General features: G+C 40.5%; 114 protein-coding genes and 1 riboswitch (1 of these 115 only partly in view). Of the genes, 17 read left to right on the forward strand and 97 right to left on the reverse strand.

Annotated elements, in window-relative coordinates; genetic code table 11:
- The 19 genes from C0J00_RS06240 to C0J00_RS06335 all read right to left on the reverse strand — a co-directional run.
- Positions 1 to 746, reverse strand: the 5' end (the start) of a protein-coding gene (locus C0J00_RS06240; RefSeq protein ID WP_104968059.1) for a phage tail tape measure protein. Its footprint begins 2,047 nt before the window's first position; the window shows 746 of its 2,793 coding nt (coding positions 1-746); the start codon lies at positions 744 to 746; its stop codon lies beyond the left edge, outside the window.
- A 298-nt stretch (positions 747 to 1,044) separates the two neighbouring features.
- A complete protein-coding gene (locus C0J00_RS06250) occupies positions 1,045 to 1,464 on the reverse strand; it encodes a hypothetical protein (protein WP_104968061.1) in 420 nt (139 codons plus the stop codon).
- Positions 1,465 to 1,475: 11 nt separating this feature from the next.
- Positions 1,476 to 2,048, reverse strand: a complete 573-nt coding sequence (locus tag C0J00_RS06255; RefSeq protein ID WP_104968062.1) for a major tail protein — start codon at positions 2,046 to 2,048, stop codon at positions 1,476 to 1,478.
- Positions 2,049 to 2,057: 9 nt separating this feature from the next.
- Complete coding sequence (locus C0J00_RS06260; protein ID WP_104968063.1) at positions 2,058 to 2,375, reverse strand: hypothetical protein; 318 nt, start codon at positions 2,373 to 2,375, stop codon at positions 2,058 to 2,060.
- Positions 2,372 to 2,731, reverse strand: a complete 360-nt coding sequence (locus C0J00_RS06265; protein WP_104968064.1) for an HK97 gp10 family phage protein — start codon at positions 2,729 to 2,731, stop codon at positions 2,372 to 2,374. Before C0J00_RS06265 ends, C0J00_RS06260 begins: the two co-directional genes overlap by 4 nt.
- Complete coding sequence (locus tag C0J00_RS06270) at positions 2,718 to 3,062, reverse strand: phage head closure protein (RefSeq protein WP_104968065.1); 345 nt, start codon at positions 3,060 to 3,062, stop codon at positions 2,718 to 2,720. Before C0J00_RS06270 ends, C0J00_RS06265 begins: the two co-directional genes overlap by 14 nt.
- Positions 3,062 to 3,334: a head-tail connector protein gene (locus C0J00_RS06275; RefSeq protein ID WP_104968066.1), complete on the reverse strand. Its 273-nt coding sequence runs from the start codon at positions 3,332 to 3,334 to the stop codon at positions 3,062 to 3,064. The genes C0J00_RS06270 and C0J00_RS06275 overlap by 1 nt, the downstream gene beginning before the upstream one ends.
- Complete coding sequence (locus C0J00_RS06280; protein WP_104968067.1) at positions 3,331 to 4,551, reverse strand: phage major capsid protein; 1,221 nt, start codon at positions 4,549 to 4,551, stop codon at positions 3,331 to 3,333. Before C0J00_RS06280 ends, C0J00_RS06275 begins: the two co-directional genes overlap by 4 nt.
- A gap of 11 nt (positions 4,552 to 4,562) precedes the next feature.
- Positions 4,563 to 5,261, reverse strand: a complete 699-nt coding sequence (locus C0J00_RS06285; protein ID WP_104968068.1) for a head maturation protease, ClpP-related — start codon at positions 5,259 to 5,261, stop codon at positions 4,563 to 4,565.
- Positions 5,254 to 6,537 carry a phage portal protein gene (locus C0J00_RS06290; protein ID WP_104968069.1) on the reverse strand — a complete coding sequence of 428 codons (1,284 nt, stop codon included), beginning with the start codon at positions 6,535 to 6,537 and terminating at the stop codon, positions 5,254 to 5,256. Before C0J00_RS06290 ends, C0J00_RS06285 begins: the two co-directional genes overlap by 8 nt.
- Before the next feature lie 68 nt (positions 6,538 to 6,605).
- Entirely contained in the window at positions 6,606 to 6,950 is a 345-nt protein-coding gene (locus C0J00_RS06295) for a hypothetical protein (RefSeq protein WP_104968070.1), read from the reverse strand.
- A 135-nt stretch (positions 6,951 to 7,085) separates the two neighbouring features.
- Positions 7,086 to 7,457, reverse strand: coding sequence for a type II toxin-antitoxin system death-on-curing family toxin (locus tag C0J00_RS06300; RefSeq protein WP_104968071.1), 372 nt, complete (start codon positions 7,455 to 7,457; stop codon positions 7,086 to 7,088).
- Positions 7,454 to 7,708, reverse strand: a complete 255-nt coding sequence (locus C0J00_RS06305) for a type II toxin-antitoxin system Phd/YefM family antitoxin (RefSeq protein WP_104968072.1) — start codon at positions 7,706 to 7,708, stop codon at positions 7,454 to 7,456. The genes C0J00_RS06300 and C0J00_RS06305 overlap by 4 nt, the downstream gene beginning before the upstream one ends.
- Before the next feature lie 51 nt (positions 7,709 to 7,759).
- Entirely contained in the window at positions 7,760 to 9,352 is a 1,593-nt protein-coding gene (locus C0J00_RS06310; protein WP_104968073.1) for a terminase large subunit, read from the reverse strand.
- A complete protein-coding gene (locus C0J00_RS06315; protein WP_104968074.1) occupies positions 9,349 to 9,822 on the reverse strand; it encodes a phage terminase small subunit P27 family in 474 nt (157 codons plus the stop codon). Before C0J00_RS06315 ends, C0J00_RS06310 begins: the two co-directional genes overlap by 4 nt.
- Before the next feature lie 59 nt (positions 9,823 to 9,881).
- Entirely contained in the window at positions 9,882 to 10,088 is a 207-nt protein-coding gene (locus C0J00_RS06320; RefSeq protein ID WP_104968075.1) for a DUF4314 domain-containing protein, read from the reverse strand.
- Entirely contained in the window at positions 10,088 to 10,351 is a 264-nt protein-coding gene (locus C0J00_RS06325) for a hypothetical protein (protein ID WP_104968076.1), read from the reverse strand. The genes C0J00_RS06320 and C0J00_RS06325 overlap by 1 nt, the downstream gene beginning before the upstream one ends.
- 60 nt (positions 10,352 to 10,411) lie before the next feature.
- Positions 10,412 to 11,695 (reverse strand): site-specific DNA-methyltransferase, encoded by a 1,284-nt coding sequence (locus C0J00_RS06330; RefSeq protein WP_104968077.1) that lies wholly within the window; start codon positions 11,693 to 11,695, stop codon positions 10,412 to 10,414.
- A gap of 11 nt (positions 11,696 to 11,706) precedes the next feature.
- Positions 11,707 to 12,123, reverse strand: coding sequence for a hypothetical protein (locus C0J00_RS06335; protein WP_104968078.1), 417 nt, complete (start codon positions 12,121 to 12,123; stop codon positions 11,707 to 11,709).
- A gap of 366 nt (positions 12,124 to 12,489) precedes the next feature.
- Between C0J00_RS06335 and C0J00_RS06340 the strand changes: the two genes are divergently transcribed.
- Both C0J00_RS06340 and C0J00_RS06345 read left to right on the forward strand, forming a co-directional pair.
- On the forward strand, positions 12,490 to 12,771 hold the full coding sequence (locus C0J00_RS06340) for a type II toxin-antitoxin system RelB/DinJ family antitoxin (protein WP_104968079.1): 282 nt from the start codon (positions 12,490 to 12,492) through the stop codon (positions 12,769 to 12,771).
- A gap of 2 nt (positions 12,772 to 12,773) precedes the next feature.
- The gene (locus C0J00_RS06345; RefSeq protein WP_104968080.1) at positions 12,774 to 13,046 is read left to right on the forward strand and encodes a type II toxin-antitoxin system RelE/ParE family toxin; all 273 of its coding nucleotides are present in this window, start codon (positions 12,774 to 12,776) and stop codon (positions 13,044 to 13,046) included.
- A gap of 22 nt (positions 13,047 to 13,068) precedes the next feature.
- Here C0J00_RS06345 and C0J00_RS06350 read toward each other — a convergent pair whose 3' ends face one another.
- The 15 genes from C0J00_RS06350 to C0J00_RS06415 all read right to left on the reverse strand — a co-directional run bounded on the left by C0J00_RS06350 (position 13,069) and on the right by C0J00_RS06415 (position 27,533).
- A complete protein-coding gene (locus C0J00_RS06350; protein ID WP_104968081.1) occupies positions 13,069 to 13,434 on the reverse strand; it encodes an HNH endonuclease in 366 nt (121 codons plus the stop codon).
- A gap of 49 nt (positions 13,435 to 13,483) precedes the next feature.
- Entirely contained in the window at positions 13,484 to 13,654 is a 171-nt protein-coding gene (locus tag C0J00_RS10490) for a DUF6900 domain-containing protein (protein WP_177216649.1), read from the reverse strand.
- A gap of 89 nt (positions 13,655 to 13,743) precedes the next feature.
- Complete coding sequence (gene metK, locus C0J00_RS06355) at positions 13,744 to 14,781, reverse strand: methionine adenosyltransferase (protein WP_104968082.1); 1,038 nt, start codon at positions 14,779 to 14,781, stop codon at positions 13,744 to 13,746.
- 237 nt (positions 14,782 to 15,018) lie between these two features.
- Positions 15,019 to 15,501 (reverse strand): type III toxin-antitoxin system TenpIN family toxin, encoded by a 483-nt coding sequence (tenpIN, locus tag C0J00_RS06360; protein WP_104968083.1) that lies wholly within the window; start codon positions 15,499 to 15,501, stop codon positions 15,019 to 15,021.
- Positions 15,502 to 16,015: 514 nt separating this feature from the next.
- Positions 16,016 to 16,366, reverse strand: a complete 351-nt coding sequence (locus C0J00_RS06365; RefSeq protein ID WP_104968084.1) for a type II toxin-antitoxin system PemK/MazF family toxin — start codon at positions 16,364 to 16,366, stop codon at positions 16,016 to 16,018.
- A gap of 8 nt (positions 16,367 to 16,374) precedes the next feature.
- Positions 16,375 to 16,866, reverse strand: a complete 492-nt coding sequence (locus tag C0J00_RS06370; RefSeq protein ID WP_104968085.1) for a hypothetical protein — start codon at positions 16,864 to 16,866, stop codon at positions 16,375 to 16,377.
- A 1-nt stretch (position 16,867) separates the two neighbouring features.
- Complete coding sequence (locus C0J00_RS06375) at positions 16,868 to 18,208, reverse strand: SNF2-related protein (protein WP_104968086.1); 1,341 nt, start codon at positions 18,206 to 18,208, stop codon at positions 16,868 to 16,870.
- Positions 18,189 to 18,470 carry a VRR-NUC domain-containing protein gene (locus C0J00_RS06380; RefSeq protein ID WP_104968087.1) on the reverse strand — a complete coding sequence of 94 codons (282 nt, stop codon included), beginning with the start codon at positions 18,468 to 18,470 and terminating at the stop codon, positions 18,189 to 18,191. The genes C0J00_RS06375 and C0J00_RS06380 overlap by 20 nt, the downstream gene beginning before the upstream one ends.
- A gap of 249 nt (positions 18,471 to 18,719) precedes the next feature.
- Positions 18,720 to 21,080, reverse strand: a complete 2,361-nt coding sequence (locus C0J00_RS06385; RefSeq protein WP_199773957.1) for a virulence-associated E family protein — start codon at positions 21,078 to 21,080, stop codon at positions 18,720 to 18,722.
- Positions 21,081 to 21,089: 9 nt separating this feature from the next.
- Positions 21,090 to 23,027 (reverse strand): DNA polymerase, encoded by a 1,938-nt coding sequence (locus C0J00_RS06390; protein ID WP_104968088.1) that lies wholly within the window; start codon positions 23,025 to 23,027, stop codon positions 21,090 to 21,092.
- Between the two features lie 43 nt (positions 23,028 to 23,070).
- Positions 23,071 to 23,604, reverse strand: a complete 534-nt coding sequence (locus C0J00_RS06395) for a DUF2815 family protein (RefSeq protein ID WP_104968089.1) — start codon at positions 23,602 to 23,604, stop codon at positions 23,071 to 23,073.
- A 1-nt stretch (position 23,605) separates the two neighbouring features.
- A complete protein-coding gene (locus C0J00_RS06400; protein WP_104968090.1) occupies positions 23,606 to 24,748 on the reverse strand; it encodes a DUF2800 domain-containing protein in 1,143 nt (380 codons plus the stop codon).
- The gene (locus tag C0J00_RS06405; RefSeq protein WP_104968091.1) at positions 24,732 to 25,052 is read right to left on the reverse strand and encodes an rRNA biogenesis protein rrp5; all 321 of its coding nucleotides are present in this window, start codon (positions 25,050 to 25,052) and stop codon (positions 24,732 to 24,734) included. The genes C0J00_RS06400 and C0J00_RS06405 overlap by 17 nt, the downstream gene beginning before the upstream one ends.
- A 12-nt stretch (positions 25,053 to 25,064) precedes the next feature.
- A complete protein-coding gene (locus tag C0J00_RS06410; protein ID WP_233995829.1) occupies positions 25,065 to 25,586 on the reverse strand; it encodes a DUF7768 domain-containing protein in 522 nt (173 codons plus the stop codon).
- Positions 25,587 to 25,733: 147 nt separating this feature from the next.
- Entirely contained in the window at positions 25,734 to 27,533 is a 1,800-nt protein-coding gene (locus C0J00_RS06415) for an ImmA/IrrE family metallo-endopeptidase (protein ID WP_104968093.1), read from the reverse strand.
- 87 nt (positions 27,534 to 27,620) lie between these two features.
- On the opposite strand from C0J00_RS06415, the gene C0J00_RS06420 reads away from it, so the two are divergent.
- The 5 genes from C0J00_RS06420 to C0J00_RS10560 are packed head-to-tail and all read left to right on the forward strand — an operon-like array spanning position 27,621 to position 30,501.
- Complete coding sequence (locus C0J00_RS06420) at positions 27,621 to 28,298, forward strand: XRE family transcriptional regulator (protein WP_104968094.1); 678 nt, start codon at positions 27,621 to 27,623, stop codon at positions 28,296 to 28,298.
- A gap of 2 nt (positions 28,299 to 28,300) precedes the next feature.
- Positions 28,301 to 28,435, forward strand: a complete 135-nt coding sequence (locus tag C0J00_RS10630) for a hypothetical protein (protein ID WP_265575271.1) — start codon at positions 28,301 to 28,303, stop codon at positions 28,433 to 28,435.
- A 5-nt stretch (positions 28,436 to 28,440) separates the two neighbouring features.
- Positions 28,441 to 29,856 carry a Y-family DNA polymerase gene (locus C0J00_RS06425; RefSeq protein ID WP_104968856.1) on the forward strand — a complete coding sequence of 472 codons (1,416 nt, stop codon included), beginning with the start codon at positions 28,441 to 28,443 and terminating at the stop codon, positions 29,854 to 29,856.
- Positions 29,853 to 30,221 carry a hypothetical protein gene (locus C0J00_RS06430; RefSeq protein ID WP_104968095.1) on the forward strand — a complete coding sequence of 123 codons (369 nt, stop codon included), beginning with the start codon at positions 29,853 to 29,855 and terminating at the stop codon, positions 30,219 to 30,221. The genes C0J00_RS06425 and C0J00_RS06430 overlap by 4 nt, the downstream gene beginning before the upstream one ends.
- On the forward strand, positions 30,208 to 30,501 hold the full coding sequence (locus C0J00_RS10560) for a DUF5960 family protein (RefSeq protein WP_104968096.1): 294 nt from the start codon (positions 30,208 to 30,210) through the stop codon (positions 30,499 to 30,501). The genes C0J00_RS06430 and C0J00_RS10560 overlap by 14 nt, the downstream gene beginning before the upstream one ends.
- A 280-nt stretch (positions 30,502 to 30,781) precedes the next feature.
- Here C0J00_RS10560 and C0J00_RS06440 read toward each other — a convergent pair whose 3' ends face one another.
- The gene (locus tag C0J00_RS06440) at positions 30,782 to 32,911 is read right to left on the reverse strand and encodes a heavy metal translocating P-type ATPase (protein WP_104968097.1); all 2,130 of its coding nucleotides are present in this window, start codon (positions 32,909 to 32,911) and stop codon (positions 30,782 to 30,784) included.
- A complete protein-coding gene (locus C0J00_RS06445) occupies positions 32,904 to 33,272 on the reverse strand; it encodes an ArsR/SmtB family transcription factor (RefSeq protein ID WP_104968098.1) in 369 nt (122 codons plus the stop codon). The genes C0J00_RS06440 and C0J00_RS06445 overlap by 8 nt, the downstream gene beginning before the upstream one ends.
- A 203-nt stretch (positions 33,273 to 33,475) precedes the next feature.
- Between C0J00_RS06445 and C0J00_RS06450 the strand changes: the two genes are divergently transcribed.
- The gene (locus C0J00_RS06450; RefSeq protein ID WP_104968099.1) at positions 33,476 to 33,775 is read left to right on the forward strand and encodes a DUF5960 family protein; all 300 of its coding nucleotides are present in this window, start codon (positions 33,476 to 33,478) and stop codon (positions 33,773 to 33,775) included.
- A 117-nt stretch (positions 33,776 to 33,892) separates the two neighbouring features.
- On the opposite strand, the gene msr(D) is transcribed toward C0J00_RS06450, so the two are convergent.
- The 14 genes from msr(D) to C0J00_RS06525 all read right to left on the reverse strand — a co-directional run bounded on the left by msr(D) (position 33,893) and on the right by C0J00_RS06525 (position 47,850).
- A complete protein-coding gene (gene msr(D) / locus C0J00_RS06455; protein ID WP_044679108.1) occupies positions 33,893 to 35,356 on the reverse strand; it encodes an ABC-F type ribosomal protection protein Msr(D) in 1,464 nt (487 codons plus the stop codon).
- A gap of 119 nt (positions 35,357 to 35,475) precedes the next feature.
- Positions 35,476 to 36,693, reverse strand: a complete 1,218-nt coding sequence (mef(A), locus tag C0J00_RS06460) for a macrolide efflux MFS transporter Mef(A) (protein ID WP_104968100.1) — start codon at positions 36,691 to 36,693, stop codon at positions 35,476 to 35,478.
- Positions 36,694 to 37,179: 486 nt separating this feature from the next.
- Positions 37,180 to 37,260: a DUF1643 domain-containing protein gene (locus C0J00_RS10670; RefSeq protein ID WP_231840583.1), complete on the reverse strand. Its 81-nt coding sequence runs from the start codon at positions 37,258 to 37,260 to the stop codon at positions 37,180 to 37,182.
- Between the two features lie 246 nt (positions 37,261 to 37,506).
- Positions 37,507 to 37,923, reverse strand: coding sequence for a hypothetical protein (locus C0J00_RS06470; protein WP_104968101.1), 417 nt, complete (start codon positions 37,921 to 37,923; stop codon positions 37,507 to 37,509).
- Positions 37,924 to 38,023: 100 nt separating this feature from the next.
- Complete coding sequence (gene lnu(C) / locus C0J00_RS06475; protein ID WP_002837187.1) at positions 38,024 to 38,518, reverse strand: lincosamide nucleotidyltransferase Lnu(C); 495 nt, start codon at positions 38,516 to 38,518, stop codon at positions 38,024 to 38,026.
- A gap of 23 nt (positions 38,519 to 38,541) precedes the next feature.
- On the reverse strand, positions 38,542 to 39,579 hold the full coding sequence (locus tag C0J00_RS06480; RefSeq protein ID WP_104968102.1) for an IS1595-like element ISSag10 family transposase: 1,038 nt from the start codon (positions 39,577 to 39,579) through the stop codon (positions 38,542 to 38,544).
- A gap of 91 nt (positions 39,580 to 39,670) precedes the next feature.
- Positions 39,671 to 40,327 (reverse strand): recombinase family protein, encoded by a 657-nt coding sequence (locus tag C0J00_RS06485; protein ID WP_233995830.1) that lies wholly within the window; start codon positions 40,325 to 40,327, stop codon positions 39,671 to 39,673.
- Positions 40,328 to 40,329: 2 nt separating this feature from the next.
- Positions 40,330 to 40,887, reverse strand: coding sequence for a DNA/RNA non-specific endonuclease (locus C0J00_RS06490; RefSeq protein WP_104968103.1), 558 nt, complete (start codon positions 40,885 to 40,887; stop codon positions 40,330 to 40,332).
- Positions 40,888 to 41,159: 272 nt separating this feature from the next.
- On the reverse strand, positions 41,160 to 42,512 hold the full coding sequence (gene rlmD / locus C0J00_RS06500; RefSeq protein ID WP_104968104.1) for a 23S rRNA (uracil(1939)-C(5))-methyltransferase RlmD: 1,353 nt from the start codon (positions 42,510 to 42,512) through the stop codon (positions 41,160 to 41,162).
- Positions 42,513 to 42,593: 81 nt separating this feature from the next.
- Positions 42,594 to 44,024, reverse strand: coding sequence for an LCP family protein (locus C0J00_RS06505; RefSeq protein WP_104968105.1), 1,431 nt, complete (start codon positions 44,022 to 44,024; stop codon positions 42,594 to 42,596).
- 420 nt (positions 44,025 to 44,444) lie between these two features.
- Positions 44,445 to 45,368: an L-lactate dehydrogenase gene (locus tag C0J00_RS06510; protein ID WP_104968106.1), complete on the reverse strand. Its 924-nt coding sequence runs from the start codon at positions 45,366 to 45,368 to the stop codon at positions 44,445 to 44,447.
- A 46-nt stretch (positions 45,369 to 45,414) separates the two neighbouring features.
- Positions 45,415 to 45,759: a YlbF/YmcA family competence regulator gene (locus C0J00_RS06515; RefSeq protein ID WP_104968107.1), complete on the reverse strand. Its 345-nt coding sequence runs from the start codon at positions 45,757 to 45,759 to the stop codon at positions 45,415 to 45,417.
- A gap of 229 nt (positions 45,760 to 45,988) precedes the next feature.
- Entirely contained in the window at positions 45,989 to 46,690 is a 702-nt protein-coding gene (locus C0J00_RS06520) for a type I 3-dehydroquinate dehydratase (RefSeq protein ID WP_104968108.1), read from the reverse strand.
- The gene (locus C0J00_RS06525; protein ID WP_324761691.1) at positions 46,690 to 47,850 is read right to left on the reverse strand and encodes a class I SAM-dependent rRNA methyltransferase; all 1,161 of its coding nucleotides are present in this window, start codon (positions 47,848 to 47,850) and stop codon (positions 46,690 to 46,692) included. The genes C0J00_RS06520 and C0J00_RS06525 overlap by 1 nt, the downstream gene beginning before the upstream one ends.
- Before the next feature lie 135 nt (positions 47,851 to 47,985).
- Here C0J00_RS06525 and C0J00_RS06530 point away from each other — a divergent pair, with 135 nt between their 5' ends.
- Positions 47,986 to 50,163: an LTA synthase family protein gene (locus C0J00_RS06530; protein WP_104968110.1), complete on the forward strand. Its 2,178-nt coding sequence runs from the start codon at positions 47,986 to 47,988 to the stop codon at positions 50,161 to 50,163.
- 30 nt (positions 50,164 to 50,193) lie between these two features.
- On the opposite strand, the gene C0J00_RS06535 is transcribed toward C0J00_RS06530, so the two are convergent.
- The 25 genes from C0J00_RS06535 to C0J00_RS06655 all read right to left on the reverse strand — a co-directional run bounded on the left by C0J00_RS06535 (position 50,194) and on the right by C0J00_RS06655 (position 77,237).
- A complete protein-coding gene (locus tag C0J00_RS06535) occupies positions 50,194 to 50,589 on the reverse strand; it encodes a DUF1722 domain-containing protein (RefSeq protein ID WP_104968111.1) in 396 nt (131 codons plus the stop codon).
- Complete coding sequence (locus C0J00_RS06540; protein WP_104968112.1) at positions 50,579 to 50,956, reverse strand: OsmC family protein; 378 nt, start codon at positions 50,954 to 50,956, stop codon at positions 50,579 to 50,581. Before C0J00_RS06540 ends, C0J00_RS06535 begins: the two co-directional genes overlap by 11 nt.
- A gap of 55 nt (positions 50,957 to 51,011) precedes the next feature.
- On the reverse strand, positions 51,012 to 53,417 hold the full coding sequence (gene pheT, locus C0J00_RS06545; protein ID WP_104968113.1) for a phenylalanine--tRNA ligase subunit beta: 2,406 nt from the start codon (positions 53,415 to 53,417) through the stop codon (positions 51,012 to 51,014).
- A 191-nt stretch (positions 53,418 to 53,608) separates the two neighbouring features.
- Positions 53,609 to 54,136 carry a GNAT family N-acetyltransferase gene (locus C0J00_RS06550; RefSeq protein ID WP_104968114.1) on the reverse strand — a complete coding sequence of 176 codons (528 nt, stop codon included), beginning with the start codon at positions 54,134 to 54,136 and terminating at the stop codon, positions 53,609 to 53,611.
- Positions 54,137 to 54,147: 11 nt separating this feature from the next.
- Positions 54,148 to 55,191, reverse strand: a complete 1,044-nt coding sequence (gene pheS, locus C0J00_RS06555; RefSeq protein ID WP_104968115.1) for a phenylalanine--tRNA ligase subunit alpha — start codon at positions 55,189 to 55,191, stop codon at positions 54,148 to 54,150.
- A 416-nt stretch (positions 55,192 to 55,607) separates the two neighbouring features.
- Positions 55,608 to 56,489: a DNA/RNA non-specific endonuclease gene (locus C0J00_RS06560; protein WP_104968116.1), complete on the reverse strand. Its 882-nt coding sequence runs from the start codon at positions 56,487 to 56,489 to the stop codon at positions 55,608 to 55,610.
- A gap of 33 nt (positions 56,490 to 56,522) precedes the next feature.
- Entirely contained in the window at positions 56,523 to 56,711 is a 189-nt protein-coding gene (locus tag C0J00_RS06565) for a DNA-directed RNA polymerase subunit beta (protein ID WP_104968117.1), read from the reverse strand.
- Position 56,712: 1 nt separating this feature from the next.
- On the reverse strand, positions 56,713 to 57,981 hold the full coding sequence (gene murA / locus C0J00_RS06570) for a UDP-N-acetylglucosamine 1-carboxyvinyltransferase (protein WP_104968118.1): 1,269 nt from the start codon (positions 57,979 to 57,981) through the stop codon (positions 56,713 to 56,715).
- Positions 57,982 to 58,022: 41 nt separating this feature from the next.
- The gene (locus C0J00_RS06575; RefSeq protein WP_104968119.1) at positions 58,023 to 58,259 is read right to left on the reverse strand and encodes a DUF1146 family protein; all 237 of its coding nucleotides are present in this window, start codon (positions 58,257 to 58,259) and stop codon (positions 58,023 to 58,025) included.
- 298 nt (positions 58,260 to 58,557) lie between these two features.
- Complete coding sequence (locus C0J00_RS06580; protein ID WP_104968120.1) at positions 58,558 to 58,974, reverse strand: F0F1 ATP synthase subunit epsilon; 417 nt, start codon at positions 58,972 to 58,974, stop codon at positions 58,558 to 58,560.
- Between the two features lie 12 nt (positions 58,975 to 58,986).
- Entirely contained in the window at positions 58,987 to 60,393 is a 1,407-nt protein-coding gene (atpD, locus tag C0J00_RS06585; protein WP_104968121.1) for a F0F1 ATP synthase subunit beta, read from the reverse strand.
- Between the two features lie 95 nt (positions 60,394 to 60,488).
- Positions 60,489 to 61,364 (reverse strand): F0F1 ATP synthase subunit gamma, encoded by an 876-nt coding sequence (locus C0J00_RS06590; RefSeq protein WP_104968122.1) that lies wholly within the window; start codon positions 61,362 to 61,364, stop codon positions 60,489 to 60,491.
- Between the two features lie 14 nt (positions 61,365 to 61,378).
- Positions 61,379 to 62,884 carry a F0F1 ATP synthase subunit alpha gene (gene atpA / locus C0J00_RS06595; RefSeq protein WP_104968123.1) on the reverse strand — a complete coding sequence of 502 codons (1,506 nt, stop codon included), beginning with the start codon at positions 62,882 to 62,884 and terminating at the stop codon, positions 61,379 to 61,381.
- Positions 62,885 to 62,899: 15 nt separating this feature from the next.
- Positions 62,900 to 63,436: a F0F1 ATP synthase subunit delta gene (locus C0J00_RS06600; protein ID WP_104968124.1), complete on the reverse strand. Its 537-nt coding sequence runs from the start codon at positions 63,434 to 63,436 to the stop codon at positions 62,900 to 62,902.
- Positions 63,436 to 63,933 (reverse strand): F0F1 ATP synthase subunit B, encoded by a 498-nt coding sequence (atpF, locus tag C0J00_RS06605; RefSeq protein WP_104968125.1) that lies wholly within the window; start codon positions 63,931 to 63,933, stop codon positions 63,436 to 63,438. Before atpF ends, C0J00_RS06600 begins: the two co-directional genes overlap by 1 nt.
- 16 nt (positions 63,934 to 63,949) lie before the next feature.
- Complete coding sequence (atpB, locus tag C0J00_RS06610; protein ID WP_104968126.1) at positions 63,950 to 64,666, reverse strand: F0F1 ATP synthase subunit A; 717 nt, start codon at positions 64,664 to 64,666, stop codon at positions 63,950 to 63,952.
- A gap of 36 nt (positions 64,667 to 64,702) precedes the next feature.
- Entirely contained in the window at positions 64,703 to 64,909 is a 207-nt protein-coding gene (locus C0J00_RS06615; protein ID WP_170236859.1) for a F0F1 ATP synthase subunit C, read from the reverse strand.
- Between the two features lie 462 nt (positions 64,910 to 65,371).
- On the reverse strand, positions 65,372 to 66,799 hold the full coding sequence (gene glgA / locus C0J00_RS06620; protein WP_104968127.1) for a glycogen synthase GlgA: 1,428 nt from the start codon (positions 66,797 to 66,799) through the stop codon (positions 65,372 to 65,374).
- Positions 66,796 to 67,929 carry a glucose-1-phosphate adenylyltransferase subunit GlgD gene (gene glgD, locus C0J00_RS06625; RefSeq protein ID WP_104968128.1) on the reverse strand — a complete coding sequence of 378 codons (1,134 nt, stop codon included), beginning with the start codon at positions 67,927 to 67,929 and terminating at the stop codon, positions 66,796 to 66,798. Before glgD ends, glgA begins: the two co-directional genes overlap by 4 nt.
- Positions 67,919 to 69,058, reverse strand: coding sequence for a glucose-1-phosphate adenylyltransferase (locus tag C0J00_RS06630; protein WP_104968129.1), 1,140 nt, complete (start codon positions 69,056 to 69,058; stop codon positions 67,919 to 67,921). Before C0J00_RS06630 ends, glgD begins: the two co-directional genes overlap by 11 nt.
- 239 nt (positions 69,059 to 69,297) lie before the next feature.
- Positions 69,298 to 71,175, reverse strand: coding sequence for a 1,4-alpha-glucan branching protein GlgB (glgB, locus tag C0J00_RS06635; protein ID WP_104968130.1), 1,878 nt, complete (start codon positions 71,173 to 71,175; stop codon positions 69,298 to 69,300).
- 212 nt (positions 71,176 to 71,387) lie between these two features.
- Complete coding sequence (gene pulA, locus C0J00_RS06640) at positions 71,388 to 73,640, reverse strand: type I pullulanase (RefSeq protein ID WP_104968131.1); 2,253 nt, start codon at positions 73,638 to 73,640, stop codon at positions 71,388 to 71,390.
- A complete protein-coding gene (locus C0J00_RS06645; RefSeq protein ID WP_104968132.1) occupies positions 73,627 to 74,661 on the reverse strand; it encodes a diacylglycerol kinase family lipid kinase in 1,035 nt (344 codons plus the stop codon). The genes pulA and C0J00_RS06645 overlap by 14 nt, the downstream gene beginning before the upstream one ends.
- 15 nt (positions 74,662 to 74,676) lie before the next feature.
- Positions 74,677 to 76,635, reverse strand: a complete 1,959-nt coding sequence (gene ligA / locus C0J00_RS06650) for an NAD-dependent DNA ligase LigA (protein ID WP_104968133.1) — start codon at positions 76,633 to 76,635, stop codon at positions 74,677 to 74,679.
- Between the two features lie 92 nt (positions 76,636 to 76,727).
- Entirely contained in the window at positions 76,728 to 77,237 is a 510-nt protein-coding gene (locus C0J00_RS06655; protein ID WP_104968134.1) for a QueT transporter family protein, read from the reverse strand.
- Positions 77,235 to 77,332, reverse strand: a riboswitch (PreQ1 riboswitch). (Overlaps the previous gene by 3 nt.)
- A 132-nt stretch (positions 77,333 to 77,464) precedes the next feature.
- On the opposite strand from C0J00_RS06655, the gene C0J00_RS06660 reads away from it, so the two are divergent.
- Entirely contained in the window at positions 77,465 to 77,725 is a 261-nt protein-coding gene (locus C0J00_RS06660) for a type B 50S ribosomal protein L31 (protein ID WP_104968135.1), read from the forward strand.
- Positions 77,726 to 78,074: 349 nt separating this feature from the next.
- Here C0J00_RS06660 and C0J00_RS06665 read toward each other — a convergent pair whose 3' ends face one another.
- From C0J00_RS06665 to rexB, 6 genes are all read right to left on the reverse strand, one after another.
- A complete protein-coding gene (locus C0J00_RS06665; RefSeq protein WP_104968136.1) occupies positions 78,075 to 79,592 on the reverse strand; it encodes a zinc ABC transporter substrate-binding protein AdcA in 1,518 nt (505 codons plus the stop codon).
- 163 nt (positions 79,593 to 79,755) lie between these two features.
- On the reverse strand, positions 79,756 to 80,667 hold the full coding sequence (whiA, locus tag C0J00_RS06670; RefSeq protein ID WP_104968137.1) for a DNA-binding protein WhiA: 912 nt from the start codon (positions 80,665 to 80,667) through the stop codon (positions 79,756 to 79,758).
- Entirely contained in the window at positions 80,664 to 81,641 is a 978-nt protein-coding gene (locus C0J00_RS06675; protein WP_104968138.1) for a YvcK family protein, read from the reverse strand. The genes whiA and C0J00_RS06675 overlap by 4 nt, the downstream gene beginning before the upstream one ends.
- Positions 81,638 to 82,528, reverse strand: a complete 891-nt coding sequence (rapZ, locus tag C0J00_RS06680; protein ID WP_104968139.1) for an RNase adapter RapZ — start codon at positions 82,526 to 82,528, stop codon at positions 81,638 to 81,640. Before rapZ ends, C0J00_RS06675 begins: the two co-directional genes overlap by 4 nt.
- A 153-nt stretch (positions 82,529 to 82,681) precedes the next feature.
- Positions 82,682 to 86,761: a helicase-exonuclease AddAB subunit AddA gene (addA, locus tag C0J00_RS06685; RefSeq protein WP_104968140.1), complete on the reverse strand. Its 4,080-nt coding sequence runs from the start codon at positions 86,759 to 86,761 to the stop codon at positions 82,682 to 82,684.
- Positions 86,754 to 90,122: an ATP-dependent nuclease subunit B gene (gene rexB, locus C0J00_RS06690; RefSeq protein ID WP_104968141.1), complete on the reverse strand. Its 3,369-nt coding sequence runs from the start codon at positions 90,120 to 90,122 to the stop codon at positions 86,754 to 86,756. The genes addA and rexB overlap by 8 nt, the downstream gene beginning before the upstream one ends.
- Positions 90,123 to 90,730: 608 nt before the next feature.
- On the opposite strand from rexB, the gene ypfJ reads away from it, so the two are divergent.
- Both ypfJ and C0J00_RS06700 read left to right on the forward strand, forming a co-directional pair.
- Complete coding sequence (gene ypfJ, locus C0J00_RS06695) at positions 90,731 to 91,645, forward strand: KPN_02809 family neutral zinc metallopeptidase (RefSeq protein ID WP_104968142.1); 915 nt, start codon at positions 90,731 to 90,733, stop codon at positions 91,643 to 91,645.
- Positions 91,646 to 91,810: 165 nt separating this feature from the next.
- Complete coding sequence (locus C0J00_RS06700; RefSeq protein ID WP_104968143.1) at positions 91,811 to 92,422, forward strand: TVP38/TMEM64 family protein; 612 nt, start codon at positions 91,811 to 91,813, stop codon at positions 92,420 to 92,422.
- A 50-nt stretch (positions 92,423 to 92,472) separates the two neighbouring features.
- On the opposite strand, the gene C0J00_RS06705 is transcribed toward C0J00_RS06700, so the two are convergent.
- The 4 genes from C0J00_RS06705 to C0J00_RS06720 form a co-directional block, all read right to left on the reverse strand.
- Positions 92,473 to 93,818 (reverse strand): IS3 family transposase gene (locus tag C0J00_RS06705; protein WP_199773958.1). Its coding sequence is split into 2 segments (ribosomal slippage): positions 92,473 to 93,377 and positions 93,377 to 93,818, totalling 1,347 coding nucleotides; the frame shifts between segments, so codons are not numbered across the junction.
- A gap of 213 nt (positions 93,819 to 94,031) precedes the next feature.
- Positions 94,032 to 96,773: a cation-translocating P-type ATPase gene (locus C0J00_RS06710; RefSeq protein ID WP_104968144.1), complete on the reverse strand. Its 2,742-nt coding sequence runs from the start codon at positions 96,771 to 96,773 to the stop codon at positions 94,032 to 94,034.
- Positions 96,774 to 96,915: 142 nt separating this feature from the next.
- Entirely contained in the window at positions 96,916 to 99,639 is a 2,724-nt protein-coding gene (locus tag C0J00_RS06715; protein WP_104968145.1) for an FtsX-like permease family protein, read from the reverse strand.
- Between the two features lie 9 nt (positions 99,640 to 99,648).
- Positions 99,649 to 100,350: an ABC transporter ATP-binding protein gene (locus C0J00_RS06720; RefSeq protein WP_104968146.1), complete on the reverse strand. Its 702-nt coding sequence runs from the start codon at positions 100,348 to 100,350 to the stop codon at positions 99,649 to 99,651.
- A 136-nt stretch (positions 100,351 to 100,486) separates the two neighbouring features.
- Here C0J00_RS06720 and C0J00_RS06725 point away from each other — a divergent pair, with 136 nt between their 5' ends.
- Positions 100,487 to 101,053 (forward strand): TetR/AcrR family transcriptional regulator, encoded by a 567-nt coding sequence (locus C0J00_RS06725; RefSeq protein ID WP_104968147.1) that lies wholly within the window; start codon positions 100,487 to 100,489, stop codon positions 101,051 to 101,053.
- 148 nt (positions 101,054 to 101,201) lie between these two features.
- Here the strand turns inward: C0J00_RS06725 and C0J00_RS06730 are convergent, their stop codons facing one another.
- From C0J00_RS06730 to C0J00_RS06765, 9 genes are read right to left on the reverse strand one after another with little or no spacing between them, the layout of a single operon-like run.
- Complete coding sequence (locus C0J00_RS06730) at positions 101,202 to 102,590, reverse strand: oxaloacetate decarboxylase subunit alpha (RefSeq protein ID WP_104968148.1); 1,389 nt, start codon at positions 102,588 to 102,590, stop codon at positions 101,202 to 101,204.
- A gap of 51 nt (positions 102,591 to 102,641) precedes the next feature.
- The gene (citX, locus tag C0J00_RS06735) at positions 102,642 to 103,196 is read right to left on the reverse strand and encodes a citrate lyase holo-[acyl-carrier protein] synthase (RefSeq protein ID WP_104968149.1); all 555 of its coding nucleotides are present in this window, start codon (positions 103,194 to 103,196) and stop codon (positions 102,642 to 102,644) included.
- The gene (gene citF / locus C0J00_RS06740; protein ID WP_104968150.1) at positions 103,189 to 104,724 is read right to left on the reverse strand and encodes a citrate lyase subunit alpha; all 1,536 of its coding nucleotides are present in this window, start codon (positions 104,722 to 104,724) and stop codon (positions 103,189 to 103,191) included. Before citF ends, citX begins: the two co-directional genes overlap by 8 nt.
- 1 nt (position 104,725) lies before the next feature.
- The gene (gene citE / locus C0J00_RS06745; RefSeq protein ID WP_104968151.1) at positions 104,726 to 105,613 is read right to left on the reverse strand and encodes a citrate (pro-3S)-lyase subunit beta; all 888 of its coding nucleotides are present in this window, start codon (positions 105,611 to 105,613) and stop codon (positions 104,726 to 104,728) included.
- Entirely contained in the window at positions 105,601 to 105,909 is a 309-nt protein-coding gene (gene citD, locus C0J00_RS06750) for a citrate lyase acyl carrier protein (protein ID WP_104968152.1), read from the reverse strand. Before citD ends, citE begins: the two co-directional genes overlap by 13 nt.
- A gap of 23 nt (positions 105,910 to 105,932) precedes the next feature.
- Positions 105,933 to 106,061, reverse strand: coding sequence for an OadG-related small transporter subunit (locus C0J00_RS10635; protein ID WP_407697164.1), 129 nt, complete (start codon positions 106,059 to 106,061; stop codon positions 105,933 to 105,935).
- Positions 106,062 to 106,080: 19 nt separating this feature from the next.
- Positions 106,081 to 107,202: a sodium ion-translocating decarboxylase subunit beta gene (locus C0J00_RS06755; protein ID WP_104968153.1), complete on the reverse strand. Its 1,122-nt coding sequence runs from the start codon at positions 107,200 to 107,202 to the stop codon at positions 106,081 to 106,083.
- A 29-nt stretch (positions 107,203 to 107,231) separates the two neighbouring features.
- The gene (locus C0J00_RS06760; RefSeq protein ID WP_104968154.1) at positions 107,232 to 107,633 is read right to left on the reverse strand and encodes an acetyl-CoA carboxylase biotin carboxyl carrier protein subunit; all 402 of its coding nucleotides are present in this window, start codon (positions 107,631 to 107,633) and stop codon (positions 107,232 to 107,234) included.
- A 19-nt stretch (positions 107,634 to 107,652) separates the two neighbouring features.
- Entirely contained in the window at positions 107,653 to 107,979 is a 327-nt protein-coding gene (locus tag C0J00_RS06765) for a hypothetical protein (protein ID WP_104968155.1), read from the reverse strand.
- A 284-nt stretch (positions 107,980 to 108,263) separates the two neighbouring features.
- Between C0J00_RS06765 and C0J00_RS06770 the strand changes: the two genes are divergently transcribed.
- The 3 genes from C0J00_RS06770 (at position 108,264) to citG (ending at position 111,377) form a co-directional block, all read left to right on the forward strand.
- The gene (locus tag C0J00_RS06770) at positions 108,264 to 109,667 is read left to right on the forward strand and encodes a CitMHS family transporter (RefSeq protein ID WP_104968156.1); all 1,404 of its coding nucleotides are present in this window, start codon (positions 108,264 to 108,266) and stop codon (positions 109,665 to 109,667) included.
- 134 nt (positions 109,668 to 109,801) lie between these two features.
- Positions 109,802 to 110,497, forward strand: coding sequence for a GntR family transcriptional regulator (locus C0J00_RS06775; RefSeq protein WP_104968157.1), 696 nt, complete (start codon positions 109,802 to 109,804; stop codon positions 110,495 to 110,497).
- A complete protein-coding gene (gene citG / locus C0J00_RS06780) occupies positions 110,490 to 111,377 on the forward strand; it encodes a triphosphoribosyl-dephospho-CoA synthase CitG (RefSeq protein WP_104968158.1) in 888 nt (295 codons plus the stop codon). Before C0J00_RS06775 ends, citG begins: the two co-directional genes overlap by 8 nt.
- A gap of 3 nt (positions 111,378 to 111,380) precedes the next feature.
- Here citG and C0J00_RS10640 read toward each other — a convergent pair whose 3' ends face one another.
- Positions 111,381 to 111,503: a hypothetical protein gene (locus C0J00_RS10640; RefSeq protein WP_267894042.1), complete on the reverse strand. Its 123-nt coding sequence runs from the start codon at positions 111,501 to 111,503 to the stop codon at positions 111,381 to 111,383.
- Between the two features lie 13 nt (positions 111,504 to 111,516).
- Positions 111,517 to 112,584, reverse strand: coding sequence for an AbrB family transcriptional regulator (locus C0J00_RS06785; protein WP_104968858.1), 1,068 nt, complete (start codon positions 112,582 to 112,584; stop codon positions 111,517 to 111,519).
- Positions 112,585 to 112,760: 176 nt separating this feature from the next.
- On the opposite strand from C0J00_RS06785, the gene citC reads away from it, so the two are divergent.
- Positions 112,761 to 113,813: a [citrate (pro-3S)-lyase] ligase gene (gene citC, locus C0J00_RS06790; RefSeq protein ID WP_104968159.1), complete on the forward strand. Its 1,053-nt coding sequence runs from the start codon at positions 112,761 to 112,763 to the stop codon at positions 113,811 to 113,813.
- Positions 113,814 to 113,949: 136 nt separating this feature from the next.
- Here the strand turns inward: citC and asnS are convergent, their stop codons facing one another.
- Positions 113,950 to 115,296 (reverse strand): asparagine--tRNA ligase, encoded by a 1,347-nt coding sequence (asnS, locus tag C0J00_RS06795; protein WP_104968160.1) that lies wholly within the window; start codon positions 115,294 to 115,296, stop codon positions 113,950 to 113,952.
- Between the last annotated feature and the right edge of the window lie 47 nt (positions 115,297 to 115,343).

Raw genomic sequence — 115,343 nt, forward strand, 5'->3', positions numbered from 1 at the left:
CCGTCCTGGGCCTGGTCAGAAGCACCTCCTGTCTCCCTTAACTCATCATTAAGTTTGGCCAGACTCTCTTTTGCTTGATTCAGTTGCGTCTCCATCTTATTTGCTTCGACGGAGTTTTCACCATAAGACTGCTTGGTGAGGTCCAGTTGTTGATCTAGGTTCTTTATCTGGCGTTCCAGTAGGTCACTTTGTGAAGCAACCTTCTTTTCAGCTAGGGCCAGTCTTTCCGATTCACTAGCGTTCTTTCCCAGTTGACTTTCTTGAAGCTTGAAAGACGATACTAGCTTTTCACTTTCAGATGCCAGTCGCTTTTGTTCGTCCTGAAGCCCTGATAATTTGGTCTTAACCGCCTGAGTGGTGTCCCCATGACTAGACATCGACTTTGTGACGCTTGCCAGTTGACCCTCATAGGTCTTCAGAACGCTTTGGGTAACCTCAAGCTCTCGCTTAAAGGCACGGTACTGGTCAGCCCCAATCTCTCCATTTTGAAATTGGCGTTCCACCTGACCTTGGGCCTGTCGAAGAATCTCCAGCTTCTCTTTGGTTGCTGTGACCTGCTTTTGAAGAACCTCCTGTTTCTGAGTAAGGAGGGTTACATTGCCAGTATCAAATTTTAAGGCCTTGTCAATAGCCTTTAATTCCTTAGAGGCTTCTTGCGATTCTTTTGTTACCCCACGTAAGGCCTTCTGTAAGGGTTGGGTATCGCCACCAATCTCAATGGTAATGCCCTTAATCTTGCCTGCCATGACTGTCCTCCTTTCGTCAAGATACAAAGGGCGTAAAAGCAAAGTAAAAACAGGAGATTGACGAATGGTGCTTACACCAGAGTCCATCTCTCTTTTTTACACAGCTTTTAGCCCGTGTTCAATTCTCAATTGTTCTAAAAACTGTCAAAGTCAGCTTGAGTCGCCTTTCTTGTCGTGCTTTGTTCCTGTGTCCGAAGAAGCACATAGTCGGTCTGATAATCGAGTGCCATACCCAGAGAGAGGTGCTTGAGGTCGTCTATGGACAGACCTGTTTCCTTACAACAGGACAGGTAGGATTCTACCGTGAAGCTCTCCTCGCTCGCTTCTGGCGAGCCATCGACTTTTTTCTGGTCGACATGGATTGGCTAAGCATATTCATCAGAACAGGCCCAACATCCTCCAAAGGAAATTCTTCTAAATCCATGAAATAGGCTTCATAGCCCTTAATCTTAGGGTTGGCAGACTTGGCAAAGGTCCAAAAGAGTCGATGAAAAAAAGTCATATCAAAGTCGGAGAGGACTGAGATATCAACATCCTTGGCGGTCAATTCTTCGCCCTCCTGCAAATTGGAGACCTTATCTAAAATGGCCTTTCCCTGTAACATCTGAAAGAGGTCTTGGAAGTAGTCCTTGCCAAATTGTTCCTTATAAGCAATCGGTGTATAGGCATTGGTCGCTAAATGAATGGTTCGACCTGCCAGTTGTATGGTTTGTTTCATGGCTTCTCCTTCTATCCTGCAGGTTCATAAACAGCTTTGAACCAGTTGTTGCGAATCTCATCTGGGGTGTCTTCTGTCGTCTTACGACGCACCACTTTGTCCAAGGGTCGTGGACTGGCTGAGAAGTTCAACTCCACCTCGTTAATGTCTGCACCATTCTTGGTCTTAGAGCCAAACTTAGGACGACTGGCAAAGCAATAATAAAGAACATGAAGCGTCTCTTTCTTATCCCCTTCAAAACGAAACATGAGGGCGAAATTCTTCTTCTCGCTGCTTGCGGATTCGGTCATAACTTTTGAAGTGGTCTCAATGGTCTCTCCCAAAACTCGTGTCAGAAATTCTTGAGATAAGAGGGCAATCTTAAGCGTTCCCTGATAGCCATCATTGGATTCAGTGGTATAAAAGTTGATATTATCTGCCTTGTAAGAACCTGACTCGCCCGTAGGTTCCAAGGTCAATTCCGCAGCTCCTCTTAAGCGTTCAATTTTGCCATAAGTCAGAGCACCATCTGCGGCTTCCTTGGTCACTTCTGCCCAGTGGACATCTTGAAGACCAAAGGTTACTTTGTTCTTTTCTGTTGGCATAAGGCCTCCTTAAAGTGTGATGTGATAGGTGACTTGGTAAAGTTTCTCAGTGGTGAGATAGGTTTCTACCTTGTCAAAGTAAATGCGATGCGTATCGAGTAAGGCCTCTACCTGACCTTCCAAATCGAGGTTCTTTATCTTGGTGTAAACTTCAAGCAATACTTCTTCTTGCTTATGGTAGGCCATGTTATCTGCCCCCTTATTTTCAGAACCTGATACCCAATACAAAAGATAGGGCGGGCTAAGAACCCGCCCTTCTTCAAAATGGTGATAGGCTAGAGGATAGCCGAGAACTTTGATGAGTCGATAAAAGTCTTTTAAGCTCATAGCCTGTCCTCCAATCGCTTTTCTAATTGACGGACGGCTTCCCTTTCCGCAGGTGCGATATGAGGAATCCCCTCCACTCGACCACCACCTGCCTTAGCATGTCCATTTTCAAGCAAATGGGTTAGTCCTGCCGTCTTGTTATGAACCGTCTTAACGAGGCCTGTCGGGCTATCCTCTATGACTTTTGATGTCCAACCTTTGGCATACTTCCCACGCCTTTTCGGTGAGGTAACCTTCAAGGTCTCAACAGCCTGGTCTGTGACATCAAGAACAGCCTGTCGCATGACTTCCGTGACATCATCTACGTAGTCTGATAACTCAGCTTCAATGGCTGATGCTAAATCAAGGTTGTTCATAACTCACCTCCCTCGTTACCCTTAAGCGGATAGTCTTATCTTCAAAGCCTAAATTCTCCATCGATTGAATGTTATAGACCTTGCCCTCAAAAACTAAACGAACCTGCCTGGTATCCAAGGACGCAATAGCCTTGTCATATCGAAGTAGCACCGAAATGACTTCTTCAATCTCAACTAAACCAAGAGCCTCCCGTTCACGACTAGACAGAGGCTCTACCTTGGCCCAACGACTAAAAAGCAACTGAAAGGTCGACTGGTCATTTCCAAGTTCATCCTGGTAATGACCAGCAACCTCAAAATTCACTCGTTCTCGCAACCCAGCTATTTCCATTAAAAAGCCTCCTTACGGTTTGACAACAAGAGATGATAGAGGGTTTCTTTCAGTTCCTTATGATTGGCTTTCTCTCGGTGTTCATAGAGATAGGCGACACCATAATGGACTGCAGTCTCAAAAACAGCAACTTCCTCGTCATCAAGGTCATCCTGCTCTTTTCGCAAGATATCCAAGCAGAGCTGCTTACTGGTAGACAATAAAGAGGACAAGAGAATGTCCTCTTCATCATGTTCTACCTTGAGATAGAGCTTGATGTCCTCTAGCCTCATCCACCTGACCTCGATCCAGCTTTGACAGTCAAGGTTTTAACGGCTTCAGGAAGCACCAATTTACCATCTACTCGTTGACTGGCCAAGAAACCAACCTGACCATTGGCCGCATAGAGTTCATTGAGCCGCTTAAAGGTGCGTCCCTGACGGTCCGCAATCCAGTAATAGCTAAAATCTCCAAAGGCAATGGCCTTATTTCCTGCTTCAGGAAGGGGCGCAAAGGTTGATGTGAAATACGGCCGGTTCAGAATCATGTCAGGTTGGCCAACTTGGGTTGATGGCTGCCAGATGTAGTTCCCGTTGTTGTCCTTGAGTTTGCGAATGGCTTTGACCGTCGTGTCATGGAGAATCCAGACAGCATTCTTACGGTAAGGAGCAGGCAGGGCATGGTAGAGTTCAATCATGTCGTCAAAAGTGATGTCCTTGGTGGCTGTGGTAGGGCCAGTCACTTCAGCTGTGGTGAAGATACCTGTTGGTTTCTTGGAGCCATCCCCAATCAAAAAGGCCTTCTCTTCTTCCGTACCAATACGACGAGCAAACTCTGCCGTCATATAGGACTCCAAATCAAAGACCGAATCATTTATCAATTCTTCAGAAATGCGGATGGCTGTACCAACTTTGAAGGAATCAAGGGTCACTTGACCAAAGACCTCATCGCTTTCAGGGTACAGACCGTTCTCATCCAACCAAGAAGCCGTCCCGTGTCCAGTGACAACAGGGATTTTTCGTTCGCCGCTAGAGGTCTTAATCACTGTGGCCAATTGGCGGACGAAGTTCTCCTCCTGAAGCCCCTGGATTAGTTTCTTCTCATACTCATCTGGTACGAGATGGCCACCTTCTGAATCTTCGCCAACACGCAGCACATCTTTGACATCAAAGAAATGGCGTTTGCGGATGCTGGACCAGAAGGTTTTGGTATAGGCTTTTGATGCAATACCATCAGCCTCTTCTTCCTCATCCTGTTCAGGGATTTTGGAAGAAGGCTGACTGGTTAGAGCCTGAGCAGCTGGTTGAGACAATTCCTTGTCCAGTTTTTCTTGACGCTCCAAGCGTTCAATCTCTTTGCCAAGGTTGACCACTTTTTCTTCCAACTTGTCATAGGCCTCTGCATCTGCGGCAGATACCTGACCATCGGTTTTACGAGCATTTTCTAGGAAAGCCTTGGCAGCTTCCCAAGCAATGTTACGTTTTTCTTTTAGTTCTAAAATCTTAGACATGTGTTTCTCCTTTAGGGTTTAAGCAAGTTCAATCGTTTTTCCAACTGATTGAATGGGATAGACGGTTGTTGGGGTGTCAGAGTCAAGCTGGTTTGGAGTTTCACCATCAAATCTTTTTGAGATGAGACTCTACTGAAGGCAAAGGCAGCACCTGTATCATCTTTCTTCTCATCCTTAGAGAAAAGAATGGTATCTGCAAAGCCAAGCTCGACAGCCTTTTTCGCATTGAACCAAGTCTCACTGTCCATAAGGTGAGAGAGTCTAGTTCGTGAGAGACCTGTCCGCAACTCATAGGCATTGATGATGGACTCCTTGATTTCAGAGAGCATGGTAATGACCTTCTCCATATCACGAGCCTCACCTTGAGCAACTGTCCAGGGGTTATGGATCATCATCATGGCAACAGGACTCATAGACACTGTAGTGCCAGCCATCGCAATGACCGAAGCAGCACTTGCGGCCAAGCCATCAATGTAGACATGGACATCACTTGGATAATCCATCAGCATGTTATAGATTTGAGCTGCCGCAAAGACATCACCTCCTGGGGAATTAATCCAGAGGGTCAAGTCACCCTTTCCTGATAAAAGTTCACTCTTAAAGATTTGGGGTGTCACTTCATCCCCAAACCAAGTTTCATCCGCAATCTGCCCCTCAATCCGAAGGGTTCGACCTTGCGGTTCATCAGTAAAATTCCAAAATTTACGCATCATTTTCCTCCTCTGTTGGTGGTTCAAAAGGTGTCGTTTCCTGCTTCATAAAGCCTCCTGCATCTTTTAGTTTGGTCATGTTTCCGTTGATAAGATAGAGATTGCCACCCTCTTCTTCCGTCAAGAGGTTCAAATCCTCTAGCTCTCGGATATCATTGGTGGAAAGCCAACCATTCTGTCGGGCTATCGCATAGCCGTTCATCCGACTCTGGTAGTCCCCTCGTAGCAAACCGTCCACATTGAACTTGACAAAGAATCGCTTCTTCTCTTCGGGTAAAAAAAGAGACCGCTTGAGTGCCTGTTCAAAACGAACCACCCAAGGGTCTAGCGTATATTTGACAAATTCGAGGGACTGTTGCTCGATATTTGAAAAGGATGACTTCTCCAAATCCCCCACCATATGAGGAGGTACTCGGTAGAGACGAGCAATCTCATTGATTTGGAATTTTCGAGTCTGTAAGAACTGGGCCTCTTCAGGTGGAATTCCAATCTGAGTGTACTTCATCCCTTCTTCTAAAACAGCCACCTTGTGGGCATTTGACACCCCATTGTAGACTGCATTCCAAGAGTCACGGACCCGCTTGGGGTCTTTTAGGATACCTGGGTGTTCCAAGACACCGCCTGGATTGGCTCCATTCTTAAAGAAGGAGGCCCCATAGTTCTCAGTGGCTAGGGTCATCCCTATGGTATTCTTAGCAAGAGCAATCGGAGAATAGCCGACTAAGCCATCAAAACCAAGACCAGGGATATGAAGCACATCTTCTGCTTGAAGAACGACCTTCCCCCTATCCTTGAAGTTGGGATTTTCCTCTGTCTGTCGCTCATAGACATAAAACAGCTCCCCTTTATCATTTCGGTGGACCGTTATCTTATCAGGCAAAAGTGGGTAAAGGCTCATCACCTTCCCACTTCTTTCTCGGATAATTTGAACATAAGCATTGCCCCAAATCAGTAAATGGCTCATGAGTGTCTCCCGAAAGACAAAGGAGGTCATCTCTGGGTTTGGTTCGTCATGTAATAGAGCATAGAGCGGATGCTCTACAGCTCGTAGCTTACCTGTCTTTGTCCGCTCATAAACATGAAGGGGGAGAGAGGCAATGGCCTCAGCCAGTATCCTTACACAGGCATAGACTGCCGTCGTCTGCATGGCCTTGAACTCATCCACGTTCTCACCACTAGTTGTCCGACCAAAGAGGTAGGAAAAATCCTGCCCCTCATAAGCATTTTGCGGTTTGTCTCTCACACGTTTCAAACCGATCCATTCTAAAATTCCCATAGGTCCTCCTTTTCTACATGAGAAAAAGCACCTCCACTTGGAGATGCTTGGTTGATGTATTCATTTTCTTAAAGCGGCTGTAACGCTCCTTCTTCTAACAAGTGCCAGGTCTTGGTCGCTTCTTGGTAAAGGTAGATGTATTCCGCAAAGGTGTCGTTTGCAAGGGTGCTAAGGTCTCCGACAAATCGGTGGATTTGGGCTGTTCCCATCACTTCATCTTGTTCAATGTCTGAAAGGTTGGCTTCAAGTTGAATGATGTCGCCTTTTTCAATTAGTGCTCTCACTTGCTTTGGCGTTTTAAAGGCTGCCTTAAGCAACTCGCCTGTGTACTCTGGGTAGCCTTCGTAGGCTACCTCGATGGTCTTGGCGATTTTGGTTGTTGTTAAGATTCCGATGCGTGCTTTTGTGGCCATGTTCAAGTGCTCCTTTTGTTTTTGTAGTCACATATTACCGTAGAAGCAAACTATTATCAAGTCTATTTTCCGATACTATTCAACTATAATTTTGAGCATTTTGAATACAAAAACACCTCCAATTGGAGATGCCTCTTAATGATTTCTAATAAATTCTAGAACTTGCTCATAATCTAATTGACCATCTGCCAACCCTAGACCTAGCCAAACCAATTCATCATCTGTAACCTCGAGAACAATGCCATTTATTTCTAGAAAAACTAGCATAGCAAACACACCAATACGTTTATTTCCGTCAAGAAAGGCATGATTCTTTACAAGTGAATAACAAAGTCTTGCAGCTTTTTCCTCAAGGGTAGAATATTTTTCCACACCAAAGTAAGTAGAAAAAGCAGATGCTAATGAGGATGAAATAAGCCCCCGATCCTTAACACCATCTAATCCACCAGTGGCCCCAATCAGCTGAGAATGCAGCCTTATGATGTGATCATCTGTTAGTCGCTTCATTTAGCCAACTCCTTGAAAGCATCTAAATGCCGGGAGAGAATGGAATTAGCTACCGAATCTAAAGTATCATCAGAAATAGTCGATTCTTTATCTTGTTGCTCAAGGAGTGTTTGATAATCCACCAAGACATATTTTGGAACATTATTTTTTAGAATGACAGCTGTACCATTCGCATCTACTAATCGAGCGATTTTTGAGAAGTTCTGATTAGCCTCAGAAATGGAGACAAGATTTTCTAGATTGATTTGCATAGTAAACAACCTCCTTTTCTCCATTTTATCATTTTTTAGGATAAATTCAACCTAAAAACTCAAAATTCCTCTTTCATCATAGACTGAATTTCCTTGTCCTTGATGTCGGATACAGCGGTCAAGTCCCATGATAAGAGCAACAATGCCGTCAATCTTTTCAATCGACTTCTCCTTATCAGGCTTGATATTCCCTGCTGGGTCCTGTCGCATGACCACATTCTGTCCCATCCACTTGAGAACCGGGTGACCACCATGTTGGACTTTGCCTTCCATCATGAGCTTGAAGAGTTCTTTTGATGGGGGACTCATGTCCTTATAACCTTGCCCAAATGGAACAAGAGTCAATCCCATGCCTTCTAAGTTTTGTACCATTTGAGTCGCATTCCAGCGGTCATAAGCAATCTCTCTGATATGGTAAACGGTCGAGAGTTCCTCGATGAAGGCTTCAATGAAACCATAATGAACCACATTCCCTTCCGTCGTTTTGAGGTAACCTTGGTGTTCCCACACATCATAAAGAACATGGTCACGCCTACAACGCAACTGAAGGCTATCTTCAGGTAGCCAAAAATAGGGCAAGACAATGTAAGGTTCATCATCATGCCTTGGTGGAAAGACTAGGACAAAGGCGGTAATATCTGAGGTGCTGGATAAATCCAGACCCGCAAAACACTCTCGCCCCTTGAGGCTCTCCATATCAATGGGACTACTGCCCTTGTCATAGATATGTTCAGGTAACCAAGTCACCGTTGAGCTAACCCACATATTGAGTCGAAGCTGCTTAAAAACATTCTCTTCCGCAGGGTTTTCGAGGGCATTTTGGTAGGCTTCACGAACTCGATCCAAACCAATGGTGTGGCCAAGGGACGGATTGGCTTTAAGCCAGTTGGCTTCGTCATTCCAATCCTCTTCATCAGAAAGTCCATAAACTACTGGATAGAAACTGGTGTCTTTCTTTCGACCGTTTAAGATGTCCAGAGCCTTGGTATGGAGTTCATAACAAATGGAATTCTTATCGTTACCTGCGGTAGTGATGATAAAAAATAGAGGTTGTTCCCTGGCATCACCAGACCCCTTGGTCAGTACATCATAGAGATGACGATTGGGTTGGGCATGGATTTCATCAAAGACAAGTCCTGAAACGTTCAGACCATGCTTGGTTCCAGTCTCTGCAGAAAGCACCTGATAAAAGCCTGCATTGGTGTAATTGACAATCCTCTTTGTTGCCCCCATAACCTTTGAACGCTTATCAAGTGCCTTACTCATGAGAACCATCTGTTTAGCCACATCAAAGACGATAGAGGCTTGGTTTCGGTCACAGGCCGCCCCATACACTTCAGCACTGGCCTCATTATCCGCATAAAGAAGGTAAAGGGCAATGGCAGCTGCCAATTCACTTTTGCCATTCTTTTTGGGTATTTCCACATAAGCCGTCAGGAACTGACGATTCCCATCTTCCTTCACAATCCCAAAGATGTCTCGGACAATCTGTTCCTGCCAGGGGAGAAGAGTAAACTTCTTGCCTGCCCACTTCCCCTTGGTATGGCAGAGGTTCTGTATAAAGGTAACTGCCCTGTCTGCTTTCGCCTTATCATAGTGAGAGGTTTCAAGCATAAAGGGACTTGGTTGATAGTGATAGGTCATAGCCGCCCTCCTAACAAATCTTCCATCTCATCTCCTGTTCCCCCTCCTTCTCCAATGGAGGAAAGACGAGTCCTAGCAGACGGTGTCAAACCAAACTGTTCACAGAATTTAAGCATAATCTTGAGGTTGGTCTGACTGATGGAGACTTGAGGTACTTGTTGCAGGTAGCCATTGGGTGTTTTGATTATGGAACCATGCTTGGACAGAAACTCTTCCGCTTCTTTCCAGCGTGCATAAGCCTGACAGTAACCTGCAAAAGCAGTCATGTCCATTTCTGTTAATAGTCCCATCCCTTCCAAAATCTTGCCCATCCGCTTCCATTCCTTCTTGGCATCCTCTTCCAGCCACGGAGGGCAACGTGGAGCCTTAGAGGGCGGTCTGACTTCCCCTTGTGGCAGAGGGCGTTTGCCTGGATTCCCCTCTAAGAGTTTTAAGGGAGTTGGTTTTGGTTTGCGTCCTCTTTGTGCCACATGATCACCTCCTTCGGGACAAGAGAAAAGGCCTCCTTGTGAAGCCTCATACCTATTATTTAAGAAACTAGTGCTACTTGGTCTACACCATATAGGACATTAAGACTACTTCCATTGTCCCACTCTACAAGGAGCGACCCAATATCATCCACTCCCTTAACCGTACCCAATGTCCCAATCGGAGGGGCAAATGGGTCTTCCATCATGACTAAGCGAACCCGTGTACCTACTGGATACCGTTTCTTGATTTTATCTACATTTATCATTAAGCTCCTACCTTCTTAAACTGTGGTTCAATTTCAGTCCATAAACCTTCCGTATCATCGGAAATGTACCTTACTACCAATTCAGGAAGTCCTCCATCCTTGATGCCATTTTCAATATCTTCAAGCAAATCATTAATCTGCTCTAGGTTGTCCTGATTGATTGGGTCTAAGTTGAACTCACTTGTTTTTGACAAATGTTGCTTCATCACCATCAGGTGGATGTAACAGATATCAAGGATTTCATTCAGTTCATTTTTGGTCATTGGGTTCTCTCCTTTGGTTTTGTTAGACACATATTACCGTAGAAGTTCTCAAATATCCAGTCAATTTTCGCTATTATTTAAAAAAGATTTACTCATCCGCTGCATAGATTGAACCGCCTGCTCATAGGTGAGAATTGCATCGTCACGATTAACGGTGATGGCTGTATCTCCTGTTGCCTCCATGTAGCGGCGGACAATGACATCCACAAACTTCTCATCTAGTTCGATACCATAGCACACCCGACCTGTTTGGTCCGAGGCCAGAAGGGTTGATCCTGAACCCAGGAATGGATCTAGAACAAGCGTGCCTCGCATAGATGAGTTTTGGATTGGATAGGCCATAAGTTGAATAGGCTTCATGGTTGGGTGGTCTTTACTAGATTTTGGTCGGTCATACTCCCAAATGGTGGTCTGCTTTCTGTCAGAGAACCATTGGTGCTTACCCTTTTGTTTCCAACCAAAGAGGCAGGGTTCATGTTGCCACTGGTAAGGACTGCGTCCAAGTACAAGTGAGTTCTTCTTCCAGACACAACAACCACTCAGATAGAAACCTGCATCCTTGAAGGCCTTTCTGAAATTGAGGCCTTCTGTATCCGCATGGAAAACATAGATGGAGGCATCGGACTCCATGTGCTGCTCCACCTGAGTAAACATGGCTAGAAGAAACTGGTAAAAATCACTATCAGACATGTTGTCGTTGAGAATCTTACCTGCCGTCTCCTCGACATCCACATTGTAGGGGGGATCGGTGACGACTAGGTTAGCCTTCTTATCCCCAAGGAGAGCACTATATGTCTCTGCCTTGGTAGAGTCACCACAAATGACTCGATGTTTCCCTAAGTGCCAGACGTCTCCCAGTTTTGCGACCGTTGGTTTCTTCAGCTCCTCCTCCACATCAAAGTCATCTTCCTTTAGGTCCTTGTCATGGATATTGGATAAGATGTCATCAATCTCTGGAGCTTCAAAACCAGTCAAGTCAAGATTGAAATCCGACTCCTGCAAATCCAAAAGCAAATCCGCAAGGAGTTGGTCATCCCACTGACCTGTGATTTTATTGAGGGCAATGTTCAGAGCCTTCTCATCTTCCTTTGGCAGGTCGACAATAACACACTTGGCTGTTTCATACTTGAGGTCTTTAAGGACTGTCAGTCTCTGATGACCACCAATGACAGTCAAATCTTTGTTTACAATGATGGGGTCCACATAGCCGAACTTCAATAAGGACTGTTTGATTTTCTCGTATTCCTTATCGCCCTTCTTCAGCTTTTTCCGTGGATTATAGCCTGCTGGCTGGAGGCTAGTTAGAGGGAGTTCTTTAATCTCCATATTTGGTTGGTTACTCATTGGTTTTCTCCTTAATAAAATCTTGATTGAATGTAACAAGAGTGGCTACAAAATTTTCTTCCTGGATTGGCATAAGCTAAAAAAGACCCGTCACATTTTTGGCAAGTCAATTCATGGTAAGCTATCCTTGTTTTATCATGGTCATCTTTGTGGACTTCCCACCACACTTTACGACACCTGTCTGAACAAAACTTTTTAGGGCGACCAGTAGGTTTGTGAACCAAAACCTGATGACAAGTTTTGCAATATGACCCGCCACCTTCATTAAGGTTCTCTTTTACTAGCTCCCCCAGACCTTTTAATTCAGGATTTCGACCACAATATTTTTTTACTGCATCACGACTGAGGTTCACGGTGCGTGCAATAGCTCCATAACCCATACCTTTATGCCGTAGCTGCCATATCTGTCGTCGCTGGCTTTCGTTCATTCGTTTACCTCCGAAATAAAAAAAGGCCTAAAATAGACCTATTTCTCATCATTTTTCTCGTATTTTTAGGCGTTTCTAAAACCATAAAACGAAACAGCCCCACCTCAAAAACATGATAAAGCTATAGCTGGAAACGCCAAAAACATCTCGTTCGGTGTCCCCTCCTCCTTAATTTGCGAAAATGCACGTTTGAGGGGGCCACGGTCTTTTGGGACAAGGGGTTTAGAGATTTTATCCCCCCTACCCCCACAGAACCAAAAGCAATACAAAGGAATGAAAGTCCTCTCTAAATGTAGGACCCTCTATCAATTTGGTTGCATTTGTTTAACTTTTGTGGTACATTAAAAGAAAACGGAGGAATATCCTATGGCAAAAACAGCAAACATTAATCTACGTATTGAACCCGCAACTAAATCCCAAGCTGAAGCTCTCTTTAATAGTTTTGGTATTTCAGTAACAGATGCTATCAACATCTTTCTAAACACGTCCATCATGGAAGGTGGATTTCCTTTTCAAATTAAACAACCTCGCTATAACCAAGAGACAGAAGCTGCTATTAAAGAGGCTCGTCAGATCATGGCAGGAACCACCAAGGCTGAGCGTTACAATAGTGTTTCCGAGCTCTTTTCATCTCTTGATGAGGAGTAGGCATGTTAACCTTAGTAACCACCAATCAGTTTAAAAAAGACCTCAAACGTATCAAGAAACGTGGTCTTGCATTGAGCAAATTAGAAGCTGTCCTTGACTGTCTTCTTAAGGAGCAAACGCTAGACCCAAAGCACCGTGATCACGCCTTAGTTGGAAACTACATCGGTTTTCGTGAATGTCACATTGAACCTGACTGGCTTTTAGTTTACGCCATTGATAAGGGTCAGTTAATTCTTACCGCATCACGGACAGGTTCTCACTCGGATTTATTTTAGTCACCTATCGGTGGCTTTTTTTTTAGAATCGATAGCCGTACTCAATATCTCTATCAACGGTTTGTGTCTTTCTATCATGACATGACTTACATAAGGGTTGCCAATTGGATTGGTCCCAGAAGAGATCTTGGTCACCTCGGTGGGGAACGATATGATCCACCACAGTTGCTTTGACCAGTTTCCTCTGCTCCTGACAATGACGACAGAGTGGATTGACTTTGAGAAAACGTAGTCGAGCTGTCCGCCATTGACTGGTGTATCCTTTTTCCTTAGTGCTCCTCGTATCAAGCTGAACCAAGGGTCTGTGCTCCTCGCAATACTTGTTTCCATAGCTGACTAACTTTGGGCAACGGTTATGTTTACAAGGGGTGCTAGGTCTTTGGGGCATGTGATACTCCTTCCACAAGAAAAGCCCTACCCTTCGGTAAGGCTCCTTGTTATTTCTTGCTGTCTTGTCCTGCCTTGTAGGCTTCTTCAAGGGCTGCCTTCAAGGTCCAAACCGATACATCTAGGAAATCCTCGTTGTCGCTGTTTCTTGTTTCCAAATCGGAGCGTCCGAAGTTCTTAAAGATGATTCCGAATAAGTCTTTTTCCATTTGGGTTTTCATGTGGTTGTTCTCCTTTTGTTTTGGTAAGTGTATATTACCGTAGGTGCCAACATATATCCAGTCTTATTTGCGAGATAGTCAAAGTTTTTTTACAGTTCCCAAGGAAGGTTTTTCTTCCCGAAATGCCCATAGGTTGCGGTCTTTCGATAGTCGACATCAAGAAGCTTCAACTCCTTAATGATTCCTTGTGGCGTCAAGTCATAGCGTAGTTCAATCATTTTAACTAGACTATCATCTGAATAAGAACTTGTTCCAAAGGTATCCACCGCAATGGACATAGGCTTCTTCAACCCAATCGCATAGGCTAGTTGAACCTCGCAACGTTTGGCATAACCTTCACGGACAATGTCCTTGGCAATCTTCCGTGCCATGTAGCTAGCTGAGCGGTCAACCTTGCTTGGGTCTTTCCCAGAGAAAGCTCCACCGCCATGACGACAGAAACCTCCGTAGGTATCCGCAATGATTTTACGACCTGTAACACCTGCATCCGCATAAGAACCACCAAGAACAAAGCGACCTGTTGGGTTAATCAACACCTTGAAATCAGTATTCTGTTTGTAGTGTTTAGCAACCTTAACCATCACCTCTTTGACAATAGCTTTGACTTGCTTTCGAGTTGTGAAATTCGGATGTTGGATTGAGACCAAGAAAGTCTTGATTCGTTTTCGCTCGTAATCATAGGTGACTTGAGCCTTGGCATCAAATAAAAGCAAAGGATGATTAAGTGATTTTAACTCTTCCAACACCCGAGTCGCAAGAACAAAAGGCAAGGGTAAATATTCAGGGGTTTCATCTGTCGCATAACCAAACATGAGACCTTGGTCTCCTGCACCACCAGTATCAACACCTTGTGCAATGTCTCGGCTTTGAAGCCCAATGAGGTTCGTGACACAAACATCCGTCATGCCAAGCGGCTTAACCACTTCAAGAACCAGAGCTTCCACATCAAAGATTGCGGAAGTCGTTACCTCACCTGCAACCACAACATGGTGATCCTTGATGAGGGTTTCTACCGCCACTCGACTGTGTTTATCTTGAGCCAAACAAGCTGTGACAATGGCATCTGAGATTTGGTCGCAGATTTTATCTGGGTGTCCATGCGACACCTGTTCACTAGTTACTAACATAGCTTCCTCCATGCAAAAAGCCCAACCCTTACAAGAGGGTCAGGCTCGTTTCTATATTTTTTGACATCATAAGTATACCACCTATAAAATGAAAAGTCAGTACAAACTTAGTTCAAAGTTGGTTCAAACCCAGTCTAAACCTAGTACAAAGGTAGTACAAACTTAGTCCAAATTTCTGGTTTTTACTTGACAAAATAAAAAAAGTCCAACCAAATTGTTGGACTATAATCGTTTTGATTAAAAAATATTTGACAACATGTGTTCGAAATATGGTAACGTTGAAAAACCGTAACGACGTTGATAATCTCTGTGATGCAGCCTATTTTGACCACTATGATGATTTATATAATTCTGTATATAATCAATCACCTTTTGTGCAATCTCATCAATATTTTGAACTGTCTCTCGATATTCATCTTGATCCACTAAAGGAGCCGGTTCATCTTCGAGATAGTCTAAATTTTGAACAACTACTAGTTTGGAGAAATCTAAACCGGACCTGCTTTGCTGCGACCTAGCAGATTGGCTAAACAGATGAGCACTCTGATGGGAGATATTAGACCTATAAGGAATACAGATAAAAACACCTGCACTTATCTCAAACACAAAACAACTATAAGGTCTGTCATACTTTCTCAAAATTTCAGGAAACTGGCTACGTGTATAGTCAAGATAAAACTGTGGACTCAGCCGATACAGTTGAAAATCAAAATCACTCATTTTTTACCCTTAAACAAGACAAGAGAGCTAGTTAGCTCTCTTGATTTATTGACATCGCTCGGTCAATTTTTATTTTACCGACGAGTCAGAACCGTCACTCGTCTCATCACTCGGTCAATTTTTATTTTACCGACGAGTCAGAACCGTCACTCGTCTCATCGTGCGATGGCAGATTGATTATCTACACCTTAATTATACACTAGGAAGACTACAAAATCAATAAAAAGCACCATTTTTTTTATTGATTTCACAAAGAAATATCAGTTCAGTTATCCTCTTCTCTAAACAAAATGAAAGGCAACTCTGAAAGTTGCCTATTCATCTAGTCGGTTTATTTTGGTGTCTGCCACCCGCCTGGCCCTTGTATCCAGGATTGATATCGGATTTAGTTTTGGTGTCCGCCACCCGCTTGGCCCTTGTGTCCAAGATTAATATCAGATTGACCATGAGCCGACTGCTCATCTATGTCTCCATTATACACTATCTTCATAAGGGATTCAACTTAAGATTGTTATCACAAACCAAGCTGTACTTTTAATGCCTGGTCAATCTTATTCAACCAGTTCTTATCCCATACGCAAGCAATCTTTTCTTCCAACAACCCTTTATCAATGGTGCTCACTTGCTCGGCTAAAACAAGGCTAGACCGTTTGAGTCCTTTAATAACACCTTGTGGTAAAAACACATGAGTGGGTAACTCCTTCTTCTTTTTAACCTGACTGGTCAAAGGAATAACTGTCACCAGATGAGAATGGAGATTGGCCAGGTCATTGCTGACGATTAAGGCTGGTCGTCTCCCTTGCTGATAATGGCTACCTTCCAAATTACTAAAGTTCACATAATAGATATCGCCTCTTCTACACATAAATCCTCCTAACTCAATAAATAGTCTTCCAGTTGCTTCTGCTTCAGTTGATAGATAATGTCTAACTCTCTAATAGCTTTCTTCTTCCAATAGCTGATACTGGATCGGCTGATATGACAGATTTCGACCACATCATCCCAAGTTTTAGACTCAATCACAAGTGCTGTCACAAACTCTGATAATTCCTCTGGCAGCTGCTTAACTGCTGTCTCAAAGAAAGCCATGTCCTGGATCAGTTTTAAGTATCTATCAGACAAAAACTGATAGAGTTCTCGATTGGCTGCCGCAGTCTTTTCCCTGAAGGATAAGGCAATGGTCTCTGTTCGGTCATAACGTTTAGTCATGGTTACCTTTGGCTCATCACTTTGCCCACCAAAGACCATGGTCTCAATCATCTCTTCTTCTGTGATACCGACAAAGTTTTCCAACTGATGACGCAATAATCTCACTTCCTTTTGCATAACCTCATAGTTCATAAACAAGCGTTCTGCTTCTGACATCTTATCCTCCTTTCAAAGACACCCTGACTGCCTCAATGATGTGGTCTTGAGTGATCGTTTTTGTTTTTAAGCGTTTCATGACCTCCTCATCAATCGTTCCCTTAGTGATGAGGTGATGAATGATCACTGTTTCTTTTTGACCCTGTCTCCAGAGCCTAGCATTTAATTGTTGGTAAAGTTCCAAGGACCAGGTCAAGCCAAACCAACAGATAGTGGAACCTCCAGCTTGAAGGTTAAGGCCATGTCCAGAACTAGCTGGATGAATAAGACCAATACTAATCTTCCCATTATTCCAATCCGTAATCGCCTGACTAGAGGAAATAGTTCTAGCTTCTTTAAATCTCTCCTTGAGGCGCTTTAAATCATGTTTGAACCAGTAAGCTACAAGAAGAGGCTTACCCTGCATGGCTTCCACCATTTCTTCCAAGATCTCCAGTTTCTTATCATGAAAGGGAAGAACAGCTCCTTCCTCTCCATAGACCGAACCATTAGCCAGCTGCAAAAGTTTATTAGATAGGCTAGCACTATTGATGGCATCAATGACTTGGTCTTTTAGTGACACGACCAATTCTTGTTTGAAGGTCTGGTAGAGTTCTTTTTCTTTAAGATTCATCTCGACCAGTACCTCATGGTCAATTCGTTCTGGCATTTGGAGGTAATCGAGAGCCTTCATCGAAATCGTCATATCAGAAATGCGGTCATAGATGGCATCTTCTGCTCCCTCTTTGGGTTTGTAAGAAAAGACTACTTGCCCATTACGCTTATCTGGTAAAAAATACTGGTCTCGAAACCCTGTGATAAATCGTCCCAACCGCTTACCACCATCTAAGATACCAATCTCAGAAAAGAGGTCCATGAGGTTACCAGGTGTTCCTGTCAATCCCACCATCCGTTTGGTGCTGGCCTGTACACGTCGTAAGGCTTTAAAGCGTTTGGATTGATAAGACTTAAAACTAGAAAGCTCATCAATAATCACCATGTCAAAGTCAAAGAGCTTATTGTCAATCAACCAAACCACATTCTCTCGATTGAGAGTATAAAGAAAGGCAGGTTTCCTGAGTGCAGCTCTGCGTTCTTTGTCTGAACCGACTACCACTGATAGGGTTAGTCCTGATAAGTGTTCCCACTTCTTTAACTCTTCCTGCCAGGTGTGTTCTGCCACTCGAAGAGGTGCAATGATAAGAACCCGTCTGACCTCGAAAGAATCTAAAATTAAATCCCAAAGAGCCGTCAAGGTAATCACCGTTTTCCCAAGTCCCATCTCAAGCATGAGACAAGCAGTTGAGTGACTCTTGATGAATTCTGTCGCATAGGTTTGGTAATCATGTGGTTTGTAGGTCATCCAATACTCCTTCAATTTTTTCTAAGCTATCTAAAACATAAACCTTAAAGCCCAAGTTCTTCAACTGCTCTAATCTTCTAACCTGTAAAGGTCGAGGCACTTTTCCAGGAGCCTTCACTTCCACAAATCCCAGCCTACCTTGAGGCAAAAGTACCAGCCTGTCTGGGATGCCAACCCAAGAGGGTGACGTCAACTTCAGAGCCAAGCCACCTCGACATTTAACGGCTTTGACCAATGCCTCTTCCACAACTTTTTCTCGCATCTTCTCACCTCACATCATCAGTTGCCTATGGCGGTTGCCAAAGGGGTTGAAATCCTATACGCGCGTACAGGTGTCCGATAACCCCTTTTTCTTATCATTACCATTACTCTATTAGAAGAATAGGCAACTAAGGAAACCAAGGACTTAGAAAACCATATCAGACAAAGGACTTTGATGGTTGCCAACAAGGTTGCCTAACGGTTTTATTGGCTACCTTGGGAAACCTCTTTCCCTTAAAAACAAGAGCACTTAGTTGCCTACTGGCAACCTGACAAACGCTCGCTGTGTCCCATAGAGGGCAAACTTCATCTTGCCTGTCGCATTTCCTGTGTACTTGGTCCAACCGCCAATTTTATTCAAAATCCCTTCAATTTCATAGGAGTCAATCTTTTTCAAATTCTGGCGTTCCTTGCCAAAGCACTCGCACCAGATTTCCATAATGCAGACCCGCTCCCTAGTGACTGTCCCTTGACTGCTCTTGCCAAACTCGCCTCCAGACATAAAGGTTCGACGCTCATAGAGGTCCATCTGAGACCAATTATCTGGTAATAGTGTATTGAGGTAATCAGCTACAATACCCTCTCTATCATCGGATTCCATAGCCGCCTGTTGCTCCTGCACCGCTTCTTTGGCCACGCTACCTGTGAGATATAGGGCTTCACCTTCCTGATAGTAGGTCTTGGCCTCTGCCCACAACTGGTCGATATCTGACATCTGCCACGGTTTCTTTTTGCTATCCTTGGTCACCTGTACTGGCCAAAAGCGACGGTTACCTGTCACATCTCGCAAGAATCCACCTTCAGAGTTGGTCGATCCTACTATCACACAGGTTCTTGGGTGACTTTCCACGTTGACCCCATAGGCTTGGCGGAACTTGTCATCCTGCCTGGTCACAAAGGACTTAACCGTCTCCACATCGGTCTTTTTAATCCCGGTCATCTCAGAGATTTCTAAAATCCAGTAACCTTGGAGCTTCTCTGCAGCTGTCTTATCCCTCATATCAGAGATAGCTAGAGAATCCGAAAACCAGCTACCGCCAAGCTTCAAAAAGAAGGTGGACTTTCCTAGCCCTTGCGGACCGTTCAATACCAAGATAGAATCAAACTTGATGCCTGGTTCATAGATGCGAGCAATAGCTGCGACCATAGTCTTTCTCATAACTGCTCGTGTGTAGGGAGTGTCCTTAGCCCCCATGTAATCAATGAGCAGGTGCTCAATCCGCTCAACGCCATCCCAGACCAAAGGTTCTAGGTATTCCTTGATTGGATGGTAGGTTCGCTCTGCGGTCACCACCGCAAGGAGAGCATCCTTGAACTTAGTTGGTGACCAGATGCCATAAACCCGCTCAAAATAGAGCTTGGCATTGGCAAGGTCAGAGTCGTTCCAACCGCCCTTGACCTGCTTCCAAGGCAAGGATCCTTTGACATCGATGATGTGCTTGAACTCGTTGTAGACGATGTTCTGGAGGTTAGGGTCATAGCGAATAATGGTTGCGATATTGGAGAGGGTGTCTTTGACCTTTCCTGTCTTGTCCAACTCCAGCTGAGCCTGCCAGTTAGGGTCATCTTGAAACTCCAAACTCGCTTGCTCGAGACGCTCTTTGGCAAGTAGCTCTTTGGTAAGGTCGTCTTTTAACACCAAGTCCTGCATGGCCTTAAACGAGGGCTGCTTACTGGTGTCCTTTTGTCCCTCATCGTCTCGATCCCCAAAGAGGTGGAGTCGCACCAAGTCAAAGCTGGACAATAGCCTCCCTCCGTAAGGGTCAGTGGCATGATGACTATAGGCAAACTTATCCTCATAGATGACAACACCACCACTGGTGGTCGCATGGACGTAGTCGTAACGCCCAGGATAGCTAGAGGGTTGATAGATATCAGAGAGGTAAGTTGCGATGGCAGCCGTGATGGGATAGGCTCGGTTAAAAGCTCCAATCAATCCTGTCTTTTCTAGAGGGTCAGCTTGTCGCTTAATGGCCCGCTCCATCAGCTTGGTCTGGCGACTGGAAACTGGCCAAGACTTGGTGTCCTTCCAGTTGGTATAGCGAGAGAGCACCTGGTCTGGATTAAGGAGCTCTCCAGCCAATTTGTGAAAAACAAATTCTCCATCCTGTGATGTCGATGGCCAGTACATAAGCCGACTTGGCTCATAGGTTGTATCGTCAAAGAGCTCAATGCCAATATCCTCGGCAACTTTTCGACTAACCGCTTGGTATTCCTCGGCACTCACTTCCCTTGATAGGGGAATGATGAGTCGTAAACGAGGTTTTTGCGGACTGTGCTTATGGGTAGAATAGAGGTAAGCCTTGTTGTCAAATAAGAGCTCCAACTCATCCACAATCCCTACCGTCGCAAAGTCCATATCAAGGGTAAGAGCAGAGCGACTAATCACCGCATCCTTCTTGCGTCTGCCGTCCTTGAGTCTGCCCAAGACAAAGCCTCCGACATCCTTGATGTCATCTTGCTTGGACTTTGGCAAGGACGCATACTCCGCTACGGTTTCTGCCGTGCGAATGGTCGTCGCAATCCGAGCTTCGAATTGCTCAAAGCTGTAGGTTGTTTGCGTCCAAACCTTATCTGTTCGTTTGTTTCCCAATGAAATATGTAACGCCATTTCTTCTCCTTAATCTTTCTGGTAAAAATCACAGGCATAGCCATCTGCTCGCAATGGCAATCCTTCTGCCCATTTTGGTTTCGTCGCAAGGAGGTCACAGACCTTTTGAACATCAACTGTTTCTGTCGGTACTTCAACCACCGCTTCGTCATGAACATGCAAGACAATTGAAAAGCCTGCTTGAGCCAAAACCAACATGCCGTGTGCCAAGAGGTCACGAGCAATGGCCTGGACAATGTTTTCCACTAACTTTGGACCATAGGTATCAATCCGTGTCCATTTCTTATTGTCGCCAATGCCCTCGTAGGTCATACCTAGTTTCCTAAAGGCGTTCAGTTCTAACCTAGGCTTCACATAAGACAACCGTCGCCCCGATGGTAGGGTGATAAAGAATATCCCTGCCTCATAAGAGAAGGTCAAGCCATAGAGGTGCTGGATCTGCTTGGTCTTTAAGACCTCTTTGGCAGCCTGGTCAATGGCCCACCAAAAGGCCACAATGTGTGGATTAGCTTGTCGCCATTGCGTGACTAGCGGTTGGAGCTCATCCTCCTCCATACCCATATCAAGTGCTCCCATAGCGGTGAGTGCACCAACTGAACCACCATAACCGAGTGCCAGCTCCGCAATCTTTCCTTTCTGTCTCAAGTGGCTATTGAGGCCGTGCTTTTCAACGGGTATGCCGAACATAGCACTGGCAGAAGCACAGTAGATATCACCACCTTCTTCAAACACCTGTAGCCGCCAGTCCTCACCTGATAACCAGGCAAGAACTCTAGCTTCAATGGCCGCATAGTCCGCAACCACAAACTGGTGACCTTCTTTGGGAATAAAGGCTGTTCGAATCAACTCAGAGAGAACATTGGGAACATTCTCATAGAGAATATCTAGGGTTTCAAAGGCTCCTTCTTTGACCAAGGTTCTCGCCAGATCTAGGTCCGCTAATTTGTTCTGAGGGAGGTTTTGAACCTGGACCAAGCGACCAGCCCAGCGGCCTGTACGGTTAGCCCCATAAAACTGCAAGAGACCATGAACTCGTCCTGCATGGGTGACGCAGCGTTCAATCGCCTGGTATTTTTTGACGGAGGTCTTTGATAATAAGAGGCGAAGTTTTAACATCTCAAGCACCTCACCATCCTCCTCCTTCATCTGCGTTTGAATGGATTTCTTATTGAGTGAGTCCATAAAGACGCCTCTTATTTCTAGCCACTCTTTAACCTGTGCAACTGAGTTGGGATTCTCAAGACCTGATAATTCATAGGCTCTAGTCGTCACTTGGTCTTTATAAGCCAAGTCACAGGCAATGGCTTGATTAACTAATGCTAGATCCACCCGAACCCCTCTATCATTGATGGTTTGATCCAGGGCATAGTAAGCCTGTTCTAATTGAGAAAGGGGGAACCGAGAAAGTTTCTCTCGTATGTCTCGCTCTGCCTCCACATCACGCTGGCAATAAGCTTTAAAATCCTGCCATAAGTCTGGTAAATGATGAGGGTGATTGCGTTCTCTCATGCCATTTGCCTTCGTCGGCCGACAAGGCACACAGAAGGTGCGAATAAGGTCCTTGCCTTCTTCTAACTTCTGGTGACTGATATTGAGTGTCCGTCCCACCAAGGCAAGGGTCTGAGGCAAAGCAAGGGATGCGGCTTGAACTGCGGTACATTGCCAAGATGAGGGAGAATAGGATTCCTGAAACCACTTAGACAAGCAAACTCGCTCAAAATTAGCGTTGAAAGCTGACTTAATGACCGCCTCATCCCCTAACATCTCCCGAATAGGAATTGGCAGTTCCTCACCACAAGCAATATCCACGACTGTCACAGGCCCATCATCAATCGCATAAGCTACAAGCAATACTTCAAATTGAGGGCTATCCACATAGCGGTAAACACCAGACTTAAGCAAGTCCACATCGGAATAGGTTTCAATGTCTAAAGACAAGACGGTCATAAGGCCTCCTTTTTAAGTAAGTGGGGACAAAGCCCCCTCGCCATTAGGCTAGAAAATCATCATCGGATAAGGTTGAAAACTCATCCTCCGCTCGCATACGACCACCAAGAGCATCACCATCACGGAGTTTTTGAACATTACCAAGCCCTGCCGCAACGCCTCGATTACCGTTTGAGTTAAAGCCATAGAAGGTCACAGATACTCGACCATAACAACCTGAATAGACTTCCGTCTGGTCAAGAATCGGTTGAACCTGGCTATCGACCACCTGCGGTTTTTGTTTAGAGTTGCAGTTGATGAAATAGCTATTCTGGTAAGCTTCATCATCTGGTCGGTCAATGTCCCCATCACGAAGAGGGAGTTTGAGGTTGGCTGGAATCTTCCCACCAAATTTTGAAATGGCTTCTTGTTTAGCCACTTCAATGGCCTGCTTAATTTTATTGAGGGTCGCTGTATCACTCTTTGGAATAATCAGAGAGACTGAATACTTGGGTTCAGACCCATTGATGGATTGTGGCTCCCAAATGTTCACATACGAGAGACGACCTGCAATAATCACTTTTGTTTCTTTTGACATCTTAATTTCCTCCAAAATCTTCTGTAGCACTTGAGAGTGCTTGACGTTTATCTGTATCAGGGACAAGGCTGACCTTGCCCTTTGGTTTGGTCACAAGGTGACCGAATACCCGGTTAAATTCTTTCTTGCCGAGACGCTTTTCCAATTCCGTTAAAGACACAAGGGACTGGGAATAGATATCCGTAACTCCTTCTTTTTCCGCAGCTTCAATAACTGCTTTGTCATCACTAAACTTACGGTTACTCCTGCCCTGAACCAACTTAAAGCCTAACCAGTTCTTTCCTGACTCTAGAGCCACCTTGGTCGCATAATCCTTGACCTCCGTGGCCCATTTTGCCAAATCATCCACATGAGGTAGGATGGCTTCAATCTCTGCATCCGTTAATAAATAGGGCGAGGCCAACTGGTACTGATGCAAATTTTGATGCCAGTCATGACGAGCACGTAGCACAGCATTACAAGGGGAGAATTGACACCAGGGACCATAGGTGATTTCCCCTTCTCCCTTAAAAGCCAACTCTGCTTGTGGCTTCACCACCTCTTCTGCCCACTCCAATAACTCCTGTCGAGTCATTATATTGGTGGAGACATTACCTTTACGAGGCTGAAAGATGGTCATCTTTATCTCCGAAATATCATAGAGGGCATCAAAGAGCTCCAAAGCTCCAAGGGCATAGAGTCGCATCTGGGAATTGTTCTCACTATCAACCAGAACACCTTTGCCATACTTAAAGTCAATGACATGGAGACTCTTGTCGGCCACGATAATGACATCTGCCGTCCCAAACCCTTCTGGAACATAGTTGGAGAAATCAACCCGTTGTTCGATAATAAAGATGGGGTCAGAGGTAACTTGTTTAGCCTGGGTCATCTCATCACTGATATAGGCCACATAATCATCCGTATGCATATCCATATCGGGATCAATATCCCCTTCAGGTAGCTGACTATCCTCTCCCAGAGCTAAACGTAGTTTATGTTCCGCAAGCGCATGAGCCAATGTTCCTTCCTGAGCTGCAGGGCTAGTCGGATGCTCAAAGAACTCCTCCAAGCGAGCTATCGGTGGTACAGTCAACCAGCGGTGGCTAGATGATGCTGATAAGAGGGCGTGTTGTTTATCTGTCATACTAGAGTCCTTTCGCATCATCAAGGAGGCTAGGGTATTGATTCACCTCAACTTCTGAGAGCTTGTTCGCCCCATACCGCTGCAAGAGTTCCCTAACCTTTTCAGTTTTACCGGCCTGCGATTTCTCGGCTAGAACCTTTCTGATGTCCTCAATCGCAACGGTAACAGTTGGCTCTTCTACTACTTGTTTTGTTTCTTTGGGTTCAGTAGCTTCAACAGATTCTGGAGTGACATGTTCCACTCCCTGACACAAGTCTTCTAAACTGTCTGCCAGATTTCTTAAGTGACCAATGACTAGGCTCAATTGTTTCATATTTCCCATAGGTAGCCCTCCTTATCCAAATACCTTGTCCCAAAATGAAGACTCTTTTTCCCGCAAGCGGCTGTGTCCATCTTCAGCATAAACCACATTATGACCACTACAATGAAGGGCAAAGTTCCGCTCTACCCGATCATCAATGTCCATGGTTCTCGGATTAATGGCTTGCCCATTCTCATGAAAGAGGCGAAAAGGAATGCCATATTCTTTTGCGGCTGTGATTTCGTAGTTCATGCCTTTAGAGATGACTGGACCAAAAACCCAAATTTCATCACACCGCTTTAGGACTTCACGACTCATGGTCAGTCCTTTGATGCGGTCATCAGGGTTATTATCATCTAGGAACTGGGGAAACAGAAGATGGGAGGCGAGAGGTGTAAATCCTTGCTTGGTCGCCTGGCGACAATAGCCTCTTGCCTTCTTCTCGTTTTCAGTAACTCGCCCTCGATAAGGCGAACAAATAAAGACTGTTTTCATTGATTGGTTATCCGTTCTAAAAATTTTTGGAGTTACTAGTGATGGCCATCTCCAACTCACAAGACTAGTATATAGCCAAATCCAAAACCCAAAACGGACATGTTGGTGTCCCCTTGTAATTGCCTATAACATCCTGGGTTCCCACTCTTTTACTGATATACACAGCTCTAAAAACACAAAAAAACGGACACGAGCATGTCCGTTTTACTAGATGGTAACACCAACTTTTTCTAAAAATTCCTTGACTTGGCCTACTGATTGACTGTGTAAGGTATGTAGTACCAGCTGATAGCGACGATGGGTAATGTTTCCAGGATCTAATTTCCACTTAGACTTCTCTAGTAAGTGCATGGAGATACTGGGCGGTAGATTCAGATAGACGCAGATAAGAATAAACAACTCCAAACTACCATCCCCTTTGAAGAGGCGACTAATCTGCTTCTCTGAGAAATAGAGTTCTTCTCCGATTTCCTTATAGGTCACCTGCCTCCATTTTTTGACAACCTGCATGGACGCTTCAAAATCATTAGAGAGCTTGTTATAAATCGCATCTTCCTCTTCCAACTGTTTAAGGAGAGCCTGTTCCTGCTTTTCCTTAGTCGAGTTTTCATAGCCATTGTGATAGACCAACTCAAAGGAGATATTGCTAAACTGGGAACGGTTCAAGACAAAATCTTGATAAGAGATTTCCTTCTGTTCACCGCCTAAACGATGATACTCAAAGAGCAGAGCACACTCATCCAAGTGGTACCGGGCATAGTCTGTCAGAACTAAATCCCCGCTCAGATCCTTGGTCACAAATCGAGGTAGGTTCATAACTAGGTGAGACTCAATGTAAACATAGAGGCCTGACCGTAACACCTTAGCAAATGACTCGTCCTCCTCCATCAACCTCTCCAGCTCCGCAAGAGAAATCGAAAAGGTCTGATTGTTCTTCAGCTCCATGTCCCCAATGGTATAAGGTGGGAGATATCCGCCATCAACGAATTCCAAAACACCTCTTGCCTCTTTAAAACCTAACTCGACCAGACGAATTTTTGCAGACTGGCGAGATACTTGAAAAAAGTCTGCTAAATCAGAAATTGTTTCCTGGAGCATGAGCAAATAAGGTCCGTTAGCCTCGACAAACCGCTCATTCAAAAGGGATTGAGCTTTCTTCAGAAACATCTCTTTGGGCATTAAGATTCGTGGAGTGACAGCTTTAGCCTGTCTCTCTAGCCAAAGCGTCGCACTTGACTCATCACCATAGACCTCTTCAGCAGAATCCAATAATTTCTTTAAGGAAAAATAATGACGATGCTTGTACCAATGGAAGCATTCGTGAATAATCGTATTGTTCAATCGGCCCGTATTACCATGATTGGTATCATACAAGACCGTTCCTTCAGCAATAACTCCCCCATCTACCTCTTCATCTTTTACCTTATCAAAATAAGTTCTACCTAAGATTTGGTCACAGCTATCAAAACGATACGGCTTAGCATCTAGTTTCAAGCGTAATGCCACGTCAAAAGCATTTATTGGCATAGGCTGGTCAAGAGCTTCTGGATAAACTTCTCGAAGGAATATCTCAGCCTCATTATCATAACGAGCGGACGAAATATAAGGGATCAAATCTTTCCTCAAAGAATTCGTTTCATCATAATTATCTTTTATCCCTGCTCTAGCGTCTACAAAAAGTAATTCATAGCTACCAGAGTTCTGAAATGATAAATAGTAGTCAAGGGTGATCTCTGAAGACACTTGACACCAATCATCATAGCCATCAAATCCAAAACATCCTTCTGAGTCTACTTGTAAACTAATATGGAGCAAAATTAAATTTGAAGTCTTTAACCGTGGGTGAACCGAAATGACACCTGCACTCTGGTAAATAATATCATGGACTTTATTTAATCCTGGGGTAGAGGTCACTGAAAAAAGGGACTTATCCTCCCCCATTAGACGTTTAATATCACCAATAACCTCTTTTGAACAATGGTCTATAATAAACTTTTCAATCGGCATGACAAACCTGCCTTTCTTTTCTCTTGATTCTAATTATAGCCTATGGTATAATTTTGTCAAGTTATAATTTGACAAGGAGGAGAGACCATGTTCTCACCAATAAAACTCAAAGAACATCGACAAGAAAAAAATCTTTCCCAGACTGCTATTGCAAATGAACTAGGTATTACCAGGTCAGCTCTGTCTTCATGGGAAACTGGGAAAGCTGTACCAAATAAAAAACACTTAGAGAAACTTGCTCATCTCTTGGAAATTGATATTCAAGAATTATATGAGGAACATCCTCACCTCGCTCTTTATAAACAGCTAAACAAGACCAATAAAAGGAAGGTCGATGAACTCACTTATGACCTTCTTATGAAACAAAAAGTTGTACCACTCTTCTCTGTTCAAGTGCTTGACAATGTTGCTCTATCAGCTGGTCATGGTAATGATTTTTGGGATGAATACGAGACAAAAGAAGTCTTCACAGATAAAGAGTACCTCTACGATGTGGCGACATGGATTGATGGACACTCTATGGAACCTGTCTACCAAGATGGGGAAGTTGCCCTCATACGTGAAGGAGGATTTGACTACAATGGTGCAGTCTACGCCATTGCCTGGAATGACGAGGTATACATCAAGAAAGTATATCTTGAAGAAAATGGTTATCGCCTCGTTTCCATCAATGACTCATATCCAGATAAGTTTGCGCCAGCCGAGGATAATCCAAGAATTGTTGGAAAAATTATTGGCCACTTCATGCCCATTGTAGGAGGTTAAATATGACCAGCAAGATTGAAGAAATGATTTACATTAAGGGGGACCGAATTTTCATCACCCCGTTTCTAAAAGAGTATGACGTGACAGACCATGTCACAACCCTGCTCCAAGAGTTACAAAAACTCAAAGAGAGGTGATGGCTATGGGCTTTATTGATTACTCAAAAGAGCCTACGTCCGATATTGCATTTTTCGATATGAAATCATTCTACGCTAGTGTGGAATGCGTCAGCCGTGGCCTCAATCCATTGACCACTTCTCTCTGCGTCATGAGTAGAGCCGACAACTCTGAAGGATTGATACTGGCCTCATCACCCATGTTCAAAAATGTTTTTGGCAAGGCTAATGTTGGCAGGTCCTACGACCTCCCTTTTGACATCAAGACAAGAAAATTTAGCCGCTATAATGCTCAAAAACAAGGGTTAGAAATCACTCCTAAGTATATTGATTTTATTGAACATTGGGCTAGACGAACCTTGATTGTTCCACCACGCATGGATAAATACATTGAAGTCAATATCCAAATCCAAAATATCCTTTTGAATTTTGCGGCCAGAGAAGACATTCTCCCCTACTCAATAGACGAAGGCTTTATCGATCTGACCTCATCATTGAATTATTTTGTAAAGGATAAAAAACTTTCTCGTAAGGAAAAACTTGACCTAATATCAGCTAAAATCCAACATGACATCTGGAAGGAAACGGGTATCTACTCTACCGTTGGCATGAGCAATGCTAACCCGCTCCTTGCAAAACTAGCTCTTGATAATGATGCAAAAAAATCTCCAACTATGAGGGCCAACTGGTCCTACGATGATATTGAAAACAAGGTTTGGGCTATCTCTCCAATGACTGATTTTTGGGGTATTGGTCATCGTACTGAGAAACGACTCCATAAACTAGGTATATTTTCAATCAAAGATTTGGCTAACGTTAACCCTGATATTCTTCAGAAAGAGTTTGGAATAAATGGCGTACAGCTTTGGTTTCATGCTAACGGCGTCGATGAAAGTAATGTCCATGAGCCCTATAAACCAAAATCAAAAGGGCTGGGCAACTCACAAGTCCTGCCTCGTGATTACATCAAGCAATCTGATATTGAACTTGTGCTAACAGAAATGGCCGAGCAAGTGGCCATAAGGCTGAGACGGGCTCATAAGAAAACAACTAATGTTGCTATCCAGGTGGGATACTCAAGGACAGAGCTGAAGAAAGCCATCAATACCCAAACACGAATAGAGCCAACCAACAGCACTCGGATGCTCAAAGATACTGTCCTTAAACTTTTTAGAAGCAAGTACACTTCAGGAGCAGTTCGCAGCATTGCCGTACGCTACGATGGCTTTGTGGACGAGAACTATTCTCTAATTTCCCTTTTCGATGATGTCGAAACCATTGAGAAAGAAGAAAAAATACAGAGTACCATTGATAACATTCGTGACCGTTTTGGTTTTCTTGCTGTCCAAAAAGGAACTGCCCTTTTGGACAGTTCCAGAAATATTGCTCGTAGTAAACTAATAGGAGGCCACTCTGCAGGTGGTTTGGAGGGACTAAAATGATTGATCGCTCATATTTACCATTTGAATCAGCGAGACATTACCAAGATCGCAAAATGCAAAAATGGATGGGTTTTTTCTTATCCGAGCACACTAGTGCCCTTTCTGAAGATATGCACAAGATTACTTTCCTAAGTGACCTTAGCCTTGAACAAAAGCTACTTCTTCTAAGTCAAGTCTATGCAAACCAGTTAGTCACGCGCCTACAAGTAAGAGATAACAATAGAATAGGATATTTTACTGGCAAAATACCATCAATTACAAAGGAACATGTCATTGTTCGTACCTCAGAAGGCCACGTCAACATCCAACTATCTGATATCCTTAGTATTGAACCAGTAGAGGAGATGTTCCATGAATCAGCTTGAATTTCATAAAAATGAGCTACAGATGGACTACTTTAGTGAAAGCTATCAGAGATTTGAAACTGATTTCTATCGTTATTCTGCTCTGAATACCCCTCTGACTTTCCTAACGGATGACATCATGCGAAGTATGGCCAAATCTCAAAAGCCATACTTCAAGCTAAACAAAGAAAATTCCAAAGACAATCGTGATCACTACTTTCTATTCAGCGTTGAGCCTATCGAGAACAATAAGCTCATCAGAAAATATGTTTACCTAAAGACCGTTTACTCTATAAACTAAAAAGGAGCAGTACGCTCCTTTTCATATTGACGAAAATTGGTGACTGTATTTTTCAATAATTACAATTGCATCAAAGACTATCTTTGTATTCTTTTTTTTCTTGATTCAATTTGTTTTTCTATAAAAATTCTCCAAATTTCTCAACATCAATTGAGAAATTTGGCTTTTTCCGTTGCTCAGTTAAAGCGTCCTTTAGTTGTATATTTCCTGTTAATATCCCTTTTGAAGCATAACATTATTTTCAATGATCGCACCCGATTGTTGACACCCATTTTAGAACCTATTCTTTGATTTTCAATAAGCGTAAACTGTTTAATGTTACAAGTAAAGTTGCTCCCATATCAGCAAATATCGCTAGCCAAAGTGTTAACCAACCGGGCATGACCAAAAGTAATGCCACTAATTTAATCGCCAAAGAGAAGGTAATGTTTTGCTTGATGATTGCTAAAGCCTTACGGCTTAATTTTATTGTATATGGCAATTTACTCAAATCATCAGACATTAAGGCGATGTCAGCCGTTTCTAAAGCTGTATCAGTTCCAGCACCACCCATTGCTACACCAACGGTAGATGCCGCAAGGGCTGGAGCATCATTCACGCCATCTCCGACCATCCCCACACTTTGATGTTTTTCTCGAAGTTCTTTAATAAAATTAAGCTTATCTTCTGGAAGTAAGTCAGCTTTAATATCCGAAACACCAACTTGTTTTCCGATGGCTGTTGCCGTTCTTTGGTTATCGCCTGTTAGCATCACTGTTTCGATTCCCATATTGTTCAACTTGCCGATAACTTCTTTAGACGATTCCCTCATTTCATCGGCTACGGCAATAAACGAAAGAATTTCTTTTTCTGTTCCTAACACCATCACCGTTTTACCTTGAGTTTGCATATCGGCAATTTTTTCTTTTTTATCGCTTGAAATGCTTCCGTGTAATTCCTCAAAAAGATTTGGACTTCCCACATAATACATTTCATTATTTATTTTGGCTTTAACGCCTTTACCTGTAATGGATTGAAAATCCTCTACTGTTACTTCATTGAATTTTAATCCATTTTCTTCTGCTTTTCGCATAATCGCTGAAGCAAGAGGGTGCTGTGATCCTTTTTCAATGGCTGATGTTATGGTTATTAATTCATTTTCATTTCTACCATATGTCACAATGTCTGTTACAGCTGGAATCCCTTTGGTTAATGTTCCTGTTTTATCAAAGGCTATCGCTTTTAAGTGTCCTGCTGCTTCTAAATGGATACCACCTTTAATTAATACACCATTTTTCGCTGCATTTCCTATTGCTGTAACAACAGCAACTGGAGTTGAGACTACTAAGGCACAAGGACAACCAACCACTAATACAGCTAATCCTTGATAAATCCATTGGCTCCAGTCTCCGCCAAATAATGGTGGAACTACTGCAATTAAAAGAGCTAGTATGACAATAGCTGGTGTATAGTATTTTGCAAATTTATCGACAAACGCTTGAGAGGGGGCCCGTTCTGCTTGGGCTTCTTCTACCAAGTGAATGATTTTTGAAAGAGTAGTATCTTCAACTCGTTTTGTTACTTTAACCTCAAGTAACCCTTCTTCATTCAAGGTTCCTGCAAATACTTCATCATTTGTGATTTTCGTTACTGGAACACTTTCACCTGTAATCGCAGCCTGATTTAATGTCGATGTACCTTTAACCACTATTCCATCCATTGCTAACTTTTGACCGGGCTTAACTATCATGATGTCTCCAACTTGAATCTCATCAACATGAATCATCATTTCTTCATTGCCTCGTCGAATTAACGCTGCTTTTGGGGCAATATCCATTAAAGATTCAATAGATTGACGTGCTTTATCCATTGAATAACGCTCTAATGCTTCACTAATCGCAAATAGGATAACAACGGTTGCCCCTTCACCCCATTCACCAATAATTGCAGCTCCTATAATGGCAATAGTCATAAGCGTATTCATATCGAAATTTAATCTGCTTAAATTTTTGAGACCTTTAATGAATAACGAATATCCACCGATTAAAATGGACGCTGCATAACCAATTGTCGGTAGAACATACTCTTCACCATACTGCTCTCCTAAGAACCAGCTAACTACAAGTAAAAGAGCTGATATATATACCTTAATGTTTTCTTTCTGCTTCCAAAAAGGTTCTCCTTCTACCCTTTGTTCTTTTTCATCTCGAATTTTTAAATTTTCAAATGCTCCTGCTTTTTCTAATTCTTCAATGGTTGTCGTCCCTTTAACATAAACTTTAGATGCTCCGAAATTTACTTTCGCATCCTGAACACCGGGAAGTTCTTTAACATTATTTTCAAAAATGGCTGCACAGTTAGTACAAGTAAATCCTTGAACACGATAGGCTTTCATTACTTCTTCAGACTGTTTTGCTTTCCAACTAGACATTGATCTTCACCTCTTTCTTATGTGCCAATGCAATCATCATAATTTGTCTGACATGCTCATCATCTAATGAATAAAATGCAAGTTTTCCCTCTTTTCGAAACTTAACAATCCCTTGCTTATGGAGCGTTCGCAGGTGATGAGAGGCATTTGCAACCGTAACACCTATAATATTTGCAATATCACACACACACAGTTCGTCATCTTGACACAATGCATAGGTAATTTTTGCTCTATTTTCATCTGCAATAGCTTTTAGCATTTGGGCAACACTAGAAATATCTACTGTCTGTAAATTACCTTGTATTCGATTGACCTTTCCTTCGTCATGACAATAAATTTCACAAGTATCTTTTTTAATCATATTCTCACCTCAATATCATTCAATTATTTGCTTGAATATAGTATAACCCATTTCATTAATTAATTCAAGTGTTTTTTTGAATGAATAAAAAAAAATTCATAAAAAAAGACTTGGAGTACCCAATTCTAATAACAAAATAACCAAACTGCATATGACTTTAAGTACATAACATTATTAGTTTTGACTTGTTGAGGAGGTGAATTATGAATCAGCTTGAGTTTCAGCGTAATCACCTACAAATGGACTATTATAGCGAGAGCTACCAAGATTTTGAACGTGACTTCTACCGCTACTCAAACATGAATATTCCATTGACCTTCCTGACCGATGATATCCTCAAAACAATGGCAACTTCTCATAAGAATTACTTTGTCCTCAATAAGGAAAAGACTAGAGATAGCCGTGATCACTTCTTCATTTTCGACGTAAGCACCGTAGATGAGAATCCACTAATCTATCATTATACATATAAGAAAACTACAACATATTTAGCAGAAAAATAGGAGCAGTTCAATTGACTGTTCCTATTTTTAATCTTCATAAAATCTCAAGTCTTTATACTCTTTAACAATGGAGTCGCCAGCCAGAACAGACTATACTGACCAGCGACTACCTAAAATTTAATGTTTCAGCTTAATTTTCTTATCTCTAATTTCATAAACTACATCAGCTACATTTTCGAGTAATCGTTTATCGTGGGTGATAAACACGATAGTTCCGGTGTACTCCTTCATTAGTATTTCCAAAGCCTCTAAACTTGGTATGTCAAGGAAGTTACTGGGTTCATCCATTATTAGGATGTTATATCTACCCATGAGCATTTTAGCAAGCAACAATTTTATAATTTCTCCACCGCTTAAAACAGATAAGCTTTTTCCAATATCGTTCTGTTTGAACCCCATAGATGCTAGCACAGAACGAATTTCTGATATATTGTAATCACAATCCTTCTGCATAAACTCCATAACATTCTGATTACTGTTGTACTTGTAACCATTCTGTGCAAAGTAACCTATTTTTGCCTTAGGTGAAATAGAAATTCCTTCTTCATGGTTTAAGATCATTTGGATTAAAGTTGTTTTTCCGGTTCCATTACCACCCGTTAATGCCACTTTTGCTCCTAGCGGAATTTGAAAAGATGCATTTTCAAACAGTGCCTTATCCCCAAATACTTTATTAATTTCCGCACCGACTATAGGGTATGGATTATGGAGCTCCAATGCTTTACTTTGCCTGAAACGAATTCTGCGAATGCCTTCCGGAGCTTCTACTTTTCCTAATGCCGCAATCCTGTTCTCTAGGGATTTAGCGGCATTATGCATCTTTTTTTCCTTACTTCCTATTGATTTTTGATGAGCTAAACGCCCTCCGCCTTCAGTACTTTTTTTCTTTGAAGAACCTTTTGCCTTCTGTTCTATTTTACGAGCCTGTTTTCGCTTTTCCTCCGCAGCCCTTTCCAATCGAGCACGTTCCGCAATAAATTGTTCGTATTCTGCAGCTTGTCTCTTACGTTCTTCCTCTTTCTGACGAAGATAATCAGAATAGTTTCCCCAATACTCAGTGATTTTGCCATCTTTCAGTTCCCATATTTTATCTACTATTTCATCAAGAAAATAGCGGTCATGGCTAATAACTAACAGTGCACCTGTAAAATATTTTAGCTGTCCTATTAGAAAATCAATTCCTTCACGGTCTAAATGGCTCGTAGGTTCATCCGCTAAAATACCATGAACCTGTGCCGATAAGGCCTGTGCTATTTTAAGCCTTGTTTCTTCACCACCGCTCATGGTCTGTATATTTAATTGCTCAACACCTAGCTTGCCTACAAGCGCAAAATCTTTTTCCTCCTGTAGAGTTACTTCGTCCAACTGGGGAATATAGGCAAGTTCACCCAGATGATTCATTTTACATCCTGGGGGAATTAATTCTCCTAAAAGTACCTTGAATAAAGTGCTTTTTCCTGCACCATTTGCTCCTACTAAACCAATACGGTCATAATCATATACTTCTAATTCATTTATATCTAAAACATCGTGTCCTTTGAATTCCACACGAATGTCTTTTGCTTTTAATATTAATTCCATAACATTTCCTCCTGTCTATAATCGCATGCTTTCATTTGCTTGTACGCAGGAAAAACCCTGCGATTTTAGCAGGAAGAATTACATGAAAATAAGATACATAAATATCCCTCCAATATTGTTTATTTTAAATCTAATTTTCTAATCTCATTTATCATTGGGCAAACTATTGCAATGCAAATAATTAAAATACCTGATAGTAAAAACCAATGATTTACACCGATTCTATCAGCAAAGAGTGCAGAAAGAATTAATCCAATTGGCATAGCAAGAGACATGATACTTCCAGTTAAAGAAAATACACGTCCTAAATATTCAGGCTTAATTTTCTCCTGAAAAAGAGCTGTTTGCACACCGCTGTAAAACGGAACAGAAAGCCCCATTATTGCACAGCAGACTACAAAAATGAAAAATCCACTTTGGGGAAGTAATCCTGAAATGGTTAAGCTTATCCCCATCATAAAAATGGATGCCGTTATTAATAAGATTCGCTTTTGGTAATTCCCAAATAACCCTAATAATAGACCCCCTATCAACATTCCAGATGCAAAGGAAATTTCCGTAATAGAAATATGCACAGGTGTTCCATTAAAGTAATCCATGCTAATTAAAGGGAATAGTGCATTAATTGGCATATAAACAAACATATATAATGTTCCAACGAGTAATAAAGCAAATAATCCTTTATTTTGCCGTAGTACAGCCATTCCTTCTTTCATTTCTCTTATGAAATTTGGGTCCAAACTTTGCACGCGATCACCCAGCTTAGGAATACGTACAATTGCTACCGTAATAGATGCAATCACAGCACCCAATACATCGATGGCAATAATAGCATTTAGTTCCCAAACGGAGTATAAGAGTGCTGCAACCGCCGGACTAACAATATGGCTTATAGACTGCAAAGACTGACTATAGCCTGCACATTTCGTAAGCTGTTCTTCTGGTACTAAAAGTGGCGTAACCGCATTGAGAGCCGGGGTGTGAAAAGCTGTTCCAATGCTACGGATAAACAATACTATCATAACCATCCAGACAGGTAGCTCCATATAGAATGCAACAATAGTAAGCACCGAACCAGCTGCTGCGATAATTAAATCAGCACCAATCATTATCTTCTTCCTATCATGACGATCCACTAGCACACCAATTGCAGCTCCAAAGACCGCATAGGGTAAAAAACCTAATAGTGAAGCCATAGACAAGACCATCGCGGATCCAGTTTTTTCTGTAAGGTAAAAAATAATCGCCATTTGCAAGATGGCACTAGTGATTAATGATACTGCTTGCCCTGCCCATATTGTATAAAACTTAAGTTTCCAATTGTTGTATTTTTCCATTTATATTATCTCCTGCATATTATTTTGCTTAAATTTCTATTTTGAATAGCATTATAGGCAATAAAAAAATGCAGGCCTAAATCCACAATGTGGCTTTTGGTCTGCATACATACAATTTGGAAACATTCATATTAAAGACATAGTTAAATAAAGGTACAGTTAAATAACCAATATCCTCACCGTAACTAATGAATGCTCAATATCGTATAAATAAGCACAACAAAAAAGCCTATCATCGGGTATAGATTCTGCTTTTCTTATTGCCAGCTTATCTTAAACGCATTGAGGCTGTCATAGTTTCGGTTCCTCCTAAATTCTTATTTGGATTATCATATATTTTACCATAATAAGTCATTTTAAGCAACTTATAAATTAAAAAAATCCATTAAAAACCGCCAAAGGTGGTTAGCCCTTAAATTGCGGTTAATATTCTATATCTCTTCGTCAATCTCAATCCCTGACTTGAATTCAACGGTGAGCTTATCTTCATATAATTTTTTTACTAGCATTTAGAATTCGGTTGATTGTACGATCGCTATAGTCCTCATTAGCTGCTGAGGGATTCATACATATAGCCACGAGTGGATTCGTTCCTAAGCATCCCAGTAGGAATCTACGGTAGGCATTATATTTTTCAGGAATACATAGATTAGGTCTTCTCCCAAAGGATAGGCTAGTCTGACTTTTGTAACTTTATCGTTCATAGAGTTACCTCCTACAGTATATTTTAACATGACCCCCCTTGCAAGGATATGAAAATGGCAGGAATACAATAGTTGTACTCCCACCAATAATTTTTAACTTCGTTCCTTACTATTTATTGTCGTTTTTACGAAAGTCAGATAGTTCCTCAAAATCCTTCAATTCAAAAACAAAAGCCTTATCTTCAGGAATGTGAATCCCCTCTACCCTATAACGCTTATCAGATTTCCAATCACTCATGATTGTTAAGAGTGTTTCTTTTAAATTTTTATGACCTACCTGAACAATACCTTTTTGCTCCCCAACAGGTTTTGAAAAAGAAAATGCTCCCCTAGTTTTTGCACGACAAACTTGTATACCCATTACCTTTGTATCCTTATTAAAGGCAACCAGTACATGTGCTGGGTATTCTAAAGCTTGGACAATTCCTTTACTAAATGTAACAAAGTTCTTGTTCACCGTCATGCTATAATCTGATGAGTAACGTTCAACATTAACAACTTCAAGATTAAAATCTTTAAAACGCATAATTTACCTCTTTCTTATTGGCTATGTCACAACAAACAGTTGATAAATAACCATTTTTATAGGGGAGTATCAGAACTCCCCTACAAACTGTTATTTGCAGTTATCTATACTCATTTGGAATTTCGATATGAAATGTCTCACACAATAACTTCACATCATGTGCATCATTTTCATCAAACTCGTATCCCAGATGGAACATTACTTGACTATATGGTTCAATACAGGAAACCTCTATTTCCTCAATTCTTCCTTTACCCGAAAAAGTTTCTACCGGAAAACAATCCCCATCATAAAGAATTTCACCTTCGTCCGTATATTCAAAACAATGCAAATCAATAATTCTGTTTTTCAAATCTTCCCATACAGTATGGTTCAATGTTGTATATTCCATCTTAATCTCATAAAAGCCATTAGCTTTCATTATTTCTATAAAGTTCTGATAATCGTTCTTTTCTACAAAAATGTCAATATCATTATGGGCTCTTGACTGATATCCAAGAAGAGCATCTACACCCCAGCCACCATCAAGAAAGACTTTAATCTCCGCATCTATTGCAAATTGAAGAATCTGTTTTACATCTGTTATATTGACCATCTTATCATCTCCACAAATTCTAATTAGGCGACCAGAGGAACTGCTGGTCTGTTTGATAAATCTCTGCATTTAGCAGTTTTCAATGTTGCCAAAACAAAAGTTAAGAAGATGTTCCTTTTCTCCATGTCGCTTTCTTTGGCGTAATTTACAAGGTTATTCCACACAAGATAGTTGTTCAGATACTTGGTAGAAACACCGTTAAAGCCACGCATAAACCTCTTTAGCTGGCTATGGTAGCTATTGATATGTTGGATATTATAAATGCCTTTCTTGGCTTTGCCAGTCTTTAACTGCACAAGGTCAATACCATTGGCATTTGTAAATCTCACATAGGAGTTCATCTTGTCCGTAACAAGAGTGGAATTGGTCTTAATCCTACCATCATAAATATGATGTAAATCTCTTGTAGAAACTCTACCAGTATTCGTAATCTTGGAGATAGACAAGCCATTCCTATTAACCGCACAAGGAACACATACCTTTTCTTGGGACAAGCCTCTGATATGTGTAGAATGACCACGATTATGAGCCTTGCGTGGCATAGCAAATGTCTTACTCTTGCTATGATTGCCCTTGTACGAGATGGCGAAAAAAGTTTCGTCAGCCTCAATAATGCCGTCAAGGGTAACATCGTCTGCCATATTCTGAAGTGCATCCAAAATCTTGTGTCTCCAAAGGAATGCGGTGTTTCTGTGAATCCCACAAGCAACAGCAGTCTTACGAATGGATAAGCCATTCATCATACAATCAATGTACTGCTCCCACACGGACAAGTCTTTTCTTGTACCAGACACAATGGAGTTCGTAGCAATCACGAAGGACTTGCCACAATCCTTACATACATATCGCTGTGTGCCATCTTTACGATGACCATTGCGAACCACATGGATACAGCCACAAAGAGGGCATACACGACCATTTGCAAAGCGTTCCTTTGCTACGAAATCTTCAATATTCAAAGACTTTACAAAGGCAGGACTTAAAAGCATTGTTTTAAGGCTTTCCTGCTCTGCGACAGTCAACTTACCGATAATATCTAATGCGTCTTTGATAGTAGGCATATCCAATTACCTCCTTCGGTGGTACTGTTTCTTACTATTATTATACGCTATTTCTCGTCAAAAATCAACCATTTGTTGTGACAGAGCCTTCTTATTTAAAAACTTCGTGAATGTCTTCCGATTTCCAACTAGGATCAAGTACAACAAAATCCCTCAACTTACCAGATTTGAGTTTCTTGATGTAGAGTTTAGGTACAAATATCTCAGAAGTAGATTTCGATTTTCTTCTAGGTTGCTTGAGTAATTCTTGTACTAAATCCCATCTTGATTCTGGTATGATAGAGGGAATTCCATTTTTTAATCGATATTTTGGCTTTTCACCATTATTTTTCCGTGTTTTATGACTAAAACAATCAACAGTATATGTCTTCTGCATGATGATTTCGCCTTTATATTTCTCGTTTCTGAGAATATTATAAACAGCTAAACTTGTCCAACGCTCCAAACCAGTAACTGTTGGTATATGATTGGTCATTAAAGTAGAGGCAATCTCACTTGCAGTCATACCTTCGATGTACGAATCATATATTAGGCGAACAATTTTTGCTTCTGTCTCATCTATCACTACTCGACCATACTGGTCTTTCGTATACCCAAGAAGGTTATGGGTAGGAATCATTGGTATCCCTCTTTTAAAGCGTTCAATGACAGACCATGTAATTGACGCACTTTTTTGTTCACTCTCACCTTGAGCTACTATGGCCATAATACCAAGAATGAATTCACTATTCGTATCAAGTGTATTCAAATTTATATCTTCGATATATATTCCAACTGGAGGGGATGGTTATCACATTTTTCGTCATTAAACCAATGAATATAAATCCTTCTTCCTAACCCTATAGTATCAATTGTTAGTTCTTCAATTTCAAAATAAACCTTACCATCACTTGATTTCTTTAGGTAGTCGGATATCTGTAGTTCAAACTTAGCTTGCCCTGTTAAGTCCTTTGAATTTCTATTAGCGGCTGGGGATTGAGGAGTTATATTTGCTTTATTTTGTCGACCAAAAAAAATATTTACTTCATTTTTAAAACTTCTCAATTCATCCGGCGTCAATAGGAATTCTTTGAATGACTGAGCTATAAAATGACCGCGATCCATATCTTGTTCTGAGGGAATACCATCATGGTGAATTTCAGTCAAACTCTCAATAAAGTAATCAGAAATTGGATTTTTTCTTAAAATTACTATCCTTTTAGATTTTCTATCATAATAAGGTAATCGTTCCACACTAGGATCAATCTCCCATTTATTCAAGATATTAAAATACTTTCCATTTTCTACATATTCTAATTCAAATTCCATAATACAACTCCACTTTTAACAAAGTATAACACAATTTGTATTATTTTCAAAACTCACACTTCTGTCGACCATAGCGGTGATTTAAGAGGGGGACGTCTATTCCCTCATACTCCTACCCCCATGTCCCCACCTTGTGTCTACGGAAATAAATATCTCTCAAATTCACCAGCATCATAACTACTTCCACTGAGGTAGTCATTCTGATACTACCCCACCCAAACGTAAAAAGCCTTGTCTCCAAGGCTTTTTAATATGCTTTAGTTCAAAGGTTTCTAGGCTTTCACCAGCAGACCAACTACCTCGACGTGATGCGTCTGCGGAAATAAATCAACAGGCTGAACTTTAGTCAACTTATAACCCAATTCTTCATAAAGTTTAATATCACGCGCCATGGTGGCTGGGTTGCAAGAGATATAAGTGATTTTTTCTGGAGACATAGCTGCGCTAGCTTTGATAAAGCTTTCTGTCAAGCCTTTTCGTGGCGGATCCACTAGGATAACACTCGGTTGAATGCCTTCCTTGCTCCATTTAGCCATGGCATTTTCAGCAGAATCGGCCACATAGTAAGCATTGGTAATACCATTTCGCTCTGCGTTTTTCTGAGCATCCTTGACAGCAGCTTCAATGACTTCAACCCCATAAACGGCTTTGACTTTTTTCGCAAAAGACAGACCAATCGTTCCAATACCTGAATAGGCATCAATGACCACATCATCAGCACTTAAGTCGGAAAAATCAATAGCTGTTTGATAGAGCTTCTCTGCCATTTCCGTATTAACCTGATAGAAAGATTGAGCTGAAATCTCATAGTCATTTCCCAACATCTGGTCAGAAATGGTTTCTTTGCCATAAAGCGTACGGAATTCCGAACCCAAAATGGCATTGGTATTTTGATCATTGATGTTCTGTAAGATAGAGACAACCTTTGGAAATTCCGCCGTAATCTTTTCCACGATTTGCTCGATGCGGAAAATTTTTGGTCGAGTCGTCACCAGAACCAGCATTATTTCCCCAGTGTAATGTCCACGACGAACTAATAGGTTACGAATCAAGCCTGTCTGCTCTTTTTCATCATAAGGCTTGATGTCAAAACGGCGCAACAAATCACGGACAAAGACAATAAGCTGGTCAATGACCTTATCTTGAATATAAAAATCCTCAATGGGCATGAGATCATGGGAATTTTTACGGAAAAAGCCTGTTTCTAGCTGACCATTGACACGACGAACAGGTACTGCCGCCTTATTACGATAAGCAAGTGGCTTTTCCATACCAAGTGTTTCAGCTACCTCAACATCAGAAATACCAGCTGTTTTATAAAGATTATTGACCACTTGCTGGCGTTTGAACTTGAGTTGCTCCTCATAAACCATGTGACCAAAATCAGCGATACCCGAACGCAAATAAGCAGCATCAATATTCTGATTTCGTTTGTCCGACACCTTAAGGTATTCTTCTACTTTTCCAAAACCAATTTTCTTTTTCAACTTCAAAACACGCATGTTGATAATTTCCCCTGGAAGGGCATTATCAACAAAAAAGACCAAGCCGTCAACCTTGGCAACCCCTTGTCCTTCGTGGGTTAAATCGACAATCTCTACTTCAACAATATCATTTTTTTGCATCTTTTCGACTCATTTCTAGTTTTACAGCTCTGCTATTTTCCAAAGAAAAAGAGAGACCCTTGTCCCTCCATTATATCATATTTACCTAAAGCCTAAGTCAGACAGTTCTTTTTGATACTTATCAAAATCGATTGTTAAACCTTGTCCACCATAGACATCATAATCGTCGATCCAATCGCCTTGTTCAGGAATGGTTGTTTGATGAATGGCAAAATCTCCATCGGTTATACTTGACAATCCTGTTCTTAAAAGATAAGGATAAGATACATTTGTTGAAGTCAAAGCATAAATTTTTCCCAAAGCTTCAGAACCTGTAAAAAGCTTAGTTGGATTCTTAACCTGACGTAAAATTTCTTTCATCACTTGTTGCTGGCGCTTGGTTCGTCCAAAGTCACCATCATCATCCTTACGGAAGCGGGCGTAGTTGAGAAGGGTGCGACCATCCATTCTTTGCTTACCAACTTTAATCGTTTGATTGGGAACACGTCCTTGGTCATCCATTCGCAGATCATCAGGAACCTCAACTGAGTTTACCCTTTCACCATCAATAGTAGCGAATTTAGCATTGATAGAAACCCCGTTAGGGAACAAGGCGTCAATCGCATCAGCAAAGGTTTCAAAATCAACCATCATATAGTATTTGATGTCAATGTCATAATTAGCTTTAAGCGTTTCACGCATTAATTCAGCTCCACGATGATTATTTTGCTCACCAACATTAAAGGCAGTATTTAATTTTTGGTCCTTAAGATAATCTGTTTCACTGACATCAGGGATATTAACTAAGGTATCACGCATGAAACTGACCATCTTGACATCCTTATCTTTGTTGCCGACATTGACCACCATGATAGTATCAGTTCTGGCATCCTCAGAACCTTGGGCAATACGCTTATCACTTCCTAAAATAAGAATATTAGTGCCATCTCTTGTCTCCTGACCATTAAAGTATTCTTCCACAGCAGGTTGAAAATTCTTACCTTTAGGGCTTGAAATACCTGTGACCCCTTTGAAAAACATAACCAAAAGTAGCACAAAAACAAATAGCATTAATAGACTGAAAAGAATAAAGAAACGTTTTAAACGTCCTTTTTTAGACTTCTTCACAACCTTAGATTGCTTGGCTTGCCTTCTAGACTTAACAGTAGATCGCTTTTCTTGTCGTGTTTTTCTGGGTTTTTGGGTTCTAGCAAGTTCACCAGGAAAAACTGGTAAGCCTTGATCAGTCACATTGTTTTGATGATTAGGCTCCTCATAGTCATCATTCAAATACGGATGAGATCCATCATCAGCATAGCCTCCGTAATCATCGTCAAGGCCTCCAGAAGGTAGGCTAGCTTCTTTTGTTTCTTGTTTAAGGCTTGTTCGACTAGTCTGTCTACTGGTTAATTTTTGGTAAAGGTAATTAAATTCGGTCTTTTCACGCTCACTCAAATAATGAATATTTTTAAACAGGTAATCATACCTCAACTGCTCGTGATGCGATAAGCCCCCTGCATCTTTTTTTGCCATAATTAGTGTCTCATACTATTCTATCAATCCGCTGGAATCAAAGATTATTTCTTATATAAAAGAAGGTTTCTCTAAAATCTTATAACTTCTATTAAGACTTGTCAAGAATTCATCTGAATCCAGGGATACCTTTTTCATTAACTATCGTATTTCTACTCATTCTCATACCTAAGTTCAGACCTCAAATACTTGATGGAAATGTCTAAGTTCTTATCATTTATGCAACAAGACTATCTTATCTTACTAACCATTTTCCATCCAATGGTCTAGAGAATTGTCCACGCTTAATATTCAATACTGGGGCGACCGTCAATTTTAAGCAAACTTGAAGTTACCTTAGCTAAACATTAATCCATTTGACGATAAACCTTGAAGTCATAATCAAAAAACCAATCACAAGGGACTGGCTTCTCTTATATCTTAGATTTTTGAAAGAGCAGCTTCAACGCGTTCTTTGATAAGGTTGGCTGACGCTTGCAATTTAACTTCTTCGTCTTCTGTTAAGTTCAACTGAACATGACCAACTTTACCTGAACGCCCAACCAAGGCAGGATAGCCTACATAGGTGCCAAATGCTTCTTGGAAACTTGAAATGACTAACTCCTCCTCAGCATCGGATAAAATAGCCTTAACAATACGGATAGCGGTTGTTGCAATACCATAAGAGGTATAACCTTTACCGTAAAAGACCGTATGACCACCTTTCATAGATGCAAACGACATCTCTTCCAATTCATCTTCAGAAAAGAAATCAGAAATAGGTTGCCCTTTAACACTAACTTGACTCCAAGCGGTGAACTGAGAGTTACCATGCTCACCAAGATTATAACCAGACACACTCTTAGGATTAACCCCTAACCGCTCACTAACCACGCGCTTCATACGAGCCGTATCAAGGAGAGTCCCTGTCCCAATCACACGCTCCCTAGGAAAATCAGTAAGGGCTTGATAAAGGGCTGAAACAGCATCGACCGGATTTGAAATAACGACGAGGACACCGGAAAATCCTGAGTCCTTGAGTGAGGCCGCTACCTGAGGAACCTGTTCCTGCATAAGGGCAAACTCCGCAAAGCGATCTTCACCTGCATTATGTTGAAGACTAATATTACCAAGAGCTGACACCACCACATCAGCATCTGCTAAGGCAGAATAATCATTGATGGTAAGCTTAGCAAAGATAGAGTGATTAGCCATGGCATCCTGGAAATCAATCTGGTCTGCACGCACTTTCTCCACTTTAGGATCTATCAGAACATAATGATCCGCGACACCCTCAGCAATCAAACCGTGCGCCAATGTTGAACCAACATTACCCATTCCAATAATACCGATTTTACGTACCATAATGATTTCCTCCTTCTAAGAGCGACTCGACTGTTTCCCTAATGGTTTATTTACCTGTTAACTCCTGTAAAGGCTTAAAAACAATACGCTCAATATCTGAGATATAGACAGAAAGTGCTTGTTGAGCATTGAAATAATCTCTGACGCTTGTATTTGCTTCCATTTTTTCAGTCATTGATTGAATAGCTTTTTGATCATCCTCAGTCGGCATCTGACCTGACTGCATCTTTTGATACAAATCTTCTTGGAAAGTAATAAATTCATCAAATAACGCTTTCGATTCAGGGTCATTATCAATCTTAGATTTAGCATCAGCTACTGTTTGGTATTCTGGTAAACTACGAATACCTCGCTCCAATTCATTGGCTAAGTCATAAATATTAGTAGACATGGTCATTCCTCCATTTAAATAAGTATTGACCATATTTTAACATAATTTTAGTAGCAGGTAAGGGCAAAATAGCACGATTTTTCAGAAAAATGACTCATCACAAATAATAGATAGCATAATCCTTTGCCAAACAAGAAAAAGCTCCCTTTACAGGAACTTTTCATCTCTTTATGCCAACTCAAGATTATTTAGAACCGTGAGCTTTCTTTTTTATCATTAACTGAGTATATCAAACCTGACTACTTTGTGAATCTTCTTCAAGAACTGTCATAATTTTTTTCATATCCAACAATTTGATTTGACCCGGCGCACTAGCATTTTCACAATCTAAGCTGGCAAATGTCCAAGCTGATCCTGTCACATCACCTGAAATCCGTGAAAGTTTTCCGAGTTTCCCCATCGAAACTGTTGCATAAGTTTGTTCCGGATTTAAGGTTTTAAAACCACGTGTATAGTTCATTAGATCGAGCACTTCTTGTTCATTATGAGGCATCACTGAAATTCTCACAACTCGTGGTGCCAATGTGGTTAATTCTGAAAAAATCTCCATTAAATTTTCCGGTGTTTCGTGAAAATTGTGGTAACTTAGTGATAAATTCGGAAAACTTAACAATTGATCAAAATGTGATTTATAGGTGAAGTATTCAAAATCAATATAATCTGGATGATAAAGCGCATCAACATCTTTCAAAAGAGAAATGTAATCCTCAGGACTAAGTTCTGCAAAACCGCCTTCGTTAACCGTACGAAGGGTAAAGAGAATCTCGTAACCAGAAAATTTCTCAAAAACAGCTGGTGCCACTTTTAAAATATCATCTTTTGCTAAATAATCCGCCCGCCACTCAATAATATCTGCGCCTTCATATTTTGAACTATCAATATCTTTAACCTCATCGAGACTTTTAGGAATAATTGGTACAACTATTTTCATTATCCAACCTTAATGGTAAATACTTTTAAGTAGTTACTTCTTTCATCATTCTTATTTATTTTAAAATCAGCTGGTAATTGGTCTAGGGATAGCACTTGATAGGGCTTCCCACCAAAACCTTTATTAATCTGTTTTTGAAATTGCTCTACACTAAGGTTTGAAGCATTAGTGGACAAAATCAAAATACCATTTGGATTTAAAATAGCCACTGCCTCACTGACTAAACGATGGTAATCTTTTGAGACAGAAAACGTTTGTTTCTTGTTACGTGCGAAGCTAGGGGGATCAATGACAATCACATCATATGTCAAATCATGTCGTTTAGCATATCGATAATAAGCAAAGACATCCATAACCTTGAGTTTATGATTTAGAATATCAAGTCCATTAGCCTTGAAATGTGCTTCTGATAATTCAACAGATCGCTTAGCTAAATCAACAGATGTTGTTTGTTTTGCTCCTCCCATGGCTGCAGCAACAGAAAATGCAGCTGTGTATGAGAAAAGATTCAAAACGGATTTACCTGCTGCTAAACCATCAACCAAACGCCCTCTAACCTCATGTTGATCCAGAAAGATTCCTGTCATCAAACCATCATTTAGAAAAATTTGGTACTTAACATTATTCTCAAGTACTTCAAAAGTCTCCGGAGCTTTCGCACCATAAAGATGTCCTGCTTGCCTCTCTGCACCTTTAAAGCGATACTTTTCATAAGCCCCCGAAAGGTCAGAAAAGACCACTTTAAACGCTTCGACAATTCTGTTTTTTATACTGTAAACAAAAGCATTATACCACGAAAAGATGACAAAGTCACCATATCTGTCAACAGTAAAACCACCAAAACCATCGCCTTCTTGATTGAACAAGCGATAAGCTGTCGTACTTGTGTCATTAATATAGGCAAGACGTGATTCTCTTGCTTTGGTAAATAGAGCTTCGAAGAAAGATTGCGTTAACTCTATATCATCTGTAGAAATGACCCAACCGATTCCTTTATGTTGTTCTGATAAGTAGGCTGTCGCTAGCAATTGGCCAGATTGAGATATTAGCTGGACCAAGCCATTTTCTGTTTTAGCAGTCGGTAAATCATCTTTTTCTAATAGGACAATACCTTTACTTAGTTTCTTCTCCACTTGTGCACTTAGTCGAAGTTTTTCCATAAAAATCATTATATCAAAATATCAGTTGTATGAATAGCAAGAGGTAACAACTTTATTTGTGACCTCTTTTTAATTTATGATATAATAACTGTTGAGATTCTTTATTTAGGAAAATAAACAAGGAATAAAATTGTTGTGAAAAAAATTATCAATACAATACTTAAAGTGATGAGTACCCGCCTGGGATTTGTCCTTACTTTATTGTTTTTTTATTGGTTGAAAACCCTATGGGCTTACCATGTCGACTTTGTGCTTAATATTGAAAATGTTTACCAAACTTTTCTAACCATCATCAATCCTATTCCTATCGGATTGCTTCTGATTGGCCTAGCACTTTATATCAAAAAAACAAAATTATTTTACAGCTTAGCTTGGCTCATCTACCTTTTACTAACTATTCTCGTAATTGCCAATGCCTTTTACTTCCGAGAATTTTCAGATTTTATTACTGTTAGTACAATGCTAGGAAGTAGCAAAGCTGCCGCAGGTTTAGGAGATTCAGCTCTTAACTTAGTTCGTTTCACTGATCTTTTTTACATTGTTGATCTTATTTTACTCGCCTTCCTCTTTATTAAAAAGAAAGTGACAACTGATAGTCGTCCCTTTAATAAGAGAGCAAGTTTTGCGGTAACTGCCCTATCTGGTCTTCTTTTTTCTATTAATCTTTTTTTAGCAGAAATTGATCGCCCTGAATTGTTATCACGTGGCTTCTCTAATTTCTATCTAGTTCGAGCACTAGGCTTACCAGCTTTTTCAACTTATAGCGGTAACCAGGCTTATCAGGCTGAAAAAGAACGTAGTGGTGCCACTGCAGAAGAATTAACTGAAGTTAAAAACTATGTTAAGGAAAACCATGTGGCTCCAAATCCTAAATTTTACGGAATTGCTAAAGGGCGCAATGTGATTATGATCCATTTGGAAAGTTTTCAGCAGTTTCTGATTGATTACAAACTAAATGTGGATGATCAAGAACATGAAGTCACCCCATTTATTAATTTGTTATACCATTCCAAAGAAACCTTTGCCTTTTCAAATTTTTTCCATCAAGTTAAGGCCGGTAAAACTTCTGACGCCGAAACACTGATGGAAAACTCTTTATTCGGTCTAAACAGTGGCTCTTTCATGGTAAACTACGGGGGAGATAACACACAGTTTGCGGCACCAAACATCTTAAAGCAAAAAGGTGACTATACTAGCGCTGTCTTTCATGGAAATGTTGGTACCTTCTGGAACCGTAACAATGCTTATAAACAATGGGGATACGACTATTTCTTTGATGAATCTTACTTCCAAGAGCTTACTAAAAAGAATTCCTTCCAGTATGGTCTAAATGACAAACATATGTTCTCAGACTCTATCAAATATTTAGAACATATGCAGCAACCCTTTTATACAAAATTCTTAACAGTCAGTCATCATTATCCCTACACGAGTTTAGCTGGGGAGAATGAGGAACAAGGATTCCCACTGGCAAAAACTGATGATGAGACTATCAATGGTTATTTTGCAACAGCCAATTATCTTGATAGTTCTGTTAAAGCATTCTTTGACTATTTGAAAGCTACTGGCATTTACCAGAATTCTATTATCGTATTATATGGTGACCATTATGGTATATCCAATTCACGTAACACTAGTTTAGCACCACTGCTTGGTAAAGACCCTGAAACGTGGTCTGAATACGATAATGCCATGCTTCAGCGTGTCCCTTACATGATTCACATTCCTGGTATGGATAAAGGATTTATCAGTGATACTTACGGTGGTCAAGTGGACAATCTCCCTACTCTATTATCACTTCTAGGCATAGATAACTCAAATTATGTAGAGTTAGGGCAAGATTTATTATCACCTGACAATAAACAAATGGTAGCTTTTCGTTCTTCTGGAACATATATCACCCCTAAATATACCAACTATGACGGGAAGCTCTACAACACAACAACTGGGGAATTAATTACCAACCCTGATGAAACCACACTCGCTGAAAATCAAGCTATCCGTGAGTCTGTAACCCAGCAACTAAAAATGAGTGATGCTGTTCAAACTGGTGATCTACTCCGTTTTGATAAAGATAACGGTCTAGATAAAGTAGATTCTAGCCATATCTCTTATATTGATTCTTTAAAAGCTCTCAAAGCGATAGAAAAGAAACGTGGTGAAAAATCAACTAGTATCTATAGCCAACACAATAACACATCAACTCAAGATCTTTTTAAAGCTCCAAGTTACATGCAGCTAAATCCAGAAATCACTGACACGTCAGCCACTTCTTCAACTAGCTCAAGTTCAAAAGAAGCTGAGAAAAAATAAAAAATAGAACTTCGTTGGAAGTTCTATTTTTTATAGCCCCTTTTGAATGATACGTGATGCCAGTAGGTAGGTCACTTGATACTTTTCTGATAATCGCTTAAGAAAAATCAACATCTCTAAAGAACTGTTAGCAAGGCTTGCTTCAAGACTCTTATAGATTGCCAATTCATCACTAGTAGCCTGCTTTTTGAAGTAACCCCAGATATGTTGATAAGCTACTCTTAAAGTTTTTTCACTTGGAGAAATGGCTTGCGCTTCTAATATCAACTGTTTAAACAACTCATATTTCTCTTCTGACCATTCATTGCCCTTGAAAAGTTGACGCAAAGCATTATAATGTTGTTGCGAATGCGCCATGACCCAATATTTTTGATAAGCCCATTCTTTTTGAGCCTCTAACAAAGAATTCCCTGGTTTAGAAGTCATTATTTTCACCCAAGCTAATCTCATAAGTAAGATCATCCCGAAGCATTTTCTTAACACGGCACTGCTCATCTACATAAGCCAAAATCTCTTCTATCATCGTATCATCTAGGACATGAGCAATTCCTACAAGGAGTTTAAAATGTCCCTCATCATATGTTGAATCGACTACACTAGCTACAACTGTTTCTTGATGAAAACGAGCAAAATAACCTTGAATACACATGGTGACGCATGAAGCCAAAGCGATATTAACCAAACTCATAGGCGTCTCCCCATCTTTAGGAAAACCAAAGAGTTCTACGGATTTCCCATAGCCTTCTGATACTGAATGATAAAGCTTATCTCCTTTTATTTTTGTTTGATACATTGTCAACCTCATTTCTAATGCCTTAAAAGCCCAAGTCTGAGACTTGAGCTAAGGTTTATCGAATTTCTGCACCAAGCTTCTCAGCTAGTGATTTTGTGATTTTTTCCATATACTTAGCTACTTCTTCATCCGTTAAATTATCGTTTGGATTTTGGAAGGTTAGGCTGTAAGCCATGGATTTCTTACCTGATTCAATATTATTACCAGCATAAACATCAAAGAGTTTGATAGCTGTTAGGCGTTTGACACCTGCATTTTCAATCGCATCCACAATTTCTTGATGACTTGCTTCTTGATTCAATAGCAAGGCAACATCACGAGATACAGCAGGGTATTTGGTAATATCAGAAAAAATTAAATCATTTGTCAAAGCTACTTCAATAGCTGAGAGATTGAGCTCTGCCACATAAGTTTCTGGAATATCAAAATCTTTAGCCGTTTGTGGATGAACTTGTCCCACAAAACCAACTTTAGCGCCATTTAAGATAATCGATGCTGTACGACCTGGATGCATATTTGCCATATCTTTTTCAGCGATATAAGTCACATCCAAATTAAGCTGAGCAAAGATCATCTCCACAATACCCTTGGCATAGAAGAAATCAACTGGAACTGCTGTTGTTTGAAAATCTTTTTCAGCTACTAGACCTGATAAGGTCATCCCAAAGGTATTGATTTCATTTGGTAAATCTTCTTTTGGATTGCCAGTTTGTTCAAAGACCTTACCAATTTCATAGAGGGCAAGGTTTTTGTTCTTACGAGCGACGTTATAAGCCACGATATCCAAGATACCTGATGTCATGTTTTGACGAAGAGCGGAACGATCAACAGTCATTGGCCACATGAGCTCTGTCAGATGACTAGGTGCCACATTGAAGGCTGTCGCTTTTTCAGGAGTTGTTAAAGCGTAAGAAATAACTTCTGTTAAGCCTGCTCCTTCAGCCAAAGCCTTGACTTTACGACGTAATTTCTGAGTCGTTGTCAAGGCACCAGCTGTTCCTGCTGCTTCTGGAAGAGTCGTTGGTAATTTATCATAGCCATAAATACGAGCGATTTCCTCAACCAAGTCAGCTTGGATGCTAATATCCCAACGACGACGAGGAACGGCTACCGTGAATCTGTCAGCTGAACCTGATAATCCGAAGCCAAGTTTCGCAAAGACGTCTTCGATATCTGAATAAGTCAACTCTGTCCCTAAACGAACATTGACATAGTCTAAGGTTGTTGATACTTCAACAGGTTCAATAGGCAGAGCACCTGCTTGCACACGACCTGATAAAACTTCTCCTCCAGCTAATTCTTCAAGCATTGCAGCTGCAAAATCAAGTGCTTCTGTAACGGTATCGAAGTTAATCCCTTTTTCAAAACGAGATGAACTTTCAGAGCGAAGGTTCAAGCGACTTGATGTTTTACGGATTGACTTACCATCGAAAACAGCTGCTTCAAGAACAACGGTCTTAGAAGAATTATCAATCTCAGTATCCTTACCGCCCATAACGCCAGCTAGAGCGACAGGTTTATCCGCTACTGTGATAACAATATCATCATCAGTCAATTCACGCTCTTCGCCATCAAGAGTGACTAAGGATTCCCCATCACGGGCATCACGAGCTACAATTTTGTTCCCTTGGAATTTAGCTAGGTCAAAGGCATGCATAGGCTGTCCAAAGTAGAGTAAGATATAGTTAGTCACATCAACGACATTATTAATCGGACGAATGCCAGCGTTCATGAGAAGGTTTTGTAACCACTGTGGGCTTGGTGCCACTGTCACATTTTCAACCACACGACTAGCATAAGTCATGACCTTGTCGGATTCAATAGCAACATCAATGACTTCTTTAGCTGATTTAGCGACCTCAGTGACAGATTTTTCTGGGAAATGCACCTCTTTTCCATAAATAGCAGCTACTTCATGAGCAACACCACGCATAGAAAGGGCATCCGCACGGTTAGGTGTGATTGACAGTTCGATGATTTCATCGTCCAAATCAAGGTATGGGAAAATACTATCACCTGGAACAGCATTTTCAGGTAAAATTTGGATACCATCTGAAAATTCTTTTGGAATAATAGATTCTGGCAATCCTAATTCTTGAAGCGAACAAATCATCCCAAGAGATTCCATACCACGGATTTTACCTTTTTTAATCTTATAGTTATCAGCAATGCGTGCTCCTGGAATGGCTACAATAACCTTGATTCCTGCTGTCACATTTGGAGCACCACAAACGATTTGACGAGGCTCTTCATCCCCTGTATCCACTTGACAGAGGTGCAAGTGAGTTTCTGGAACACCTTCACATGAGATAACATGACCCACTACTAATTTTGATAAGCCTTCAGCAGGAACTTCTACACCTTCCACTTCAATTCCTGTTGTAGACATTCTTTCAGCCAATTCAGCAGATGAGACATCGATGTCCACCAACTCCTTAAGCCATTTGTAAGAAACTAACATAATCAATAAAATACCAAGTCAAATGGAAAAGTAACCATAAAAAGTTAATAACTATTCTTCTTTGTTATTGTTACTCAATATTTGAACTTGATTTATTTCCTTTCACTTAAATTTTTATAGGATAATTTTTGCTATTAAGAATTGCCCACTTAAAAGCTATATGTCTCAATTTTTATCTTCTTTTTTGAGGCTCAGCTCAAGCGTTTTCTTAATAACCAGTCTGTATCAACCTTATCTTCAGAAACGACAAACTCATGCTCTGCAAATTTTTCAAAACCGTAGTGACTATAAAATGTTTGAGCTTTAATATTGTGTTCCCAAACACCTAACCAGGCCCAATCAAAGGGTCCTGATTCAGCTACTTCCAACGCATACTCAAAAGCAAACTTACCTAATCCCTCTCCTTGATAGGCTTTTAAGATATAGATTCGTTGGATTTCCAACGCATTATCTAGTTCAAATTCTGTCTGAGCTTCTCCCCAATTAAGTTTAAGGTAACCGACCACTTGATTGTTTAGGAGAATAAAATTAATTTCAGTATCCGGGTGCTTTAGCTCAGCCTGCAAAGTTTCTAGAGCATAATCTGTGTCAAAAAAAGATTGCAGTTGCTCAGGTGTGTTATCATGTCCAAAAGTCTCAGTGAACGTCTGCTCTGCTATAGATTTTAGAAGAGACAGCTCATCCTCGCGCACAGGCCGAATGCCAATCATCTTAACCATTTTACAACCTCCTACTTGAATTGAGCTGAGAAGCGAGCATCTCCTTGGTAGAAACCACGGATATCATTGATACCATAGCGAAGCATGGCAACACGTTCTTGACCTAAACCAAAGGCAAAGCCAGAATACTTCTCTGAGTCAACACCAGACATTTCAAGGACACTTGGATGAACCATACCCGCACCAAGAATTTCAATCCAGCCTGTTTTCTTACAAACGTTACAGCCTTTCCCACTACACTTGAAACACGAAACATCAACCTCTACAGATGGTTCTGTGAATGGGAAATAGGACGGACGAAGGCGAATCTTACGGTCTGCACCAAACATTTTTTGACTGATTAACTCAAGCGTTCCTTTAAGATCAGCCATAGAGATATTTTCTCCGACAACAAGTCCTTCAATTTGATGGAATTGATGTGAATGAGTCGCATCATCAGTATCACGACGGAAAACACGTCCTGGTGAAATCATTTTAAGTGGACCTTGACTGAAATCATGCGCATCCATTGTACGTGCTTGGACTGGACTAGTGTGCGTACGCAACAAAATGTCTTCTGTGATATAGAAAGTATCTTGCATGTCACGCGCAGGATGGTCTTTTGGTAAATTCATACGCTCAAAGTTGTAATAATCTTTTTCAACTTCGTAGCCATCCACCACTTGATAGCCCATACCTATAAAAATATCTTCGATTTCTTCACTAGTCTGTGTCAGAACATGACGATTCCCCAAAGTCATTTGACGACCAGGAAGGGTCACATCAAGACTTTCTGACTCAAGCTGAGCCTTAATTTTAGCAGCTTGAACAACTGCTTCTTGCTCTTCAAAGGCTTTTGTCAAAACGTCTCGAACTTCATTGACCTGTTTACCAACAACAGGTTTTAAGTCATTTGATAAATCCTTGAGGCCTTTTAAGAGCTCCGTTAACGAACCCTTTTTCCCAAGAATTTGGACGCGCAAGTCTTGTAATTCTTTTGAATGATCGCCATTCAATTCTTTTAATTTAGCCTGTGTGGAGTTTTTTAACTCTTCTAATTTAGCTTGTAAATCCATAAGTTAAGATACATTGAGCTGTCCGCTAGCAAAATAATCAACCGATCTTGTTACGGTTTCATGCTAACAGTTAGCCCCGTTTAATTGCAGTCAAATAGTGACTGTAACCAAACCTTCCTTTCATCAATAATTATGTCGTTCTTCTGAATCTTTAAGGCAATCGTTGAGGATAAAAAAAGGTGCCAAAACTCCTGAAACGGAGCGTTGACACGCGGTACCATCCGATTTTTATCTAGCAAAGTAGACCTTAATTCGACTGTCTTTAATATGAGTGAATTCATCTTATTTCACTTGAGAAGAGTTCCAGTCACGCTCTTCATTCCCTGGCAAGTTCCTAAGATTACTAGTCTCATAGACATCTATTCAATTACTAATAGTTTATCAAAAAACTGACAACTAAACAAGTGCCAACTCATTTAGTGATTAACTGTCACCTGCCCATTAGCATAGTTAAGCGTAATACCAGGTTGAACATTTGGTACAAAAACATTAAATTCCAAACTACCATCACTTGATTTGGCTTCAAGATGCGAGCCAGAAGCAATGATATTATCGCCTTCATAAACAAGAGTCACACGATAACGAACACGTTTATTATTATCTAAAGCACGACGAATTTGTGTCTCATAATAGTTTTGACCCGTTGAATCATGATCTCTAGCTTGGTTAGACCAAGCTGTCTGAACAGCGATATTTTGAGGGTTACTTGCAGAAGGGTCAAAACCATCAATATTACCCGCAATGGCGTAACCAATTAAGTGACCTCGATCAATAGCATGATCGTATTCACCTGGTAAATCATGAACCTGATGCCAGCCTGCCGGCTTCCATGACGTTGACCCATTCCCCGTTAATTCACGGTTACGATATTGTCGACTTTGTTTAGACAGCATAGCATTTGCTACTGACGGGACAAGCTTTCCTTGGACCCGCTTTATTTTATTATCCACATAAGGCATGCTGGACACACTGGCATCAAGATTTGTTATATTGTTATTAATCACAAAGGCACCTGCACCATTCCATTTGATATCATCTCCTAAAGATTTTCTAACAGATGACGTCAAAACAGATTGTGCTAAGTCTTGGTTTGGTGTCGATTCATTTGCACTTGAGCCGTTAGAATTTACTTTTTCCTGATTTGAACCATTCGTCACAACTTGAGCTAGCTGTTTCAGAGGGTTATCATCTGACAGCTGATCTGTCCCTGCAACAAGACCTAAGATTAAGGTTATAATGACTACTAGAACAGAAAACTTCGATTTAGATGATTTTTTTACATCATAAGGTTTAACCATAAAACTCCATTTCATGAAAAAAGTAGGACAAGCCTACTTTATCTTAAATTTAGCAATCAATTCTTGCCATTTATCCAATGAGAGAATTGAGAAAGCATCCTTACCATCGCCAATGATACCATAACCAATGATAAGCCCTAAGGCTAAAAATAGTATACATAGGGCTGCCACAACAATGATAAACAAATACTGTCTCAAAACATATAAAATACGTTCTTTCATCTTAATCCTCTGAAATACGACGAATGTTAGCACCTAGCTTAGCCAATTTAGTGTGGAATTGATAATAGCCACGATCTAGATGAGTTAATTTTCCGACTGTTGTTGTTCCTTGGGCAACCATACCAGTTAAAATAAGAGCTGCACTGGCACGTAGGTCAGTTGACATTACTGGTGCTCCTTGAAGAGATCCGCCACCGTGAATCAAAGCTGTATCACGAAGAATTTCCGTATGAAGTCCCATACGACGCATTTCTTCTAAATGTTGGAAACGATTTTCAAAAACCGTCTCAATCATCGTAGACTCACCCTTAACAGTTGCCATAAGAGCGGTGAATTGAGCTTGCATGTCTGTAGGAAAACCTGGATGTGGTAATGTTTTTACCGTCACAGGTTTTAACTTAGAGACATCTGATTTAATACGGATACCAGCTGCTTCTTCAGTCACTTCAACACCCATCTCCATTAGCTTAGCTAAGAGTGGACGGTTGTGTTCCCAAACAGCATCTTTAACCAAGACATCACCTGACGTCATGGCTGCAGCAACCATAAAAGTACCTGCCTCGATACGGTCCTGAACAACTTGATGTTCAGCACCATGAAGTTTCTCAACACCTGTGATCGTTAAGACTTCTGTACCAGCACCTTTGATCTTAGCTCCCATTTTATCCAAAAGCTGAGCTAAATCGACAATTTCTGGCTCACGCGCAGCATTCTCAATCACCGTTGTCCCTTCAGCTAGGGTTGCAGCCATCATCAAGTTCTGAGTTGCTCCAACAGACGGAAAATCCATATAGATACGAGCGCCATGAAGTTTACCTGTTGCAGTGATATCACCAGCTGTTTGTGTGATTGTAGCCCCCATAGCCTCTAACCCTTTTAAATGAAGGTCAATTGGGCGACTTCCAATCGTACAACCACCAGGCATCGATACTTTTGCATGACCGCTACGTGCAAGAATTGGTCCCAAAACCACGATGGACGCACGCATTTGACTAACATAATCATAGGGTGCTTCATCCAGAATATCACCTTGTGCATCAACGATGACAGTATTATTTTCCTCATCGAAATCCACTGCAATATCGAGGCCTCTAACAACATTGTTCATTGTGAACACATCTGAAAGGATTGGAACATTTGTTAAGGTTGTCTTCCCTTCAGTCGGTAAAATAGTTGCAGCTAAAAGCGGAAGGACAGCATTTTTAGCACCTTCGATTGTGACATCACCTTGAAGACGGGTTTGTCCGCCTTCGATAATAATTTTATCCATGTTTACTCCACAGTATTGTTAACAGTTATTAATACTAATTTTTAATTTAAAAGCGTTGCAAAAGATTGACTTAAACTTATAATCTCTAAGACAAACCGACTGGCTAAATAGCCCAAAACGACGCTCAATAAAACAACAAACAGTCTCACTTGAGGCGTATTGTCTTGATTGATTTTTAGAATTTTAGACCAATCAACCAAATGTGTTAAGAGATGAAAAAAAATACCTATAAAAATCAAATGGCTAAATAAAGCCAGAGTCTCCATTACAACTTGCATATGACCATTATACCAGTTTTTTATTAATTACCAAATAAGAAAAGCTTTACACAGTTTCACTAAATAGTGCTAGTTTGGTATTTGCTAGAAAAGAATGGATTAGTGTTCGAAAATACTTCGTTACATCATTGTGAGTTATCATAAACACATAAAACAAATGTTGAAAAGACTTAACCATGTGCACTACAAAACTAGTTCTTGTCGTCATTATTTGTCCAACTTCTTTGAGTTAGTACAACTGGACCTTTGTCTCATTCCTGTTTTCAAGAGACAACATAAAAAGGTCCACTGGACCTTTTTATTTATTCCCAACGTTGATACGATTAATAGCGCGTTGTAAAGCAACTTGTGCACGACGTACTTGGTCTGCGCTATGCTGAGCTTGTGCTTCTTCTAGTTCACGTTCAGCACGAGCCTTGGCTCGTTTTGCACGTTCTATGTCAATATCACGTTTTCGTTCTGCAGAGTCTGCAATGATTGTAATATGATTTTGTTTAACTTCAATAATACCACCATTAACAGCTACCCAGTTAATTGTTTTTTCTTGATCTGCACGATAAACCTTCATTTCATGAACAGTTAAAGGTGCAATTACATTGACGTGGCCAGGCATAATCCCCATTTCACCATCAGGGGTTCCGACAATAATCATTGATGCACGATGATCATATTTGATACCGTCTGGGGTTACCACTTGGACTTTCATTTCTGTCATGAGATCACCTCACTAGTAGCCCATTTTTTTAGCTTTTTCAACAACATCCTCAATTGGACCAACTGATCGGAAAGCATCTTCTGGAAGATGATCGTATTTACCTTCAAGAATTTCTTTAAAGCCACGAACAGTTTCTGCAACTGGGACGTAAGACCCTGGAAGACCTGTAAACTGTTCAGCAACATTAAAGTTTTGTGAAAGGAAGAATTGGATACGACGAGCACGACCAACAAGTGTCTTCTCATCTTCTGACAATTCATCCATACCAAGGATAGCAATGATGTCTTGCAACTCACGGTAACGCTGAAGGACGCGTTGTACTTCTGTCGCTACTGCATAGTGTTCGTCACCAACAATCTCTGGAGAAAGGGCACGTGAACTTGAAGCAAGAGGGTCAACAGCTGGATAAATCCCCATTTGTGTCAATTTACGTTCCAAGTTAGTCGTTGAATCCAAGTGGGCAAAAGCTGTTGCTGGAGCTGGGTCTGTATAGTCATCGGCTGGTACATAAATCGCTTGGATTGAGGTAACAGAACCTTTTTTAGTTGACGTGATACGTTCTTGCAATTGACCCATTTCAGTTGCCAAGGTTGGTTGATAACCAACGGCTGATGGCATACGTCCAAGAAGAGCTGAAACTTCAGAACCTGCTTGTGTGAAACGGAAAATATTATCAATAAAGAGAAGCACGTCTTGACCTTCAACATCACGGAAATATTCAGCGATTGTCAAACCAGTAAGGGCTACACGCATACGTGCACCAGGTGGCTCATTCATCTGACCAAATACCATGGCTGTTTTTTCAATAACACCTGATTCTTTCATTTCCCAATAGAGGTCATTACCTTCACGTGTACGTTCACCAACTCCGGTAAATACTGAAATACCACCATGCTCTTGAGCAATGTTATGAATCAATTCTTGGATAAGAACGGTCTTACCAACCCCGGCACCACCGAAAAGTCCAACCTTCCCTCCTTTTAAGTAAGGGGCAAGTAGGTCGATAACTTTAATACCTGTTTCAAGGATTTCTGTTGACGTTGATAATTCATCAAAAGTTGGGGCACTCTTATGAATGGGATGACGTTCCGCATCTTCTCCAAATGGTTCTTCAAGATCGATAGCATCACCAAGAACGTTGAAGACGCGTCCAAGCGTTTCTTTACCAACTGGTACACTGATTGCACGGCCTGTATCAAGAACTTCTAGACCACGTGTCAAACCATCAGTTGATTCCATAGCAATGGTACGAACGAGGCCTTCACCAAGTTCAAGAGCTACTTCAAGAACGATTTTTTGTTTTTTCTCACTGTCTTTGTAAACAACAAGTGCATTATTTATCTCAGGAAGCGGTTCATTCGTGTTAAACGCAACGTCAACGACCGGTCCGATAACCTGAGCAATTTTGCCTGAGCTCATGTATTTCTCCTTTTTAGATTTTTAGGATTACTCCTATTTTGAGCAACAGTCATACACAACTGTCCCTCTATCTTTTGAGTCATGTCAATCAAACACTACTCAAGGGCGCTAGCCCCCGCTACAATTTCTGTAATTTCTTGTGTGATTTCTGCCTGACGAGCACGGTTATACTGGATTGTCAAATCATTGATAACATTTTTAGCATTATCCGTCGCTGTTTGCATAGCACTCATACCTGCTGCATGTTCAGCCGTCTTAGCATCAACAATAGCTCCATAAATCAAACTTTCAGTGTATTGAGGCAGTAGTTGTTCTAAGATAGCTTCGCGATTTGGTTCCAATTCAAACGATGCTCCCCCTTCACTAGCTTGATTAACATCTAGCTCAGTGATTGGTAGCATTTGTTGCATACGTACTTGACTGGTCAGACTGTTCACATGGTGATTATAGCAGACGTAAAGTTCATCAAAGAGCTCATTCTTGTACATTTCAACTGATTTTGAAATGATACGAGCTACTTCTTCGAAGCTTGGTTGATCTTCTAATCCACGTAATTCAAAGGCAACATCAATTCCTCTTGCCTTGAAAAAGTCTGCCCCCATCCCTCCGATAGCAATGATTTCAAAGTCATTACCTTCAGGATGATACTCACCAATAGTGTCCATCATTGATTTTAAGATAGTAGAGTTGTAACCACCTACTAATCCTTTATCTGAAGTAATCACAATATAACCAGTTTTTTTAACAGGACGAGAAATCAACATTGGATTTGACGATCCTGATAACAATTCAGCTTTCATCAAGTCCGTTGTGATTTGACGTACCTTACTAGCATAAACTTGGAAATCTTTAGCTGCTTGTTCAGACTTGGTCAATTTCGCAGCAGAAACCATTTGCATGGCTCCTGTTATTTGACTAGTCTTTTTCGTAGAAGCTATTTTTCCTTTGATTTCGCTAAGAGAACCTGCCATAATGCTTCCTCCTCTTAGTTAAATGATGACTGATCTTTAAACTCTTGAATAGCAGCATCTAACACTGATTCTTCAGGTAGATCCTTAGTATTTCGAATCGTTTCAAAGATTTCTTCATGATGAGCGTCAAAGTAGGAATACATAGACTCCTCAAAACTCAAGATATCTTCAACTGGAACACTGTCCAAGAAGCCATGCGTCAAGGCGTAAAGAATCAAGACTTGTTTTTCAACTGGAAGTGGTTTGTGAAGTGGTTGTTTCAAGACTTCAACTGTACGACGTCCACGATTCAACTTAGCTTGCGTTGCTGCGTCCAAGTCAGATCCAAATTGAGTAAAGGCTTCAAGTTCACGATAAGAAGCTAGGTCCAAACGTAGAGTACCGGCAACTTTCTTCATCGCCTTAATTTGCGCAGACCCACCCACACGTGATACTGATGAACCGGCATCAATAGCAGGACGAATACCTGAGTTAAAGAGGTTTTCTTGCAAGAAGATCTGTCCGTCAGTGATTGAAATAACGTTTGTCGCGATATAAGCTGAGATATCTCCAGCTTGTGTTTCAATAAACGGAAGGGCAGTAATTGATCCTCCACCTAGAGCATCAGAAACTTTGGCTGAACGCTCAAGGAGACGTGAATGCAGGTAGAAAACATCCCCTGGATAGGCTTCACGACCTGGTGGACGGCGAAGAAGAAGGGAAAGTTCTCGGTAGGCCACCGCTTGTTTAGATAAATCATCATAAACAATAAGAACGTGTTTGCCGTTGTACATGAACTCCTCAGCCATTGCAACACCCGCATAAGGAGCAATATAAAGTAATGGTGATGGCCGTGATGCAGAGGCTGTTACAACGATAGTGTAATCAAGCGCACCATAACGACGAAGTGTTTCTACTTGTGTACGAACAGTTGATTCTTTCTGACCGATTGCTACATAGATACAAATCATGTCTTGACCCTTTTGGTTCAAGATAGCATCGATAGCAACAGATGTCTTACCTGTCTGACGATCGCCAATAATCAATTCACGTTGTCCACGACCAATTGGAACAAGGGCATCAATAGCCTTAAGACCTGTTTGAAGAGGCTCAGAAACCGATTTACGATCCATAACACCAGGTGCTGCTTCTTCTACAGGGCGTGTTTTACTTGTTTTGATGTCCCCAAGTCCATCCACTGGAATCCCTAAAGGATTGACAACACGACCGATTAATTCTTCACCCACAGGAACTTCCATGATTTTTCCTGTACGTTTAACCACGTCACCTTCACGAATAGTACTGAAATCACCAAGAACGATGATACCGATGTCGTTTGACTCCAAATTCTGAGCCATACCGAAGGCACCGTTAGAAAATTCGAGAAGTTCACCACTCATGGCATTATCCAATCCACGAGCACGCGCGATACCGTCACCAACATAAGTAACGCTACCAGTTTCTGTGACGTCAAAATTTGGCTGGAAGTTTTCAATTTGCTTTTTAATTAAAGCGCTAATTTCTTGTGCATTAATTGCCAAATGTCACACCACTTTCTATTTCAAATTCATTTTTAATTGCTGAAGTTGCGATTTGATACTTGTATCAATAATCTTGTTATTAGCTTTCAAAATAAAGCCACCAATCAACTCTGGATTGATCACTTCATCGACTTGACCAACTGAAATATCGAATTTCTTCTCAGCTGCAGCTTTCAATCGATCTTTTTGAGCATCTGAAAGACTTTCTGAAACCTGAATTTCTAATGGAAACTCATTGGAAATCAGCGATAGTTTTTCCAAGGCAGATGACAAGATTGTTTCTAAAAGTGATTCACGTTCATTTTGTTTGATCACTTCCAAGAAGTTATTAACAAAGACATGACTACCTGCTTGAAGTTGACTAACGAGAGCCGCTTTTTCTGTTTGGCTAAGACCTTCATGAGAAAGTGTCGTAGCCAAATCGGTTGCTTGAAAGATTTCCAAAAGAGCTGTCAAATCTTGTCTAACTTCAGGAATGAGATGATGTTCTACCGCAACATCAACCAAGCTTTTTGAGTAATTTTCAACTAAAGTTAATGTTTTTTTATCCATTACGCATCTCCTAATTGATCAAGGTAGTTGTCAATCAGTTTGCTTTGTGCTTCTTTATCCAGTTCTTTAGTCATGATTTTCTCAGCCAATAAAACTGTCAAATCAGCGACATCGTCTTTAACACCAGCGAAAGCTTCCGCTTTGCTTTGAGCAATATCAGCCTCTGCCTTATCTTTAAGACGCCCTGCTGTTTCGCGGGCTTCAGCGACGATTTGCGCTTCTTGTTTTTTACCAGTCTCTTTTGCGGTTTCAATAATTTCAGTAGCTTCTGTGCGAGCTCCAGCCAGTTCTTCCTGACGTTGTTGAGCCAAACGCTCAGCCTGCTCACGGGCTGCTTCTGCACCATCAATATCAGCCGCGATTTTTTTCTCGCGTTCGTCAAAAATACTTGTCAATTGTTCCCAAGCAAATACCTTAATCAGAACAATCAAGAGTATAAATGACCCAGTCACGATAATAAAATTACCGAGACTTGTACTATTAATTAATGTAGACATGTCTACCTATCCTTTCTTATTCTTCGACTTGTGTATCTAGCTTGTTACCAATGTATTTCGTTGAAAGCAATACAAACACGTAGGCTTGAATTGATGAAATAAAGATTGAAAATCCAGTCCAAGCTAAGTTGAGGACAAAGGCAACTGGTGCTACAAAGATACTAAGGTTTGCAAATTGTAAGAGCAAAGTCATAACAACCTCACCAGCAAAAATGTTACCATACAAACGAAGGGCTAATGAAGCCACATTAGTAAGTTCTTCTAAAATATTCATTGGTAACATGGCAGGTGTTGGAGTAAGATAACCCTTCAAATAGCCACCTAGGCCATTTTTACGGACACCTTCAAAATGAACAATTGCTGCAACAATGAGTGACAAGGTGAAGTCCACCATAAAGTTTGAGGTTGGAGAGGTCCAGAAATTTAATTCTTCTGTCTCTAATTTAGTTACCAAACCAATATTGTTAGCAACTAAAACAAAGAGAAAGAGGGTAAAAGCCAAAAAAGTATAATTTTTTGTATAAACACCTACATTTGGTCGAATCAAATTCTGAACAAACTCATAGAGCCACTCAAGCACATTCTGCTTACCTTTAGGTTTCATCGTCATGTGACGACTAGCCCAAAAGACGAAAAGAAAGACAATTAAAACCGTCAAGAGAGTCATGGCAAGAATCGTTAAATCAAAATCAAGGCCCAAAAAGCTTGCTGTTGGATTTTGTGTTTCTCCCACTATTATCCCTCCTTTTTACAGTTTACTCTTAATCGATTATTTTCCGACAAAGAAAGTGAATGCGAAAAGGACGAAGAAAGTACCTTCAATAAAGGCTACCCCTGTAAACATCAATGTTTGCAATTTACTAAACATTTCAGGTTGACGTGCTGCAGATTTTGCGATATTGGCAACGAGGATACCCTCACCGATACTTACACCCAAAACTGCGATACCCAGTGCCAAAATTTGTAAATTCATAATAGAATTCTCCTTTAAAATTTTTTACCCTGCTATTTTAGTCCTATTTTATAGTGATGTCAATGAAAACCAGTTTTCGTTAGCGCTTTCTAAATGGAATCTTAAACCAAGTCTGACCATTGTTTGACTAATAAAAGAATTTTCTTCCTATTTAATAAAGACTTCTAAAACCCTATCAAAATAAGAAGATAACACTCTATCTTCTAAATGACACAAATAAGTTTCTTGACACTTTGTGATTGTCCTATAAGTATCTAAGGTGATTTGAAGAGTTATTAGATGTTAATTATTTTAAGAGGACATTAAAATATAAGAAAAACTGGAACTTTTTGATTCCAGTTTTTCGTTATATCATCAAATTTATAGAATTTTACTAATCTTTTCACCAATTAGGATTTCCATTATAGCATTTTGATAACTTCACTATCTGCTTTTAAGAGGAGAATGGCTCTCTAAACTGACTATCTAGAGATGTTGATAGAGTTCCTCGTAAGATTTACTTGCTGTATCCCATGAAAAATCCCGTGTCATTGCTTCTTGTTGCAGTTTTGACCAAGCTGTTTTGTCGTCTTGGTAAACGTTCAAAGCTCGTTCAATCGTTTTGGTTAACCAGAAGCCTGAAAACTCTGCAAAACCAAACCCTGTGCCCTGACCAGTATACTCATTATAGGATTCTACTGTATCTTTCAAACCACCTACTTGACTAACAATTGGTAAGGAACCGTATCGCATAGCCATCATTTGAGATAAGCCACATGGTTCAAATGCTGATGGCATCAAAAAGAGATCTGATGCGGCATAAATCTCTTGGGCCAGTCCTAAATCAAACATGATATTTGCAGACAACTTGTCTGGGTATTGACTAGCAAACCACGAAAAGGTATTTTCATAATCCGAGTAGCCTGTTCCCAAAAGAACAATTTGCAAATCAAGTTGCAAAATATGCTCTAGTTCATTAACCACTAGGTCGAATCCTTTTTGATCTGTCAATCGAGAAACGATTCCAATCAATGGTACTTCAGGTCTAACAGGGAGACCCAGACGTTCTTGCAAAGCAGCTTTATTCTTAGCTTTTCCAATTAAATCATCCTTGGAAAAATGGTATGGGATTAGTGAATCAGTCTCTGGATTTAATAAATCAGTATCAATCCCATTGACAATACCTGATAGTTTCCCTGATTCCATCCGCATGACTTGATCCAGGCCTTTCCCAAATTCAGGCGTTTGAATTTCTTCAGCATAGGATGGTGACACTGTGGTCACGCGATCAGCATATAAAACAGCTCCCTTCATCCAGTTAAGACAATCATTCCAGCGCAAGGTACCGTCTTCATAGCGCTCGCTACCCACTCCAAAAAGGTCCCCAAGCATTTCTGGACCATATTGTCCTTGAAATTCGATGTTATGAATGGTAAAGACCGTTTTGATACTTTGATAGGCTTGAATCCAGTGATATTTCTCTTTTAAGAGATAGGGCATCATGGCTGTATGATAGTCATGGACATGGAGAACATCAGGGATAAAATTGATTTTTTCCATTAATTCTAAGGCCGCTAATTGGAAGAAAGCAAAGCGCTCCCCATCGTCCCAAAAGCCATAAACTGAGCCACGGAAGAAATAATATTGATTGTCAATAAAGAAGAAATGAACACCATCACGTTGTATATATTTCACACCCGCATACTGACGACGCCAACCAACATTGACCGTATAATCAAAGCAATCCTCTACTTGGTCTCCGAATTTTGCTGCCACACTATCATAATAAGGTAAAACAACAGCAACTTCATGACCATGTTTAACCAGAGATTTTGGAAGAGCACCAATCACATCTCCAAGGCCTCCCGTTTTAGAAAATGGCGCGCCTTCTGCTGCTACAAATAAGAGTTTCATTGCACAATATCTCCTGTAATAACTTGTCCTTTCCCGATAACTAATGGTTTTTCAGCTGTTCCTTTTAGCGTTACGCCAGCTGGCACAATGACATTTTTATCGATAATGGCATACTCAACCACTGCACCTTCTTCAATCCTTACTTTAGGGAAAATAAGAGCATGCTTAATTTGACTGCCTTTAGCTATGTGGCATGACCTTGAAACGATGGAATGATTAACCTGTCCATAGACTTCTGATCCTGAAGCAAATTGAGAATTGTTAACTTCCGATGCTTGGTCAAAATAAGTTGATTCTTCGTTTTTAACTTTTGTATAAACCTTTTGGTTTGAATAAAGAAGAGAATAGAATTTTTGCGGATCCAACATGTCCATATTGGCATCGTAGTACGATTTTACAGAGGTGATATTAGCCAAGTATCCCGTATATTCAAAGGCTAATGCCTGTTCCGTAACGATGAGTTCACGGAGAAGAAAACGAATTTTACGAGGTTCTTCTTTTTGAGCTTCTTCTTCTAATCTGTCAATCAGCCACGACGTGTTGACCACATAAATATCTGCTGACATGGGAACTGGCTCAATAGCGTCTTCTAGTGATTGTTTGCCTATCACCTTATCTTGTTCATCAATGTCTAGTACTTCATTAGCTGATGAAATGGCATCTTTAGGAAGTCGCTTATACACTACTGTAATATTTCGCTGATTAGCATTATGAAGATGAATGACTTGTTCGAGATTAATATTTGAGAGGATATCACAAGACATGTAAACCGTTTGATCAGAGCCTGAACGCTTAAGGTAGGTCAAAATCTGACTATAATAATCATCATCTGTCATGGTTGTCTCTTCGTCTGTATTGTAAAAACCAAGAAAATAATGGCTAGTTAAGGTATTCAAGCCCCACTCACGACCACTTCGGATATGGTCAAAAACAGAGCGAATATTTTGACCGCGGAAAATCCCATAAACACTTCGAATACCTGCATTGGCTAGACTTGAGAGTTGGAAGTCAATCAAGCGGTATTTTCCATCAAATGGCAAATTGGCAAGTGGTCGATTATCCGTTAAACTTTCCATATCGTGGTAACCAACGGCATTTCCTAAAATGGCTGTGTATTTATCAATCTTCATTTGCTAACCCCACTACTTCATTGTATCCTACGACTTGAACATCTTCTGTACCATCAATCACAGCTCCGTCTGCAATCGTTGCCCCTTCACCGATAATAGCACGTTTAATCACAGCTCCTTTACCGATTTTAACACCACTCATGATAAAACTATCTTGAACATGAGCTCCTTCTCGTACTTGTACATTAGTTGATAAGATAGAATGCGTTACTTTACCATCAACAAAGCAACCATCAACAACCAATGAATCCTTAACTTCCGCTTTTTCAGAAATAAAGTTTGGTGGTGCAATTTCGTTTTTAGAATAAATTTTCCATGAACGGTCACGGCTATCCAGCTCATTATCGACTGGAATGTACTCCATATTGGCTTCCCAGAGTGACTCAATGGTTCCTACATCTTTCCAATAGCCTTTAAAATTATATGTATAGACACGTTCACCTGATTCAAGATAGGCTGGGATGACATTTTGTCCAAAGTCAGACATGTCAACACCATTTTTCTCTCCATTGACTAACATCTCACGAAGAGCTGCCCAGTTGAAGATATAGATCCCCATTGATGCTTTTGTTGATTTGGGGTATTCTGGTTTTTCTTCAAATTCAACAATTCGGTCATTTGAATCAGTATTCATAATCCCAAATCGACTAGCTTCTTTGAGTGGTACATCAATAACAGCAACGGTCAGACTGGCTTGATTGTCCTTATGCGTTTGAAGCATATCATCATAATCCATCTTGTAAATATGGTCACCAGATAGAATCAAGACATATTCAGGGTTGATGCTATCAATATACTCAATATTTTGATAAATAGCATGACTGGTTCCTTGGAACCAACGGTTACCTTCTGTCGCTGAGTAAGGTTGCAGAATGGTTGCACCAGCATTAATACCATCTAAGCCCCATGATGAGCCATTTCCAATGTGTTGGTTCAGGCCTAAGGGTTGATACTGGGTAATGACACCAACCTTCTGAATACCTGAATTGGTGCAGTTTGATAAGGCGAAATCAATAATGCGATATCGTCCACCAAATTGAACTGCCGGTTTGGCAATATTTTGTGTCAATTTCCCTAGCCGTGTTCCTTGTCCACCAGCTAAGATGAGAGCTAACATTTCATTTTTCATAATCATTCCTTCTTTTATCTAAAACAACTAGCAACTATGACGCTTTGTTAAGCCTAGTCTTGTGATCAGCCTAGCATTTTCTAAGAATCTGTATACAAAATGGGAAAAGGTTCAGATAAATTCTGATATAGGTCAATCAAACAAACAAGGCAACAGTTTTTGAAATACTGTTGTATTTCAAAACCATCTAACGATGAATGAGCTAACATTAAACTTTACCTGTTACTATAGAACCTAAACTACTTTAAGCGCCTTTTGACTTTCCAGATACTAGCACCTAGGGCCGGTAAGGTGAAACTGATCGTTTGGTCATAATCCTTCCACTTAGTTTTTACTATTTTTTGAGGTGAATTTCCTTTAGTCCAAGTTCCTCCATAAATCTCAAGTTCTGTATTAATGACTTCTTCGTAGATACCTGCAAGTGGGACACCAACCGTATAATTTCGCCTTTCAACTGGGGTCATATTGAAAATCCCAAGGAGGAGTTCACCTTTTTTACTTTGTCTTGCAAAGGTCAAAACCGTTTCTTCTTTGTTATCAGCATCAATAATATCTATCCCATCGTAGGAATCATCAATCTGCCAAAGCGCCTTGTGGTCTTTATAAAAACGATTGAGTTGACTGGTGAAAAATTGCATTTTTTGGTTGAGGGGATCTTCAAGATTTTGCCATTCGAGTTGCTCATGTGACTTCCATTCTAAAAATTGGCCAAATTCTGAACCCATGAAAAGTAATTTTTTACCAGGATGGAAAATCTGATAAGCATAAAGATTACGGAGTCCAGCAAATTGGTTATAGCGGTCCCCCCACATCTTGTGCATCATGCTTTTCTTGCCATGAACCACTTCATCATGTGAGAATGGTAGAATGTAATTTTCCTTAAAGCAATACATAAAACTGAAAGTGACTAAGTCAAAATCATTTTTACGATGAATAGGGTCCTCTTCATAGAATCTGAGGATATCATTCATCCATCCCATATTCCACTTATAGTCAAAACCGAGACCTCCCTCATCAACAGGCTTAGTGATGGGAATGGTCGAAGAAGATTCCTCAGCAATCAACATGACATTAGGATGATAACTTTTCACTACTTGAGTCATTTTTTTCAGAAAGGCAATTCCTTCAAGATTACGATTATCACCATATTTGTTAGGTGTCCATGGTCCTTGATCAAAATCTCGATAGAGCATATTGGTCACAGCATCAACCCTAATACCATCAATATGGAAAGCTTCAATCCAATAGAGAATGGAAGAAATCAAGAAGGATTGAACTTGATTTTTACCGAGATCAAAGTTAAGTGCCCCCCAACCAACATTTCGTGCTCGATCTGGATCTTGGTATTCAAAAGTTGGTGTGCCGTCATAGTATGCCAAGGCATCATCATTCTGCGTAAAATGACCTGGTACCCAATCGACAATGACACCTATATTGTGTAGGTGACAGGCTTCTACAAAATCTTTGAAGGCTTCAGGGGTGCCGTAAGAATGCTCAAAAGCGAAGTATCCCATCAGCTGATAGCCCCAACTCATCCCCAAAGGATGTGCCATTAAAGGGAGAAATTCAACATGCGTATAATTCATCTCGACCAGGTAGGGAATGAGTTCTTCTCGCAGTCGTTCAAACGTATAAGGATTCCCAGACTCATCCGTCTTCCAAGAACCAGCATGTACTTCATATATATTGACCGGTCTTTCTTGGAAGCCAAAACGTTTTCGGCGTCCCATCCACAAGCCATCTTTCCACTTCCTAGTCACCGCTTTTTGTAAAATAGCTCCTGTACTGGGGCGATTTTCAAGATAGCGAGCAAAAGGGTCAATCTTTTCAAGAACCTGTCCTCCTTGCCTTTGGACTAAAACCTTGTAAATCTGACCTGCCTGAGCATATGGGCTATGTCCCTCCCAAACTCCTGATTCATGACGTTTTAACGGTAACGGAAAATCATACCAACCTGTAAAATCACCAATAATCTTGACATTTTCAGCATTTGGTGCCCAAACCCTAAAATAATAGCCCGTTTGAGCTTCTTCAAGAGCCTCATGCGCACCTAAAAAATCTTGTAAATGATAATTTTCTCCTATACCCAAGGTATAAAGATGCCCATCTCTATCCATAGCACCTCCCTCTCTTATAAAAAACTAAAATTCTGAATTATCTGTCATTTTTTGCTAAAAAATATATGATTGTCAGTCTACCTAAGAACTCACCAAGAAAATAACTATCTTAAAAAAACAAAAATACCCCTATGCTAATATAGGGGTATTAGTGTCTGTCAAAGATCCAACAAAACAAATATATGATAGCGATATCATGACTGTTTTATAGTTTAAATTAGTATATCATACTTTTGGTCTTTTGTTATTGAAATATTCAAATTTTTTTCATTAGTATTGAGAATGATTCGGTAATTTTGATTCCCAGCCATTGTATAACTAATATAGCCAGACGCTGGAAGAGCTGTCTCAATATAGATATGACGCCTAATGTCGCTGAAATTTGTCCAAGAAAATGCTTTATCCCTTGTTTTCAAAAAAATTAACTGCCGAACAAAGTTAACAGTCTCCTTGTGATAAGTCACTAACTCCCAATCAATCTGATTAACAAAATCAGGGGCATTGTAAGAATTCATAGCATGTTGTAAATCCTGAGGAGTGAGTTCTCCTTCTGCACCAGTTCTAACCAACTTCGTTCTTAAAAACTCTTGACCAATCTGCATAAAGCACATACCTTGGGATAAGAGGTTGATCGCCGTTGCTAGTTGAACGCGTTTGATATGTACGCTTTGATCATCCGCTGGATGCAAGATCCATAAAAGATCATTTAGATTGTAATTATCATGAGCTTCTACATAGTTTAAAACTTGATTTGGAGCGATGTAATCCACTAACTCATCACTGCCTAAAATAGCTTTAGCCACTATGTCTTCTGTCGCTGCTCCAGATACAAAGCCATGCGTCAGTTCACCATAAACTTCAGCTCCTTTAATGGCATCGCGTTGATTATCATTAAAAAATCCAATTCCTGGCATTTTTGATGCATTAGCCTTTATGGCCTTATCTTCAGGCATGAGACCTTGCCCCATATCCCAGCCTTCACCATATACAAGGATTCTAGGATCGATAGTATCAATCATCTCTCGAATCATTGTCATTGTCTCAACATCATGAATTCCCATCAGATCAAAACGGAAACCGTCAATATTATAGGCTTCAATCCAGTAACGAATAGAATCCAACATATATTTTCGGAACATCTCTTTTTCACTAGCCGTTTCGTTACCAACACCCGTTCCGTTCTGGAAAGTACCATCAGGATTCATTCGGTAATAGTAATCTGGTACAGTTAGCTGAAAGGCAGAGTCAACATTAGAGAAGGTATGGTTATAGACTACATCCATAATCACACCAATCCCTGCATCATGATAGGTCTGGATCAGTTGTTTTAACTCATGAATACGTGATAAAGGTTCATGAGGGTTGCTAGAGAAACTAGCTTCTGGGACATTATAATTTTCAGGGTCATAACCCCAATTGTAAGCATAATCACCATTATCATCGAAGGTTTGATGATGATCAAAAATAGGTTGCAGTTGAATATAAGATGTCCCCAACTCCTTAAGATAGTCAAAACCTGTCTTGTCACCAAAGCGATTAGTGGTCCCTTTTTCAATGGCTCCTAAATATTTCCCCCGATGCTCTTCTCGTACTCCAGAAGAAGGTGATTTTGTAAAATCACGAATATGCATTTCAGTAATAACAGCTTGGTTCGGATTCTCTATTCGCCAATGAGCCTCTTGCCCATGTTTAACACTAAATCCTTCTGGCGACATCAGCTCAGGATCAATGATAATAGATCTACAACCATTAGCTGTTGTAGCTGTCGAATAAGGATCTCTGGTATCCGAGAAAGTTCTTCTGCGATGATAAACACGGTAAACGTAAGCCCTATAGTTTAAATCATCAGTCACTGTCAGCTGCCAAACACCTTGCGTATTTTCTTGATGATTTTCTAAATCTCGACCCGTTCCACGGTGCATCATCATAACCTGATCCACACTGGCTGTTTCCGAAGTAGAATGATACAAAACAAGTTCAACTTTTTCAGCAGTAGGTGCCCAAAGCCTAAAGCTTGTAGCTCCTTTACTATATTTAGCACCAAGCCAACCATCAAAGCCCCACTCTTTATCGAAAGCCTTGGCGTTTATTGCCATATCAAAGCCACGTATTTTTCGTCTAGCGTAATATTTGCTGGCTACTGCAGCTTGCCTTGAGTAATAGAGCGTCTCATCACCATCAACAATCCAAACTTCAGTCTTACTAGCACCCGCTAGCTTATTAATGCAATATTCTAAGCTTTTATAAGTCCAGTTTTGATTTTTGGCCATGACATAAACATGATGCTGATGAGGCAGTGCATCAAATTCTAAAATGGCAACAGCCCCAAAACTATCATACCGTAAAAACTGAGCCTCTCGGCCCCATTCATTATCAAGCCATCGCCACAAGCTCAGGTCAAAATAATTCCCTTGGCGGCGATGATAATGAACAATCACTGTATTTTTCGTTTTACAAATGTTCATCGATACCTTCTTGCTCCTCAAAATCTTCCACTTCATGCGTAAATTTCTGTGCAATAGCTTCCATAGCCAAATCTTCTGTATTAAGCATCATCGCATCATCAGAAATTTCATCCGTATTGGCAAAGAAGGTAATATGGTTCTTTAAATTTTTAAGTTTTATTGGAGCATCGCCACCATATTCTCCATCCAGATTAATCATCATCCGCTGGTGACTTTGTGGCTCTATGGTTAATTCGTTTGTTTTTATATACTCGATTAGAGGGTGGTCAATATGTTTACCACCTTGTAAAACTAGACGAATGAGATGAATGATTTCAAATAAGTTAGCTGTTTTTACAACGATGAGTGTGAATTTTCCATCATCTAATTTTGCATCAGGTGCGATCGTTTCAAATCCGCCAACTGAGTTAGTGATGGCTGCAAAAATCATAGAAGCTTGGCCTTCAAAAACACCATGGTCATGTATGATTTTCACCTGACTATTACGAACACGTGGTAGGAGCTCAACTCCCTTGGCTAAGTAAGCTAAATAACCAAAAATCGTTTTTAATTGGCTCGGTACACTATAAGTTAGTTCTGTCAAAGTTCCAGCTGCTGCAATATTAATGAAATACTTATCTGTCTCAGCTAGTCCAATATCCATTTTTAGGGTTTGATTTTTACCGATTAATTCTGCTGCTTTTACAGGATTACTACGAGGGATTTTTAAAGCTCTAGCAAAATCATTAGTTGTTCCTGTCGGAATAATAGCCATTTTGGGACGCTTTTCAAGGGGAGCGATACCAGAAACAACTTCATTGATAGTGCCATCACCACCTGCTGCAATCACCAAATCAAACCCTGCTTTAGCTGCACGGTAAGCCTCATCCCGAGCTGAATTGGGCTTTGCAGTTGTTCTAAAAGCAGAGGTTTCATAGCCATAACCTTCTAAAATATCTAACACTTTAGCCACGTTTTTTTTCATGATTTCTTGACCTGAAGTTGGGTTATAAATCAAACGCGCTCTTTTTTGTTTTGTCATACGTTCTCCTTCATTTTACAAAGCACTTAACCACTCTTCTGATTCAATACGAATCCCCAAAGTTCTAGCCTTTTCAAGCTTACTACCAGCATCAGCTCCAGCAATGAGCAAGTCAGTCTTTTTAGAGACAGAACCAGTAACTTTAGCTCCCAAAACTTCTAATTTTTCTTTAGCTTCGTTTCGCGTTAGTTGTTCTAATTTTCCAGTTAAGACCACTGTCATACCTGATAATTGAGCATCTTTGGAGACTTTTTTTCCAAGATAGTCTAGGTTGACACCGGCTTCTTCTAGTTCTTTCAAGAGGACAACTGCCTCGTCTTTAGCAAAATAGCTATGCACTGACTCAGCAATAACAGTTCCCAAACCATCAATTGCCGCGATTGCTTCTTCTGGGGCTTGTGCCAAATGAGGAATTGTGCCAAATTCTTCCAACATGAGACGACTAGCTTTAGCACCAACATGACGAATACCTAAACCAAATAATAATTTATCAGCTGAATTGGCTTTTGAATTCTGAATAGCTTGGTAGAGTTTTTCTGCGGATTTCTCCTTGATATTTGGCAGGGTTAACAGGTCATCAATAGAGATTTGGTAAATATCAGCGACATCTTTTACCAACTGTGCTGCATACAGCTTTTCAACAACTGATGGTCCTAAACCAGAAATATTCATGGCATTTCGACTTGAGAAGTGTTCTAAACTTCGCTGAATGAGATTTGGGCAGAGTGGATTGATACAACGAAGAGCTACTTCTTCTTTCAAGTGCACCAAGTCACTGGCACACGATGGGCAAACTGTTGGAATAGGCAATGGTTCTTGATGGGTTCGTTTGTCCATATTAACACGTAAAACAGCAGGGATAATATCCCCAGCCTTATAGACAATAACAGAATCACCAATACGGATATCCTTTTCACTAATATAATCTACATTATGCAAGGTAGCCCGACTAACTGTTGTACCTGCTAGTTTAACTGGGGTTAAATTAGCTGTTGGAGTAACGACACCTGTACGCCCAACCGTCCAATCAACGGATAAAAGCTGAGCTTCTTTTTCCTCGGCAGGAAACTTATAGGCAATCGCCCACTTAGGTGCTTTAACCGTAAAACCTAATTCCTCCTGAATATGCAAATCATTAACCTTGATGACAATCCCATCAATATCATAAGGAAGCTGATCGCGATGTTCTTGAACATTTTGAATAAAGCTCCAAATCTCATCCATAGAGGAGCTGATAAAGCGTTCTTGATTAACTGAAAAGCCAAGCGAAGACAGATGACTAAGTACCTCTTCTTGAGTATCCTGCTGACTAGGACTAGCTTCTTGATAAAGAAAGGTCGCTAGATTACGTTTGGAAACAATACTTGTATCCAACTGACGCAAAGTACCAGCTGCTGCATTTCTAGGATTAGCAAACTCTGTTTCACCATTTTCTTGGCGCTCTAGATTAATAGAGGCAAAAGAGGCTCTGGGTAAATAAGCCTCTCCTCTAACTGTTATGTCAATGGCTTGTTCTAATTGTAGCGGAATATCTTTAACTCGTTTGAGATTTTCAGTGATGTTTTCGCCGATAGTTCCATCACCACGCGTCGAACCAGTCACCAAGCTACCATTTTGATAGGTCAAAGAAATCGATAAACCATCGATTTTTAATTCGGCAACATAGCTAGCTTTGGGGAATTCCTTTTTAACACGTGCATCAAAAAAATCTAACTCTTCTCTTGAAAAGGCATCTTGTAAACTATAAAGAGGATAAATATGCTGATATTTTTCAAAACCCGATAAAATAAGACCGCCCACACGATGAGTTGGGCTATTTTCTTGAATAAACTCTGGATACTGTTTCTCCAAATCAACTAATTCTCGATAAACCTTGTCATAGTCGGCATCAGAGACAGACGGACTGTCTTGCGTGTAATATTCTTTAGCATATTGGTTGAGCTTTTCAACCAATTCTTTCATACGTTTTTCCATATTTCTATTTTAGCATAAGTCATAAACTTTTTTGCGATTAGATTGATTGAAAATGGCAAATAAAAAAACTATCCGGAGATAGCTTTGTTAGTCTAGATAGTTAAGTCAATACGTTTAGCAATACTACTAATAACTAGTGACCCAATCAATAAAGAAGCCAACTCTCCAATCCCCGTTGTGAACCAGGTTAAGAAGAATGGTGCCTGAGCAACTATTTTCAACTCAAGAGCTACAGTGAACATTGATGCAGCAAAGAAGAATGAAAAATAGAAAAAGGCTTTATTAAAGAGACCGTTAACCATTGTTTCTTGTTGATACTTTTTAAAGAGGTAAACACCTAAAGTTACAAAGACTAAGGTAGAACCACCTCCGACAACTACATCCACCATGCCAAAACTATAGAAGTTTGCAATCATACATCCTAATGTTACTGCAAGGATATACTTGGGATTGTAAAAGACTAAAAAGTTAAGCATCTCAGAGACACGAAACTGATAGGCACCGTAGGATATGGCATTAAGTGGGGGAGTGATGGTTAACACGACATATAGCGCAGCTACTAAGGCAATATGAACGTAATCACGAGTTGTTAAATCTTTCATTTTTTCTCCTTTAACGGTTATACCGTATATAATATGCTTGGTGAAAGGAAAGTAAGCACCAAGGGTTGCCTAAACAACTCCTTTAGTTTATCACATCAGGTGTGAAAATGATAGAGTTTTTTTATAAAAAGGTGTAAAAACCTTGTCATCTGTCATAAGTTTTGTTAGAATGGAATGGTTAATAACTATGGCAAGCAAATTGCTATGGCAGAAAGGAACCATTAACAATGAAAAAAGATATCCATCCTAACTACCGTCCAGTTGTTTTCCTAGATACAACTACTGGTTACCAATTTATCAGCGGTTCAACTAAAGAAAGTAACGAAACTGTTGAAGTTGACGGTACAACTTACCCACTTATCCGTGTCGAAATCTCTTCTGATTCACACCCATTCTACACTGGTCGTCAAAAATTCACACAAGCAGACGGACGTGTGGACCGTTTCAACAAAAAATACGGTCTCAAAGACGCAAACGCTGCAGAATAATCCAGCTTTACAACAACCACTTTCATCAGATGAAAGTGGTTTTTTTTATCCTCCCATTCTTAATGCCAACCACCTATCCTATCTATTTTTATCAGCTGAAACAAGAATAAGACAAAAACACCTCAGAAAAATATTGCTGAATGATAATACTTTTCTAAGGTGTTTTTTTGATATAATCTCATATTTTCTATAATGTTACATTTAGGCATGTATGAAGGAAAAGGTAAAAATCTATGCTCCTGTTCTTTACATAAAACCTTTAGCTTACGCACTACAGTTGACAATGAGAACAAAAAAGCAGTTCCTAATTCCGAAACTGCTTTTAAAAAGTTTTTGGAGATACTAACTATTAGTGTGCCAACATTTCTTGGGCTACTTCGTGACCTGACAAGTCAGTTGGGTAGTAAGTTGGCCAGTTTTCAAGTTCTTCAATGAGTGCTTCTTGACTCTCTCCACCAAAGTAAATGTGGAAATGCCCGGCTTTATTTGGACGAATATCATGGTCAGAGAATTGGACATACTTGAATTGTCCAGCATCTTTATCATCAGTTTCAAACAAGAAACGAACCCCACGATTTCCTTTTTCGTAGTTCAAGATTTCATAACCAACATATTTGTACTTGTATTTATGTGATTCACCTTTTTGGATGAATTCCATGGTCATTTTCTTACCATCAATATTGATTTGTTCAACATCTGTTTTATATCCAGTTGTATAGTAGTCTTTATATTCCTTTGCTGACATTTCTGGATTTTTCTTAGACTTGTAATCAAAGACTTCATCTAAAGTACCATCTTGAAGCAATTGGTAAACAGATTGCCACTTCCCTGTCCAGTCTGACAATTTACGGTCTTTGATTTGACTATCTTTAAAGTATCCGTTATAAACTGTCTTTTCAACACCTTTTTCTGGTTCAATATCTTTTCCAGCTTTATCCGTTGTTTTTTGAAGTGCTTTAAGGTTTTTTTCCATTACTGTAATGTAGTTTTCACCTTTTTTCATCTGTTTAGATGTTAAGCTTTCTAAAGGATTTAAAACAGCCGTCTTAACACCTACCTCATCAGCAAGTGTTTTTGATACTTTAGAAGAGGCATTTTCTTCAAAATAAATATAATTGATATCGTATTTCTTAACGTATTTTGAGAGTTGAGCAAGTCGTTTTGCTGATGGCTCTGCTTCAGCTGATACGCCAGTGATAGGGACTTGGTTCAATCCGTAGTCAAGAGCAAGGTAGCCAAAGGCAGAATGCTGTGTTACAAAACTCTTTTGTTTGGCATCTGTCAGTGCATCTCTATATTTTTTATCAAGATCAGAAAGTTTTTTATTATAGCTTTCGGCATTTTTCTTGAAAGTATCTGCTTTTTCTGGGAATTTTTCAGACAAGTCATTGGCGATATTGGTTACAAGGATCTGAGAACGTTCTGGCGATAACCAAACATGTGGGTCGAATTCATGCGTGTGACCTTCTTCATCGTGATCGTGGTCATGATCATGACCACCGCCACCCATTAGAAGCATGTCACCAGTTGCTTTGATGAAATTCTCTCCTTTATTATCAAGAGATTTCTTAACCTTTGGTACCCATGTTTCCATATTGTCATCATCATAAACAAAGGCATCAGCTTTTTGAATTTTAGAAATATCTTTAGTTGATGGCTCAAAATCATGTGCTTCTGTCCCTGCTTTAATCAAAAGACTGACATTGCCTTCATCACCAACAACTTGTTTGGTAAATTCATACATGGGATAGAAAGAAGCAATAACTTCAATATCCTTGTCATCTGCTTGAGCTGGTTGGCTGTGAGCAGCAAGACCTAGCGAAAATAAACTAAGCAATCCTAGCGAGAGAATGGATTTCTTTTTCATTTCTAACTCCTTTTTCTTAACTGGTTTAGTTTTTATATTACCGGTTAAGTATACCAAACTAAAAATAAATGTCAATAAAAAAATATTATTTTTTTACTCAGCTCTTTCTTTGAAAGCTAAAATCAAAAATCCCTCTAGAGATTAACTCTAAAGAGATTCTAAATCATAGCTCATCAGCCAATTGATTAATCTTCCTTAAACGATGGTTAACACCACTCTTGGTCAAGGGAAAATCTAAACTGTCAGCAATTTGTTGCATCGAAAAATCAGGATTAGCAATACGAACTTGGGCAATCTGCTGTAGTTCTAATGGCAAAGTATCTAAACCAACGGTATCCATAATTTTAATAATATTGTTAATCGTCTTCATGCTAGCACTAATGGTTTTAGCAATATTAGCTGTTTCTGCATTATTGGCTCGGTTGATGTCATTTCTAGCTTCACGATAGACTTTTACTTCTTCGTAACTTTCTTTAGCTGCTTCTGCGCCAACTAAGATAAGAAAATCCATGATGTCTTCTGCCTTTTGAAGATAGGTCACCGTACCATTTTTGTGCTCTATAATTTTAGCTTCCAAAAGGAATTTTTGCATCAGGCGTAACAAATCCTCCGCATGATCTTGATAGACGGAAAAGATTTCTAACTGGTAACGCCCTGATTCGGGATCTCTAATGGTCCCAGTTGCTAAAAAGGCTCCTCTTAGATAAGCTCTTCCTAAATCATCGTCTTCTAAAATCATCGGATTAACGCCTGTTTCAAAGCCAAAAAAGGAATCTGCCAATTGTAAATCTGCCATAATCGCATTAACATCTTGCTCAACAAAAACATTGTAAACGCGATTCTTACGAAGGTTTGTCTTTTGGTGGTATTTAATTTCAGGATGAATCCCGTAATGGCATTCAAAGAGAGAATAAATATGACGAGCTATCTTAGCATTTTCACTGGTGATTGATAGGGTTAAGCCCTGTCCTGTTAAGCCGATACTACCAGACATCTTGATGATGGCTGACAGTTCTTCTTTATTCTTAGGCGATTGCGTTAATATTTCTTCTTTAACAGTTGTTGTAAAACTCATAGGTATCTAGTCCTCACTAAATCCATTAATTCTTCAACCACTAGTTCACCTTGGTGAAAGGCACCGCCATTTTCCAATCGAAGGAAATTAGACGAAATCACTCGCTTGGCATTATTCCTAAGCCCTTTAAAATCATGCTCAACCTGAACCAAATACTCGTCAAACTGATTACTTTCCATATAATCTTGCGGAACCGGTTCAATATTGACCAAAACAGTGTCAATAACATCAATGCCTAAATGGCGATTGAGAACGGCTAGGTGATCCGCATCAGTAAAATGTTCTGTCTCACCAGACTGGGTCATGATATTGCAAACATAGGCGACCTCTGCTTTTGTTTCCACTAAGGCTTGACGAATCTCTGGGATGACCAGATTAGGTAAGATAGAGGTAAAAAGCGAGCCAGGTCCAAGCACAATCATATCACTTTCCATGATGGCTTCGACCACTTTTGGACTGGCTGTTGGGATATCATCGTTGTAAGTGTTGGTGACATAGACATGATCAATCATGCCGTCGTATTCTGAGATGTGACTTTCTCCGATAACTTCGTGCCCATCCTTAAAGACAGCATGTAGTGTCAATGGGGTGACACTTGACGGGTAAATTTTACCTGTTGTGTGAAAAAACTGTGTCAAAGCCTGCATAGCATTATAGGTAGATCCTTCCATCTCAGAAACACCTGCGATGATTAAATTCCCAAGTGGATGTCCTGCTAGCATGCCATCATTTTCATTAAAGCGATACTGGAAAAGCTCTTCGTAAAACTTGGGCATGTCACTCATGGCTACTAGTACATTTCGTAAGTCACCTGGTGGTGTCAACTGCATAGCAGAGCGTAGTTTTCCTGATGATCCCCCATCGTCAGCTACTGTGACAACCGCTGTGATATCAACATGTTGATGACGTAGTGATTTGAGAATAACAGGAATCCCTGTTCCACCGCCTATAACTGTTATTTTGGGTTTTCTCATGATCGGTTCACCGTTTCCTTACGTCGATCTTTATCACGATGACTTTCATTGACAGGCCAATTATTTAAAAGATCAGTAGATAGACGATGAGCAAAAGCAACGCTACGATGTTGCCCCCCAGTACAACCAATCGCGATAGTTAGGACTGATTTTCCTTCTCGCTGGTAGCCTGGCAAAATCGGTTCAATCAAATGAATCAAGCGCTGGTAGAAATCTTCTGAAGCTTCTTGAGACATCACATAATCGTAAACCGGCTTATCTAGTCCCGTCTGCTCTCTGAGCTCCACTTGGTAATAAGGATTTGGCAAAAAACGGACATCAAAAACCAAATCAGCATCCAGAGGCAGGCCGTACTTGAAGCCAAAGCTCATGATTTCGATACGGAAACCTGTTTTTTCTGCATTTTTAGCAAATTGGTCTGAAATTTCTTTGCGAAGATTGCGTGGGGTTAATTCTGTTGTATCAACAACATTTTGGCTGAGATTTTTCAGAGGTGCTAAGAGTTCACGCTCTAGGGTAATCCCATCTAAGACACGACCATCTGCAGCTAAAGGATGACTGCGACGCGTTTCTTTATAGCGTGACACCAACTCACCATCCGTTGCATCCAAGAAAAGAATCTTGAAATCAATGGCCTCATTACTCTCCAAATTGTCAAGAATCGTTGTGATTTCTTTGAAAAAGAGACGACTTCGCATATCGACCACAACAGCAACTCGGCTAGTATCTTCTGACTGTTCTACCAGCTCTAAAAACTTAGGTAAGAGGGCTGGCGGCATATTGTCCATGGTGAAGTATCCTAAATCCTCAAAAGACTGGATGGCTACGGTCTTTCCGGCACCACTCATCCCCGTTACAACAACGAGATCGATTTTATTTTCAGTCATAGCTTTCCTCCTTTTCGTTTGTATTATTATATCAAATTTTGCAAGTTTTTCAGCCTTTCCCATACTATTATCAAGAAAGCTGTTAGCAACATCAGATGTTTTTGTTAAGCTTATTCTTACTCAGTCTGACTGTCTTATCAATTAAACGGACTCTTATGGATTTTGTGGAATAGCAACAATCTCCAAATTGTCTCCGCCAAATAAGATCAAGAAGGCTTCAACCTGCTCAATCTTATAAGCCTGCCTAAGAGACTTGGCATACAAGGCCATCTGATCCTGATAGCGGTCAATCATCTGCGTAGCAGTCTTGTAGTAATCCGTCTTATAATCGAACAAAATGATACGGTCGTCAAACAAGAGATAACCATCAATAATCCCACGAATGACAAAGGATTCCCTACTAGCTAAATCATCTGTCAATATGGCGAACGGCGCTTCTCGATGAAGCTTGTCTTGATGCTTAAGAATCTGTTGACCAAGATCAGTTTTGAAGAAGGCTTCGATCTTATCTAAAGGTAATTTCCCCACCAACTCTGTTTGGTCAGTCATATCAAGCAAGGTCTGCTTAATGGACTCTTGATCAAGCCCACCTTTCAAGTCCAGACGTTGCATGAGGTTGTGCAGGGCTGAACCCACTTCTGCTGGAGATAAGTTTTTTTGCTCTGAAAAGTCTGGTAGAGCAAAGGTCACAGGCGCCTTAGATACCTGGGACTGACTAATGAGTGCAATATCTGCCTGTTCTTGGTCAATTAATTTGGCCTTTTTAAGCTGACTAGGTGTTCTTAAACTTGGTAGCTCAATACCAGCTTTATGAAGGTCATTATATTCCTGAACTTGTTTAAGATTATCCAGAGCCTTGGTAATGTCATTTGATTGGCGATTATCTGTCACATCCATCACATCAAGCGAAGGAGAAACATCAGGGTTTTGAATGGTCCCTGAAGTATAAACAAGGTCGATAGCCTGTGCAAATGCCTGAGGATAGGTTTCTGCCAAAGCTAAAAGCCATACTTGGAATGATCGCATTTTTTCCCTGCGTCCTAGGGCTAGTACGTTTTCTTCCGCATCGTCCGTCTGATGCTCCTCTATCTCATGGGCAGTCCCTACGAGATAGAGTTTCTTAACCGCACGTGTCATAGCAACATAAAGCAGGCGCATTCGCTCGGATAGACTGGCTCTGAGAACTGCTTCCTTGTTTGTCTGAAAAGGCAAGGTTTCTATGTTAACCTTAAGCGGCAGGCTAGATGCATGCGATAGACTGTCATCCTCTGATAAGTCTGCCTGATAAATAATCCCTACGCCAGTCTCTTTCTGGGCAATCACTTTGGCATGCGAGGTCTCTTTGAGGTTAAACTGCTGATCCATGTTTAAAACAAAAACATAATCAAACTCCAATCCCTTACTTTTGTGGATGGTCATCAAGCGAACGGCATTTTTAGGAAGGGCGTGGGCAACATCAGCTAGGTCATGCTCCTGATCCAGGATATGGTCAATCATTGCCACAAAGCGGTTGAGGCCGCGAAAACCTGACTGTTCATACTGGTTGGCTCTTAGGGCTAAGCTATACAAGTTAGTTTGGCGCTGTAAACCATTTGGTAGGGCACCGACATAGTCCACATAAAAGCGATCATTGTAAATTTTCCAAATTAATTCGTGAATCAAATGAGTCTTAGAAAATCGTCTCCAAGAGGTTAAATAATCCAAAAATTGAGTGATTTTATGCGCTAATGTGTCTGTGATTAGCTCACCATGATGGCCACTTTTTTTGTCAGCCAAGAGAAGCTTGTCATAGAAATTCATCAAGCTTTGCTTCTGGTCTTGGACAGCAATGCGAGCCAAATCATCTTCATCAAATGAAAACATGGGAGACTTCATCAAGGAAACCAAGGCATAATCATTCAAGGGATTATTAATGGTTCGGAGCGTTTCCAGCATGATCATGACTTCGGTTGATTTGAGGTAATTCATGACCCCATCATCAGCAACCAAGGGAATCCCAGCCTCTGAAAAACGTTTTAAAATAGCAATATTCCGTGTTCGAGAAGGGACTAAGAGGGCAATGTTTGAAAAATCAAAAACACCATCTGCTTTAGCTCGCAAGGCCTTGATTTCATTGATAACCAAGTCAACCTGACCTTGAGAGACTTCTTCTTGTGCCTCGATCTCCTCTTCTTCAAGTTGGGTCTTCCCTTCTTGCTGGTCATCATAGAGTAAAAAAGTCGTTTTGTAGTCTGGAGTCGCTACCTGTTTTTTGGGATTTCCTGCAATCAATTCTTGCGATTTGTCGTAGGCAATATCTCCCAAATCTTGGTCCATCAGATGACTGAACACGACGTTGACACTCTCCACCACTTCTTTGTGACTGCGGAAGTTTTCTTTTAAGACAATGAGTTTACCTGCTTGAGGATCATTTTTGAAGAGGTTGAATTTTCCAGTAAAAATAGTCGGATCAGCCTGACGGAAACGGTAAATCGACTGCTTGACGTCACCCACCATAAAGCGGTTTTGACCATTTGAAAGCAAGTCTAATAGCCGCTCTTGAATGGGGCTGTTGTCCTGATATTCATCAACCATGACTTCAGCATAATGATTCTGAAAGCCCTGTCTAAGTTTCTCGTTTTCAGACAAAATACGGATAGCAGCATGAGCAATATCTGAAAATTCTAAGCTGGATTCACTGATTTTTAAAGCCAAATAACGGTCTGCGAAATCTCCCAAAAAACACTGTAAGACTTCTAAAAGAGGGAGGGCTTTAGGCTGTTCTTGATAAACGACTGAAATCATAGCATAGAGCTGGTGATACTCTGTTAATTTTGGAAAACGACTCTCCCACTCTTTTTTGGTAAACCAGTTGTCAAAATGCCTGTGCAAGGATTCTTCTAGTTGAAAGAAAGTCTTTTCGAAGTCTACCTCAGTCAAATGCTCAAGTTGCTCAGACATTGCTAATAACATCTCATCAATTTGGTAAAAGAGGTTATCAAATTGCCTTTTCATAATGTCCAAATCACTGGCTCTGACATCATCAATAGTCAAATTAGAGAAACGATAATGATCCAAAAACGTGTCCAGTTGGTATTTTTTCAAGTGCGTACTGGCAATACCAATCTTGTCCATCTCTGCTACGAATCTAGCTAATGCTTTTTGTTCAATCAAGTTAATCAGAGGAGCTGCTTGATTGGCTAACGCTTGGACCTGACTAGATATTTTATCTAGTTTTCCTGTTTTAGTTGTTGTTGCTGGACGATGGCAAAGAGCTAGGAGATTCTCTTTGGCTGATTGCAGTTCACCTGCACTAGCTTGGGTTTGATCCACAGTTATATTAGCATAGCCTACTAGTAATTCTGCCAAATCAGCAAAGTCACTCTTTTTACCAAATACTGTTGCTTTGAAAGCAAACTCTGACATCAAGCGATTAAGCGAGCCAAAGTCCTTTTGACTAAGTGCTTGAAGCAAGTGCTTGTGTTGGGATTGGTAGTGGTATCTAGCCTGTTCCAGTTCTCCCTTTAGTTTTTCCAATGCCTGCTCTGGATAATAAGAAGTTGCCCTATAAGCTGCTTGGTTGATAAAATCGTCTGCCAACCATTTTTGAGGATCATCCGTTGCTTGCATAAAGGTGTACAACTGATAGACCACATCACGGAAGGAACGGTTCGTCTTTGCTCGTCCTGTAAAATTACGCACTAAATCATTGAAAGTGCCAGCCTTATCCTTGTCTAAGCGATAGGCTTCAAAGAGCTCGCTAAACACCTTATCCTTCAACAAAGACTGTTCTGTCTCATCTTGTAAAATACGAAAACTTGGCGAAATACCAACTAAGTAGCCATAGCGTGTGACGAGTTTTTGGGTAAAAGCATCCATGGTCCCGATGTCAGCTGTCTGAACATTCGCTAACTGTAAAGACAAATGAGCTTGACTATCTGCATCCTCTGCACGAGCTAGAGCTTGGCTTAATTTTTTCTCCAAACGCTCTTTTAGTTCGGTCGCGGCCTTGACTGTAAAGGTTGAGATAAAGAGCTGGTCTACACCAACGCCACGTTCAATCATGTCAACAATACGTTCAACCATAACAAATGTTTTACCTGAGCCCGCTGAGGCTGAGACCAGCATGTTTTGACCATGACTATAAATAGCTTGAATTTGTTCTGGTGTGCGTCGCTGTTGTCCTTCAGGCAGCTGGTTTTCGGCTTCGATTAAGCTGTCAATATCAACATCTGTTAAATAGGGTTTAAACATGGCGGTCTCCTTTCTCTGATTGATTTTTTTCATGAATTTTCTCCAGTAATAGCTGACGTTTTTGCCCTGGACTAGCCTTAAGTTTTTCTAAGAAACGAGCTTGTCCTAAATGTAAGTCAGCTTCAAATCCCGTCAAGGCAGTCAGTTGCTCACCAGCAACTGATTTCCCATCTTGACTATATGGATTGATAGCAAAATGACCTTTTAAAATGGTTTCAGCAGCTTCTTGATATTGAGATTTCAAGTAGGTAAGGAGCTGGTCGAGTTCCTCTTCATTATAGACAACAACCTGCTTGTTGCGACTGAATTTGTAGTCATCCTCTGGTAAATAAGTCAGAAATTCTTCTCGGAAAAGACCGTCATAGCGCAGATCTTCCTTGAGTTTTTGAGGAATTTTTCCAAATTCGCTAATATCTTTAAGCGCTAAACTAGGCTCCTGCATCTGTAGATACATGGCTCCAAAGTAATCCAAGTGATCAAAAAGAGGCTGTCCTTCCTTGTCTTTTCCTTCTTTCAAAGCTAAAAGATAGGTCATTAACTGTGGACTCAAACCATTGTAGAATTTTTCCAATTGGAACCGCTGGTGACTGGATTTGTAATCAACAACCCCATAAGCCAAATCTTCTGATCCTGACTGTAATGTATCCACACGGTCAATGAAACCAGCAACTTCTATCGGACGATCTAAACGCGTTTCGCTAGCTTCTAAAAGAAGCTTAAAGGCTGCTTCTTGACGACTAACTTGGATGTCCTGCATGTCTTCAAATAAACTTCCCGTCGCCTTGGCGATACTTTCCAATAATTCGCGGGAATAAAGACTCTCTTGATTTTCCTCGTAGAGCGCCTGAAAGGCCTTATCTTGCTTGGTTTCTGCTAAAGCTTGCTCTAACTTTTCTTTGAAAGTCAAGGTCTCATGGTTAGACAGCGCACGCTCAAATACCTTGTGAAGAAAATTCCCATGACTTCTGGCATCTGGATGAATAGAATCCTGTTCACGAAGACCAAGGATTTTCTCAACAAAATACAGATACTGATTATTGTAAAAACGTGTTAGTGACGACGCTGATAAAGGCAAGGAGGCATCTGCTGGGAAGAGAACATCCAAGACCTCCTGTGATAGGGGTTTACTGGTCAACTCTTTTGAAATCTGGTCAATCGCAATACCTTTATCCGATAATTCCTTACGAATCACGCGCCCCAAAACACGCCAGTAGGTCACTTCCTCCTGACTCAATTTATCCAAAAATTGAGAGCGATTGAGGCTGATGAGACGAGCCAAGACCTCCTTGTAAGAGCCCAAATCATCAGGCGCTATCTGACCCATGTCTTTTTGTTTTGGTGTTAGGGGGAATCCTAAGTCCTCAACTAGTGTGGTCATATAGGGCGACATGAGTTCTTGCCCTTCTCCTAGCAACTGGGGATAAGATAGAACCAAGGCTTTGTCAGCAGCATTCAAGAGAGAGAGAGCTACAAAATGATTTTTCTTAAGATTATCACCAGTAACAATGTCGAGACGGCCTTCTCCATTAGCGCTCTCATTAATCAGTTGACGCTCTTCATCTGATAAGAGACTTGTATTTTGTGAAACCTTTGGAAATGAGGATTGCCCCAGTCCAATAGCATAAACATAAGGAGCTGAATGCGGTTCAATCAAGTCATAAGAACGCACATTGACCACATTAACCGTCGCTGGAACGGTACGATAATCTGTTGAAGCCATACCATTTGCTAAGAGGGAAATCAGCTCTTGCATGCTGAGGGACTCACCTGCAAAGGCCAGTTTTGCTTGTTCTAACAAACTTGTAAAAGCTTTCCAAACTTGCTCGTGCTTCTCAACAGCTTCTGGATTAGCTCCTACAGTTAAGGATTGAAAATTCTTGGTTAAAGAGCATTTGTCAAAGAAAGCTAATAAGGCTTGCAACAGTTCATCAATAGAACCATCTGTGTTTAGCTTCATTAAAGGGTCGATTACGTTCTGAAGCATCTGATTAAGTTTTTCTAAATCATACTTTTCAAGCTCTTGTTTTTGACCTCGCTCATCTGTCCATGTTCGGCTGATATTATGTTTAAAAGGCTTTGTGAATTGGCCAGCATTGATGTCTGCAAATTGGCAATATTGTTCAAAAACATCTAAATCGTGCTCCTTAAAGTGACCAAAGAGTCCTGTTTTTAAGAGATTGATAACATCTTCCCGTTGGAAATAATAATGCAGGACTCGTTCAAGACTCATCATAAAAGCTGATAACGGATGGTTAACCATGGACTCAGCCCGTCCCCAGTAAAAAGGGATTTCAAATTGCGTCAACAAACGTTCGACTGGCAGTTTATAAGATTTTTCATCCCCTAAAAGAAGGGTAAAGTCTTTATAGTCCGCTCCTTCTTCACGAATTTTACGGCGAATGTCTTTGGCAACCGCTTCAATTTCAACCTTTTGATTGGTAGCTTCCCAAATTTGCAAAGCCTCTTTATCATCATCAGTCCATTCAACAGTGGCTTCTTGTGGTGAAAAATCATGACTAGCTTCAAAGGCTACTGACACTTTGGAAAAGGTTGTTTCCTCTTGAGTTTCAGCAACCAGTTCCTCAACTTTGACACCATATCGGCTAGCTAATTCCCTTAAAAAAGAAACACTGGCTTCATAGATATTTCCCGATAACAACTGAGCATGATAAGCGCGTTTCGTCGCATAAGCAGCAATGAGAACCTGCTCTGCCTTCTGATTTAAAAGATCAACTAAGCGCTCTTCCTCTTCTGAAAAACGGGTAAAGCCATCGATAATGAACACCGTATCTTTCAATTGTAAGTCTAGCTTATTTTCAGACAAAGCACGCATGAAAAATTGTAACTTACTCTCTCCACTCAACTGCTCTGAACTGATAGCTTCCATAAAATGGCTTAAGATGATCTTCAACTCTGCCACTTTATCAAGGGCATCTGTTTTTGAAATGAGGACATCAAAATCAGCTAGGGTCAGCTGACTTTTAGCTAATTCTTTATACAAAGTAAGGACTTGCTCAATAAAACCAGGATCTTTTTTCAAACGTCCAAAGACTGGTAGAGAGTGATCAGACAACTGATTCAAGATACGGTAAAGAAGCATGCTTAGACCAGCATCATTCAGGTTGGCACTTTCTCCCCTCTTTGGTAGCATAAAATAATTTGGCAATTGCCCAAAGCGCGTTACAATCATCTGAAAAGTCGCATGATTAGGGAGATATTCCAAAACACGACGCTCCTTCTCAAAGGAAAGAGAGTTTGGTGCTATGTAAAAAACACGCTTACCTTGCAGAAGAAACTCTTCTGCTTCTCGCGTCAATAAATCCGTCAAAGAATTAGTTGGATTAGTAAAAAATAACCTCATAAAAACACCTAAAAAACAAGATACTAAGGACGACTTAAAGCGGAAGAAAAATAGGAGGTTGACGCAGTGGGCTCGCACACCAGTCAAGCTATCTTTTTTCAAAAGCTTTACGCCCGAGTTCAATTAACAAGATACTAAGCCCGAAAAACGGGAAAGTGAAAAAAGGAAAGCTTACGAAGATGCCAAGCAGCTAGGAAGCTTTATCTTTTTCACACAGCCGTTAGGGCGAGTTCAATTAACAAGATACTAAGGGCGACCTAAAGCGGAAGAAAAATAGGAGGTTGACGCAGTGGGCTCGCACACCAGTCAAGCTATCTTTTTTCAAAAGCTTTACGCCCGAGTTCAATTAACAAGATACTAAACCCAAAAAACGGGAAAGTGAAAAAAAGGAAAGCTTACAAAGATGCCAAGCAGCTAGGAAGCTTTATCTTTTTCACACAGCCGTTAGGCAATCTTAATGGACTAAAAATACGATACCTTTCTTTTACAAAAGGTCCAAGACTATCTACTTCATTATAACAAATTTAAAGATTTCCATTGATTAGGAAAGCTATTTCAAGAGACTTTTGGTACAATTAAGTTATCAGATAAGTTTAGAGGATAATAAAATGAAAATAGATGATCTTAGAAAAAGTAGCAATATTGATGACCGCCGTGGCCAGCAATCTTATGGTAGCTCACGAGCAGGTGGTATGGGAGGAGGTGCTCTGCTCTCTATTCTTTTTTCAAGAGGCTCATGGAAAATGAAACTCTTCATGATTATCATTCTTCTCATGTTTGGTGGTGGAGGTGCCCTATCGGGGATTTTCACAGGTGGTACCAGCCAATCCTACCAATCCAATCAAATCACTCAGAAAAAAAATACCAATGTCAGTGATGCAGATGCTGAGTTTGTCAGTAAGGTCTTAGGATCAACAGAAGACTACTGGAATAAACAGTTTAAAGAAGAAGGAATGGGAGATTACACAGAACCAGAACTTGTCTTTTATTCTGGTCAAACCACGACTGCTTGCGGTGTTGGTCAAGCAGCTTCGGGCCCCTTCTACTGTCCTGCTGATGAGAAAATTTATTTAGACCTAAGTTTCTATGATGAATTATCTAACCGATACGGCGCTAAAGGTGATTTTGCCCTAGCCTATGTTATCGCCCATGAAGTCGGACATCACGTCCAAAATGAATTAGGAACAATGGCAGAATATACCAAAGCTCGTCGAGGAAAATCAGAGGCTGAAGCCAATCAACTCAATGTGCGCTTAGAGTTACAAGCTGACTACTATGCCGGTGCCTGGGCTAACTATGTTAAAGATGAAGGTCTTCTCGAAAAAGGTGATGTTCAAGAAGCCATGCAGGCTGCCCATGCTGTAGGGGATGATACGCTTCAAGAAGAAGCCTATGGTCGAGTAGTTCCAGATAGCTTCACACACGGGACGTCTGAACAGCGCCAACGCTGGTTTGACAAAGGTTATCAATACGGTGATATCAGCCATGGAACAACCTTCCAAGGATCCTACAATGATTTGTAATTACCAAAAAAAAACCTAGCCATTTGGTTAGGTTTTTTAGTATTGTCAAACAATAACTATATTTTCTAATTATTTTCTTTCTATCTTTCAGCCTTAAGGCTGATGTTAGAAAGGCCTTATCTTGTTATGATAAATAAAAATAAGGAAGGTCGTAGAGGTTCCAATATGCCAAAATTAAACCCGTCATTATCCAACAAACAATGGATTCAAATCGTTAGCCTATTAGGTTTAATCATCTCGATAATCGTCTTCTACTATATCAAAACGCAGAGTCATATTTTTGCAGTAGGTGGTCCCTTCCAAAGCTTCATCACTCGTTTAGGCATTTTGGGACCTTTGATATTTATTCTTCTCCAAATCATTCAAGTCATCTATCCTATTATCCCAGGAGGTATGACTTGCGTTGTTGGACATGCTATTTTTGGACCATTCTACGGATTTATCTATAACTTCATTGGTATTTTTTCAGGATCGCTACTTAGTTTTTATCTGGCCAGACAGTACGGTGAAAGCTTCGCTAAATCCTTTGTTTCCGAGCAAACCTATGATAAATACATGACAAAATTAGACAAGGGACGTGGTTTTGACATTTTCCTCATAACTGCCTTTGTTTTGCCTGGTTTTCCTGATGACTTTCTCTGTATGGTGGCAGGACTCAGTAAAATGTCCTTTAAAAAATTCTGCTGGATTACCCTTCTCTCCAAACCAGCAACCCTCTATCTCTACACCTTAATCACATATCAAAGCCTTGTCTTTCTCAATCAAAGTTTTCTATAAAAAAACACTGGTTCAAATTCTGTACTGACCCCAAAAAGTTGGACAACTCATTATTGAAAGGATTTAGTTCTGTATTGGACAGGACTAAGTCCTTTTAGTTTTACTTTAATGCGTTTGTTGTTGTAGTAATAAATATAGTCTATAATAGCTTCTTCAAGCTCGTCAAGGGATTGATAAGATGTCTCGAGTCCATAAAACATTTCAGATTTGAGAATGCCAAAGAAAGATTCCATCATGCCATTATCTGGACTATTTCCCTTGCGGGACATAGATGGCAGAATGCCTTTAGACTCTAAAAAATCATGGTAGGACTGGTGTTGGTATTGCCAACCCTGGTCACTATGAAGAATAGTTCCACTGTATGAATCTGCTGGAAATGCCTTATCCAGCATGGTCTGAACCTGTTTCAAGTTAGGAGATCGAGACAGAGTGAAATCAATAATCTCGCTGTTATAGCCGTCAAGAACAGGTGATAAGTAGAGTTTTCCTTCAGGTAAGGCAAACTCCGTCACATCGGTATAACACTTCTCGCAAGGCTTAGAGCCCTCGAATTGACGTTTAATTAGATTATCAGCCTTCTTACCAACTCCACCTTTGTAAGAAGAATACTTGCGCTTACGACGAATGCGGGCTGCTAGGCCCATGACTGTCATGAGACGTTGAACTTTCTTATGATTGACCACAAATCCACGATTTCTGAGTTCTAAATAAATTCGACGATAGCCGTAATTACCTTTATGTTCATCATAAATGGCTTGAATTTCAGTCTTAATTGCTTTGTTCTTGTCGAGTTTATCCAGTTGCTTGACTTGATAATAATAGGTGGAGCGAGGCATTTTAGCTGTCGCAAGTAGGAGGTCTAGTCGGAATCCTTCTTGGACCATGTCTCTAATTGTTTCTGCCGTTCGCGCGCTAGAGCTTCGTCCCTTAAACGAAGTTCTCTCAACTTTTTTAGAAAGGCCACCTCAGTTCGGAGACGTTCATTTTCCTCTTGAAGGCGTTCTAATTCCGTCATTTCATCCCAGGTTTTATTGCGTTTACGTCCCATCTTGCTCGGTCTCCCTCTTGGTTTTTCAAGAATAGTATAACCGTTTTTCTTGTATTGCGCTATCCAATTTGGAAGTATTCCTCGATTTGGCAAGGCATAATCAAGAGAAACTGAGAGTTGAGAACAACCATGAATCAAGACTTTATCTATTATTTCCTCCTTTAATTCGGGAGAATAATACCGATTGTTACCTTTTTCAACGACTTCTACGCCATACCGATCCATGAGGTTCATCATGTATGTGAGATTAGAAATATTAACATCATATTGTTGGCTAATCCAAGGCCACGACATTCCGTTCTTTCTCAGCTCATAGATTTCTAGTTTATCTTTATAACTTAACTTCATAGGAAAAGCACCCCAATCGTTAGATTTTGTGTCTAACTTTTGGGGTGCAGTTCATTCATGAACCAGTGTTTTTATAATCAATGAATTAGCTTTTAAACAAGCCCATAACATGCAATATGTTGATACCCCAAAGCCTCATGATGAGTTTTTGAGGTCTGAGCCTGGAAATCAAAAAGTAAAGAGTATCTCAGTTTATTCAAAACCTATCGTTTTCTAAGCAGCTGTTTTGCGAATAACTTTAGTAATAAGATAAACCAAAGCTGTTATAGCAAGGCTAGCCAATAAAAGGATAAGTAATGTATCAGCTCTTAAGGCTTGTGTTCCTAAAATATCATTGAAGAAAGGTAAATAAATCGCCATAACTTGCATGATAAGACTGAAACATAAAGCTAGTATCAGCAACTTATTTTGGAATAGTGAGCGATCTAACCCAAAACCTTTCTGACGCCTTACGTTAAAGATATGAGCTAATTGAGCTATGGTCATGAACGTAAATGTCGCCGTTTGAGCATAGGCTAAAGATTCACCTGACATAATATGGAGATAATAAAAGAGTCCAAATGCAGTGATACCGATAGCGATACCACTAAAAATAATTGTTGATAAAAACTTAACATTAACCAGACCACTTTTAGCATCTCTAGGCGGTCTTTGCATCACATCTTCTTCTGCTGTTTCATAGGCCAAAGCGATAGCAGGCCCTACATCAATGAGTAAGTTTAACCATAAAATATGCAAGGGTTGAATCGGCATTGGCAATAAGAAAATAATCGTAAATAAAATGGCACTTATCTCAACCATATTACAAGCAAATAGGAAAGAAACATATTTTTTAATATTTTCAAAAATAATCCTTCCTTCTCTAACAGCGTCCACGATCGTTGAGAAGCGATCATCTGTTAAGATCATATCAGAAGCTTCCTTGGCTACTTCAGTACCACGAATTCCCATAGCGACACCGATATTAGAACCATTCAAGGCTGGGGCATCATTAACACCATCCCCTGTCATGGCAACAATCTCACCATGCGCTTGTAAAGCTTCGACTAATTGTAATTTATTTTCTGGTGAAACCCTAGCAAATACTGCCGTATCATGAACACGTTCAATAAACCCATCTTGATCATGTTCTTGATCAATCTCTGCACCAGTCATGGTATTTTCCCAATGATCAATCCCAATGTCCTTAGCAATCATCGAAGCTGTCTTTGGATGGTCTCCTGTAATCATCTTAATCCTTATGCCAGCTTCCTGCGTTTGTTGGATTGATTTTGCGACATCCTTTCGAGGTGGATCTACAATCCCAAATAAGCTTTCGATTTCTAGCTTTTGGCTATGCTTAGCTAGCCAGTCTGGCATATTTTGCTCAATTGAGGAACGGTCTTCTTCTGAGACAAAAGTACTAGCCAAAGCCAGAGAGCGCATGCCCTTTTCAGCTATTTCGTCAATATTATTCTGCCAAAAAGTATTAGTTTCTTCATCAGCTTTTATGAGTGACAACAAAACATCTGGTGCACCTTTTAAGATAAATTGTGTGCGCTTGTCTGGCCATTGATAACAAACTGCCATGTATTTGTTTTCAGAATCAAAAGGGATTTCATTAACTTTTTCAAAGCCGTACTGACTAAGCTTTTCTGGTGTCAATTTCCCCTTATAGCCGAGGACTTTTAAAGCTCCATCGGTTGGATCACCTTTTATGCTATATTCTCCCTCATCGTCATCAGATGCTTCTAACCGAGCATTACTAGATAAAAAGGCATTGAGAAGAATAGCTTTTAATTGACTCTCTTCAGAAACTTCCCTACTATCAAAGGAGTTTATAAATGTTTCATCAATATCAATATCATAAGCTTGGTTCCCCTTACTTATCTCTCCTTCTGGTACATATCCTGAACCTGATACCTTGTAATCATCGCCAGTTTTGGAACTAATAACCTCTACCATCATCTGATTTTCTGTGAGAGTACCAGTTTTATCACTAGCAATAACCGAAGTTGAGCCTAGAGTTTCCACTGCTGATAAGGTCTTGACTAAAGCTTGATGAGTAGCCATGGTCTTCATCCCATTTGAGAGGGTAATCGTTTGCACCGCTGGCATGGCTTCTGGAATAGCTGCGACTGCTAGGATAATAGCAATATGCAATATATCGGTTAATGCTTGACCATTAATCAAGCCGATAACAACTACTAGAACAGCCGCTACAATAGCTAGTAAAATCAGAGATTTCCCCAACTTAGAAATTTCTTTATCCAGTGGGGTATTGCTGTCCTGCTTGCCTGACATCATATCTGAGATTTTACCAACCTCTGTATCCATCCCTGTACCGGTCACAAGAGCTAGTCCTTGCCCTCTGGTTACTGAGGTTCCTGAAAAGACCATGTTGAGACGATCACCTACTGGTACTTCTTCTTCAAAAATAGCTGCGGCATCTTTATCAACCGCCTCAGATTCACCTGTTAAGGCTGACTCAATAACAGCTAAATTATTGGCTTTAATCAGCCGACCATCAGCAGCGATGGCATCACCTGTATTGAGAATCATCACATCTCCTGGAACCAACTCAGAAGATTCAATGTCACTTTCCACACCCTCACGTAAAACAGTGACGTGTGTAGTGACCATCTTTTGCAGGGCATCAACTGATTTTTGCGCCTTTAGCTCTACAAAAAAACCTGTTAATATCGAAATTAGCAGGGCTAGGAAAACCGCAATTCCTTCTATCCATTCACCCATCATAAAGGAAAGAATCATGGCAAAGCCCAATAAATAAACAATAATATTATTGAGGTTTTCTAGTAATATCTCAAATGGAGACTTGCTATCGTTTTCCTCTAGGATATTCTCGCCATACTGGTCACGCTGATGTCTGACCTGATCCTTGGTCAAGCCACTCTCAACATCTACCTCATAGCTTTGAATAATATCGTCTAACTTTTTTTGGTAATTCTTCTCCATATACGCCTTCTTTCTATTTTAATTTTCTCGCTATTTAATTTAATTATACCATAAAATATACGCCTAGAAAAGACAAAACCACATGTTTTTTAAAGCATGTGGTTACTTCGAGGTAGTCAATCTCTTTCTATACCTCGTTCTTCTAATCGACAGATTTCAAGGCTTCTAGCATATCTACGGTTTTAAGGATATGATTAACCAATACACCTAGTAGCATTAAAATGATAAGAACAACAGCAATTGGAATGCCATAAACCGTCCAAGCAACTTGCGTGCCAAAAAGGATATCATTGCCACCAATCATACTCATAATGAGCTTGTGAAGGTAAATACCTGAAAAGAGGCCTGAGCCAATCCCGATCAGAGATAAGATAATCGTCTCACGGTATATGTATAGAGTGACTTCTTTATCGTAAAAGCCTAAAACCTTGATGGTTGACAGTTCACGGATACGCTCTGCTACATTGATATTGGTCAAGTTATAAAGAATAACGACAGCTAAGAGGACTGCGACTACCGTCAAGATAGTCATAGCACCATTTAGGGAAGCCACTACTGCTTTAACCGTATCTACCATAGCTGAATTTTGACTTAAGCCTGCGACAGCGGGCAAGCTCAATAACTTGCTTGCTTGTTGTTTCAAAACCTTACTTGATTTACCTTTTAGATTAAGTAAGTAGGCTGGTGAAGACTCAAATTCGGCAAAGTGCTTATCAAAAACATCCTGAGACATCATGAGATAGTGCCCCGCATTCATCTCAATAATAGCTGAGACGTTAACCTTAACTTCTTGACCTTTAACATCTTTCAACTTAATCTCTTGTCCTTCTTTAACCTGATAAGCTTTGGCTAATTTTTCAGAAATCAGAATACCGTCTTTACTTAGTTCTCTTTTTTTACCTGTCTTAGCATCGTAAAGATTAATAAAGGAATCAAAATCCTTTTGACGAGTAATGAGAAGAGATACCGATTGGTGTTGGGACATTTCAGGTACTTCTAACATTATTGAAGCATAGGTAATTTCTTTTTCTTTAGCAATCTCTGGACCTGATAGGGCTTCGGCTAGTTTTTCTTTCTCCTCTGCGCTAGCAGATGTCTTTTCAATAACCAGCATGTCATAAGGTGTCAAGCGACCAAACTGGTTATCAACGACCTTAGATAAGGAGGATTGGATCCCAAGACCTGCAAATAAAAGAGCAACTGATCCTGCAACACCAAAGATGGTCATGAGCATGCGTTGTTTGTAGCGAAAGATATTTCTGGCAGTCACTTTTTGAGTAAAGGACATTTTTTGCCAGATAAAGGACATGCGTTCTAGTAAGATTTTAGAGCCTTTAACTGGTGGTTTAGGCAAGAGCAATTGAGCTGCTTTTTCACTCAGTTCTCGGCGAGCAATCAGATAGGCTGGAAAAACAGCTGAAATGAAGGCTAGACCGATAGCAATTAAGCTATACGACCAGAAAAAGTCATATCGAATGCCGCTAATGGTTGTGTCTTTAGTCATGATATCAGCGATAATTCGAGGAAGAATGTAATGACCTGCCACGATGCCCAATATTGTCCCCGTCAAGCTAGCAACAAGACCATAAATAACAAACTTACGAATGACATCTGTATTACTGTAACCTAGCGCTTTTAGGATGGCTGAGTTATTGCGCTCTTCATCGACGAATCGAGTCATCGTCGTGAAAGTCACTAGTGCTGCCACTAGATAAAGAACAACTGGGAAGATGTTACCGATTTGTGCCACGCTGTCCGAGCCAGATGCGTAAACCATGTAGCCATTGCCACCTGGCAGAGTTTCACGAGTATACACCGTATAAGTCGGCATCTCTAGCCTATCTAACTCATCTTGTGCTTTGATTAAAGCTTTTTCGTTTTTGGCTAACTCTTTTTTGGCTGTTTCTAGATTCTTTTCTTGTGAAGCCATTTCTTTTTGAGCTTCTTGTAACTGCTGACTAGCAGCTTTAGCTTGAGATTCTGGTAAGGCGCTTAAAGCTTTTTCTTGCTCTTCCAAGTTTTTCTTAGCAGTAGCTATTTTGCTCTCGCTATCAGTGAGTTTTTCTTTAGCTTGGGCTAATGATGTTTTATTGTGATTAAGCTCATCTTGTGGGTCTTTTTTGATTTCGGCTAGGTGAGCTTCAGGATTATCTGCTAAGAGCTCATCCAGCGCATCAGTCTTCTCTCTCAAGCGATTCTGATATGTTTTATCGAAGGGGCTTAAGCTTACCAAATCATCGTATCGAATACGTGCTAGTATAGGGTACTCACTATTAAATGTGTCAGCAACTGTTACTCCATAAGCTTTTAGGTTACCGTCACCTGCGGTTGATGATCCAAGGTTGGTTGTGGACCAAATCTCCGGAGAATTGACAAAACCAGTCACCTTAAAGCTTGTTTCTTTGAGAATGCCGTCATCTGCTTGCCTAACTTTGATAGTATCCCCAACTTGATAGTTCTTTTTAAGAGTAGATGCTAGGGCAATTTCCTTAACATTTTTAGGAAGTTGCCCTTTCACCAAGGTCATTTTCGAAATCTTATCAGGTACAGACATGACCCTCAGCGCCTCATGAGTATCCCTAATGGTCACATCGGTCATATATCCAAAGTCAACGTTAGCTTTTTTAAGATGTTTCAGTTCTTCTTGGTCTTTCTTTCCCAACCCCATACTTGAGATAACCGTCAAATCCATGGTATTTTGGCGATTAAGATAGTCAGTCGCTAAGCGTTGCATATCCGGTGTGGTAACCTTGAGACCGACAAAAGCAAAAGCCCCTAACATCATTAAGAGCATGATGGACAGGAAACGCCCTTTAGAGGAGGCTAAAGATTTCCAAATATCCTTCCAGTAGGTTTTCTTTGACATGACTACCTCCTAGTATTCCAAGGTCGCAATGTCTTGCGGATTTTTATTGGTCTCAACACTTGTCACACTGGCATCGTGCATACGAATGACCTTATCAGCGATTGGTGCTAGAGCGGCGTTATGCGTTACGATAACCACTGTAGTGCCCTTTTCTCGCGACATATTTTGAAGGATTTGTAAAACCTGTTTTCCTGTATGATAATCCAGGGCCCCTGTGGGTTCATCGCAGAGCAAGAGTTTAGGGTTTTTAGCGACAGCTCGTGCAATGGACACGCGTTGTTGTTCACCACCAGATAACTGGGCAGGGAAATTATTCATGCGATTGGCAAGTCCTACATCTGCTAAGGTTTTTTCAACATCTAGTGCATCTGGGACAATCTCAGATGCCAGTTCCACATTCTCTTTGGCGGTTAAATTGGGCACCAAATTATAAAACTGAAAAACAAAGCCAACGTCATTACGACGATAAGCTGTTAGTTCCTTATCTGAATACCTTGAAATGTCCTCACCATCAATCAAGACCTGACCGTCATCATTGGTATCCATACCACCTAGGATATTTAAGACTGTTGATTTTCCAGCACCAGACGCACCTAGGATAATGACTAACTCACCTTTTTCAATATCAAATGACACATCGCGATTGGCAACAATTTCGGTACTGCCGGTTTGATAACGCTTGTAGGAGTTTTTCATTTGAATATAAGACATGATTTTTCTCATTTCTATCGTTTTTTAGTTAAATGAACAAGACGTTGATTTAAGAATGCCATTATTATATAATGACAATAAAAAAACTTCAAGAACAAAAATCAACAAAGTGTTGATTTAAGAAAGAGAATAGGATATGCAAAAACGTCAAACAGAAACCAAGAGATACATCAAAGAAGCTTTAACGCTACTTCTTAGAGATAAAGGCTTTGAAGATATCACTATTTCAGACATCACCCGAAAAGCCGGTATCAATCGTGGGACTTTTTATCTTCACTACCAAGACAAGTATGACATGATGGCCTCGCTTAAGGCAGAAATTCTTGAACAACTGTATCGAATTCTGATCAAAGGAAACTTTGAGACCGATTTTTATCATATTATGAACCAGACTTTTTCTTATCTAAAAGATGATTTCGAGTTTATTCAAGCTATTTCAAAAACCTCTTTTGTCAACTTCCCTAAAACAATCAAAGATTTTGTGGCTAACTTTCTTTTAGAATTTCCCCAATCCAAAGTCCTTATTACAGAACATTATGGCGTTCCCTATGAATATGCCATCCAGGTCTACCTAGCCAGCATCGAAAGCTTGATATCCTATTGGGTCGCAACTGGCGGTAAGGAAAGCCCAGCAGAAATGACAGAAATTATCTCTAAAGTACTAAAGATTGAAGAATCGATTAATCAGAACACACAAAACTGAACCGCTGCACGACGGTTCAGTTTTTTTTTGACAGTTAAATGTATGGCACTAACACTTAAGAAAAATCAATCTATATAAAGCAAGCTCATGACAGAACTGAAGTTCACCAAGCCAAAGCAAGTGCCTATCCTTTTGATTTTAAAGTCTATTAAATATCAATGCTAACGGTGACATTCTGCACAGGAATATCGTAGAATGGGTCTTCACGGCGCCCGAGGAAATCACGCGCTTGTTGTGGGAAAGAAGCGTAGCTAAGAACATCTTCTTCACTCTTGGCATAGTCTGAAATTTCCACACGTAGAGCAGGTAATTGAGGCTCAATCAAGTCAGCCGGACGCATGGTAATCACTTCCTCATCTCCGATAATCAACTCTTTGATTCCCTCAGCAAGTGGCGCTGGGGATTGACCATAAAGCCCACGAACGTAATCTTTAATCTCATTCGGAATAACTTTGTAACGTTCGCCAGAAATAACATTCATGAGGGACTGGGTCCCAACCATTTGCGACAAAGGCGTTACCAACGGTGGGTATCCAAGATCTGCACGGACACGAGGCACCTCAGCAAGTACCTGATCATATTTGTCTTCCAAGCCTTGATCCTTCAACTGACTGAGCAAGTTAGAGAGCATTCCCCCAGGCACTTGATAAATCAAGGTTTTCGGCTCAACATCCTTAACTTTAGGATTAAGAATACCTTCTGAGCGGTAGTGACCACGCACCTTATTAAAGTGCTCAGCCACTTCTTCTACTTTTTTAAGGTCAATGCCTGTGTCAAATCCTAGTTCTTCAAGAGCAACTACCATTGATTCGGTAGCAGGTTGACTAGTACCACCAGCAAAGGATGACACTGCCGTATCAATAATATCAGCACCCGCTTCAGCCACTTTGAGGTAGGTCATTTCTGAAATACCGCTGGTTGCATGAGTGTGCACTTCTAAAGGAAGATCAACAGCTTCCTTGATCCGTTTGACCAAATCATAACCAGTCTGAGGTGTTAGAACCCCAGCCATATCCTTGATACAGATAGAATCCGCACCAATATCAGCATAACGCTTGGTCAAATCCACAAAGTAATCCACCGTATGAACTGGACTGGTTGTATAAGAAATAGCTACCTGAGCATGTCCACCAGCTTCCTTAGTGGCACGTACCGCTGTTTGAAGGTTACGAGGGTCATTCAAGGCATCGAAGATACGGATAATATCAATCCCATTTTCCACAGATTTTTGAATGAAGCTGGTTACCACATCATCGGCATAGTTACGATAACCTAGCAAGTTTTGCCCACGAAGGAGCATTTGTAATTTAGTATTTTTAACAGCTTTACGGATGGTACGAAGTCTTTCCCAAGGGTCTTCATTAAGGTAGCGCAAGCAAGAATCGAAGGTTGCCCCTCCCCACATTTCAAGAGCATAGTAGCCTGCTTGATCTAACTGTTCAAGGACTGGCAACATCTCTTCTGTAGTCATTCGCGTTGCGATTTGACTTTGCTGACCATCCCGTAAAACCGTTTCGGTAATACGAATTTTTGTCATGATTTTCTCCATTTTTATTGGCTTGAAATTATTTTCTACATTTTAGCTTGTCTAATCTGGACATCTATCTAAAGCTCCATCAATCATTTGACTAATAACTTCCTGCATTTGCTCGACACTGTGCTTACGAGAACGTCCGCACTCTTTGGCAACTTCAGAACAGATAAAGCACTTGCGAGGCTCTTTGCCAAGATCAGTCCGACTAATAGGATTAAGTAAACCAGTTTCAACTTTCTCTAAAACATCCAAATCCATCAGTCTGCCTAAGTCGCTTGATTCCTCGATAGCAATCAAGCGTTTTTTGAACTCAACTGCTGGTAAAGTAGACACCATATAATATTCCCATCCTGTTTTAGGACTAATAGTCTTGTCAAAAAGTATATGATCAGCCAGTGTTTTTTTCACCATATCTATAATGATGGTAAAAGCTTGACCTAGTTTCTCTGAGGTTTTGACAGGACCAGGAATATTCATGGTAGCGCAGAGTAGGCTGGTGTGTGGGTATTTTTCCATCAAACTTTTTTGTCTGAAACTACGCCCTTCTCGGGCTTGTAACATATCTTCTAAACTGACGGTTGGACCATTGAAAATACTTGTTTTAGACATTTTTAACCACGTCAATCAAGCTACCATCACGGTATTCGATGAGGGCAACAACCTTGTCACCGTATTGAATTGGCTCAGGATTACCAACAACCGCGTAAGCTTTTTCTTTCAATTCTTCAATGGTAAATTGTGGCACTTTTAAATCTTTAAAGTGTTCAATCAAGTCAGGACGATTTGGGTTAATGGCGACACCAACTTCTGTGACGACTACATCAACACTTGTACCTGGCGTGATGACTGTATTGACCTTATCCACAAAAGTAGGAATGCGTCCGCGAATCAGTGGTGAAATCACTAAGCTCATCTTGGCCGCAAAGGCTGTATCACAGTGACCACCTGAAGCACCGCGAATAACACCGTCAGAACCTGTCATAACGTTAACGTTGAAGTCTGTGTCTACTTCAAGGGCTGAAAGGATACAAGTATCCAGCTGGTTAATGACCGAGCCTTTACTCAATGGAGAAGCATACATGTTAGCGTCGATTTCCAAGTGTTTGCCAGCATTACGGTCAAGCGATAGAGCAGATGGGTGGTCAAAGTCTTGAACATCGATGATTTTCTCAACTAGATCTTCTTCCAAAAGTTCCACCATGGCATTGGTAATACCACCAAGGGCAAAACTTGCTGTGATATCTTGCTCAATCATAGCTTCACGGAGAAAGCGACTAACTGCAAGGGAGGCACCACCTGTACCTGTTTGGAATGAGAACCCTTCTTTAAAATATGGTGAATTAGTAAAAACTTTAGCTGCGTATTCAGCAATCAAGAGTTCTTTAGGATTTTTGGTGAAACGTGTAGCGCCTTTGGCGATACCATTTGGGTCACCAATGGCGTCTACTTCAACCACGTAATCCACATCGGTTTGCGGAATTGAAATTGGTGTGTTTGGATAAGGCACCAAAGTGTCTGTGATGATAACCACTTGATCTGCATATTTGGCATCAATCATGGCATAACCGAGAGATCCACATGTGGCTTTTCCCTTAGTTCCGTTGGCATTACCATAGGCATCTGATGAAGGCGCTCCAAGGAAGGCTACGTCAATATGAACATCACCAGCAGCAATCGCACGCGCACGGCCACCGTGTGAACGGATAACGACTGGATTTTCCATAATCCCTTCTGAAATGGCTGCTCCAACCTTATCACGCAAACCTGATGAGGTGATATTGGTTACAACACCGTTTTTGATGTGTTCAATCAAAGGCTCATGGACATTGGCAATGGAACTTGGTGCGATTGATAAGTTTTTAATCCCTGCTTTAGCAATCTCATCCAAGACCATGTTCATGACAAAATCCCCTTCGCGGAAATGGTGGTGAAAGGAAATCGTCATGCCATCTTTTAGACCCGTTTTTTCGATAGCTTCACGGATAGATCCTAGTAGTTTAGCATCACCTGGTTTTACAGGTTTTATCTTACGACTTGATTCTTGGTAGTCTTTAATGTGTGCCAATTCTCCTTCAAAAACACCGTATTGATCTGCGTATTCTTGAGGAATGTCTCGGCCTAGTGTGTTTATCACCATCTTAAATATCCTCCTCAGTCAAAACTCCTGCTGCTTTTGCTAGCATAATCACACGTTCAGCACGCTCTACAATTGGTTTGTCAATCATCTTACCATTGAGCGCAATAACTCCTGATCCTTTACTTTCAGCCTCACGGATAGCCCAGATGACTTGCTTAGCATTGTCGATTTCTTTTTCAGTTGGGGTGTAAATCTCATTAACCAATGGAATTTGACGTGGATTGATGACAGATTTACCATCAAAACCAAGTTGTTTAATCAAGCGAACTTCATCTTGGAAGCCTTCTGTATTATTAACATCCGAATAAACCGTATCAAGAGCTGCGATACCAGCAGCACGAGCAGCATGGAGAATCATGCTACGAGCAAAGAAAAGTTCTTGTCCATCTGGGTAACGACGAGTTTTCATATTAGTCACGTAATCTTCTGCACCAAGAGCAATACCGATGAGGCGGTCAGAGGCTTTGGCAATTTCCCTAGCATTGAGTACACCTTCAGCAGATTCGATAGCCGCCATCATGCTTGTGCTACCAACTTCAAGACCGTATTCCCTTTCAACACGCTCAATTTCTGCTTCAACATCGATAATATCTTGAGCTGTTTCTGTTTTTGGCAAACGAATAACGTCAACACCTGCTGATACAACGGCTTCAATATCAAGAGCCCCACAAGTATCAAGACCATTGACACGAACCACGGTTTCAACATTGCTATAATCAAAGGTTTTCAAAGCAAAGTGGACAAGTGCACGCGAGGTATCTTTCTCTTTTAAAGAAACAGAATCCTCTAGGTCAAACATAATGGAATCAGCCCCATACAAAGGCGCATCGCGAAGCATACCTGCATTGGCACCAGGGACAAACATCATTGTTCTTCTTAAACGTTCCATGAATCAATCTCCTTCCAATTGTATGTTTCAAGACCAGCCGCACGGTGGGCTGCTGCAATGGTACGGGCTTGAATGGTGCAATCAAGTGCGCCTTTATCCACAGCTTCTACCTTGGCAGATGTCACACCAAGATTTGCCAAAGTTTCTTCAATGACACGACGAATTTGTGCTCCAAATTGTTTTTCAACACTACTATCCAGTGATATTGAAATACCATCAGCCTCACTTGGAGATAGGGTTAACATAATATCGCTAGATTCTAGAGAACCAGCAACAGCTGTTTGCTTAATTTCCATGATTCACCTCTCTAAAATTTCAATTAGTCAGACGGGAACAATTTAATTAACACTTCTGCTGAAATGTAGAGAATTCCCAAAACCACAAAGATTCCAAACATACCCAAGCCCATGAGTTCAAAAGCTTGGAGTAAATGATCCATGTTTACCATAATATCCTCTTTCTATCTCTTAGCTAAAGAAGGCAAGGAGCAAACCACCTGCAATAACAGAAGCGATTTGACCTGACACGTTGGCACCAACAGCGTACATCAAGATGAAGTTTTGTGGATCTTCATCTGTCGCCATTTTTTGGATAACACGACTGGACATTGGAAAGGCTGAGATACCTGCAGCACCAATCATTGGGTTGATTTTTTGTTTGCGGAAAAGATTCAAAATCTTAGCAAAGACTACGCCACCAATAGAGTCCATGATAAAGGCAACCAAACCGAAGACGATAATCAAAAGGGTTTGAACGTTCAAGAACAAGTCTGCCTGCATTTTGACTGAAATAGTCAAACCAAGCAAGATTGACACGATATTAACCAATTCATTTTGAGCTGTTTGAGACAATCGGTCCAAAACACCACATTCACGAAGGAGATTGCCAAACATAAGAAAACCAACCAAAGGAAGGGAAATCGGAGCGATAAATCCAGCCACAATTGTAATGACAATTGGGAAAAGGATTTTAGTCATTTTTGACACGCTCTCTGCTTTGTAAGTCATGCGAATTTGGCGTTCTTTCTTCGTTGTCACCAATTTAATAGCAAAAGGTTGGATGATAGGCACCAAAGCCATGTAAGAGTACGCCGCCACCGTTATTGGTCCCAGAAGTTTCGGCGCTAACTGGTTGGCAACGAAGATTGATGTCGGACCATCCGCAGCCCCGATAATACCGATTGAAGCTGCTTCTTTGATATCAAATCCTGCTAAAACAGCGACTACTACAACAAAGAAGATACCAAACTGAGCCGCTGCCCCAAAGAGTAACATGAATGGGTTCTGTAAAAGTGGCCCAAAGTCAATCATGGCTCCAATACCGATGAAAATCAAAAGCGGAAAGAGTTCTGTTCCGATACCGATATTAAAGAGAACATCGAAGACCCCTTCTTGTTCAACCCCATTAACAACCTGAGTTAACACACCAGTTCCTGGGAAGTTAACCAAGATTGTACCAAGTCCCATAGGAACCAAAAGAGTTGGTTCGTATTCTTTTTTAATTCCCAGATACATCAAGGTTGCTCCGATGAGCATCATGACCATTTGAGGAATAGTGATAGACGTAATGCCAGCAATTAATGTTTCCATTAAGTCAATTCCTTTCTCTATACATAAACCTAATTAATTGTAATCAAACCATCACCTGGGTTAACCGTTTGACCTGCTGATACATGAATAGCTGAAACTGTCCCCGCAGATGAGGCTACGATTTCATTTTCCATCTTCATAGCTTCAAGAATCATAAGCGGCTGGTTTTCAGAAACGCTATCACCAACATTAACCAAAACTTTCAAAATCGTTCCTGGCATCGGTGCTGCTAGAGCATCTGCTCCTGCTGGAGCTGACGAAGCTGGGGGCACAGGGGTTGGCTCAACAGGTTTTTCAGCAACTGGCGCTGAAGCTGGGGCAACTGCTGGACTTGGACTTGGTGCTGCTGCGGGAGCTGGTGTGCCACCGATTTCTTCCATTTCAACCAAGTACTCTTTGCCATCTACAGAAATTTTGAATTTACGTAACATTGTTTTCTCCTTATGTTTCTTATTTTTTGCGATTAATTGATTTAACAACAAATTGGCTGTCTGGATAATCACCGGCTGCTATGCTTGAGGCTATCAGGGAGACAGTCAGACTTTCTGGATTTCGCTTTAGAATCCTTTTCACCTTAAATTGACTGTCCGGATGATCACCGGCTGCTATGCTTGAGGCTATCACACTAACCAGTTGGAAATCTTCTGACGTAGCTGGAATATAGGCTGAAACCTCTTCCCACTCCTCATCGATTGTTTGGCTACGATTTATTTCCTCAATCTTAGGGAGGTCAGTCTCTTCCTTGGATTTGGAAAATAACCGTTTAAAAATTCCCATTGGGTCTCCTTTCTTTACGAAAATACTAAACTTTTTTTACGTAAGCGTTTTTTTAACCTTCTAATATTATTATATAACATGATTATTTTAATGAATGGCTTTTTTGTGTTTTTTTGAAAAACGTTTCCAAATGTTAACAAAAAGCTTTTCAAGATGTTCTTTTTGTGTTTTTTATGACAAAGTCCTCTTTAAAAATTAAACGCTTTCAATTATACTTGGGGTGTAAAGTCACTTTGTTATATATTAGCTAAATATAATAATCATTAAATTTAAGGAGAAAAGCTATGCTTCTTACCATATTAGCTTATGCTATGATTGTCGTCTTCATGTTCGTTGTCATGAAGAAAAAAATGTCACCTTTAACATCCTTGGTTATTGTGCCACTTATCTTTACAATAATCGCTATCTACACAGGAGCTGCTGATTTTGGGCTTGATGCCAAATTCACAGAATTCCTTGGAGATGATAAACTCGCTAACAACCTTACAGCCGTAGGACCAATGGTTATGTATGGTATTAACGGAACCGCTAAAACAGGTATCATGCTCCTTTTTGCTATTCTCTATTTCTCAATCATGCTTCATGCTGGTCTTTTTGATCCCATCACTGAGAAAATGATTCGCTTTGCTAAGGGGGATCCAATGAAAGTCTTGATAGCGACAGCTATTGTATCTGCTGCTGTTTCCCTTAATGGTGATGGTACAACAACTACTCTTATCGTTGTTTCAGGCTTCTTACCTATCTACAAAAAACTCAACATGAATGTCATGAACCTTGGTGTTTTGATTATCCTTCAAAATACCATAATGAACTTGCTTCCTTGGGGTGGCCCAACAGCGCGTGCCATGTCTGTTCTTGGTGTTGGTCCTGAAATCCTCGGATACCTTGCCCCTGGTATGATCCTTTCTGTCCTCTATGTTATCTTTATCGTTGCCCGTAGTATGGGTAAAAAAGAACGCAAACGTCTGGGGGTTAAAGAGCTATCAGAGGCTGAACTCCGAAAATTAACTGATATTACAGATCCAGATACCATTGCTATCCGTCGTCCACAAAATTTCCTTTTCAACGGTATCTTAACCATTGTATTGATTGCTTGGCTAGTGGCTGGTTCATTTGAAGAAGCGATTAAAATTGAACCCCTTCTACTCTTTGCCGTCGGAACTTGTATCGCCCTTATGGTTAACTATCCAAAGCTCAAAGACCAATCAAAACGTATCGGAGACAATGCCGATAACGCTGTTCAAGTGGTTATCTTGGTCTTTGCTGCTGGTGTCTTCATGGGACTCTTCCAAGGTTCAGGTATGGCTGGCGCACTTGCTCAAAGCTTTGCTACTATCATTCCAAAACAATTGGCTGGCTTCTGGGGAATCATCATCGCCCTTATCTCAGCACCTGGTACCTTCTTCCTCTCAAACGATGGTTTCTACTACGGTATCATGCCAGTTTTGGCGCAAGCTGGTTCACAATATGGCTTCGACAACATGTCTATGGCTCTTGCTTCCCTCATGGGGCAAGCCTTCCACTTGCTCAGTCCACTGGTTGCCTTTATCTATCTCCTACTACGTTTGACTGGACTTGATATGGGTGAATGGCAAAAAACATCAGCTAAATACGCACTTATTATTTTCATCATCTTCATCGTAACCGTTGTCTTAATAGGACGTATGCCAGTTTATCTGCCACAATAATAAATCATCATGGCTAGCAAAAGGATTGGACACATATCCAGTCCTTTTCCATTTTGTAAACAATCTCATTTCAAAAGGCTGTTCATTTTTAAAACGTTTTCCGTTATAATAGTCATGAATAGAAAGGTTATGATATGAATCCTATTATCGAATCTGTAAAAGCCAACCTTGACCTCAATCAAAATCTCCCACTAAAACAATTGTTTTACCAAGCTCTTCGTAAAACGATTATTTTACGAGAGATTCCCGCTGGCAGTCGTATCAATGAAAAAGAATTCTCCCTAGAGTTAAACATTAGTCGAACGCCTATTCGCTACGCACTGGCTCAACTTTTGGAAGAAAAATTAGTTGAACACCTTCCCAAAAAAGGGATTATTGTCAAAGGTGTCAGCATTGACGATGCTATAGAAATCTTTGAAATCCGTAAATCCTTAGACACTCTAGCCAGCATCACAGCCATGACAAAAATGGATGATCATGATTTTGCGGATATGAAAGCCATCCTGACAGAATGCGAAGGCTTCATTGTTGACGGTAATATTGAACAGATTTTGGATAATTTCAACCAGTTCAATAACTGTATTTATGAGAAGAGTCGCATGGTGCGTCTAAAAGAGATTGTTAGTGAGCTACAGACCTACCTAACTTACTTTAGAGAAATCTCCATCTCCTCGCTTGAACGTCGCCAACTGGCTCTACGCGAACACTGGGAAATTTACCACCAGATGAGGGCACAAAATGCTGAAAAAGTGACTGAAATCACCCACCAACACCTCAATCGCTCGTTAACCTTTATCCTACAAGAGATGGACGCAGAGCCACATGACTAAAGAACTACTCACAACCATTAGCCAGGCCGCCCTCAAGTCCCTCCTCTACGAAGTATCCCTTAGCCCCAAGCCCGGTCTGGTGGATCGCTTGGACAACGGCGCCCACGACGACATGAGCTTTCAAACCTTTATTGATAGTTCACTTGCCTTGGCACCATTCTTTGAAGCTTATTTATCAACAGGGTTTGAAATGTCGAGCCAAACTCCTCAAGAAACCTTTAAACATTTAAGAGACATAGGGATTAAAGTCGAAGACGCCATGTTTACTGCTACCAAAGGTATCAATACGCATAAAGGAGTCAATTTTTCCCTAGCCGTTATTCTAGGAGCAACGGGCAGATGGCTGGCACAAAAAAATATAGCTTTAAACCAGCCCTATCACTTTTCACCTCAGGATGTGACGGCTATATGCCAAGTTACTGCTGAGCTCTGTTCTGATGTCTTAACCATGGATTTACAGGATTTGACAAGGAAAAAAAGCCTTAGCTACGGTGAAAAACTCTATCTTGATTATGGCATCACTGGTCCACGAGGGGAAGCCAGTGCAGGTTTTCCAAGCATCATTCAAAAAGCCCTGCCTTATTTTAGAAAGCTGCTAACTTATGGACACAATCTTGAGACGGCACAATTACAACTGCTTTTATATCTCATGACTTTTGTTGAAGATGGCAACCTCATTCACCGTGGGGGAATTGAAGAATGGCAGACCGTAAAAAAAGAAGCTAAACAACTTCTTGACCAAGACTTAACGGAAGACCAACTCAAAAAAGCCTTATCTGACTATAACACCACCTTAATCAACCGCCATCTAAGTCCAGGAGGATCAGCCGACCTCCTGGCTATCACACTCTTCTTCGCCTTTTTGGAAGAACTGATATGAAAATTAACAATAAATAACAATAACACCACAACCGTTAGTCCTCTTATCTAACAGCTGTGGTGCTATTTTTTTAACCATCACTAAAAAATCAGCTCCAGACCATAGGAGCTGATTAGTTTCAATCATAAATGTTTACTTGCTACATCATAAAGGTCAATATCACTTTAACAATCAAGGGCATAATGACAACGGTATAGAGAATGCGGCAGATTTGAATCGTCGCAATCTTTGGCATATCACCTCCCAGTTCTCCTGCTAAGAGGGAAATATCTGTTGCCCCAGCTGGTGAGGAGGCAAACAGGGCTGATTGGACATCTAAGAGACCACCTTTGGACATCCATTTACCAAAGCAAACATTGATGACCAAGTAACTACCCAATAATAAGATGATAGGGATGATTAAGCTACCCATTTGTAGCAGACTGGCATAGGTAAAGCTAGTACCGATGAGAGAGCCTGCAAAAACTTGCGCTGTCGAACGGTAATTTCTAGGTAATTGTCTGGTATTTCTTGTGATTTTAAGGGCAGAAGATACCAAAACAGAACCAATCAGCGCACCTACCGGTAATTGTAACCAGATCCCAATAAGGCCACCCAGCGTTGACACGCTCAAAATCAATCCATCATTCTGCCAAAAACTAAGTTTCGACAAAGGCTCATCAGTTTTGACCGACTTCGACTGCGAAGAATGCTCAGAAAAGGAATTACTATCATGAGAAAACCGCTTAGTCCAATAAGAAACCCAAATGGGTAGAACGAACATAATCCCTACGAAACGGGCTGTTTGGAGAGTTGCCACGACATCAGGCTTGGCTCCCATATCGATACTCATCAGAGAAACATCCATAACCCCGCCCGGGAGACAACTTAGGAGGGCAGTTGCCGCATCAAACTTGAAAACCACCATCAAAATGACTCCCACTACCATCATATTTAGCGTGAAAATTACCATCAGGCTGATAATCAAAGGGCTAAGTTTAGGCAACATCTTAAGGTCATTTTGGGAAATATTTTGCCCAATATAAGCACCACTGATAATCTGGGCAAAGGTTTTAAAACTTGTTGAAAGCTCGATATCACCATACATAATGGAGAAAATGGCTACAGAAAACATACTTCCTAGCATAAAAGGGGCTGGAAATCGTAATTGTTTTCCTACTAATCCACCGATGAAACCGATGAAAAGTGTAATCACTATTAACATTATCACATCTTCTTTCTAAACGACTATTTCTATTTTATCACCTTTCTTCTAGCTTATCTGCCATTTTTTGCTAGAAATTGTCTTTCTCTTGTTCTTTAGTCAGTCCTCTCAAATCTTCTTACCGTTCAAGTGTTATAATAAATAAAGAAAGAAAAACAAACAGATAGATTAGGAGAGTCATGGCTAATCATACTATTTCACGTATTTTTTCCTTCGACAAGGCAAATCTGAAGAAAGTTGACAATCTATTGAATCAGGAAGGCATCCGTCTGGATAAAAACTTGGACTATACCTGTGCCATCTTTGACGAAAACCATGAGATTATAGCAACTGGTTCTTATTTTGGCAATAGCCTGCGCTGTCTTTGCGTTTCCAGCAACCATCAGGGGGAAGGGTTACTCAACAGCATCGTCAGTCATCTGATTGAAGAAGAGTACGCACTTGGTAACTTCCACCTCTTCGTTTATACCAAAACCTGTTCTGCCAAATTTTTCAAAGACCTAGGATTCACCGAAATTGCCCAAATCGACAATCAAATCAGCTTTTTAGAAAATAAAAAGACAGGTTTTCCTGATTATCTGGCTAGTTTAAAGAAGCCTATGGGACATTCTGAAAAGGTAGCCGGGCTTGTGATGAATGCTAATCCATTTACACTTGGACACCAATACCTTGTTGAAAAAGCTGCCGCTGAGAACGACTGGGTTCACCTCTTTATAGTCAGCGAGGACAAAAGTCTCGTTCCTTTCGTTGTCCGTCAAAAACTGATCAAGGCTGGCTTAGCCCATCTGGATAATATCATTTTCCATGAAACAGGACCGTATCTGATTAGCCAAGCCACGTTTCCAAGTTACTTCCATAAGGAAGAAAGTGATGTCATCAAAAGTCAAGCTCATCTCGATACCGCTATCTTTATCAAAATCACACAAGCATTAGGGATTACTAAGCGTTATGTTGGTCAAGAACCAACTAGTCAAGTGACAGCTATCTACAACGACATCATGGCTCAAGAACTTGAGAAAGTTGGACTAGAGTTTGAAATCATCCCACGAAAAACAATTAGCAATCAAACTGAACCTATCAGCGCATCTACTGTTCGTACTGCCATCAAAGAAGACAACTGGAACCTTCTCGAACAGCTAGTTCCTAAAACAACACTTGACTTCTTCCAGTCCAAAGAAGCCCAAGCCATCATTGATAACATCAAAAATACTGATAATGTTATCCATTACTAAGTCAGAGTCTATAGCAATCCCGCTTAAAAGAAGCAGTTAATAAGAGCAAACTCATCTGGACTTGATTTTCAAAAATATGATAACAAGAAAACTTCCCATCACTTGAATGTGACAGGAAGTCTTTTTAGTCTCAATTTTATGGTTTGATACGGTGCAACATACGTGGGAATGGAATAGCTTCACGGATATGTTTGGTACCAGCGACGAAGGTTACCATACGCTCAATTCCGATTCCAAAACCACCATGTGGTACTGAACCGTATTTACGAAGGTCAAGGTAGAAGTCATACTCAGACTTATCCATACCAAGTTCGTCCATCTTAGCAACAAGAGCATCGTAATCATCTTCACGCATAGAACCCCCGATGATTTCTCCATAACCTTCTGGTGCAAGCAAGTCTGCACAAAGAACACGTTCTGGATTACCAGGAACAGGTTTCATGTAAAAGGCTTTGAAGCTTGCTGGATAATTAACCACGAAGGTTGGCACACCAAAGTAGTTTGAAATCCAGGTTTCATGTGGTGAACCAAAGTCATCACCATGCTCAAGGTGTTCGTAGTCAGTGTCTTCATCTGCTTCATGCTCTTGAAGAAGGGAAATAGCATCATCGTAAGACACACGTTTGAAAGGCTCAGCAATGTAGCGTTTAAGAGCATCCACATCACGTTCAAGCGTTTCAAGAGCTTGAGGGGCACGGTCAATAACCCCTTGGATGAGCGCTTTAACATAGGCTTCTTGGAGGTCAAGAGACTCTTCATGAGAAAGGAATGAATACTCAGCATCCATCATCCAAAACTCAGTCAAGTGACGACGGGTTTTAGATTTTTCTGCACGAAAAACAGGTCCAAAGTCAAAGACACGACCAAGTGCCATAGCACCAGCTTCAAGGTAGAGCTGACCTGATTGACTTAAGAATGCTGGTTGTCCAAAGTAGTCTGTTTCAAAGAGTTCTGTTGAATCTTCTGCCGCATTGCCAGATAAAATCGGGCTATCAAACTTGATAAAGCCATTTTGATCAAAAAATTCATAAGTTGCATAGATAATAGCATTACGAACTTGTTGTACCGCATGTTGCTTACGAGAACGAAGCCAGAGATGGCGGTTGTCCATGAGGAAATCAGTTCCGTGCTCTTTGGGTGTGATTGGATAGTCATGCGATTCACCGATGACTTCGATGTCAGTGATATCCAATTCATAACCAAACTTAGAACGATCATCTTCTTTAACAATACCAGTCACATAAACAGATGTTTCTTGACTGAGGCGTTTAATGGTATCAAATTTTTCAGCTCCTTCTTCTTCGCCGAATTTTTCAAAGAAGTTTGGTTTGAAGGCTACTCCTTGGAAGAAGGCTGTTCCATCTCGGAGTTGTAAAAAGGCGATTTTACCTTTTCCAGATTTGTTGGCAACCCAAGCACCGATGGTAACTTCTTCACCGACATGTTTGCTGACTTGATTAATGGTAATTAATTGACGTGACATAATACTTTTTTTGAGTCCTTTCCTATTTCAAAGTTATAAAGCTGGTT

The sequence above is a fragment of the Streptococcus pluranimalium genome (assembly GCF_002953735.1).
Taxonomy (GTDB): domain Bacteria; phylum Bacillota; class Bacilli; order Lactobacillales; family Streptococcaceae; genus Streptococcus; species Streptococcus pluranimalium.

Bases quoted from the DNA above. Each gene is read 5' to 3' on its own strand.
- C0J00_RS06250 (WP_104968061.1), bottom strand. From the start codon at position 1,464: ATGAAACAAACCATACAACTGGCAGGTCGAACCATTCATTTAGCGACC.
- C0J00_RS06255 (WP_104968062.1), bottom strand. From the start codon at position 2,048: ATGCCAACAGAAAAGAACAAAGTAACCTTTGGTCTTCAAGATGTCCAC.
- C0J00_RS06260 (WP_104968063.1), bottom strand. From the start codon at position 2,375: ATGAGCTTAAAAGACTTTTATCGACTCATCAAAGTTCTCGGCTATCCT.
- C0J00_RS06265 (WP_104968064.1), bottom strand. From the start codon at position 2,731: ATGAACAACCTTGATTTAGCATCAGCCATTGAAGCTGAGTTATCAGAC.
- C0J00_RS06270 (WP_104968065.1), bottom strand. From the start codon at position 3,062: ATGGAAATAGCTGGGTTGCGAGAACGAGTGAATTTTGAGGTTGCTGGT.
- C0J00_RS06275 (WP_104968066.1), bottom strand. From the start codon at position 3,334: ATGAGGCTAGAGGACATCAAGCTCTATCTCAAGGTAGAACATGATGAA.
- C0J00_RS06280 (WP_104968067.1), bottom strand. From the start codon at position 4,551: ATGTCTAAGATTTTAGAACTAAAAGAAAAACGTAACATTGCTTGGGAA.
- C0J00_RS06285 (WP_104968068.1), bottom strand. From the start codon at position 5,261: ATGCGTAAATTTTGGAATTTTACTGATGAACCGCAAGGTCGAACCCTT.
- C0J00_RS06290 (WP_104968069.1), bottom strand. From the start codon at position 6,537: ATGGGAATTTTAGAATGGATCGGTTTGAAACGTGTGAGAGACAAACCG.
- C0J00_RS06295 (WP_104968070.1), bottom strand. From the start codon at position 6,950: ATGGCCACAAAAGCACGCATCGGAATCTTAACAACAACCAAAATCGCC.
- C0J00_RS06300 (WP_104968071.1), bottom strand. From the start codon at position 7,457: ATGAAGCGACTAACAGATGATCACATCATAAGGCTGCATTCTCAGCTG.
- C0J00_RS06305 (WP_104968072.1), bottom strand. From the start codon at position 7,708: ATGCAAATCAATCTAGAAAATCTTGTCTCCATTTCTGAGGCTAATCAG.
- C0J00_RS06310 (WP_104968073.1), bottom strand. From the start codon at position 9,352: ATGACCTATCACTATCAACCAAGTCCCTTTATGCTTGAAACCTCTCAC.
- C0J00_RS06320 (WP_104968075.1), bottom strand. From the start codon at position 10,088: ATGATAAATGTAGATAAAATCAAGAAACGGTATCCAGTAGGTACACGG.
- C0J00_RS06325 (WP_104968076.1), bottom strand. From the start codon at position 10,351: ATGACCAAAAATGAACTGAATGAAATCCTTGATATCTGTTACATCCAC.
- C0J00_RS06330 (WP_104968077.1), bottom strand. From the start codon at position 11,695: ATGAGTAACCAACCAAATATGGAGATTAAAGAACTCCCTCTAACTAGC.
- C0J00_RS06335 (WP_104968078.1), bottom strand. From the start codon at position 12,123: ATGAACGAAAGCCAGCGACGACAGATATGGCAGCTACGGCATAAAGGT.
- C0J00_RS06340 (WP_104968079.1), top strand. From the start codon at position 12,490: ATGGCAAAAACAGCAAACATTAATCTACGTATTGAACCCGCAACTAAA.
- C0J00_RS06345 (WP_104968080.1), top strand. From the start codon at position 12,774: ATGTTAACCTTAGTAACCACCAATCAGTTTAAAAAAGACCTCAAACGT.
- C0J00_RS06350 (WP_104968081.1), bottom strand. From the start codon at position 13,434: ATGCCCCAAAGACCTAGCACCCCTTGTAAACATAACCGTTGCCCAAAG.
- C0J00_RS10490 (WP_177216649.1), bottom strand. From the start codon at position 13,654: ATGAAAACCCAAATGGAAAAAGACTTATTCGGAATCATCTTTAAGAAC.
- metK (WP_104968082.1), bottom strand. From the start codon at position 14,781: ATGTTAGTAACTAGTGAACAGGTGTCGCATGGACACCCAGATAAAATC.
- tenpIN (WP_104968083.1), bottom strand. From the start codon at position 15,501: ATGAGTGATTTTGATTTTCAACTGTATCGGCTGAGTCCACAGTTTTAT.
- C0J00_RS06365 (WP_104968084.1), bottom strand. From the start codon at position 16,366: ATGTGTAGAAGAGGCGATATCTATTATGTGAACTTTAGTAATTTGGAA.
- C0J00_RS06370 (WP_104968085.1), bottom strand. From the start codon at position 16,866: ATGTCAGAAGCAGAACGCTTGTTTATGAACTATGAGGTTATGCAAAAG.
- C0J00_RS06375 (WP_104968086.1), bottom strand. From the start codon at position 18,208: ATGACCTACAAACCACATGATTACCAAACCTATGCGACAGAATTCATC.
- C0J00_RS06380 (WP_104968087.1), bottom strand. From the start codon at position 18,470: ATGCGAGAAAAAGTTGTGGAAGAGGCATTGGTCAAAGCCGTTAAATGT.
- C0J00_RS06385 (WP_199773957.1), bottom strand. From the start codon at position 21,080: ATGGCGTTACATATTTCATTGGGAAACAAACGAACAGATAAGGTTTGG.
- C0J00_RS06390 (WP_104968088.1), bottom strand. From the start codon at position 23,027: ATGACCGTCTTGTCTTTAGACATTGAAACCTATTCCGATGTGGACTTG.
- C0J00_RS06395 (WP_104968089.1), bottom strand. From the start codon at position 23,604: ATGTCAAAAGAAACAAAAGTGATTATTGCAGGTCGTCTCTCGTATGTG.
- C0J00_RS06400 (WP_104968090.1), bottom strand. From the start codon at position 24,748: ATGCGAAAGGACTCTAGTATGACAGATAAACAACACGCCCTCTTATCA.
- C0J00_RS06405 (WP_104968091.1), bottom strand. From the start codon at position 25,052: ATGGGAAATATGAAACAATTGAGCCTAGTCATTGGTCACTTAAGAAAT.
- C0J00_RS06415 (WP_104968093.1), bottom strand. From the start codon at position 27,533: ATGCCGATTGAAAAGTTTATTATAGACCATTGTTCAAAAGAGGTTATT.
- C0J00_RS06420 (WP_104968094.1), top strand. From the start codon at position 27,621: ATGTTCTCACCAATAAAACTCAAAGAACATCGACAAGAAAAAAATCTT.
- C0J00_RS10630 (WP_265575271.1), top strand. From the start codon at position 28,301: ATGACCAGCAAGATTGAAGAAATGATTTACATTAAGGGGGACCGAATT.
- C0J00_RS06425 (WP_104968856.1), top strand. From the start codon at position 28,441: ATGGGCTTTATTGATTACTCAAAAGAGCCTACGTCCGATATTGCATTT.
- C0J00_RS06430 (WP_104968095.1), top strand. From the start codon at position 29,853: ATGATTGATCGCTCATATTTACCATTTGAATCAGCGAGACATTACCAA.
- C0J00_RS10560 (WP_104968096.1), top strand. From the start codon at position 30,208: ATGAATCAGCTTGAATTTCATAAAAATGAGCTACAGATGGACTACTTT.
- C0J00_RS06440 (WP_104968097.1), bottom strand. From the start codon at position 32,911: ATGTCTAGTTGGAAAGCAAAACAGTCTGAAGAAGTAATGAAAGCCTAT.
- C0J00_RS06445 (WP_104968098.1), bottom strand. From the start codon at position 33,272: ATGATTAAAAAAGATACTTGTGAAATTTATTGTCATGACGAAGGAAAG.
- C0J00_RS06450 (WP_104968099.1), top strand. From the start codon at position 33,476: ATGAATCAGCTTGAGTTTCAGCGTAATCACCTACAAATGGACTATTAT.
- C0J00_RS10670 (WP_231840583.1), bottom strand. From the start codon at position 37,260: ATGAATCCCTCAGCAGCTAATGAGGACTATAGCGATCGTACAATCAAC.
- C0J00_RS06470 (WP_104968101.1), bottom strand. From the start codon at position 37,923: ATGCGTTTTAAAGATTTTAATCTTGAAGTTGTTAATGTTGAACGTTAC.
- C0J00_RS06480 (WP_104968102.1), bottom strand. From the start codon at position 39,579: ATGCCTACTATCAAAGACGCATTAGATATTATCGGTAAGTTGACTGTC.
- C0J00_RS06490 (WP_104968103.1), bottom strand. From the start codon at position 40,887: ATGGAATTTGAATTAGAATATGTAGAAAATGGAAAGTATTTTAATATC.
- rlmD (WP_104968104.1), bottom strand. From the start codon at position 42,512: ATGCAAAAAAATGATATTGTTGAAGTAGAGATTGTCGATTTAACCCAC.
- C0J00_RS06505 (WP_104968105.1), bottom strand. From the start codon at position 44,024: ATGGCAAAAAAAGATGCAGGGGGCTTATCGCATCACGAGCAGTTGAGG.
- C0J00_RS06510 (WP_104968106.1), bottom strand. From the start codon at position 45,368: ATGGTACGTAAAATCGGTATTATTGGAATGGGTAATGTTGGTTCAACA.
- C0J00_RS06515 (WP_104968107.1), bottom strand. From the start codon at position 45,759: ATGTCTACTAATATTTATGACTTAGCCAATGAATTGGAGCGAGGTATT.
- C0J00_RS06520 (WP_104968108.1), bottom strand. From the start codon at position 46,690: ATGAAAATAGTTGTACCAATTATTCCTAAAAGTCTCGATGAGGTTAAA.
- C0J00_RS06525 (WP_324761691.1), bottom strand. From the start codon at position 47,850: ATGGAAAAACTTCGACTAAGTGCACAAGTGGAGAAGAAACTAAGTAAA.
- C0J00_RS06535 (WP_104968111.1), bottom strand. From the start codon at position 50,589: ATGACTTCTAAACCAGGGAATTCTTTGTTAGAGGCTCAAAAAGAATGG.
- C0J00_RS06540 (WP_104968112.1), bottom strand. From the start codon at position 50,956: ATGTATCAAACAAAAATAAAAGGAGATAAGCTTTATCATTCAGTATCA.
- pheT (WP_104968113.1), bottom strand. From the start codon at position 53,417: ATGTTAGTTTCTTACAAATGGCTTAAGGAGTTGGTGGACATCGATGTC.
- C0J00_RS06550 (WP_104968114.1), bottom strand. From the start codon at position 54,136: ATGGTTAAGATGATTGGCATTCGGCCTGTGCGCGAGGATGAGCTGTCT.
- pheS (WP_104968115.1), bottom strand. From the start codon at position 55,191: ATGGATTTACAAGCTAAATTAGAAGAGTTAAAAAACTCCACACAGGCT.
- C0J00_RS06560 (WP_104968116.1), bottom strand. From the start codon at position 56,489: ATGGTTAAACCTTATGATGTAAAAAAATCATCTAAATCGAAGTTTTCT.
- C0J00_RS06565 (WP_104968117.1), bottom strand. From the start codon at position 56,711: ATGAAAGAACGTATTTTATATGTTTTGAGACAGTATTTGTTTATCATT.
- murA (WP_104968118.1), bottom strand. From the start codon at position 57,981: ATGGATAAAATTATTATCGAAGGCGGACAAACCCGTCTTCAAGGTGAT.
- C0J00_RS06575 (WP_104968119.1), bottom strand. From the start codon at position 58,259: ATGCAAGTTGTAATGGAGACTCTGGCTTTATTTAGCCATTTGATTTTT.
- C0J00_RS06580 (WP_104968120.1), bottom strand. From the start codon at position 58,974: ATGACAGAAATGAAAGTCCAAGTGGTAACCCCAGACGGTATCAAATAT.
- atpD (WP_104968121.1), bottom strand. From the start codon at position 60,393: ATGAGCTCAGGCAAAATTGCTCAGGTTATCGGACCGGTCGTTGACGTT.
- C0J00_RS06590 (WP_104968122.1), bottom strand. From the start codon at position 61,364: ATGGCAGGTTCTCTTAGCGAAATCAAAGGAAAAATAGCTTCTACGAAA.
- C0J00_RS06600 (WP_104968124.1), bottom strand. From the start codon at position 63,436: ATGGATAAAAAAACATTAACTTTAGTTGAAAATTACTCAAAAAGCTTG.
- atpF (WP_104968125.1), bottom strand. From the start codon at position 63,933: ATGTCTACATTAATTAATAGTACAAGTCTCGGTAATTTTATTATCGTG.
- glgA (WP_104968127.1), bottom strand. From the start codon at position 66,799: ATGAAACTCTTATTTGTAGCAGCAGAAGGCGCGCCATTTTCTAAAACG.
- glgD (WP_104968128.1), bottom strand. From the start codon at position 67,929: ATGAAGATTGATAAATACACAGCCATTTTAGGAAATGCCGTTGGTTAC.
- C0J00_RS06630 (WP_104968129.1), bottom strand. From the start codon at position 69,058: ATGAAAAATGAAATGTTAGCTCTCATCTTAGCTGGTGGACAAGGAACA.
- glgB (WP_104968130.1), bottom strand. From the start codon at position 71,175: ATGGATAGAGATGGGCATCTTTATACCTTGGGTATAGGAGAAAATTAT.
- pulA (WP_104968131.1), bottom strand. From the start codon at position 73,640: ATGAACATTTGTAAAACGAAAAATACAGTGATTGTTCATTATCATCGC.
- C0J00_RS06645 (WP_104968132.1), bottom strand. From the start codon at position 74,661: ATGACAAAACAAAAAAGAGCGCGTTTGATTTATAACCCAACTTCAGGT.
- ligA (WP_104968133.1), bottom strand. From the start codon at position 76,635: ATGGAAAAACGTATGAAAGAATTGGTTGAAAAGCTCAACCAATATGCT.
- C0J00_RS06655 (WP_104968134.1), bottom strand. From the start codon at position 77,237: ATGAAAGATTTAACAACTCGTGATTACGTTCATATTGCCTTAGTAGCT.
- C0J00_RS06660 (WP_104968135.1), top strand. From the start codon at position 77,465: ATGAAAAAAGATATCCATCCTAACTACCGTCCAGTTGTTTTCCTAGAT.
- C0J00_RS06665 (WP_104968136.1), bottom strand. From the start codon at position 79,592: ATGAAAAAGAAATCCATTCTCTCGCTAGGATTGCTTAGTTTATTTTCG.
- whiA (WP_104968137.1), bottom strand. From the start codon at position 80,667: ATGAGTTTTACAACAACTGTTAAAGAAGAAATATTAACGCAATCGCCT.
- C0J00_RS06675 (WP_104968138.1), bottom strand. From the start codon at position 81,641: ATGAGAAAACCCAAAATAACAGTTATAGGCGGTGGAACAGGGATTCCT.
- rapZ (WP_104968139.1), bottom strand. From the start codon at position 82,528: ATGACTGAAAATAAAATCGATCTCGTTGTTGTAACGGGGATGAGTGGT.
- addA (WP_104968140.1), bottom strand. From the start codon at position 86,761: ATGTTTAAACCCTATTTAACAGATGTTGATATTGACAGCTTAATCGAA.
- rexB (WP_104968141.1), bottom strand. From the start codon at position 90,122: ATGAGGTTATTTTTTACTAATCCAACTAATTCTTTGACGGATTTATTG.
- ypfJ (WP_104968142.1), top strand. From the start codon at position 90,731: ATGAAAATAGATGATCTTAGAAAAAGTAGCAATATTGATGACCGCCGT.
- C0J00_RS06700 (WP_104968143.1), top strand. From the start codon at position 91,811: ATGCCAAAATTAAACCCGTCATTATCCAACAAACAATGGATTCAAATC.
- C0J00_RS06710 (WP_104968144.1), bottom strand. From the start codon at position 96,773: ATGGAGAAGAATTACCAAAAAAAGTTAGACGATATTATTCAAAGCTAT.
- C0J00_RS06715 (WP_104968145.1), bottom strand. From the start codon at position 99,639: ATGTCAAAGAAAACCTACTGGAAGGATATTTGGAAATCTTTAGCCTCC.
- C0J00_RS06720 (WP_104968146.1), bottom strand. From the start codon at position 100,350: ATGTCTTATATTCAAATGAAAAACTCCTACAAGCGTTATCAAACCGGC.
- C0J00_RS06725 (WP_104968147.1), top strand. From the start codon at position 100,487: ATGCAAAAACGTCAAACAGAAACCAAGAGATACATCAAAGAAGCTTTA.
- C0J00_RS06730 (WP_104968148.1), bottom strand. From the start codon at position 102,590: ATGACAAAAATTCGTATTACCGAAACGGTTTTACGGGATGGTCAGCAA.
- citX (WP_104968149.1), bottom strand. From the start codon at position 103,196: ATGTCTAAAACAAGTATTTTCAATGGTCCAACCGTCAGTTTAGAAGAT.
- citF (WP_104968150.1), bottom strand. From the start codon at position 104,724: ATGGTGATAAACACACTAGGCCGAGACATTCCTCAAGAATACGCAGAT.
- citE (WP_104968151.1), bottom strand. From the start codon at position 105,613: ATGGAACGTTTAAGAAGAACAATGATGTTTGTCCCTGGTGCCAATGCA.
- citD (WP_104968152.1), bottom strand. From the start codon at position 105,909: ATGGAAATTAAGCAAACAGCTGTTGCTGGTTCTCTAGAATCTAGCGAT.
- C0J00_RS10635 (WP_407697164.1), bottom strand. From the start codon at position 106,061: ATGGTAAACATGGATCATTTACTCCAAGCTTTTGAACTCATGGGCTTG.
- C0J00_RS06755 (WP_104968153.1), bottom strand. From the start codon at position 107,202: ATGGAAACATTAATTGCTGGCATTACGTCTATCACTATTCCTCAAATG.
- C0J00_RS06760 (WP_104968154.1), bottom strand. From the start codon at position 107,633: ATGTTACGTAAATTCAAAATTTCTGTAGATGGCAAAGAGTACTTGGTT.
- C0J00_RS06765 (WP_104968155.1), bottom strand. From the start codon at position 107,979: ATGGGAATTTTTAAACGGTTATTTTCCAAATCCAAGGAAGAGACTGAC.
- C0J00_RS06770 (WP_104968156.1), top strand. From the start codon at position 108,264: ATGCTTCTTACCATATTAGCTTATGCTATGATTGTCGTCTTCATGTTC.
- C0J00_RS06775 (WP_104968157.1), top strand. From the start codon at position 109,802: ATGAATCCTATTATCGAATCTGTAAAAGCCAACCTTGACCTCAATCAA.
- citG (WP_104968158.1), top strand. From the start codon at position 110,490: ATGACTAAAGAACTACTCACAACCATTAGCCAGGCCGCCCTCAAGTCC.
- C0J00_RS10640 (WP_267894042.1), bottom strand. From the start codon at position 111,503: ATGATTGAAACTAATCAGCTCCTATGGTCTGGAGCTGATTTTTTAGTG.
- citC (WP_104968159.1), top strand. From the start codon at position 112,761: ATGGCTAATCATACTATTTCACGTATTTTTTCCTTCGACAAGGCAAAT.
- asnS (WP_104968160.1), bottom strand. From the start codon at position 115,296: ATGTCACGTCAATTAATTACCATTAATCAAGTCAGCAAACATGTCGGT.